Source organism: Paracoccus onubensis (assembly GCF_003591515.1).
Taxonomy (GTDB): Bacteria; Pseudomonadota; Alphaproteobacteria; order Rhodobacterales; family Rhodobacteraceae; genus Paracoccus; species Paracoccus onubensis.
Map to the genome: position 1 here is coordinate 168,780 of NZ_QZCG01000001.1, position 113,947 is coordinate 282,726.

Sequence of the window (113,947 nt, forward strand, 5' to 3'; positions counted from 1 at the left end):
GCGGGTGAACTCGACCACTTGTCCGGTTTCAAGGTAAGAGACGCGTTCGATCCTCAGTGCGGCGACACCCGTGCCGACGCCCAGCAGATCGGCATCCTTCGGGCCGAGATTGGTCGCAGAGATCCGCTGTACCGCCCGGACTGGCCGCAGCCCGCGCGCGTTCAGCACCCCGTAAAGCGAAAATTCGATCGCCTGCGGATCGGGCAGGATGGCGGCGGGCAGCGAGGCGCGTTCGATTGCCAGTGGAACGCCGTCGGAACTGCGCACCCGTTCCAGCCGCGCCACCCGGTCGCCGGCGCCGAGGCCAAGCGCCATCACCTCTTCCGGGACGGGGGCGTGAAGGCCGCGCATCAGCCAATGGCTTTCAACCTGCCGCCCGCGCCGCGCCATGTCCTCGGTGAAGGAAGTCAAAAGCGATAATGCCTGTTCCAGTCGCTCGACCTTGGGTGCGACGAAGGTACCCGAGCCGCGCTTCTGCACCAATTGACCCGAGGCGACCAGCGCCTCGATCCCCTTGCGGATGGTGACCCGCGACAACCCGGTCTGGATCGCCATCTCGCGTTCGGGCGGGAGGCTGTCGCCGGGCTTCAGGCGGCCCGAGGCGATGGCTTCGGCAATGCGGCGATGCAATTGCAGATATAGCGGGCCGCTGTCGCCGTCGCTGAAATTCTTGGCCGAGAACAGGTCGTTCATGCCGCGCCCGCCATCTGCCGGGCCATCAGCAATGCGCCATCGACACTGTCACCGCGGGCAGCCTGAACCGGCCACGGAGCGTTCAGCCGCGCGGCGTAATGCGGACCAAGACCGCCGACGAACACGACCGGCATATTGTCGCCGTCCTGCAATACGGTCAGGATATGGCGGATCTCTTCCACGGCGCGGGTGAAGATGCGATTCGCGGCCTGATCGCCTGAATTGACGATCCGGGGGGCCAGTTCACCGAATTGCGCCGGACTGGCACGATTGCCGAACGAGATGATCCCTTCGGCGCCGCCATATTCGTCCAGCAGGTCTTGCAGCAGCGGCGTCATCGGCAGAAAGCCGTCGCCTGCCCGCATCGCATCGGCCAGCAACTCGCGGCCCATCACCGCGCCGCTGCCCTCATCCCCCAGCAGGAAACCGCGCCCGCCGACCTGTCGCACCTTGCCCGCCCGCTGCACCGCGAAGACCGAGCCGGTGCCGAGCGCAGCGAGAATACCGTCATCCGCGCCCAATGCGCCGCGCGTGGCGGTGATCGCGTCATTGACGATCTGAAGCTTTGCAAAGGGCAGAAGCTCTGTCAGCCGGTTTGTCGCGGCGGTGATCGTGCCCCCTGCAAGGCCAAGCGTGGCGATCAGATCGCGCGGATCGGCGCCGATATCCGCAACCGCCCGGCTGGTCGCGGCAAGGATATTGGCCGCGGCGCCGTCGACATCGGTGTTGATATTGGCGGGCCCGCCATGACCCCGGCCCAGCACATGCCCTTCGGCATCGGCCAAAGCCGCCCGGCATCCGGTGCCACCGCCATCGATTCCAAGAAACAGCGTCATTCGGGCCTCCTTGCGGCGAAGATACCAAAGCAATACCAAATAAAAAGAGTAATCTGCAATTGTTCGAAAAATAAGCAATTGGCAGCGATTTTACGAACGCTCTTTACAATTGGTATTAAGTTGGCATCATCACCTGAAGTGAGGAATCAGATGGCCGAAAGCAATACTGAATCGCGACATCCCGCAGCGGACGGATTGCACCTGCAGCCTGCGGGGCAGATCCTTTCGGCATTGCTGGACGCGCAGATCGGTGCGCTTGCCGGGGTGAAACCCGCTTTGCCCGCGATCGAAAAGGCGGCCGAGATTTGCGCCGACGCTTTGGCGCGCGGTGGGCGGATGGGCTATGCCGGGGCGGGAAGTTCCGGCCTGATGGCATTGGCGGACAGTCTCGAACTGGCGGGCACCTTCGGACTCCCTCCCGAAAGGACGCCGATGATGTTCGCGGGTGGCGCGGATGCGCTTCTGCACATGAAGGGCGCGGCAGAGGACGATCCCCGGCTTGCCGTGGCGGATCTGGATGCATCTGGCCTGCAGGCGGGCGATGCGGTGCTGATCCTGACGGCCTCGGGCAGGACGCCCTATGCCCTGACCATCGCGCAGGAGGCGCGGGCGCGCGGGATCACTGTCGTTGGCTTCGCCAATGTGGATGGCACGCCGCTTCTGGAGATGTCCGATATCGCCGTCCTGCTGCGGACCGGGGCCGAGATCGTTGCGGGCTCTACCCGGATGGGGGCGGCAACGGCGCAAAAGGTGGCACTGAACATGCTGTCGGTGCTGGTCGGTATCCGTCTGGGCCATGTGCATGACGGCTATATGGTCAATCTTGTCGCCGACAATGCCAAGCTGGTGGACCGGGCCATGCGGATCGTCAGCAATCTTGCCTCGGTGCCGCTGCCGGTGGCCGAAGCGGCGCTTACGGCCACGCAAGGGGCAGTGAAGCCCGCAATTCTGGTGGCGCAGGGCATGGACCCGGAAAGAGCCGCCGCCGAACTGGAGCGGACGGGGGGGCATCTGCAGCCGCTGCTCGCATGATTTCGTGAAAACCAGGGGCCGGGGAACAGGTCCATATTCAGGGAGAAGAACATGACCCGAACCATTCGTCTGGCACTATTGGCCAGCACATTCATGGCCGGCGCGGCCGCCGCGCAGGATGTCACGCTGACCGTCGAAAGCTGGCGCAACGACGACCTGCAGATCTGGCAGGAAACCATCATCCCGGCCTTTGAAGCCGCAAATCCCGGCATCAAGATCAATTTCGCGCCAACCGCTCCGGCGGAATATAATGCGGTGCTGAATTCGAAGCTGGATGCGGGCTCTGCGGGCGATCTGATCACCTGCCGTCCCTTCGATGCCTCTCTGGAATTGTTCAACAAGGGACAGTTGGCCGATCTGACGGATCTGGAATCGATGGCCAATTTCTCGGATGTGGCGAAATCGGCCTGGCAGACGGATGACGGCAGCGCGACCTTCTGCGTGCCGATGGCTTCGGTCATCCATGGCTTCCTGTACAACAAGGCCGCGTTCGAGGAACTGGGGCTGGAGCCGCCGAAGACGGTCGATGAATTCTATGCCGTGCTGGACAAGATCAAGGAGGACGGCACCTATATCCCGATGGCCATGGGCACACCCGATCAATGGGAAGCCGCGACCATGGGCTATCAGAATATCGGCCCGACCTATTGGAAAGGCGAGGAAGGCCGCAAGGCCCTGATTGACGGCAGCCAGAAGCTGACCGATGAGGGCTGGGTCGAGCCGTTCCGGCAATTGGCGAAGTGGAAGGACTATCTGGGCGACGGGTTCGAGGCGCAGACCTATCCCGACAGCCAGAACCTGTTCACCCTTGGCCGCGCCGCGATCTATCCGGCCGGTTCATGGGAGATCGGCGTTTTCGAGCCGCAGATCGCGGGTGCGTTCGAGATGGGCGCCTTCGCCCCGCCCATCGTGGCCGAGGGCGACACATGTTATATCAGTGATCATACCGATATTGGCATTGGTCTGAACGCAGCGTCGCAGAATGCGGATGCGGCGCGGACCTTCCTTGAATGGGTCGGTTCGGACGAGTTCGCCTCGCTTTATGCGAATGCGCTGCCGGGCTTCTTCTCGCTGAATTCGAACCCGGTCGAGATGGAGAATGCCGTAGCGCAGGAATTCGTGAGCTGGCGCGAGAATTGCGAGCCGACGATCCGGTCCACCTATCAGATCCTGTCGCGCGGTACGCCGAATCTCGAAAACGAGACCTGGAATGCAAGCGCCAATGTGATCAATGGGACCGAAACCCCGGAAGCGGCTGCAGAGCGGCTGCAAGAAGGGCTGGCCTCGTGGTATGAGCCGCAGCAGAACTGATGGTGATGCGGGGGGCGTTCTGCCGGTTGCCTGCTGGTTCCTGAACCACTGACACAGCGACAGGCTGTCCCCCGAAGAAGGTATTTGTGCAAAGAAGAAGGGGCGCGGATGGCGCGGCGAAAGGGGTTTCGGTGGCATATCGCCGTATTTCTGGCACCGGCGGTGCTGGTTTATACCGCGATCATGATCATTCCGCTGATCGGGACGCTGAACCTGTCGCTGTTCGGCAAGGGCGAGACCGGGCGCGTTTTCGTGGGGCTGGCGAATTTTGCCACCTTGTTCGGCGATCCGCGCTGGTCGGCTGCGTTCTGGAATGCGCTGGCGAATAATGCGTGGTTCTTTCTGGTTCATATGTTGGTGCAGAACCCGGTCGGCGTGATGCTGGCGGCGTTGCTGTCGTCCCCGCGGCTGCGGATGGCGGCGTTCTATAGGACTGCGATCTTCGTGCCGACCATCCTGTCTTTCGTGATCGTGGGATTCGTCTGGAAACTGATCCTGTCGCCGATTTGGGGGATTGCGCCGAATATGCTGGATGCGGTGGGTCTGAAAAGCCTGTTCGCGCCGTGGCTGGGACGCGAGGGGACGGCACTGACGACCCTGGCGCTGGTCTCTGTCTGGCAGTTCGTGGGCATTCCGATGATGCTGATCTATGCCGCCCTGCTGTCCATCCCCGACGAGGTGATCGAGGCGGCCGAGATGGATGGCGTTACCGGCTGGCCGCAATTCTGGAAGATCAAGCTGCCGCTGATCCTGCCCTCGATCGGCATCATCTCGGTCCTGACCTTCGTCGGCAATTTCAACGCCTTCGATCTGATCTATGTCAGTCAGGGGGCATTGGCGGGGCCGAATTTCGCGACTGATCTTCTGGGGACGTTCCTGTACCGGACCTTCTTCGGATTCCAGCTGCAACTGGGCGATCCGCATATGGGGGCGACCATCGCCACAGCCATGTTCGGGATCATCCTTGTCGGTGTCTGCATCTATCTGTTCGCCATCCAGACGCGGTTGCGCCGCTATCAGTTCTGAGGCCCGAAGATGTCCGCCCGCCATTCCCTTCCCCGCAGCATCGCCGCCCACGGCATCCTGATCACCTATACGCTGATCGCGCTGTTCCCGGTCTTCGTGATCGTCATCAACAGCTTCAAGTCGCGTCAGGCGATCTTCAGGGAACCTTTGGCGCTGCCGACGCGAGAGACATTCGATCTGATCGGCTTCCAGACCGTTCTGGCTCAGGGGGATTTCTTTCAATATTTCCAGAACTCGATGATCGTGACCGTTGCCAGCCTGTTCTTCGTGCTGCTGTTCGGGGCGATGGCGGCATTCGCGCTGTCGGAATATCGCTTCCGGGGCAACAGCCTGATGGGGCTGTATCTGGCGCTTGGGATCATGATCCCGATCCGGCTTGGCACCGTCGCCATCCTGCAACTGATGGTGGCCACCGGGCTGGTCAATACGCTGACGGCACTGGTGCTTGTCTATACCGCGCAGGGGCTGCCACTGGCGATCTTCATCCTGTCGGAATTCATGCGAAACGTCTCTGACGATCTGAAGAATGCCGGGCGGATCGACGGGCTGTCGGAATATCGGATATTCTTCCGGCTGGTTTTGCCATTGGTGCGCCCGGCGATGGCGACCGTTGCCGTCTTCACCATGATCCCGATCTGGAACGACCTGTGGTTCCCGCTGATCCTCGCGCCGTCCGAGCCGACCAAGACGATCACGCTGGGCTCTCAGGTTTTCATCGGGCAATTCGTCACCAACTGGAACGCGGTTCTTGCGGCGCTGTCGCTGGCCATCGTGCCGGTGATGGTCCTATATCTGATCTTCTCGCGCCAGTTGATCCGTGGCATTACCGCAGGAGCCGTGAAATGATCCGTGTCCTTGTCGCCGGGCTGGGCAATATGGGGCTAAGCCATGCTTTGGCCTATCATCACAATCCGGATTTTCAGATCGTCGGGCTGGTCAATCGCAGCGTGCCGGACCTGCCGCCGGAATTGCAGGATTATCCCCTGAGCCATGATTATGCCGAGGCATTGCAGCGGCTGAAGCCCGATCTGGTCTGTATCGCCACCTATTCCGACAGCCATGCCGATTTCGCCGTGGCTGCGATGCAGGCGGGCGGGCATGTCTTTGTCGAAAAGCCGCTGGCCAGCAATGTGGCGGATGCGCAGCGCGTGATGGATTGCGCCGTCGAGACCGGGCGCAAGCTGGTTGTGGGCTATATTCTGCGTCACCATCCAAGCTGGCAGCGCCTGATTGCCGAGGCGCGGGCGCTTGGCGGGCCGTTCGTGTTCCGTCTGAACCTGAACCAGCAATCCAGCGGCCCGACATGGGAGGTTCACAAGGCCCTGATGCAGACCACCTCTCCCATCGTGGATTGTGGGGTGCATTATGTCGATGTCATGTGCCAGATCACCGATGCCGCCCCGGTCGAGGTGCGCGGCATGGGGCTGCGCCTCAGTGATGAAATCGCGCCGGATATGTATAATTACGGCCAGTTTCAGGTGCTGTTCGAGGATGGCTCGGTTGGCTGGTATGAAGCGGGTTGGGGGCCGATGATGTCGGACACCGCTTTCTTCGTGAAGGATGTGGTCAGCCCGAATGGCGCTGTTTCGATCCGGATGCCCGAAGGCGTTCGCTCGGACGATGTGGACGCCCATACCATGACCTCGACCCTGCGGGTGCATCGCGTGGGGCAGGGGGATGAGGATCTGTCGATGGCGGGCGAGCCGGGGCATCAGGAGCTTTGCGATGCCGAGCAGGCATTCGTGGCGAAAGCGATTGCCGAGGATCTGGACCTGACCCGTCATATGCAGGACGCGGTGCGTTCGCTTGCCGTCTGCCTTGCCGCCGATGAAAGCGTCCGCACCGGCGTTCCGGTCAAACTGTGAAGGAGGCGGCCACGTGTCAGCCCTGACCCTGTCCAATGTCACCAAGACTTTCGGTACGACCGAGGTTATCACCGGCGTCGATCTGGATGTCGAACCGGGCGAATTCTGCGTTTTCGTCGGCCCGTCCGGCTGCGGGAAATCGACATTGCTGCGGATGATCGCCGGGCTGGAGGACGTGACCTCGGGCGATGTGAAGATCGACGACAGGCGGGTGAACGATGTCGCCCCCGCCAAGCGCGAGATCGCGATGGTGTTCCAAAGCTATGCGCTTTATCCGCATCTGACCGTGCGCGACAATATGGGGCTGGCATTGAAGCAAGCGGGAACCTCCCGTGCCGATATCACTGCCGCGACCGATAAGGCCTCGGCGATGCTGGGCCTTGATCCGCTGATCGACCGCCGCCCGTCCGAGCTTTCGGGCGGCCAACGTCAGCGGGTCGCCATCGGCCGCGCCATTGTCCGGCGGCCGAAGCTGTTTCTGTTCGATGAGCCGCTGTCGAATCTTGATGCCGCGCTGCGCGTTGCGACCCGGATCGAGATCGCGCGTTTGCACCGCGAGCTTGGGGCGACGATGATCTATGTGACGCATGATCAGGTCGAGGCGATGACCCTTGCCGACAAGATCGTGGTCCTGCGCGCGGGCCGGGTCGAGCAGGTGGGGCCGCCGATGGAATTGTATAACGATCCGGCGAATACATTCGTTGCGGGTTTTATCGGCAGCCCGCAGATGAATTTCCTGAAATCCGGACCGCTGGGATTGTCCTCGGCGCAGATGGGGATTCGCCCGGAACATCTGGAGATTTCGACCGAAGCCGGACAGATCGCGGGCAAGATCAGCCATGTCGAGAAACTGGGCGGCGAGACGCTGGTCTATGTCCTGACCGAGGATCACGGGCTGCTGACGGTGCGGCTGTTCGGCGAACATGATTATCAGGTTGATGCGCCGGTCTGGCTGACGCCGGACGCCGCGCGGGCGTTTCATTTCGATGAGCATGGGCAGAGGTTGCGGCCGGGCGAAAGTTCAGCGGCAGGCCGCGCGACCCCCTGACGTCATTCGCCGCCCCGGATGGGTGCGCGAAACCGTCCTCTATGGACATGACCTGCGGATTGCGTCAGGAGGAGGCCGCCGACTCTGGATGCTGCGGAATGGTATTTCTCTACGATCTGACCCTGCCCGAGATTTTGCGCCGCATTCTTGCGCTGCTGATCCATGCCGGGATGCAGGGGGGAATCCTTGCCATGGTCCTGACGCTCATGGGGGATCCGCGCCCGCGTGAGTCGGGGCGGTTCAGTTTCAATCCGTTTCGTCATGTCCTTCTGTCGGGCATTTTTCTGGGCATCGCCTTCCGCATGAGCTGGATCGAACCGATGCCCTTTGCCCCGGCGAATGACCGCATGACGCGATTGCGCCCCCTGCTTGCCGTGCTGCTGAGTTTCGCGTTGCTGCTGGCATTCGTGCCGCTGCTTGATCTGGCACGCGCACCGCTGCATGCTGCTCTTCCGCGCACAATGGGCTATATGACGCTGGCAAGCATCGATACGCTGCAATTCATGCTGGCCGGATCCGTGATGCTGGGATTGCTGCCGCTGCCGGGTTTGCTGGTCGGGACGGCGCTGCCCTCCATTTTCCCGGCAATCGCAAAGCGTTATTGCAAACTCGCGCCGATCGGAATGGCGCTGGCGGCCATTCTTGTCATTCTGGGCTGGTTTCCGGATGTAAAGCCTGTGGTCAGGGCGCTGCGACTGGTCTGAAGATCGCGCCGATCAGTCGTCACAAGATCCGGGTCATCGTGCTCCTGCCGCGTCGCCCGCTGTTCCTTCGTAACCGAAATCCTGCATCAGGCCGGCGATCGTGCCATCCGTGACCAAAGCGTCGATTGCCTCATCAACCTGAGTCCGCAAATAACTGTCCCGGGCCTTCATCAGAATGCCGACCCGCGTCACCGTATCGGGCACGGGCTTCATCGGGATGGCATGCAGTGCCGCAGCGTCGGGGTTGCCGGATTTCTCAAGCTCCGCAAGAACCGGCTGCCAGATCATCATCCCCGCAATCGAGCCATCCGCGACCCGTCTGGCCATCAGTTCCATATCCGCATAGGGAAGTCTGATGAATCGCTGTTCTTCGGGCTGTTGCTGGTTCCAGGTGATGAACACACGCTCGCCCATGGATGACAAAGCGGTGCCCAGTTTGCGGTCGCGGGGGATATCCAGCAAAGTCCGGTAATCGTCTTTGACCGTAAGCACATAGGGCAGGCTGACATAGGGACGGCTGAGGACCGCCCAATCAGGGAAGGGCGAATTCTCTTGCACGGTCATGCCGACCATGATGTCGCAGCTGTTATTCATCGCGATCTGCAGCTCGTCCATGAAGCCTTCGCCGCTGGTGGGATAGCCGCCAAAGCCTTCGTGGAATTCCGCCGTCAGAAACAACGCATCGGCTATCGCCTGTGCCACGGCGCGGTCGAATTCGCGAGTCTTGCCGGTCTGGTCCAGACAGACCTGCAATTTGTCGCCATCCATCCGCCGCGTATTGTCCAGAAGCTCCGAGGGCACACCATAGCTTTGCGCAAAGGACGAGGTCGCGGCAGCGAAGCCCAGAATCCCCGCCAATAACCATTTTATCATCCCGAAACCTTTCCTTACATGGGAAAGGGGGCCGAAACCCCCTTTCCCGATAGCAGATCAGCAGGTTTATTCAGCTTCGGTTTTCAGCTTGAACACGAAGATCGAGTTGCCATTGCCGTTCGGCAGCGGCGTTTCCGGGAAAGCCGACGCAATCGACGATGCCGAATTCGAATAACCGGTGGGCACGACCAGATATTGCTCGCCATCGACCTCATAGGTAACCGGTGAGCCTCCGACCGGGGCGTTCAGGCGCTGTTGCCACAGCACATCTCCGGTTTTGTCGTCGAATGCCTTGATATAGCGAGCAGCGTCGCCGCCGAACACCAGACCTCCGGCAGTTGCCAGAACCGACGAGGTCGGTGCTTCGCGCTGCCGATGCTGCCACAGGTGATCGCCCTGGGTCGTATTGACGGACAGGGCCTCGAACAGCCCGGCATTATCCTGACCTTCCGGCAGAACGCGGGGGCCGAACTTGACCGAACCGACCGCGTTACCGGCGGTGAATTCGGATTGCGTCGGCGTCACCTCGTTGCAGGCTTCGGTCAGAGGCACGTAATAGGTTTGGGTCAGCGGGCTATAGGAACCCACCTGCCAAAGCTTGCCACCCGAAACCGATGTGCAGACATGAACCGGTTGACCGACGGCGGTCGGAACCAGATCTTCGTTGATATGCACGGTGCCGTCGTCGTCGATCTTGGACACGACATTCTGGAACACGGTCTCTTTCGACCACAGATATTCACCGGTCTCACGGTCAAGCGCGAAGGCGATCCCGTTCTTGCCCGGAACCGAGATCAGCATCTTATGGGTTTCGCCGTCCACTTCCTGATCGACAAGAATACGCTCGAACGGGCTGTCAAGATCCCAGTTGTCGCGCGGCAGATGCTGATAGTACCATTTCAGTTTGCCGGTATTCACATCCAGCGCAAGCGTCGAGTTGGTGTAAAGCACGCTGCCATCGCCCGAGCCCCGGATCAGTTCGGCATAGGGTCCCGGCATGCCGACGCCCCAATAGGTCAGGCCAAGTTCCGGATCATAGGAACCGGTCGTCCAGGGCGTGCCGCCCCAGCGATTTTCCGGCGGAACCTCGCCCCAGCTTTCCTGCTGTTCGGGGTTTTCCGGATCGTTGATGGTATTGAACCGCCAGAGTTCCTCGCCCGAGTTCAGGTCATGCGCCATGATATAGCAGCCGCCTGCCGTGCCCGCGATCGAGCAGCCCGAGATGGCCGAGATGATCTTGTCATCCACGATCAATGCGCCAACCGTGTAGGAATAGCCCTTTTTCCAATCGAGAACCTGCTTTTCCCACGCGATCTTGCCGGTCTTCGCTTCCAGAGCGACCAGTTTCGCATCCGGCGTGGTCAGGATGATCTTGTCGCCAGCCAGCGCGATCGAGTTCTTCTGACGGCGGGCCTGATTGGCCTGATAGGACCAGGTCGAATTCAGTTGCGGCAGGATGTGACGATAGGTCCACAGCAGATCGCCGGATTTCGCGTCAAGCGCCTCGACGATGCCATCCGAGGTCTGCAGGAACATCACGCCGTCATGGATGAGCGGAACGGTTTCCTGAATGCCGACATCTGCCATCGGCCAGGCCCATGCCAGTTCCAGATCCTTGACGGTTTCCTTGTTGATCTGATCCAGTTCCGAGAAACCGGTATTCGAATAGTTGCCACGCCATTGCAGCCAGTCGCCTTTCGGCGGATTAGCCAGCAATTCCGGGGTGACGGGGGTGTAATTATCCAGCACGCCTTGCGCAAAGGCCGCTGGAACACATGCGATCAGCGCGGTAGACGCGATCAGCAGATGTTTGCGAATGTCGAGTTTCATTCTGGGTCTCTCCTGAAGGCAGGCGGCTTCGGAATGGCCTGCCCGAATCTGAATTATTTTTTGAATTTCGGCAGTTCCTTGCCCCAGGTATATGCTTGGGGCACATTCGTATCGCCTTCTTCTTCGCCGGCGGTTTCCTGATTGGCCAGCGCCAGTTCCGCCGCACCTTCCTTGGTTTCGGCAACAAGGCCGATCGAAGCCATATTCTCGGTGTCCATCGCCGTGTCGCCCGGCTTGGCACCGTTTTGCTGCATGATATATGCAACGATATTCAGATAGGTTTCCTCGCCCAGCTGGCCGGGTTGCGCCGGCGGCATGGCAACCGAAATAAAGTCATACAGGCCGCCAGCGGTGTCCCAGTTCCCCATGATGTCCTGACCGAACAGCGCAGGCGCTTCGGGGCCCTCAAGGCGCACGCCGTGGCAGCTTGCGCAATTAGATTGATAATCGGTTTGACCTGTCGACGCCTGCTCCGAGGTGAATCCCGCAGCAAAAACTGGGATCGATGATGAAAAGGTCATCGCAATGGCAGATGTGATGGTCAGGACGGCTGATCGTCCAAAGAGTTTGGCTGGCACCAGAACCTCCATAAAGGTTGACCGGGACGGCATAGCCGCCACGGTTCGGTCTGAAGGCGGCTTTCACCGCCCCCTGGTTGCTCGCGGGAATGTCAAAGCTGTGCAAATCATGCGTAAACCTTGCAAGGATACGGGTTGATTTGCGTGTCATTGGGTGTTCGCGCGCATTTTTATCGGCTGGTCATTTTGGAAATCTTCATGAGAAGCGCTCTGTTGATGATCAACCATAAGGATGATGGATGCGCCTGTTTTCGGCGAAGTTCAAGAGGGCTGAAGGCCCGGAACCCGTAAAGATGCCGATAATTTGCCTAAAATCTTTCGAATTAGTTAGCTCTTGCAACGAATTGTTTGTGCTGAATTTCTTTCTGCAATGCAGCACGAATCGCGCGGGTCAGCGTCACGTCTCCACGCCAGAGGCCGAAGGCAAGGGATGTGCTTTCGCCCGCTGCTGCGGGCAGGTCATGAGAGAGGGCTCCGGCCGGCAGCGGCGTCAGACTCGAGGCGATGGCCTCGCCGCCCTGCCGCAGCCAGACAGCCAGATCGGCCTCGGTGGCCAACGGGTGCGGCTGCCAGCCCTCGGCCCGCATCCAGCTTGACAATTGCACCCGGTTCAGCCCCGCCGAACCCATGAAGACCCCGACCTTGGCGCCCCGGGCAGGGGGGGCGCTGTCGCTGATCCGCACCAGACCGATCCGCCCGCCATTCGGCAGCAGCGTCAGAAAGCCGCGATTGGCTGCGCTGTCGGCCAAGCCTCCGCCCAGTATATCGCATTGCCCGCGCCCGATCTGCCAGTCACGCGGATTGAAGGACCGGCCCATATTCGCGATCTCGACCACTTGAAGCCGCAGATCCAGCTCCTGCGCGACGCCCTGCATCAGGGCAAGCTCATATCCCGGTCGGGTCGCGTGGTCGGCGCGGATCAACTCGCTGTTCCTGTCGGGAACGCAAAGGCGCAAAATCCCATTCTCCATCCGCTCGCTCAGCGAGGTATCGGGCGGCAGATGACTTAGCGCGACCAATAGCAGCGTAATCACACCGATATCGATTACGGGTTTCCGCCATCGCTTCCAGCCTTTGGTCACCTGCCGAAACTCCGCAAGGCCCACAGGAAGAAACCGATCATGCCGATGCCCACCAGACCAAAGCCGATCTGCGGCGGAAACTGATTGAAGTTGATCAGAATACCCCGCAAAGCATCGACCGCATAGGTGATCGGATTGGCGTAGATCAGCATGATCAGCCATTCGGGGTAGCTGGCGACCAGTTGGGTGCGCGTCAGCGACGGATCCAGCGGAAAAACCGAGGACGAGGCGAAATAAAGCGGCAGGATCACCGTATTCGAGAACACGCCGAAACCTTCGAAACTGCGGACCTTTCCGGCCAGAACCACACCGAAGCAGGTCAAGGCAAAGGACAGCGCGAACATATAGGCGATCGCTTGCGCGACCTGCGGCGCGGTCAGCGTGACATCCGCGAAACGCGCAAGGATCAGGACCAGCGTGCCATGCCCGGTTGCCGCAGTCGCCCCCCCAAGAACCTTGCCCAGCAGCACCGCCCATCGCGGCATGGGCGAGACCAGAATTTCGCGCAGAAACCCGAATTCGCGATCCCAGATGACCGAGACCGCGAACTGGATCGAGGTATACATGATGTTCAGCACGATCACGGCGGGGAACAGAAATTGCAGATAGCTGTAGGGCAGGACCAGCCGCACTTCGCCGAAAACCTCGCCCCGGAAATAGGGGTTCAGCCCGACGCCAAGGATCAGCAGCCAGATCAGTGGGCGGCTGACGCCCCCCAGAAGCTGACCCTTGTCGCGGGTCGCGCGCATGATCTCGCGCAGCCAGACGCCGTGAATGCCCCGCAATATGGGAAGAAATGAGTTCATCGCCGCCCCGCCCGCCGCCCGGCATTGCGCTGCGCCTCGCGTTCGCCATCGGTGCGGTCACGCAGAACCCTTCCGGTCAGGCTTAGGAAAACGCCTTCCAGCGTCGGCCCCTCGAAGCGCATTTCGCGCAGGCGATTGCCGAAGCGGGCCAGAAACCCGGCGACGAAATCCTCTTCCCCGGCCGGAATGGCCAAAGTTTCCGCGCCTATGGCATGAGCGCCGGGATAGGCGGCCAGAAGCGCCGCATGATCGGCAGGGGTTGCCGCAACCACATGCAGAAAGCTTTGGCCCAGTTCCCGCTTCAACTGACCGGGCGTGCCTTCGGCGATGATGCGGCCCTTGTCGATAATGCAGATGCGGTCGGCATCCTCGACCTCTTCGATATAATGGGTGGTGGTCAGAAGCGTCAGCCCGCGTTCGCATCGCTGCCGGTTCAGATAGGCCCAGATCCGCGCCCGCGTCTGCGCGTCCAGCCCCACTGTCGGCTCATCCAGAAACAGGATCTGCGGCTCATGCATCAATGCGCGCGCGATCTCGAGCCGCCGCTTCATGCCGCCGGAAAAACTGCGCACGACGGTCTCGCGCCAGCCGGTCAGTTCGACCAGATCAAGCATCCTGTCGATCGCATCGGCGCGCGCACGGCCCGGCATTCCGTATACCCGGCCATGAAAGTCCAGATTTTCCTCGGCCGAGAGCCGGTCGTCCAGGCTTGGATCCTGGAACACCATCCCGATCGACAGCCGCACCTGACGCGAGGCCCGGCGCAGGTCGTGCCCCGCCACTTCGACCAGCCCTTTATCGGCCTCGCGCAGCGTTGCCAGGACCGAGATCAACGATGTCTTGCCCGCTCCGTTCGGTCCCAGCAGGGCAAAGGAACTGCCGCGCCCGATCGATAGCGAAACATCGTCCAGCGCCACCTGTCCGCCATATTTCAGCGACAGATGTTCGACCCGCACGGCCGGACCCGCCCTTTCGGCAGTCTCATGGGGCTGGATCAGCAAGGATATGGACCTTCCGGCAAAATCGGCTTCCTGACAGTTGGTCTGATTGACTTCCCCACGGCCATACCCTTCCGGCGGGCGCAGGGAAAGACCGCAAATATAGGGTTTCGGGCTGGCACGGGTGAAATGGAGGCGCTGCCGGTTCGGGAATCCCGCAGCCGGGATCACCTGCCGCGCAGCGCCGCGTTCAGGGCCGTGTCAAGCGCCTGCAGGAAGCGGGATCGATCGGCTTTTGTGAATGACGGGCCATTCCCGCGGAAAAAAGGATCAGCGGCGCGGATGTCGCTCATCAGATCGCGGACCGCAAGCCTTTGACCGATATTCGTCTGTTTCAGCTCTTCTCCGGTCGGGGTAAGAACGCGGGCGCCTGCCTTGATGCAGCGATCGGCAAGCGGGATATCGGCGGTCACCACCACATCGCCCCGACCGCAGCGGTCGGCGATCCACTGATCCGCCTCATCCGGCCCCTCGTCCACGATGACCAGCGACACCAGCGGGTTTTGCGATGGCCGCAGACCTCCATTACACACCAGAACCATGGGAACCTGCATGCGGGTGGCCACGCGCTCGGCCTCGGTTTTCACCGGGCAGGCGTCGGCGTCTATATAGAGCGTGGTCATGACCGTCTTTCGGGTTGTCGAGCGCATAGCATACCGCCTTGTACGGGGACAGCAACGCCGGTCGTCGTTTCCGGATAGGAGGGAGGCGTTCGCCATGCGACCGGCCGGGGGTGCTGCCCGTCGCCGGCAGGTCTCTTGAACCAGTGGGCGACCCGCCGGCGACCTCTGAGGTATTTGGACAAAGAAGAAGCCTGTGCGTGGTCGGAGAGCGGCAGGTATTGCCGGGATTGTCCGTTGTCATCGGTGAGTTGTGGCTACAGCAATTCCTTCAGGTCGAAATCCGGATCGGCGACCTGATCCGGCAGGGGCGAGCGTTCCGCCTCGATCAGGCGTTTGCCGATCATGTAGCCGCGCGGATCGTTCATCGCATCGACCGCCAACAGCGTTTCGCCCCTGAAATACCAGTGCGAGCGGCTTTCGGGCGATTTTCCCGGGCGGATGACGACCCGGTCATAGCCGGTGTTCAGCCCGGCGATCTGAAGCTTGACGTCATATTGATCGGACCAGAACCACGGTTTCGGGATGTAATCCTGCGCATGACCCAGCATATTGGCCGCCACCGCCTCGGCCTGATCGATGGCGTTCTGCACGCTTTCTAGGCGGATCCGCGCGCCGCGATAGGGCAAACGGGTGCAATCGCCCGCCGCCCAGATATGAGAATCACTGGTCCTGCCCTGCACATCGACAAGGATTCCGTTGTCGCAGGCAATGCCGGCCGCCGCCGCCAGATCGTCATTTGGCAGGACGCCGATGCCGATAATGACGAAATCCGCCGCGCATTCCGGGCCATCGGCGAATTCGGCGGTGATGCCATTCCCGGAGCGGAGACGCTTCAGCCGGGCATCCTCGCGGATCTCGACGCCATGCGCGCTGTGAAGATCGCGAAAGAAGTCCGAGGTTTCGGGGGCGGCGACGCGTTGCAGGATCCGGGGAGCCATTTCCGCAAGGGTGACATGCAGGCCCAGTCCGGCGGCGACGGCTGCGGCCTCGAGTCCGATATAACCGCCGCCGACGATCAGCAGCCGCTGTCCGGGCCGGAATTCAGGCGCCATCCGGTCAGTATCGGCGAGGGTGCGGACGGCATGGATGCCGGGCAGATCGCCGCCCATCGCGGCAGGCAGTAATCGCGGAGAGGCTCCGGTCGTCAGGGCAAGTTTGTCATATGAAATGATGTCGCCCGCCAACTCGATCTGCCTTGAGCCGGGTCGGATCGCGCTGACCTGCCGCCCGCGGATCAGGGTGATCTCGTGGTCGAGATAGAAACGTTCGGGCCGGAGGTAAAGTTGTTCGCGCGCCATTTCCTTCATCAGGTATTTCTTGGAAAGCGGCGGCCGCTGATAGGGCAGCACGTCTTCGCCGCAGATCAGCGTAAGCTTCCCGTCATGGCCAAGCTGCCGCAATCTGGCGGCAAGCGCCGCCCCCGCCTGTCCGCCGCCGATAATCGCGATATGGCTCATCCTGATGATCTCCCTCTGCCTTTCGCCAGCCTGTGATTCGTGGCGATTTGCTGGCCGGAACTACCGGCAAACCGTTCATCTTCCCGGCTTTTCAAAAAAACTTATCAATTAGTTTGACCAATTGCTATGAATTTGTTTAGCCTGCCATGCAGTGGAGGAGCACATGACGGAATTCATCATGCCGACCCGGGGCGCCGGGGCCGGAGGGCTGCCGAGATGAAACGGTACTGGGCCGATTATTCCCGAACCGAATTCGGGGTGCTGGACCGGGAAAGGATCATCGCCGTCCTGCCGATCGGCGCGATAGAACAGCACGGCCCGCATCTGCCGATGTCCGTCGACAGTTGTACCGTCGACGGCATCACGCGCCGGCTGGCGCAGGCGCTGCCCGCCGACAGCCCGGTCCTGTTCCTTCCGGTGCAGGCCGTCTGCAAGAGCGACGAGCATATCGACTTTCCCGGAACGCTGACCCTGACGGCCGAGACCCTGATCCGGGTGCTGACCGAGATCGGCGCAAGCGTGGCACGGGCAGGGGTCCGCAAGCTGATTCTGCTGAACGGTCATGGCGGCAATATTCCGGTCATGGAGACTGCCGCGCGGCAGTTGCGGATATCGCATGGGATGATGACATTTTCGGTGAACTGGTTCGGCTTTGGCATGCCCGACGGGCTGTATTCACCGACCGAGCGCAGCCACGGCATCCATGCCGGCGACATGGAAACCTCGGTCATGCTGGCCCTGGATCCGGCGAATGTGGATATGAGCCTTGCCCGGGATTTCCGGTCGCGTGGTCAGGATCTGGCCGAGCGGTTCAGTCATGTCGGGCTGGGTCGGGCAGTGAAGCCGGGGTGGAAGACGCAGGATCTGAACATTGCCGGCGCCTGCGGCGAAGCGCATCTGGCAAGTGCCGAAAAGGGCGAGGCGACTCTGGCCCATGCCGTCGAACGGCTGGTCGAGGCGATGGCCGAGATCGACGCCATCCCGCTCGACTGGCTTGACCGCGTACCGGAGGAATGAAGATGCTTGACCGCCCCGAGGCTTCGAACCTGATAGAGATGCGCGATGTCGGCAAGCGGTTCGCGAATGGAACCGTGGCGATCCGCGACATGTCCCTGACCATAAGGGACGGTGAATTCGTCAGCTTCCTTGGCCCCTCGGGCTGCGGCAAAAGCACCGCGCTGAAGATGATCTCGGGGCTGCTGTCGGTCTCGGGCGGTCAGCTTGCGGTGAACGGTCATCCCCCCGGCCAAGGCCGCGATAATGCCGATATCGGCTTTGTATTCCAGGATGCCACGCTGATGCCCTGGGCCACGGTTTTCGACAATGTCTACCTGCCGCTGAAGCTGAGCGGCCGAAGCCGGGCCGAGGCCCGTTCACGCGTCGAAGAGGCGCTTGCAATGGTCGGTTTGGCGAATTTCGCGAAAGCCTATCCGCGCGAATTGTCGGGCGGGATGAAGATGCGCGTATCGATCGCGCGTGCGATGGTCACCCGGCCCAAGCTTTTGCTGATGGACGAGCCTTTCGCGGCGCTGGACGAGATGACCCGCGCCAAGCTGAATGACGAGGTGCTGTCGTTGTGGCGCTCGCACGGGCTGACGGTGATCTTCGTGACCCATTCGGTGTTCGAGTCGGTCTACCTGTCCAGCCGCGTCGTGGTCATGGCGGCGCGTCCCGGCCGGGTCGTGCATGATATCCCGTTGCCCGGCGGCTATCCGCGCGATGCCTCCTATCGGATGACGCCCGAATATACCGAGAGCTGCCGCATGGTCAGCAACGCATTGGAAGGGACCATGGATCATGTCGATCTCAACCATTGAAGCCAGAGCCGACGCGATGCCCGATCAGCCGCAGACCGATCCCCGTATCCTGCGCGAACGGAAAGAGCGTCGGCTGCGGATCGTCATGCCGATCACGGCGATTCTTCTGGCATTGGGGCTGTGGGAATTTCTGGTGTGGTACAATGAGGTACCGCATTACCTGATCCCGGCACCCAGCCTGATCGCGAAGACTCTGGTCGAGGATTGGGCCAGCCTGATGCAAAGCGCCGCCTTCACCGTCAAGCTGACCCTGATGTCGCTTGCTCTGGCGATCGTTGGCGGTGTGGCTTTGGGCATGCTGTTCGCGCTGTCGCGCCCGTTGGAGATGAGCTTGTTTCCCTTTGCCGTCATCATGCAGGTGACGCCGGTCATCGCGATTGCGCCGCTGATCCTGATCTATGTCAGCAATACCTTTGTGGCGCTGCTGATCTGTGCATGGATCGTGGCGTTCTTTCCGATCCTGTCGAATACGGCCATCGGGCTGCGCAGCGCGGATCACAATCTGCGCGATCTGTTCCGGCTGTATCAGGCGACGCCGTGGCAGCGGCTGCGTTATCTGCTGATCCCGTCGGCACTGCCCTATTTCATGGCGGCATTGAAGATCGCGGGCGGGCTTGCACTGATCGGCGCGGTGGTGGCGGAATTCGTCGCAGGGACCGCAGGGCAGAATACCGGGCTTGCCTCGCGCATTCTGGAATCCAGCTTCCGAAACGAGATCCCGCGCATGTTCGCCGCGCTGTTTCTGGTGTCGCTGCTGGGGGTCGTCATCTTTCTGATCACCTCGTGGTTGTCGCGAGCCGTGCTGGGGCACTGGCACGAAAGCGAAATCAAGCGCGAGGGCTGATGCGGATGCGTGACATGGATGATCGCGGCGAGCTGACAGGCATCGCTCTGGCCGGGCGGGCGGGGCATTGGGACCTTCGGCATGAAGGCGGACGGATCACTGCTCTACGCCCCTCGCAAAAGGGAGGCGGCGGCTTCGTCACGCCCTTGCTGGCGGATATCCATACGCATCTGGACAAGACGTTTACCGCCGCGCGGATGCCGCATCGGGCCGGGTCGCTGTTTGACGCCATCGAGATGATGGCCCGGGATGCCGAAGGCTGGACCGAGGATGACCTGCGATCCCGCGCAGGCCGTGCATTGGGCAAGGCATACCATCACGGGACCGCCTTGATGCGCAGTCATGTCGACTGGAACGATGCGCAGGCGCCTTTGGCATGGCAGGTCCTGTGCGGGCTGGCCGAGGATTGGCGCGGCCGGATCGGGTTGCAACTGGCCTCGCTGACGCCGCTGGATCGTCTGGTCGAGATCGGTTCCTCCGTGGCCGCGCAAATTCGCGACAGCGGCGGCATTCTGGGCGCTTTCGTGTATCGCAATGCCGATCTGGCGGCAAAAATCGGGACGGTGTTCGATCTGGCGGAAAGATACGGGCTGGATCTGGATTTTCACGTTGATGAAGGGCTGGACCCCGATGCCCGCGGCATCGATGCGATCATCGGGGAAACCGCGCGGCGTGGCATGGCGGGGCGCGTGCTGTGCGGGCATGGCTGCGCGTTGTCGATCCGCGACAGCCAAGAGGTTGCCGGTATCCTGGACCGGGCGTCCGAGGCCGGAATTGGCCTGACCGTGCTGCCGGGCGCCAACAGCTATCTTCAGGACGCCGCCCCGGGCCGGACGCCGCGCCTGCGCGGGCTGGCACCCTTGCGAGAGGCGCAGGAGGCGGGCGTGCCGGTGATGATCGGCTCGGATAATGTCCGGGACGGGTTTTTCCCCTATGGCGATTACGATCTTGGCGACATGTTCCGCCTTGCCGTTCTGGCCGGGCATCTGCCGCCCGATGAATGGCTGGATTCCATCAGCGAGAGGCCCGCGAACTGGATGGGCCACAGCCTGCGCCTGACCGAAGGCGGGCCGGCCAGTTTTATCCGCATCGCGGCCGAGGATGCGGGCGACGCAATCAGCCGTTCCCGCGCCGCACGGGCGATCTGGCGCGACGGCAAGGTGCTGCCGGAATTGCAAGGAGAACAACAATGACCGCAATTCGCAATCTGGAGGCGTTCAAGGCTGCACTGAACGGTGTCCGCTTTCATGATGATGAGAAATATCTGGCGGCGCGGTCGCATGATTATTTCTGGTACAGCCCGATTTTGAACGAACAGCTGAAGGATCTGACCGGTGATCTGGTCGTTCTGCCGCAAAACCTCGATGAGGTGATGCAGGTGGCGGCGCTGGCGGCCCGCCACAGGCTTCCCCTGACCCTGCGCGGCGGCGGCACCGGCAATTACGGGCAATGTGTGCCTTTGGAGGGCGGGGTCATCATGGACCTGACCCGTCTCGACAGGGTGATAGAAATCACCGATGGCCATGTCCGGGTCGAGGCCGGTGCGCGGATTTCGCGTCTGGACGATGCCGCGCGAGAGACCGGGCAGGAATTGCTGATGTATCCCTCGACCCGCCAGATGGCCACGATCGGCGGGTTCATTGCCGGGGGTTCGGGCGGGATCGGCTCGCTGCGTCACGGCATGCTGCGCGATCCGGGCAACGTGACCTATGCCAAAGTCGTCACGGTCGAGCCCGAGCCGCAGGTGATCGAGCTTCACGGCGGCGATACGCAGAAAATCCAGCACGCCTACGGCACCAACGGCATCGTGGTGGAACTGGGACTTGCATTGACCCGTGCCACCGACTGGATCCATATAGCGGTTCTGTTCGACGGCTATGACAAGGCACTGCGCTTTGCGACGCGCGCGCAGGCGGATGGCATGGATTGCTATCTGCTGACCGCGGTCGAGCGGCGTTTCGCGCCGTTCTACCGCAAGTTCGGCGACCATTTTCCCGCTGACCGTGATGCGATCTTCGCGATGGTCGCCCCGGACGAGATGGAGCGCTTTACCGAAGAGGCCGAGGCGTGCGGCGGTCGGGTGTCCTTTGCCCTGACCAAGCCGGAAATCCGCGAGGCGGGGCTGCAACCGGCCTATGAATGCGGCTGGAACCACACCACGCTTCAGGCGCTCAAGGTTGACAGGGGCTGGACCTATCTTCAGGTCGCCTATCCGCGCCCCTTCGATCCCGATCTGGTCATGCGCCAGATGGAGCGTTATGGCGACGAGGTTTTCTGGCATCATGAAATGGCGCGGATGGAGGGCGAAATCCAGATTTTCGCCCTGCCGCTGGTGCGCTGGCGCGGCAAGGAGGCGATGTATCGTCTGATCGACGAACTGGAGCGGCTGGATGGCTGCACGATCTTCGATCCGCATGTGGTGACCATCGAGGATGGCGGCATGAAGCAGATCGACGATGCGCAGATCCGGTTCAAGAAACTGGCCGATCCATATGGCCTGATGAACCCCGGAAAAACGCGGGGCTGGCATGCGGGCATGGCGCGTGACGATCAAGATCAACGACAACAGGGAGAAACGGCGTGAACAGGATGATTTCCGCCCTTGGCGCAATCTGTGGCCTGCTGGTCGCCGGTGCCGCATGGGCGAATGACAAGGTGGTGCTGGGCACGAACTGGCTGGCACAGGGCGGTCATGGCGGGTTTTATCAAGCCGTTGCCGACGGCACCTATGAGAAATACGGGTTGGATGTCGAAATTCAGCCCGGCGGGCCTCAGGTGAATAATCGGCCGATGCTGGCGGCGGGGCGGCTGGATTTCCTGATCGCCGGCAATCTGTTGCTGTCCTTCGACAATGTTCGCAACGGCATTCCGACCAAGGTCGTCGCGGCCATCTATCAAAAGGATCCGCAGGCGCTTATGGCTCATAAGGGGCAGTATGAGGATTTCGCGGCACTGGCACAGGCTCCGGCGGTCCTGATGGGCAAGGATGGGCAATTCAGCTTCTGGCAATGGATGGTCGCGTCCAAGGGATTCCGGGACGAGCAGCTTCGGCCATATGGCTACAACCTCGCGCAGTTCCTGGGGGATGAGACAATGGTTCAGCAAGCCTATGGCACCGCCGAGCCGCTTTACGCCAAGGCCGAGGGGGCCGAGGTCGACACGTTCCTGCTGGCCGATCAGGGGTGGAATACCTATGGCGCCACGATCGAGACGCGGCAGGATCTGATCGACGAGAACCCGGATCTGGTGCAGCGCTTCGTCGATGCCTCGATCGAGGGCTGGTACAATTATCTCTATGGCGACCGCAGCGCGGCCTATGACGCCATCATCGCGGCCAATCCCGAAATGACGGTCGAGAAGCTGGACGCCGAAATGACGCAGTTCGAGTCGCTGGACATCATCGATACCGGCGATGCGCAGGAGAAAGGCATCGGCGCGCTGGATGAGGCGCGGATCGAGGCGTTCCACGATCTGGCCGTCGAGGCCGGGATCATCGAAGCCGGCAGCGTCGATCTGTCGATGGTTGCCGATAGCGCTTTCGTCAATCGCGGGACCGGCCTTGAGATCAAGGAAAAGCTGCGGGCCGAGTGAATGGTGGACCCATGGTGCCCGGCATCGGGGGCGCTGCCCCATCCGGCCCGGCCCGGCCGGATTCCTCCGGGATATTTGCATGAAGCAGAAGGGCATGCTGGTTTTGACTGGATGCGGTTATGTAGCATTGTCGGGAAAGATGGGCGGTTGTGCCGCAGGTAAAGCATGATTGGGAGCAGGTTATGACCACCGCGCAGAAGAAACGCCGCGAAATGCATATCGCCATCCGCGATGCCGCGATTCGCGAATTCGCCCGGAACGGCCTTGCCGGCACATCGACGCAGGTGATCGCGCAAAGCGCGGGGATCAGCAAGGCGCAGCTGCATTACTATATTTCCTCGAAGGAAGAGCTGTATCAGCAGGTGCTTGGCCATATCGTCAGGCAGTGGCGCGAGATTTTCTTTCTGTCGCCGACACGTGACGATCCGGCGACTGCGATCGCCACCTATATCGAGCGCAAGCTGCGGCATGCGCTGGAATATCCCGATATTTCCCGCCTTTTCGCCAATGAGATCGCGCGGGGCGCGCCCGAGATGGCCGGGCATTGGGAGGAATTGAAAGCCTCGGTCGACGAGGCGAGCGAGGTGATCCGGGGCTGGATAGAGGCCGGGATGCTGGCGCCGGTCGATCCGCTGCTTTTCCAGATCAACATGTGGGCGGTGACCCAGCATTACGCGGAATATGAAGCGCAGGCGCGTGTGTTGATGGACGTCCCGGACGGTGCGCCGCTGGATGCCGACCGGATCATTGCCGAGGCGACGGAATTGTTCCTTTTGCGTTGCGGCTTGCAGGGGCGGGGGCCGCGGCCATGAAATCTCTGGTTCCCGACAGGATGGCCGCGCCTTTCGGCAATTATTCGCATGGTGTCGCGGCAGGGGGAATGATCGTGACCTCGGGGCAGCTTGGGCTTGCCGCTGATGGAACGGTGCCGGATGGCGTGACCGCGCAGGCGGAACTGTGTTTCGCGAATATCCATGCCATTCTGGCCGAGGCCGGTGCCGATCTCTCGCATGTGCTGCGCTTTACGGCATTCGTGACGCGACGCGACGATATGGCCGCCTATATGGCGGTGCGCGATCGCTGGGTGCGGGGATTGAAGGTCAAACCGGCCTCTACCCTGCTGATCGTTGACGGCTTCACGCGGCCCGAATTTCTGGTCGAAGTCGAGGCAATGGCTCTTGTCCCGTCCAGCCCGAACTGAGGCGCCGCAACATGGTCGAGATCACCTTTGTCGAACCCGACGGCAGCAAGCGCGTCGTGGATGCCGTTGCCGGCCTGTCACTGATGGAAGCCGCCCGGAACGAAGGGGTGCGCGGGATCGAGGCCGAATGCGGCGGTGCCTGTTCCTGTTCGACCTGCCATGTCTATATCGCCGCCGATTGGATAGACCGGCTGCCCGGGATGTCGGCCCTCGAGGAAGACATGCTGGATTTTGCGTATGAGCCCGATCCGAGCGCATCGCGGCTGGCCTGCCAGATTACCGTGACAGACGATTTGCACGGTTTGCTGGTGAACATGCCTCAGCGGCAGGGCTGAGAGGGGTTTTCGCCATGGCGCGGGCGGATCCACCGGAATGGTCTGTCCGCCTGACCGGAACCGCCCTTTGATGGGCTTTGATCGCTAGGCTTCGATCACCTGCAGCTCTCCTCCTCCGGCCTGCCATGCTTTCGCGAAACCGGGATCGGGCAGGCGGTCGGTATAGATGGCGCGATCAGGGGCAGGGCCGGCGACGCGGTCGAGCTCGTTCCGGCCAAGCTTGCTGTGGTCGATCAGGAAGACCGACCGCGCCGCCTGCGCCATCATGGCGCGTTTGACATCGGCGAAACCGGGGATGGCCTCGCTGATGCCCTGATCGCTTGCCGCCGAGGCGCCGAGAAAGCAGCAATCGACATTGTGCCGGGCGATATATGCCGATGTGTCCGGGCCGATCACCGCCGCTTCCGGGGCAAGCAGATCGCCGGGGCATAGCCGCAGATAGATCTTCGGCGCCGGGCCAAGGATCATCGCGACCGGCAGGCTGTTGGTCACGATTTTCAGATTCAGATCCGCGACGGCGAGACAGCGGGCAAGCGCGATGGTAGAGGCGCCCGCGTCGATCATCAGGGATGCGCCATCGGCGATCTGACGGACGGCGAAGCGGGCGATGCGTTCGCGTTCCTCGACCCGTGATGTCTGTCGCTCGTCGAGGCTGGGCTGGCTTTCCGGTATCCGCGCCGAAGCGCCGCCATGCGCGCGGTCGAGTTCCCGCGCCTCGTTCATCTCCTGCAGATCGCGGCGGATGGTTTCGGTGGAGACGCCGAATTGCTCGGCCAGTTCAGTCACGCGCACATGCGGCTTCCAGCGCAGTTCCATCAGGATCTGTGCCCTGCGCTCTGATTTGCGTATGCGTTCGGGCACCGAGTTCATCTGCCAGGTCCCTTTTCTGGTGATTCATGCCTGTTTCGCAGATTTATGTGACAATTTTGTTGCAATAGCCACAGGTTTATGTTGGAAATCCCAATAAGGGGCTGTGTAACTCTGGTTGTGCCAGCCCGAGGAGGAGGTTTCATCATGTTCAGTCCCGACAAATATCTTGGTGCCGCGGTTTTCGTTGCGCTGGCCTTCGGCTCTGCGGCGAATGCGCAGGATTGCCCCGATCACGGGGAACTCGACCCGATCTACTGCGATTCCGACGGCGATCTGGTGGCGGATGCCCCGACCGACGAAAGCGAACTGGTCGATCCCGATACGCTGGTCTTTGCCTATACGCCGGTCGAGGATCCGGCGGTCTATGAGGATATCTGGGATCCGTTCATCGAGCATCTTTCCGAGGTGACCGGCAAGAAGGTGCAGTTCTTTGCCGTGCAGTCCAACTCGGCCGAGGTCGAGGCGATGCGCTCGGGCCGCCTGCATATCGCCGGTTTTTCCACTGGCCCGACGCCCTTTGCCGTCAATCTGGCCGGTGCGGTGCCTTTCGCATTGATGGGTTCGGATGACGGCCGTTTCGGCTATACCCTGCAGGTCTTTACGCAGGCCGACAGCGATATCCAGGAAATGTCCGATCTGGCGGGAAAGCGGGTCGCGCATACCTCGCCGACCTCGAATTCCGGCAACCAGGCGCCGCGGGCGCTGTTCCCCGCGCTTGGCGTTGTTCCGGATGAGGATTACGAAGTGACCTATTCGGGTTCGCATGACCAGTCCATGCTGGGCGTTGTCGCGGGCGATTACGATGCGGCACCCGTCGCGTCCGAGGTCGTCGATCGGATGGCCGAGCGCGGGCTTTACGATCCCGCCGATGTCCGCGTCATCTGGGAAAGCGAACCTTTCCCGACGACCTCTTATACCTATGCCCATAATCTGGCGCCGGAATTGAAGGAGAAGATCGAAGAGGCATTCTTCAGCTTCGATTTCGCCGGCACCGCCCTGGGTGAGGAATTCGAGGGGGTCAGCAAGTTCATCCCCATCACCTATAACGACCAATGGGCGGTGATCCGCGAGATTCAGCAGGCTAACGGCGTTTCCTACACGCCCGAAGACCTTGCCGCCGAATAAGCCTGCCGTTCCGATCTTTTCCCTGCCCGGCTTCTGGCCGGGCCATTCCGGAGGGCTGCCATGCTCAGGATCACCGATCTGGTCAAACGTTATGCGGGCGGTGACCCGGTTCTCAAGAATCTCGACCTGACTGTGGAAGGCGAAAGCGTCGTTTCCATCATCGGGTCTTCCGGGGCCGGTAAAAGCACGCTTTTGCGCTGTATCAACAAACTGGTCGAGCCAAGCTCGGGAAGCATTGTCCTGAACGGCATGGAACTGACCACGCTGAAAGGGCGCAAGCTGCGCGAGGCCCGCCGCAAGATCGGCATGGTGTTTCAGGGCTTCAATCTTGTCGACCGCCTGACGGTGATGGAGAATGTGCAATCCGGCAGGCTTGGCTATATCTCGACATGGTCGGCGATCAGCCGCAGATATCCGAAACAGGATATCCGCCGCGCCTATGAACTGATGGAGCGGGTCGGCATTGCCCATTATGCCGACAAGCGCGCCGACGAGCTTTCCGGTGGCGAGCGTCAGCGGGTCGGCGTGGTGCGGGCATTGATGCAGGAGCCCGAGATTCTGCTGGCGGATGAACCGACCGCGTCGCTGGATCCGAAGACCTCGGAGCAGATCATGCAGTTGCTGCGCGATCTGGCGCGTGAATTGTCACTACCGGTGCTGATCAATATCCACAACGTGGCTGAGGCGCGGCAATATACGGACCGTATCGTCGGCATGCGCTATGGCCGGATCATCTTCGACGGCCCCCCGGCGGAACTCGATGAAACGGCGATGGACCGGATCTATTCCGGCAGCCCCGCCGCCGACCGCGCCTCCCCACAACCGGAGCCCGTATCATGAGCGCGACGCGGGACAGTTGGCGCAAACCGCCGATGATCGCCAATCCGGTCCTGCGCTGGGTCACGATCCTTGGGATTTTCGCCTATATTCTCTGGTCCGTCGCGACGCTGCCCATCGACTGGCAGAGGGTTGCCGAGGGACTGGTGCGGGCGCAGCGGATATTCAGCGGCGCCATCCCGCCCAGCTTCGAGCGCAGCGGGCTGCTGATCGACGGGTTTCTTGAAAGCCTGAAGATCGCGATTCTGGCAACATTCGGCGGCGTGCTGCTGTCGATCCCGATCGCCTTCATGGCGGCGGGAAATATCGCCCCGCGCCCGATCTTCTATCTTGGCCGCGCGATCATCATCCTAGCCCGCAGCTTTCATCCGGTCATCGTCGCCATCATTTTCGTCAAGGCCGTGGGTTTCGGCCCGCTGGCCGGTGTTCTGACATTGATCATCTATTCCATCGGTTTTGTCGCGAAGATGCTGGCCGAGCGGATCGAAGAGATCGATTTCGGTCAGGTAGAGGCAATGCGCGCCGCCGGGGCGTCGTTCCTGCCGACCCTGTTCTACGCCATCTTTCCACAGATCCTGCCGCGCCAGATCGGGCTGACGATCTACCAGCTTGACAGCAACCTGCGTGCCTCGGCCGTTGTCGGCATCGTGGGGGCAGGGGGGATCGGCGCCACTCTGGCCAATGCCTTCGGGCGCTATGATTACGATTTCGCGCTGGCCATCACCATGGTCATCATCGGCGTGATCCTTATCAGCGAGGCCGTCAGCGGCCAGATCAGGAAACGGATATGAGCTTGCCGGATATGGACCGCGACGACTGGAGCCGCTTTACCACGCGTCAGCGGCTGACGCGCTATGGCAGCCTGATCGTCACATTGCTGGTCATCGCCTGGTCGGTGAGCAGTATCGATGTCATCTGGGCCTGGGTATGGGATGCGCCCAGCCAGATGGGAGATCTGCTGGCCCGGATGTTTCCCCCCGATCCGCGCAATCTGCCGAACATCCTTCAGGTCTTGTGGGAAACCGTCAATATCGCCACGATCGCGACGTTTTTCGCGGTGCTGATCTCGCTTCCCGTCGCTTATCTGGCGGCGCGGAATACCACACCCAACCTTGCGACGCTTTGGCTGGGCCGGTTCATTCTGGTATCGTCACGCTCGATCAACACGATCATCTGGGCGCTGCTGTTCGTTGCCATTTTCGGCCCCGGTGTGGTGGCGGGGATCGTGGCAATCATGTTCCGTTCGGTCGGTTTCATCGGCAAATTGCTGGGCGAGGCAATCGAGGAGATCGACCGTCGCCCGGTCGAGGCGCTTGAGGCGACGGGGGCATCGCGCCTCAAGGTGATCGTCTATGCCATCGTGCCGCAGGTCATGCCGACTTTCTGGGCGGTCAGTATCCTGCGCTGGGATATCAATCTGCGCGAATCCACCGTGCTGGGTCTGGTCGGGGCGGGCGGTATCGGGATCATCCTGCAAGGTGCCATAGACACATTCAACTGGCCCGAGGTGGCGATGGTCCTGCTGGCCATCCTTGCCCTCGTCATCCTGGGAGAGATCGCCTCGGCCATGATACGCCGCCGTATCCTGTAGGCATCATCCTGTAGGCATCCGTCCGGGATATGAAAGACGCCATGGCGGGCCGCCGGACATGTCCACCAGCGGGACTGCCCTGCCGGAAACGGTGGGAGGTGAACCTTGAGAGCCGGGCGTATTGACGTAGGGACGCTGGTTATTTGCGTCCCGCGAGGGCCGGGGGCGCTGCCCCCGGACCCCCGAGGTATTTGTTCAAAGAAGAAGGGGAAGCGAGTCCGAGCGGGCACGACACGCTCTGGATCGTGGGAGCGGGGGCAGAATAGCAGGCCGGTGGAATATTCCGTCCGGTATTATTTCGCAGGGATATTCGCCTTTCCGGGGCGGCGGACAACCTTGAGCTTTCCGCCGCCGCTGCCGCAGAAGAACCGTTCATCGCCATCCGATTCCAGCCCCGAGACTCCGACACCTGCCGGCATTTCCAGCTGTTCCAGCACCTTGCCGGTCCCGGAGTCGATGCGCCGGATATCGCTTTTCCCTTCCTGCCATGTGCCATGCCATAATTCCCCGTCGACCCAGGTGACGCCGGTGACGAAGCGGTCGGATTCGATGACGCGCAGCACCGCCCCGCTATCGGGATCGACCTGATGGATTCTGCAGCCACGGTGCTGGCCGACCCAAAGCATGCCCTCGGCCCATGCCAGCCCGGAATTGCCACCTTCCGGGGCCGGGATCGTGCCCAGTACCTTGCCGTTTTGAGGATCGATCCTGCGGATGACCGGCCCGGCGATCTGATACAGATGCGTGCCGTCGAAGGCGGTTCCGGCATCCGCTGGAATTTCCAGCGCGCGCAGAACCGTTCCGCTGTTGGGATCAAGCGCGTTCAGCCGGTCGCCGCTGGCGAACCAGACCTGATGCCCGTCGAAGGTGACGCCATGCACATCTTCGACGCCATGAAAGGGACCATATTCGCGGATGATTTCAGCCATATGTTTCATGAAACCCATCCTATCCTTTCGGCAGGAGAACCGGGAGTAACAAACTTGTCGGGAAACCCGGCACGTTTCGCACGATCCAGCGGCGCGCCCTGCCATGGCCGAACCAATCGACCCGCCCTGCCTCTTTCAGGGCCTCGAGCCCGCGCAGCACGGTCCGGGGGCTGACATCCAGAGCCAGCGCCAGCGCCGAACTCGACCAGGTCTCGCCATCGGCAAGCAGCGCCAGCAGCGCGGCATGTTCCCCCTCGACCGGTGGGGTGAGTACGGCGATCTTCCGTGCGCCGCGGGGCTCCAGCACGAAACCCCGGCCGGTCGCCTTCACCCCGGCCAGAGGTTTTATTAGTCCGCGCAACCGCCCGATCTCGACCCGCAGCCTTGCGCGATGCGATTCGTCCACATGGCGCGCGCGAAAGGCATGTAAAAGCAGCGCCTCGCGCGAGGCGTCGCGGGGCCAGGCTTCGGCCAGTTTGCGCAGCAGGGCAAGCAGCACCGGGCGCCCGGCAAGCGGGATCACAGTCGCGCCGCATCGCAGGACATTGCGGCAGATATCGACAAGCAGCATATCCGTGGCGATCAGGGTTTCCACCTTGGCCAGATCCAGCAGCCGGTCACCCCCGTTTTCGATGAGTCGCGCAGCCGGGGCATCGAATGCGGCGCGCGCCTGCGCCACCTCGGCCGCCAGCGCGGAGATACCCGTTTCACGCGCGGTCTGAGCAGCCCGGTCCAAAGCCGCCCGCGCATCCCGGGCCCGGATGCGCCGCATGGCGATGCCCGCCGCAACCAGCCAATAGCCGGGACGCGACGCTGCGGGCAGGGCCTTGGTTTCCAGGGTATTGCAACGTTGTTCGGCATCATCGAGACGCCCGGTCAAAAGCAGCAGCCGGGCCTGAAGACAGGCGGCATGGGCGGCATTCGCCCGGTCGGCATGCGCCTCCAGCACCGCCTGCGCCGTGCCAAGCGCCCGCAACGCGGTGACCAGATCGCGCGTAACCAATGCGATCTCGGCGCCGGCAAGAATGCAGCGGGCGCGGGCCACGGGTTCCCTTGCGCCAAACCCGCGCGCGGCCGCCTGCAACAATTCCCGCGCCCGCGCCAGATCGCCCAGTTGCGCCATGGCGGTGCCGCGCAGCGCCAGCGCGGGCGGGTCGTCGCGCAGGGAGATCCGCTTCAGTGCCGACAGCGCGTCACCCCCGGCCAGAGACTGCGCCGCAGAGGCAATCAGCCTGTCCATCGAAATCCCGTCATGCTTGTTACTCTCACCCGGTTTCCGTCCTGTCGTAGATTTACCCCGATTCAGCAGATCATCGGATGGAGGGTGAAAAATGACAACGCTTTCGACGGCAGGAACACCCGGCGCGGCAGATTGGCTGACCCTTGCGGCTATGCCGGGCTTCGCCCTCATGGCCGGGATCACCTCGATGGATGTGAATGCGCTCTGCCTGTCTGATCCGGGCATGCTGCCGATGAATGGCATGACCACGATGTATCTGCTGATGAGCCTGTTTCACCTGCCGCCCTGGCTAAGACTGATGTCGGGCCGAAAGGGAACAGGCTGTCACGGCAACCCTACAGGAGACCGATCATGACACCTCCCGTCGTCTCACGCGAAGACTGGCTGACGGCCCGCAAGGTGCTGCTGGCCAAAGAGCGCGACATGACCCATCAGCTTGACGCGTTGCGCGCCGAGCGCAGGCGGATGCCCTGGGTCCATATCGACAAACCCTATCGTTTCGAAGGCTCCAAGGGCGAATGCGGGCTTGGCGATCTTTTCGGTGACCGCGATCAGCTTGCCATCTATCACTTCATGCTGACGCCGGGATCGGATCATATCTGCTCTGGCTGCTGTTTCGTCGCGGATCATATCGATGCGGCCCGGCAGCATTTCGAGCAGGCGGATCTGGCCTTCGCGGCGGTTTCCCGCGCGCAGCTTCAGCAGATCGAAAAGGTCAGGCGGCGGATGGGCTGGAGCTTTCCGTGGGTTTCGTCGGGGGATGGCGATTTCAACTATGATTTCGGCGTTTCCTTCACCAGTGCGGACCGCGCCGCCGGCAGGGCCATCTACAATTACGGCCTGGTCATTCAGAACAGCCCGGACATGTTCGGGATCAGCATTTTCACAAAGGATCGCGAAGGGGCGATCTTTCACAGCTATTCAACCTATCATCGCGGTGTCGAGCTGGTGATGGGCGCGTTCAACTGGCTTGACCTGACCCCAAAGGGCCGCAATGAAAACGGCACGATGAGCTGGCTGAAGCTGCATGACGAATACTGAACCGGATGGGCCGCGCTATTCCGGCAGGACCCTGTCCCGGTCCTGCCGCTGCGGGTTTTCCGATTCCTGCCTGATTTCGCTGAGCATATTGACCGCATAGGCGGCGTATCGGCCGATCCAGCGTTCGTTCAGGGCATGGATGGGCAGGGCGTCGAGATGATTCCATCTTTCGCGCCCCCGCCTTTCGACGATGAGCAATCCGGCCGTTTCCAGCACCCGCAGATGTTGCATGACCGTGCAGCGGTCCAGTTGCGGCAATGCCTCGCACAGCTCGCCGGTGGTTTTCGGCCCCGCCTTCAGCAGGTCCAGCAATTGCCGGCGTGCCCGGTGCCCCAGCGCCTTGAACAGCGCGTCATCCTGATCTTCGATTGACATGTTATAATTATATAACATAATAGAGTTCAAGACAAGGAGAATCATTGCCATGGAACTGAAATTCACAGTCAGCGGCCGGATATCGAAGCCGGTCGACGAGGTGTTCGAAACCGTCGTGAACCCGGACACGCTATCGAAATTCTTCACCACCGGCGGCGCGAAGGGCCGTCTGGCCACCGGCGCCGAGGTGACCTGGGATTTCCATGATTTCCCCGGAGCCTTTCCGGTACTGGTGCAAGAGGTCGTGCCCAACGAACGGATCGTCCTGCAATGGGAAGTCGAGGGCAGTCCCGACAGCTGGACCACTGTGACCATGACCTTCCAGCCGCTGGAGGACGGGCGCACATTGGTGCGGATCAGCGAATATGGCTGGCCCGATACCGAGATCGGCCTGAAGGGTTGCCTGGGCAATTGCGAGGGCTGGACCGGTATGATTTGCGCGATGAAGGCGTGGATGGAACACGGTATCAACCTGCGCGACGGTTTCTACAAATAGCTTCGATCGCCAATCTGCCGTCCGGCCGGGAGGAAATGTTTCTGTCGAACCCGGCGGTTTCGGGGGTTTTCTACCCTATAGCGTGTCGTGCTGAATCGGAGACGCTGGTGACTTGCGTCCCGCGATGGCCGGGGGCGCTGCCCCCTGGACCCCCGAGGTATTTGGACAAAGAAGAAGCAGAAGGGGAGAAACCGGGCCGGGGAAGCCGTGGTCTGATTGAGGCCACCGCCGGGAAATCTGACGGGACGGATCAGAAGGGCCGCCCCGCGCGGCATGCGTGCGGGGCGGGTGGGGCCGGTTATTGGGCAATCCGGATCGGCAGCGCGAAGCTATAGGACGCGTCGGTCAACCCGGCCGGGGCAGGGGGGCAGCGACCGGCGCGCTGTGCCGCTTGCAATGCCGCCTGATCCAGTTCGGGCAGACCGGAAGACCCGGCCACGCCCTGGACCTGCACAGTGCCGCTGCGCGATACCGCCAATGCCAGCGTGACGGTGCCGCCGCTGCGGACTCCGCGCGGCAGGCGCGCCCGCCGCTGGATGCAGGCGCCGATGCTGCCGCCCCATTGCTGAAGCAGATTTGCTTCCTGCTGCTGGCTGATGCCGCTGGCCCCCTGTCCGGCTGCGCCCTGCGGGGCCTGCTGGCCCGCCGGCTGCGGGGCGGGTTGCTGCTGCGGTTCCGGCGCCTGCTGCGTCTGGCGCTGCGGTTCCGGTTCGCGGCGGGGTTCGGGCTCTGGCTGCGGCTCGGGTTCCGGCTCTGGCTCGGGCGGGCGGCGCATCGGGCGGGTCGACGCGCTGAGCGTCAGTTCCGGAGTCGATTCCACCTCGGGCGGAGTCATTTCCTCCTCCTGCGGTTCGGGAAACAACTCGCTGAAATCCTCGATCGGCTCCAGCTCCTGGATCGGCGGCAGTTCGACAGCTTCGGGCTCAGGCTCCGGCTCGGGCTCCGGTTCCGGCTCGGCCTCGGGTTCTTCGGTCTCTTCCACCGTCTGTTCGGCGGCGGGGGCCTCTGCCGGTTCCGGAGCCGGCATCAGGTCGACAAAGACCGGTTCGGGCAGACCCGGAGGGGCAGCCGCTTCGGCCTGACGGGTGATCCAGACCCCAAAGGCGATATGCGCGGCCAGAACCAGAACACCTACGGCGCCCCATAACGCGGCTTCGCGCGTGATGACAGAGGCGCGTTCGCTCATGGCGCGGCCGCTCCGTCAGACTCGGCGGATGGTGCAGGGGCGGCTGCATCCGGGGTCGTCGCGGCGGGCGCGGCGCCTTCGGGTGCGGCGCCCGCCGCGCCGTTTTCCAGACCGACCAGCGCGATCTTCAGGTAGCCGGTGTCACGCATCGTATTCATCACCTCCATCAGATCGCCATAGGGCACCTCCTTGTCGGCGCGCAGGAAGATACGTTCTTCCTTGTTGCTTTCGGTCACCGCGTCCAGCGCCTGTCCCAGACGGGCTACCGGCACGTCGTCATTCCCGATATTCAGCGTCATGTCGGGTTTCACCGTCACATAGACCGGCTGATCGGGGCGCTGCTGCGGGGTTGCGTTCGAGACCGGCAGATCGACATTTACATCCACCGTCGCCAGCGGTGCAGCGACCATGAAGATGATCAGCAGCACCAGCATGACGTCGATGAAGGGCGTGACGTTGATCTCATGATTCTCGACCAGATCATCGCCTTGGGATTCGCGGATACCGCCAGCCATGGCCTAGGCCTCCGTTGCCGGTGCCGCGGCTGGCGTGATGCCACGGAAATCCAGATCGCGGCTGACCAGACGGCGCACGCCGGCGGCGGCATTCGCGAGACGCAGGCGATAGCCGGCAATGGCGCGGGCGAAGACGTTATAGATGACCACGGCGGGAATGGCGGCGATAAGGCCCAGAGCGGTGGCCAGCAGCGCCTCGGCGATACCCGGCGCCACGACGGCAAGATTCGTGGTCTGCGCCTCGGAGATGCCGATGAAGCTGTTCATGATCCCCCAGACGGTCCCGAACAGACCGACGAAGGGCGCGGTCGAGCCGATTGTGGCAAGAATGCCGGTTCCACGCGCCATGCCGCGGCCGGCAACGGCCTCGATCCGTTCGAGATGCGAATCGACACGCTCCTTGATCCCGTCATTGCCCGCCCGATCGAAGGCCGGGGCCGACTGGTCGTATTCCTGCGATGCGGCGCGGATCATGCGAGAGACGGGATCGCGGCGACGAGCGGCTGCGGCAAGTGCGGCGGGCAGGTTGGCAGAGCGTCCGATGCGGTTGATACCCGACTGGACATTCGCACCCGCGCGCCACAGTTCCAGCAGCTTCACCACAAAGACCGTCCATGTGACGATCGAGGCAAAGGCCAGGCCGATCATCACCGCCTTCACCACCCAGTCGGCGGCCAGGAACATGCCGACGGGCGACAGGTCATGTGGCAAATTCGGGTCACGCTCGGGCGTGTTCAGGATGGGGGCCAGCGCGTCATGAATGGATTGCGGCAGGAAGCCGGGAGCCTCGGCCGGTTCTTCTGTGGCGGGCGCTTCCACAGCTGGGGTGTCAGTGGTCGGGGCATTTGCGGCCGAGGCATTTGCGGCCGGGGCATCTGCGGCCGGGGTGCCGGCTGCCGGAGCCTCTGTTTCGGTTCCCGTTTCGGCGGCGGGCGCATCTGCGGCTGGCGCTTCGGTCGCCGGCGTCTCTGCTCCGGTATCCGTGTCGCCGTCGGTTGCCGCGTCAGCCGGGATTTCGGCTTCCGCTGCAGGTGTTTCCGTTTCGCCAGAGCCGGCGTCAGCCTCATCTGCGGCTTCGGCCCCGGTTGAGCCTGCCCCTGCGTCATCGGCCTGGGTCCCGGTCGTCTCGCCTGCGGGGGCCGCCGCTTCGGGCGTTTCGGCCTCAGGCGTTGTCTGGGCCTGCGTTTCGGTCTGCGGAGCAGCCGGAGTGGTATCCTGCGCAAGGCCGGGCGCTGCGATCAGGCAGGCAAGCGTTGCAACGATCCCCGCGCTCAAACGCGGCAGCGGTTTATGGTTCATGACGTTCCTTGTCTCTTTCCCGCATTCGGACTTGCCGCAGGCTGTCGGGATAAAGGCGGCCTTGAGGCAACCCTAACCCTGGCGCGACTCGGGCCGGGTATCGAACGTCGGGGTAAAATTGTCAACTATTGCTCTGAGGGAATATCTGCCGGGCACGGCCGTCATCCCGCTGGATATCTTCGGCTGCGGCGGAGGCTGCGGCGGAAAAATGCATAAATTTCCCACATGCAGAAGTTCAGCTTGACAGTGGCGAAGGGAAGGCTGCGAGTCGCCGGTGTTATGCGCTGACAATGCCGGAATTGGGCCTCTCGATGGAAAGGGACGGAAATGAATCGCTGGACGCTTTTGATCGGAGTTCTTGCGCAAGCTGGCGCCGCCTTGTCTGCGCAGGCTGACCCGCTCTCTGCGGGACAGCAGGTGTCGGAAGCGTTCTTGCGCGGTGATGTCGAATCCGTCTGGACGAGATCGACGCCCGACATGCAGGAAGCCTTCGGCTCGATCGACGACCTGACCTCGCTGCAGGACGGCTTGCTGAGCGATTTAGGTACCGAGGAAGCAGTCCTGTCCGAGCGCGTGGAAAAGCAGGCGGGCCATGATGTCTTTACCCGTCTTTCGCGCTGGACCGACGCTCCGGCATTGATAGAGATTGTCATAGCTTTTGACGATGCCGAGCATATTGCCGGTTTCTATGTAAGACCGCAGCCTGTTGCTGCCGACAGTCCGTATCTGAATTACGAGACAAAGGCGCAAATGCGCTTGCCGGTGGATGGCGAGTGGTATGTTTACTGGGGTGGGCGCAGTCTCGAAGATAATTATCACGCCGTCGATATGGGACAGCGTTTCGCGCTGGACCTTCTTGTCCTGGAAGACGGAGAGAGCCATGACGGTGATGATCCGAATAATCTGGAAAGTTATCATTGTTGGGGCCGCCCAATCCTTGCTCCGGCGGGCGGAATTGTTGCCGGCGTCGTGGATGGGTTGCCCGATCAGGCGATAGGAAGCACCGATCCGGGAAATCCAGCCGGAAATCATGTGGTGATCGACTTCGGCAATGACGAATACGGGTTTCTTGCGCATCTCAGGCAGAACAGCGTGCGCGTTGCCAAGGGCGATCATGTGGTGCCGGGCCAGGAGATTGGCAGGTGTGGCAACAGCGGCAATACATCCGAGCCACATCTGCATTTCCACCTGCAAACAGGCCCAGGTCTTGGCCAAGGGAAAGGCCTGCCTGCGCAGTTCACGGATTATCGGGCAAACGGCGTGGTAATCCACCGGGGCGAGCCGAGAAAAGGAGAAATCATTCAGCCGGTCAAGTGACTGCAAACTCCCACGCAGAGGCGTCATATGGGATCGCACAAATCGCCGCGACCGCTGCCGGTTGACACCAATAACCATTCGGTTATATGAATTCCATAGCCAAACGGTTATGGAATAATGACTCAGTTCCGGAACGAAGTTTTCAGATCCCTTGCCGACCCGACGCGCCGGGCGATTTTCGAGCGGCTGTGCCGCGACGGTGCGCAATCGGTCAGCACCATCACTGCGCAGGCGGCAATCTCGCAACCGGCGGTTTCGAAGCATCTGCGCATCCTGAAAGGCTCTGGCCTGGTGCAGGGGACCATTCATGGGCGCGAGACATTGTACCGGGCCGATGTCGCGGCGCTGGCGCCGTTGCAGGGCTGGGTGCGTGAGATGACCGGCTTCTGGGACGAGAAATTCGACAAGCTTGAAAACCTGCTGAAACGGATGGACAGATGATGGATGAACACAGGGGCGAGGGTTCCGTCGTGGTCGAGCGCGAGTTTCGCTGCAGGCCGGATTTGCTTTGGAGAGCACTGACCGAGCCGCATCTGATCGCGGAATGGCTGATGCAGAACGATTTTCTGCCGCAGATGGGGCATCGTTTCAGCCTGACTGCGGATTGGGGCAGCGTGTCCTGCGAAGTGCAGGTCGTCGAGCCGAATGAAAAGCTGTCCTATCGCTGGGATACGAAGGATCTCCGCAGCCTGGTGACCTGGACGCTTGTGCCGACCGCGGCGGGCACGCTGTTGCGGATGGAACAGGTCGGGTTCCAGCCTCAGCAGACCGCATATCACCGGGGCGCAATGGCAGGCTGGCCGCGTTTTCTGGACGCGCTGGAGAAAGTCGTGGCCGGGATCACCGCCACCGGATCGTCAGCACAGGGAGAAGGGCAATGAATATCATCCTTTGGGTTTTGCAGGTCGCTCTGGCGATACATACGGCGATAGGTGCCTTCTGGAAATTCTCGAATTCCATAGAGATGGTGCCGTCGCTGAAGGCGATGCCGAATAGTGTCTGGATGTCGCTGATCGGCATCGAGCTGCTCTGCGCTGCAGGGCTGGTCCTGCCCGCGATCAACCGGCAATGGGGCATGCTGGTGCCGCTGGCGGCGATCATTATCGCGCTGGAGATGGTGCTGTTCACCATCCTTCACCTGCGCTCTGGCCAGACCACGCAAGGAGAGATCATCTACTGGCTCTGCGTCGCGGCGGTCTGTCTCGTCATCGCCTATGGACGAAGCTTTGTCGCGCCGCTGGGGGCGGCGGCATAAACAGGGCTATCGGCGGGGAGATGTAACGCGCGACCGGTCGCAGCGAGGTGATGCGGAGCCTGCCCGGCCGGCGTCACCCGAAATTCGAGAATTTCGAAGGTGACACGCCGTATTTCTTGCGAAAGGCCTTGGCGAAATGCGAGGATGACGAATAGCCGCAGGCAAGGGCGACATCCATTACCGACATATTCGTTTCCGATAGAAATATCCGCGCCTTCCTGAGCCGCGTATTATTACGGTAATCCATGGGCGTTATGCCCAGATACTGACGGAACAGGCGCTGTATCTGCCGAAGAGTCACACCGGAATAGGCGGCGCATTCGGCCAGATTGAACTCTTCATCCACATGCGCCTCGATGAACTCGACCGCGCGCACCAGATATTCGTTCCGGGTTCCCAGCCTTGCGGCAATGGAAATGACCTGCGGATCCTCGGCGGTCCGCCTGTGGGTCAGAAGGCACATATTCATCGCGGCCTGACCAAGCTCTGCGCCGCAATGGTCGTTGATCAGCCTCAATGCGATCTCGGCCGCGGCGATGCCGCCGGCGCAGGTGATCAGGCGATTGTCGATGCAATAGCTGCGCTCGACCGGATCCAGATCGGGATAGGCTTCGCGGAAGCCGGGAATATTCTCCCAGTGCAGGGTGAATTTCCTGCCCTTGAGGATGCCCGCTTCGGCAAGGACATAGGCGCCGCTGCACAGGCTTCCGACCGTGTGGCCATGACGCCATTGCGCGCGCAGCCAATCGGCGATGACGGGCGAACTCGTGCTTTCAGGCTCGACTCCGCCGCAGACGAAGACATAGCCGGGCGCGGATTGCTGTGGCAACGCCCCGTCGGGGATGATCACGACCCCGTTGGATGCCACGACCGCCTCGCCATTTTCCGAAAAAATCTGCCACTCGAACAGGTTGCTGCCCGAAAGCTGGTTCGCGGCCCTGAGCGGCTCGATCGCGGAGGTGAGGGCAAGCATGGTGAATTTCGGCACCAATACGAAATTCACCAGAACGGGTTCGTCCCGGCGCGGGGTATCGACATGCGCCACGCCATGAGAAACGAAGCGGTTCGCAGAGGAACGTCCGGTCACCTGTCCAGTCATCTTCAACGCTTTTCCTGCATTGCCTGTTCACGTCACGACAAGACATGATGGCATGCCCGCGAGAAAAGTGGGATAGGTCATCGGTCATTCTTTATGCGCGTGTTTCGTGCCCGGCATGAGCAGGGCCTGCCCCGGTCCTTACCGGGTCTTCGAAATCATTCTGAACGCATCGGCCAAACTGTCAAAGACCGCACGCACGCGCGGAACCCGGGACAGGTTCTCATGCGTCACGATCCAGGTATCGAGCCGGGTGATCTCGAAATCGGGCAAGAGGCGGACAAGATTCGGATCGGCGGCGGCGGTCGGAACCTGCACTGCCCCGACGCCAAGCCCGGCACGCAGCGCGGCCAGTTGCGCGGGGTGGCTGTCGGTGCGCAGGACCATACGTTCGCGGATGGCACCCATGCCTGAACTGTCGATCAGGGCAAGATCGCTGCGCGACCGGTCGGGTCCGATGAAATCATGAGCGGCAAGCTCGGCGATATCGGCGGGCAGGCCGCGCCGGGCGACATAATCCCGCGATGCGAACAGTCCCAGGGGAATCGACGCGACCTTGCGGGCAACCAGTGCGCCCTGCGTCGGCGCTACAGTTCGCACGGCCAGATCGACTTCCTGCGCCAGAAGATCCGCCTGAATATTGCTGAGTGACAATTCGATCCGAATAGCCGGATATTCCCGGTGCAGGCGCGCCAGTATGGCAGGGATCACCTCGATCCCCATGAAGTCCGGCACGCTGATGCGGACGGTGCCGGCAACCTGTCCGGCAGGCGCAGATGCCACACGCACGAACAGTTCCGACGCCATCGCCATGGCCCGCGCGGGATCGCGCAGGGTCTGGGCCGTTTCCGTGGGCGTCAGGCCATTGACCGACCGGGTGAACAGGACCGCGCCCAGCCGTTTCTCAAGCGTTTCGATCCGGGCGCGAACAGTCGGATGCGACAAGCCCAGCCGACGGGCGGCGGCCGACAGGCTGCCCTCTTCCAGGACCGCCAGAAATATTCGCTGATCGTCCCATGAAATCACGTTGCTCATAAACTTCTTTCTAGCAACTGTTGGATTTCTTGCAATTCCTTTTCATGTATCCGCAAGCCATGCTGCCCTTATCGCAACAGATGCAGATCAGGAGACGCATGATGGAACAGAACAGGACCGCACTCGTACTGGGCGCCACGGGCGGAATCGGTGGCGGCATTGCCAAGGCGCTGTGCCGCCACGGCTGGCAGGTTCGCGGATTGGCGCGAGATCTTGCCGCTGCCCGCAACCGGGGGCCGGCGCATGTCGAATGGTTCGAGGGCGATGCGATGCGGGGCGCGGATGTCATCCGCGCGGCACAGGGCGTTTCCGTCATCGTTCATGCGGTGAACCCGCCGGGCTATCGGGACTGGGACCGGCTTGTCCTGCCCATGATCGACAATACCATCGCCGCGGCGCGGGCTGCGGGCGGAGCGCGGATCGTTCTGCCTGGCACGATCTACAATTTCGATCCTGCGAAGACCCCGGTCATCAGCGAAACCAGCCGGCAGCACCCGAAAAGCCGCAAGGGCACGATACGTGTCGAGCTGGAAGAGCGGCTAAGACTGGCTGCGCCGGAGGTTCCGTCGCTGATCCTGCGCGCCGGTGACTTCTTTGGTCCGGGCATGCGGGCAAGCTGGTTCGCGCAGGCAATGGTTTCGGCCGGCAATCCGCTGAAGCGCATCATCAATCCGGCACGGGGGGCCGGGCATAGCTGGGCCTATCTGCCCGATCTGGCCGAAACCTTCGCCCGGTTGCTTGACCTGCCCGAGCGCCTGAAACCCTTCGAGATGTTACAGTTCGAGGGCATTTACGACGCGGACGGACAGCAGATGATCAGGGCGATCCGCAACGCGGCGGAGCGTCGGCTGCCGGTCTATGGCTTTCCCTGGTGGCTTATTTCGCTGGTGGCACCCTTTGGTGGCTTCCCGCGCGAGGCGGCCGAAATCGCCCCTTATTGGAAACACCCGATCCGCCTCGACAACAGCCGTCTGACCGGTCTGCTGGGCAATGAACCCCATACGTCGCCCGAGATCGCGGTACGTAATTCGCTTGCCGCCCTTGGTTGCCTCGAGGCACGGGCGGTTCTGCCTGCGCCGCAGGAACAATAAGCGCGAGAGCGTCACTGGTTTGAAACCCTGCCCGGACGATGAGTAGCCGGCATCAGACCCTGAACGCGCGGGCTGCGGGCACCAAAAGAAATCCCCGCCCACACTCCGGAACACGGTTGCTGAAGCATGTTGCGGCTGCCCGGATCGCTTTCTTCCCCCTTCTTCTTTGTCCAAGTACCTCGGGGTCCGGGGGCAGCGCCCCCGGCCATCGCGGGACGCAAGCAACCTGCGTTTCCGATACGGCGCGACGGACTCTAATGCCCTTTGCGGCGCCTGACATAGAGTTCAAGCTTGTGGCTCACGATCTCGAAACCGTATTTCCGGGCGATCTCTTCCTGCAAATCTTCGATTTCGTCCGACCTGAACTCGATAACCTCGCCGGTTTCGACATTGATGAAATGGTCGTGATGCTCTTCGGGGGCCGGTTCGTAACGCAGACGTCCGTCATCGAATTGGTGACGCTCGATCAGACCCTGCTCGGCCAGTTTGTTCATCGTCCGGTAGACGGTCGCGATATTCACCCCCGGCTCGATCGCACTGACGCGGCGATGAAGTTCCTCCACATCCGGATGATCGTCGGATGCGTCCAGCACTTCCAGGATCACGCGGCGCTGTCCGGTGATGCGAAGCCCATGCTGTTTGCACCTGTCGATAAGGCTTTCTTGCCTGGAACTGCTCATCCGGTTTCCCGCGTCGACTAAAACATGCCAGCCGAGCATCGGAGCGGACCGATCAGGCTGAAGCGACCTTTAACATGACCGAATCCAAAGGTCATCAATTTTGGCCGCGTTTGCAAGTGCGAATGCATTGCACTTGCAATAAAGGCGGAACCTGATATCTCTACCTGCGACTCACTCGCATCTGCGGGGCGGGCGCGTGGCGATTCGCGTCCAGAGCGGCAAACCGGGAAAGGGATTTCATGATTTTGACGATGGCACGCTTGTCGGGAACTGCGGCGGTAATCACGCTGATGGCAGGCACTGCACTGGCCGATGAGGATCGGATGAAGGTCGTGACCACGTTCACGGTACTTGCCGATATGGCGCAGCAGGTGGCTGGCGATGCGGCGGATGTGGTTTCGGTCACTCGCCCGGGGGCCGAGATCCACGGCTATGAACCCACTCCGCAGGACATCGTCAGGGCGCAGGATGCCGATCTGATCCTGTGGAACGGCATGAATCTCGAACTCTGGTTCGAGCAATTCCTGACCAATCTCGGGGATGTGCCTTCGGCAACCCTGACCGAGGGAATCGATCCGATCCCGATCGCGGCCGGCGCATATGAGGGATCGCCGAATCCGCATGCCTGGATGGGATTGGATAACGCATTGATCTATATCGATAACATTCTGGATGCCTTTGTCGAGCACGATCCCGGGAATGCGGAAACCTATACCGCCAACGCGGAAGCCTATAAGGAAGAGCTGCGTGCCACGCTTGAACCGCTGCGGCAGGAGATCGCCACCATCCCCGAGGCGCAGCGCTGGCTTGTGACCTGTGAAGGCGCATTCAGCTATCTGGCGCGGGATTTCGGCATGAAAGAGCTTTATCTCTGGCCGATGAATGCCGATCAGATGGGCACGCCGCAGCAGGTGCGCGCGGTGATCGACGGGGTGAAGGGGAACGACATCCCGGTGGTCTTCTGCGAAAGCACGGTGAATACCGCGCCCGCCGAGCAGGTCGCGCGTGAAACCGGCGCGCATTATGGCGGGGTGCTTTATGTGGACAGCCTGTCCGAGCCCGATGGTCCTGTGCCGTCCTATCTCGACCTGCTCAGGGTGACGTCCCAGACGATTGCGGGTGGGTTACAGGCCGGTATGGACTGAGATCGCTTTTCTTATCGGGCGACCGGCCCTTCCGGCAGAAAGATTCACGATGAAGCATGACAGCCAGATGGCGCAATCGGCAGATTCTGAAAGCGCCAGCCATCAAGACGGAATCGAGGTGCGGGAGGTGACCGTCACCTATCGCAACGGTCAAACCGCGCTGCGCAACGCCTCGTTTCAGATCCCGCGCGGCACGGTGACGGCGCTTGTGGGCGTGAATGGCGCGGGCAAATCGACGCTTTTCAAGGCGATCATGGGCTTCGTCCCGGTGGCGAAAGGCGATATCCGTCTGCTGGGGCTTTCGGTCAACGAGGCACTGAAGAAAAACCTTGTCGCCTATGTGCCGCAGTCGGAAGAGGTCGACTGGACCTTCCCGATTCTGGTCGAGGATGTGGTCATGATGGGCCGATATGGCCGTATGGGCTTTCTGCGCCGCCCGTCCTCTGCGGATCATGCGGCGGTCGAGGCGGCGCTGTCGCGCGTGGATATGCAGGATTTCCGCCGCCGCCAGATCGGCGAACTGTCGGGCGGGCAGAAAAAGCGGGTCTTCCTTGCCCGCGCGCTGGCGCAGGACGGGCAGGTGATCCTGCTGGACGAGCCCTTTACCGGCGTCGATGTGAAGACCGAAGAGCAGATCACCGCTTTGCTGCGCGAATTGCGCGATGAGGGGCGGGTGATGCTGGTCTCGACCCATAATCTGGGCACCGTGCCCGAATTCTGCGACCGGGTGGTTCTGGTCAAGGGCACCGTGCTGGGCTATGGGCCGACCGAGACGACCTTCACCCGCGAGAACCTTGAACAGGCATTTGGAGGCGTGCTGCGGCATTTCACCCTGAGCGGCGCAGAACTGCACGAAGATGACGATGCGCGGAATCTGTCGATCCTGACCGATGACGAACGGCCTTTGGTGCAATATGGCGACAAGCTGCGCCGTTCGGAGGGGCGGAAATGAGCGCGCTTCTTGAGCCATTCACCTATGGTTATATGACCAACGCGATGTGGGTATCCGCCCTTGTCGGAGGGGTCTGCGCCTTTCTGTCCTCTTATCTCATGCTGAAAGGCTGGTCGCTGATCGGGGACGCGCTGTCCCATTCCGTCGTGCCGGGCGTGGCCGGCGCCTATATTCTGGGGATACCCTTCGCGCTTGGGGCGTTCATCTCGGGCGGGCTCGCGGCGGCGGCAATGCTGTTTCTGTCGGACCGTTCGGGCCTGAAAGTCGATGTGATCATCGGAATCATCTTCACCTCGTTTTTCGGGCTTGGGCTTTTCATGGCGTCTCTCAGCCCGATGTCGGTCTCGATCCAGACGATCACCATGGGCAATATTCTTGCGATCACGCCTGAAGATACGCTGCAACTGGCGATCATCGGTTTTGTCTCGCTTGGGGTCTTGCTTGCGAAATGGAAGGATCTGATGGTCGTGTTTTTCGATGAAAGCCATGCGCGCTCGATCGGGTTGCGGCCCGGGCTGCTGAAAGCCGTGTTCTTCGTGCTGCTTTCGGCCTGCGTGGTTGCGGCGATGCAGACGGTCGGCGCCTTTCTCGTCATCGCGATGGTCGTAACGCCGGGGGCGACGGCCTATCTGCTGTGCGACCGTTTCCCGCGCCTGATCATGACTTCGGTCGCCATCGGCACGGTCACGAGTTTCGCGGGCGCCTATATCAGCTATTTCCTTGACGGAGCGACGGGCGGGGTCATCGTCGTCCTGCAGACGCTGATCTTTCTGGCGGTTTTCGTCCTTGCGCCGAAGCACGGGCTTCTTGCGGCGCGGCGCAAGGCCGCGGAAGCCCTGCGGTCAGAGGCGGCATAAGGATGGAGACGCTTCTGATGCCGTTCCAGTTCGGCTTCATGCAGAACGCCTTCTGGATCTCGATGATCGTCTCGGTGCCCACGGCGTTGCTGTCCTGTTTCCTTGTGCTCAAGGGTTGGGCCCTGATGGGAGATGCAATCAGTCACGCGGTGCTGCCGGGGATCGTTCTGGCCTATATTCTTGGCTTCCCGCTGATCTTGGGGGCTTTTGCGGCGGGCATGGTGACCGCGCTTGCCACCGGCTACCTGTCCGAGAACAGCCGGGTGAAACAGGACACCGTCATGGGGGTGGTCTTTTCCGGCATGTTCGGGCTTGGGCTGGTGATCTATGTCTCGATCCATACCAATATCCACCTTGACCATATCCTGTTCGGGAACATGCTGGGCGTCGGGCTGCAGGATCTGTGGACGGCGGGGCTGATCTCGGTCTTTGTCGCGGCAGCCCTGCTGCTGAAATGGAAGGACCTGATGCTGCATGCCTTCGATCCGGTACAGGCGCGGGCCTCGGGCCTGCCGGTAGGGCTGCTGCATTACGGGTTGCTGACGATCCTGTCGCTTACCATCGTCGCGACGCTTTCGGCGACGGGACTGATCCTTGCGGTCGGGCTGCTGATCGCACCCGGTGCCATCGCGTTCCTTCTGGTGCGAAGTTTCGGGAAAATGCTGGCCGTGTCCGTGATGGTCTGCATGCTGTCGATGCTGGGGGGAACCTATCTCAGCTTCTTTCTGGACAGCGCACCGGCACCGACCATCATTCTGATCCTGACGGCGATATTCCTGTTCGCCTTCGTCCGCCGGATGTTCAAGGTCAGGCGGGCCTCGGCCACGGTCTGACGAAGCCCGGCGGCGGGAGCGGATATCAGGTTTTTCGGGTGGCCCGGCATCGCGGAACCGCGGTTTACTGGCCTTGCCTCGCCCGGTCGTCAACTTGACCCTCCTTCGGCTGTCCGACATAGTGGCGGCAGTATGAAGTTATCCGGGCGAGGGAACGCGTTATGAAATATTCATTGAAATCAATGCTGCTGCTGTCCTGCTTTGGCATCGGGCTTGCGGGAATGGCACATGCCCAAAGCGAGACCCTTGATGTCGTCACGGACCCAAGTTTCGTGCCGTTCGAGATGATGGATCAGGAATCCGGCGAGATGGTCGGTTTCGACATGGATATCATCAACGAGGTGGCCGAGCGTGCCGGCTTTGAAATCAACATGAGAACCATGGATTTCAACGGTATCATTCCCGCCGTACAGACCGGCAATGTCGATATTGCCATCGCAGGCATCACCATCACCGACGAACGCGCCAAGATCGTCGATTTCTCTTCGCCTTATTACGACAGCGGTCTTCGTCTTCTGGTCAATGCCAATGATGACAGTATCGAATCCATAGAGGATCTCGAAGGCAAGACCGTCGCGACCAAGATTGGCTCGACCAGTTTCGATTATCTTCAGGAAAATCTGGGCGACAGCGCGGAAATCACCCCTTATCCGGGCTCCAGCGATATGTATATGGCGCTGCTGGGCGGATCTGCCGATGCGGTTTTCTATGACGCGCCCAATGTCGGCTATTTCTCGCAGACCCAGGGCAAGGGCCGGGCGAAGACGGTCGGTGAACTCTATGAAGGTCAGCAATACGGGATCGTGCTGGTCAAGGGCAGCGAGTGGGTAGAGCCCGTGAACGAAGCCCTGGCTGCCATGAAAGAGGATGGAACCTACGACGAGATCCATACGAAATGGTTCGGCAGCCCAAGCGGCGAGTGATCCGCGCGCCCCGGCAATGCGGTGTCGGCCCCTGGGGTCGCGCCGCCGCCCATGACCATGAACCCGATGACGTGCCTGCAATCATGCTGTGGAACGCGTTGACCGCATCCTGACGGAGATTCCTTTTGGACGTCACCTTTCAATTCAACTGGCAAGCGGCCTTCGCCTCGCTGCCGCATCTTGTGGCCGGCATTCCCTATACGCTGCTGATTTCCTTCGGGGGGCTGGCAATCGGGTTCTTCATCGGGATCGTTGTCGGCCTTCTGAGGATCAGCCGGACGGCATGGCTGCGCTGGCCTGCGATCATCTATATCGAGATCTTCCGGGGCACGCCGGTTCTGGTTCAGGTGCTGTTCATCTTCTATGGCCTGCCGCAATTGCTGGGCGGTCCCATCAATGCGCTGGTCGCGGGGATCGCCGCCATCGCCGTCAATTCCGGCGCCTATATCTCGGAGATCGTCCGCGGCGGCGTGCAATCGATCGAACGCGGCCAAAGCGAAGCCGGGCTGTCGCTGGGCCTGTCGCGCGGGCAGGCGTTCCGCTATGTCATCTGGCCGCAGGCGTTCCGGCGGATGATCCCGCCGCTGGGCAATCAGGGTATTATCAGCATCAAGGATACCTCGCTGTTCTCGGTGATCGGGGTCGGCGAACTGGTGCGTCAGGGGCAGATCTATATCGCCACCACCTTCACCGCGCTGGAGGTCTATCTGATGGTTGCGCTGCTTTATCTGGTGATCACCCTGTCATTGTCGCTTGCCCTGCGCCTGCTTGAGCGCAAGGGGCTGGTGGGTCAATGAGCGGAGCAAGGAAAGAAGGAAGCCCGACATGACGCAAGACAGGCAGGCATCCGGTTCCCCGCCGATCGTGCATCTGAGCAAGCTCAACAAGCATTACGGCGAGCTGCATGTGCTGAAGGATATCGACCTGACAGTGACGCCCGGTGAGGTGGTGGTCATTATCGGGGCCAGTGGCTCTGGCAAATCGACGCTGATCCGCTGCGTCAACGGGCTGGAGGAATTCCAGCAAGGTGAGCTGGAAGTGGACGGCAATACCCTGCTGCCCAATGGCAAGGCCACAAAGGCATTGCAGAAGATCCGTACCGAAGTCGGAATGGTCTTCCAGCAATTCAATCTGTTTCCGCATCTGAGCGTGCTGGACAATGTGGTGCTTGCGCCGATGAAGGTCCGCGGCTGGGACCGTGACAGGGCCGAGGCGACGGCGCAGCGGCTTCTGGCGCGGGTGGGGATCGGCGATCAGGCCGGAAAATATCCCTCGCAGCTTTCCGGCGGGCAGCAGCAGCGGGTGGCGCTTGCGCGGGCGCTGGCCATGGAGCCGCGATTGATGCTGTTCGACGAGCCGACCTCGGCGCTTGATCCCGAGATGATCGGCGAGGTTCTGGATGCGATGCGCGAACTGGCCAATGAGGGGATGACGATGATGATCGTGACCCATGAGATGGGCTTCGCGCGCGAGGTCGCGGACCGGGTGATCTTCATCGACAAGGGCCGGATTGCCGAGCAGGGCCGCCCCGAGCAGATCTTTGATTCCCCTCAACAGGCCCCGACCCAGAGCTTCCTGTCGCGGGTGCTGAAGCATTAGGCAGAATGCCGGTTCGGCCCGGCGCGGGAAGGTCGGCAACCGGTCCCATGTCACGGGGCCTGAGGACATGTGATCAGGCAGGCATGGTGCAATTGTCGGGATGAGCGGCCTGAAAGGCGGGATGCGTCTCGCAGTTTAGCGCCACGGCGGCGATCCGGGGCAGATGGCCGAAGCTCACGCCCCAGCGCGTGGCGTTGTAAAGTTGCGGAATCAGGGCGCAGTCGGCCAGACCCGGGATGTCCCCGTAACAGAAGCGCCCGATATGGCCGGGATGATCCAGCATGATCTCGAATGCGGTCAGGCCGCGGATGATATTGTCCCGGTTCCATTCCAGTCGCGCCGCGGTTCCGGCAAGCTTCTCGACACGCCCGAGAGTGCCCTGATTCGAAACCGGATGGATCTCGCAGGCGATGGCAAGCGTCAGGGCGCGGATATGGGCGCGGGCATCGGGGCTGTCCGGCAGAAGCGGCGGCACGGGCCGGGTTTCCTCCAGATATTCGATGATTGCCAGCGACTGGGTCAGGATCAGGCCGTCGATCTCCAGCGCCGGGACCAGACCTTGCGGATTGAGGCGCAGATATGCCGGATCCCGCTGCTGCCCCGTCGCCAGATCGACCGATATCCTGTCATGGGCGATCCCTTTCAGTGCAAGCGCGATGCGCACCCGGTAAGAGGCCGAGGATCGCCAGTAATCATGCAGCACGATCCCGGGGGATGCGGTTTGCCTCGCAGTGCCTCCGTTTTGCTTTCCCGAGCCATGCATGATCATTCGACCGCGGGCAGGACCCGCCCGCTGCAGGGGCCGAACCCGATACGGTAGCCATCGCCTTCGGCATGGGCGAACAGGTCGATCTCATCGCCATCCTCGATGAAGCTGCGGGGCTCGCCGTTCACCGTGACCGGATTTTTGCCGCCCTGTGTCATTTCCAGCAGCGCGCCGGTCTGTTCGGGCGCCGGTCCCGAGATCGTCCCGCTGCCCAGCAAATCGCCGACCCGCATCGGGCAGCCCGAACTCGTGTGATGCGCCAATTGCTGGGCGCTGGAATAATACATCACGTTATAGTTCGTTTGCGCCACCTTCTGCCCGTTCATCCTCCAGCCGATGGCCAGATCGTAAAAGCCCGGACGGCTTTCATGCAGATAGGGCAGCAGCGGATTGTCCCTTGCCGCGCCTTCGCAGCGGAAAGGCTCGAGCGCGGCCTGCGTCACGATCCAGGGGCTGATCGTCGTGCCCAGAGCCTTGGCCTGAAACGGACCCAGCGGCTGGTATTCCCAAGCCTGAATGTCACGCGCCGACCAATCGTTCAGCAGCACATAGCCGAAGATCATCCCCTCGGCCTCTTCGACGCTCACACGCTGGCCCATGGGACTGTCGGCCCCGACGATCGCGCCCAGTTCCAGTTCAAGATCCAGCCGTCGGCAGGCGGCCCATTCCGGCCCGTTCACCCCGCGAAGCTGTCCCATCGGGCGGCGGATCGGCGTGCCGGACACGACCACCGACGAGGCCCGGCCGTTATAGCCGATGGGCATATGGGTCCATTGCGCCGGCAATGCGTTTTCAGCACCGCGAAATAGCAGACCGACATTGAAGGCATGGTTGCGCGACGAATAGAAATCGGTGAATTCCGTCACCCGGATCGGCAGATGCAGCCGCGCATCCCTCATCGCCACCAAAGGCAGCGATTCGTCGCCGCCCTCTGTCAGCAATTCGGTCAGCCGGGTACGGTTCTCATCCCATTTCGCGCGCCCCTGCGCGATGAAGGCGTTCAGTTGCGGTTCGGAAAAGGCGTCGCCCGTGTCGAACAGCCCCCGCGCTTCGCAGGCGGCCAGATCAACGATCATGTCGCCGATGGCCACCCCGCATCTCGCCGCCCCGTCACCAACGGAAAAAACCCCGTAAGGCAGATTCTGCACGGGAAAATCGCATCCCTCCCTATTGGCGCTTGCCAGCCATGAACGCACCGGCCCCTCCTTCTTCTTCATGCGGATATCCTGCGGGGGTCCGGGGGTGTGAAGCCCCCGGCTGTCCTCATTTCACGCCCGGCGTGCCATCGAACTTCTTCTCGAGATGATCCCAGACCTCGATATATTCTTCCTGCATCGGAGCCTCTTTCGCCGCGAATTCGGTCAGGTGCTGAGGGAAGCGCGTCTCGAACATGAAGGACATGGTATGGTCCAGCTTCTCGGGCTTCAGATCCGCGTTCGACGCGCCTTCAAAGGCGTCCCGGTCGGGACCGTGGGGCAGCATGCAGTTATGCAGGCTGATCCCCCCCGGCGCGAAGCCCTGCGGCTTGGCATCGTAAACCCCGTAGATATTGCCCATCAGTTCGGACATGATGTTCTTGTGGTACCAGGGCGGGCGGAACGAGTGTTCGGCGACCGCCCAGCGTTCCCGGAACAGCACGAAATCGATATTCGCCGTCCCCTCCTGCCCTGAAGGAGCGGTCAGCACGGTGAAGATCGAGGGATCGGGATGATCGAACAGAATTGCGCCGACCGGCGAATAGGTCCGCAGGTCGTATTTATATGCGCAGTAATTCCCATGCCATGCCACGACATCCAGCGGTGAATGATCGATCCATGTCTCGTGAAACTGGCCGCACCATTTGATCACGACGCGGGACCGCGTTTCGCGATCCTCGAAAGCTGCGACGGGGCATTTGAAGTCGCGCGGATTAGCCAGGCAGTTCGCACCGATCGGCCCCCGGTTGGGCAGGTCGAATTTCTGTCCGTAATTCTCGCAGACGAAGCCGCGGCAGGGGCCTTCCAGAACTTCGGTGCGATAGACAAGGCCCCGCGGGATGATGGCGATTTCCTTCGGCTCAAGATCGATGATGCCCAGTTCAGTGCAGAACCGCAGCCGGCCTTCCTGCGGCACGATCAGCAATTCGCTGTCGGCGGAAAAGAAATACTCGTCCTGCATCGAGCGGGTGACCAGATAGACATGGCTGGCCATGCCCATCTGGATATTGACATCGCCCGCCGTAGTCATCGTGCGCATCCCGGTGATCCATGTCAGATCCTCGTCGGGGACCGGAATCGGATCCCAGCGATACTGGCCAAGGCTTGTGATATTCTGCCGGTGGGGATCATGCGGCAGGATATTCGGCGCGGTTTTCCAATAGGGCACGTCGATCGGCGCGAAACGCCCGGTATGATGCACCGAGGGGCGGATACGATAGCACCATGTCCGCTCGTTCTGGCCGCGCGGCGCGGTAAAGGCGGTGCCCGAAAGCTGTTCGGCATAGAGGCCGTAATTGCATTTCTGCGGGCTGTTTTGTCCTTGCGGCAGGGCATCGGGCAGGGCCTCGGTTTCGAAATCGTTGCCGAAGCCCGGCATATAGCCTTTCGTCGTGCCGATCGCCGTGGTCCCGCGAACCATCCCCGTGGCGGTTTCATGAGTGGTCAAGGCTATCACCTCCGTCGGGCGCGAATTTCATTGCCGATGCAACGAATATTCATTGCAACAGCAATGATGTCAATGATTCGCTCGCTTCGGAGCGGGGAGCGGTCGGTTTTGGGGTCCGTTCATGCCGCCTGACCGGACGCAGCCTTTGCGTCATGACCGCATATTCGGCCCGTCAACATGGCTTTTCATCCGAACCGGCAGAGGGCAGGATTGCGGCAGCAGAGCAGGAGACGAAAAATGCAGAAACGGCGACTGGGTCAGGATGGCCCGATGATTGGCGCGGTGGCGCTTGGGACGATGAATTTCGTCGGGGCCTATGGACCGGCTGACCCGGAAGAAAGCCTGCGCTGCATGGCTGCCTGCCTTGAAATGGGGGTCGATCATTTCGATACCTCGAATGTCTACGGCATGGGCCGCGCCGAAGAGCTGCTGTCGCGGTTTCTGAAGGACCATGGCGATCGCGTGGTGCTGGCCAGCAAATGCGGAATCACCCGCAACCCCGATCATCCTTTCGACAACTCACCCACGCATATGCGGCAATCCCTGGACGCTTCGCTGAAGCGGCTGGGAGTGGAGCATATCCATCTTTATTACCTGCACCGGCACGAGGCCGCCCGGCCAATCGAAGAGATCATGGAGACACTGCTGAAATTCCGCGACGAGGGCAAGATCGGCGCGATCGGCCTGTCCGAGATCGCGCCCTCCACCTTGGAGCGCGCGGCAGCGGTGGGGCCGGTGGCTGCGGTGCAGTCGGAATATTCGCTTTGGACCCGTCAACCCGAACTGGGAATTTTGCAAGGTTGCGCGCGCCATGATGCCGCTCTGGTGGCGTTCTCGCCCATCGCGCGCGGGGTGCTGTCCGACACGCTGCCCGAACCGAAAGAACTGGGCGATGGGGATATACGGCTCAGGATCCCGCGCTTCAACGGCGAGAACTGGCCCCGTAACCTGATCCGTCTGCGGGCCTTCCGCGAATATGCGCATGACAATGGCCATAGCCCGGCCACGCTGGCCATTGCATGGGTTCTGTCACGGGGGCCGCATGTGATTGCCCTTCCCGGCTCGCGCAGCATCGCGCATATGCAGGAAAATGCCCACGGCGGAACGATCACGCTGACCTCGCAGCAGTTGGAGGAGATCGAGCGGATTCTGCCTGTCGGCTGGGCGCATGGACCGCGCTACGGAGAGGAATTGTCGAAAGGGCCCGAGGGCTATTGCTGACAGGTACCGGGGAAACTCGGGCATCCCGGGGTGAGACGCGCCGCATCGGAAACGCCAGTGGCCTGCGTCCCGCGATGGCCGGGGGCGCTGCCCCGTCGCCGGCAGGTCTCTCGAACCAGTGGCGCGACCCGCCGGCGACCCCCGAGGTATTTGGACAAAGAAGAAGCAGAGGAAGGAAGCGATCCGGGCGGGCGCGATATGCTCTAACCGGCTGCCAGCCGTTCGGCCACGGTTTCGTCTGTGATCAGCACCGAGGGCGAAAGCATCTTCAACGCGGCGCGGATGATCGTGACTTTCTGCCAGCCGCCGGATGCGAGTACGGTCCGGCGGGCGGCGCGGATATCGTCGGGATGGGCGGCTAGCACGCGGCGATTGACCGGGTGATCAACGATTTCGCCCTCGGCATTGACGAAGCGGCACAGGACATCGCCCACTGCGCCCGCCTGTTCGAGCGAGGCGATCTCTTCGGCGCTCAGCAGGCCGTAGCGGACAAAGATCGAATGCGGCGTCAGGTCTCCGACCGAAAGGATCGCCAGATCCAGCCTGCCGGCCCGGTGCAGGACCTCGGCGATGCCGCTATGGGCAAGCAGCGCATCGCGCGTGGCCTCGTCGGGCGCGTAGACCGGCGCGGCCATCAGATAGCATTCCGCCGAGAGGCGATCGGCTACGCGCCATGCGAATTCCGAAGGGTTGACGACGCTGACCTTGGTCAATCCGCCAAGCAGCGATATCACCTTCAGCCCGTTTTCGCTGCGAGGCTCGATTGCCGTGACGCCGGCGGTCAGCGTGCCGCCCCAGCCCAGGCCGATGCTCATGTCCGGGCCGACCGATTGCGAAAGAAAGCTTCCCAGCTCGCGGCCGATGATTTTCGGGATCATCGACTGGTCCTTCGGGCGGGGAATGACGATGGCGCGCTGCAATCCCCAGCGTTCCTCCAGCCGCCGTTCAAGTTCGACGCATTGGGAAACGCGGCTTGTGACCCGGATCTGGACGGTGCCGTCATTGCGGGCCGCCGCCAGAATGCGCAACACGCGGGTCCGGCTGAGACCGACGATATCGGCGACCTCATCCTGGGTCATGCCCTCGACATGATAAAGCCAGGCGATTCTTGTTTTCAGGTCGTCTGCGATATCGGTCCCGTTCAAATTCCCGTCCTTTTCGGCCCTCGGCTTGGGCGCATATCCATGCACCGTCGCAACTCGTCTTCGCAGAGTTCAGGATTTTCTGCGCAGAAGGTCAACCAATACCGCGACCAGAACGACAGCGCCGACGATTACCCGCTGCCAGAAACCGGATACGTTCATCAGCACGGTCCCGTTCGCCAGCACCGCCAGCAGCAGGGCGCCCAGCACGGTTCCGACGATCGAGCCCTGTCCGCCGCGTAGCGAAGTTCCGCCCAGAATGGCGGCGGTGATCGCGCCCATCAGCCAGCCTTCCCCGACCGAGGGTTGCCCCGCATCCATGCGGCTGGCGAACAGGATCCCCGCCAGGGCCGCGAACATGCCCGCAAGTCCGAAGGCCAGGAATTCGATGGCTTTCACCCTGATTCCGGCAAGGATGGCGGCGTCGCGATTGCCTCCGACGGCGAATATGTTCCGTCCCAGCCGTGTCTGGCTCAGCACCCAGATCAGACATATCGCGGCAAGTCCGAAGATCAGCACCGGCAGCGGGATGCCGAAGAGCTCTCCTTGCCCGAACACGGTAAAGGCTTCGCCAAGCGGCCGGATGGGATAACCCTTGGTGATGACCAGTGTCATCCCCGCGAATATCTCCCATGTGGCGAGCGTCACGATGAACGGATTCAGGCGCAGCCCGGCGACGAAGACGCCGTTCAATGCGCCAAGGCCGAAGCCGAAAAGCATCGTGAAGGGAATGATCAGCCAGGGATGGATACCCCATTGGGTCAATGCGATCGAGCCGACGATCGCGGAAAGCCCTGCCGCCGCGCCGACCGACAGATCGATGCCGCCGACCAGCAGCACCAATGTCTGACCCAGCGCGACCAGCCCGACAAAGGCGGCCTGCCGGGCGACGACGGACATGTTGTAGGACGACATGAAATTGTCGGTGGCCAGCGATAGCGCAAGGCCCAGTACGATCAATGCCACAAGAATGCCGCTGGCTTCCCATTTCCAGAAGCGGGCCAGAATTGCCTTGCCGCCACGATTGCCGCGATCATTCACGGCGGCGGTCTGGATATTGTTTGTCATCGCGCTTTCTCCCATTGGAACAGGCCAGGTCCGATAAGAAACGACCCCTTCTTCTTTGTCCAAATACCTCGGGGGTCGCCGACGGGTCGCGCCACCGGTTCAAAAGACCTGCAGGCGACGGGCAGCGCCCCCGGGCCCTCGCCAGAGGCGGATGCCTTTCCGTCACGGCCGAACGAACCCCGCATCCCTCAGCTCATCGCCAGTTCCAGCAGGCGTTCCTGCGTGGTTCCATCGCGATTCACGCATCCCTTCACCTCGCCCTCATGCATGACCAGAATCCGGTCGGCGACATCCAGAAGCTCTTCCATTTCGGATGAGATCAGGATGATGGACAGCCCGCGCTCTTCGGTAAGGCGGCGCAGGACGGTCTGGATTTCCAGCTTCGCGTTGACATCGATGCCGCGTGTCGGCTCGTCCATGATCAGGACTTTCGCCTCGCGCATCAGCCATCGGGCGATGATGAATTTCTGCTGATTGCCGCCGGATAGCGAGGTGATCGGATCGCCGAGGCGGCCGAATTTCGCTTTCATCTGCCGCGCCAGCGCGCCGACCTCGTTCAGCATGTCGCGGTTGCGGATGCGCAGCCAGCCGCTGAAACGATCGAGCGTCGGCAGCGCGGTGTTCTCGGCGATGGACAAAAGCGGGAAGATGCCCTCTTGCTTGCGTTCTTCGGGAAGATAGATCAGCCCCGCCCTGATCGCGTCCAGAGGCGCCCGGAAACGGGTTTCGCGCCCTTCCAGCGCGACTGTGCCGGTATCGGCTCTGGTGGCGCCGAAAAGGCATTTCGCCATCTCGCTGCGCCCCGATCCGATCAGGCCCGAGACGCCGAGTATCTCGCCCTTGCGAAGCGTGAAGGAGACATCGCGGAATTCGTGCTCGCGGCCAAGGTTCCGGACGTCCAGAATGGTCTCTGCCTCATCCAGATGTCGGATCGGCTGCCGGCCGGCCTTGGGCGGACGCCCCGCCATCAGCGAGACCATGCGTTCGCGCGTGGCTTCCTGTGGTGGAATGGCCCCGACATTCATGCCGTCGCGCAGGACGGTGATCCGTTGTGACAACTCGCGCACCTCGTCCAGCCGGTGCGATATGTAGAAGGCCGACCGGCCCTCGCTTGTGACCTTGCGGATATAGCGCATCAGCTTTTCCGTCTCGCGCCATGTAAGCGCTGCGGTCGGTTCGTCGAAGATGATGATGCGCGCGCGTGTCGCCGCCGCCCGCGCGATCTGGACCAGCTGCTGCTGCGCTTTCGAGAGTTCGCGGACCGGCATGCGCGGGTCGATGCTGTCATCGACCTCGTGCAGATAGAATGCCGCATCGGTATAGGTGGCCCGCCAGTCGATGGCCGCCGCGCGTCCGCGATGCGCGCCAAGCAGGATGTTTTCCGCCACCGACAGATGCGGCACAAGGTTGATCTCCTGCGGGGCGATCGCGATGCCATGCATCTGCGCGTCCAGCGGTGAATGGAATTCCACGGCCCGCCCGTCGACATGAATACTGCCGGAAGATGGCCGAAGTTTCCCGCAGATGATATTCATCAGCGTCGATTTCCCCGCGCCGTTCTCTCCTATGACCGAATGGGTTTCGCCCTTGTCCAGAGCCAGCGAAACGCCGTTCAGTGCCTGAACGGGGCCGAAGTTGCGCGAAATGTCGCGCACTTCGAAAAGGGGTGCCGCCTGTGTCATCGTGCCTTGCCTTTGCTGTTGGATGATCGCCGCGGAAGCGGCGCGCAAGCTGCGGGAAGCCTGCGCGCGCTGGGGCCTATTCGCCGCAATCATCCTGAGTGATAAGCCGCGATCCGGTGTTGTGATCCATCGGATAGGTGTGGTTCTGATTCATCGCGACCATGTATTTGACCGCCCAGTAACCGATATCCCATTGCCGCTGGGCCTTGAGCGCGGTGATCGTGCCGTCGCAGACGAAATCCACGGCTTCGGGCAGGTCGTCCATCCCGACGATAGCCACTTCGCCGGTCTTTCCGGCATTCTTGACGGCCCGCGCCGCGCCGATGGGATTCGACGCATTCGATCCGAAGAACCCGGCGATATCGGGATGCGCCTGAAGCGCGTTTTCCGTCAGGGCGACGGCTTCCTCGAGGATATCGTTATCGGGTTGCTCGAACACGATCTCCATCTCGGGATATTCTTTCAGTGCTTCCTTGAAACCCTGAATGCGTTCGACGTGATCCGTCGCGGTCAGGGAGCCTGCAAGAATGCCGATCTTGCCCTTGCCGCCAAGATGCTCTGCAAGATACTTGCCCAGATCGTAGCCGTCGCCATAGCTGTCGCGCTGGCCGACAAAGGGAAACTCCTCGTCGCAGAAACTGTTGAATGTATAGACATTCACCCCGGCCTCTTTGGCCTCGCGCAGCAATTGCGTATTGGTGGCCTGATCCAGACATGCAACGGCCAACCCGTCGGGTTGCCGTCCGATATTGGTCTCGATCCGCCGGTTCTGGTCGGCGACATCGGCCGTGGGCGGCTGATCCCAGATCATCTCGACCTTGATGCCGGATTTGGCCAGCTCATCCACGGCGAACTGCCCGCCTTCACGAACCACATCGTACCACGGATGGATCACCTTGGGGATGAAGACGAATGTCAGTTCGTCCTCGACTGGCGTGATCAAATCCGCCTGTGACTGGGCGTTTGCCGGCAAAGCCATGCATAATGCCGTCAGGGCAGCAACCATTGCCCCCTTGCCTGAGTGGGTGGTCATTTCTCTCTCCCTTTTGAAATATGCCCGAAGCAAGCCGGGCTGTTTACGCCCCGGGCCGCTTGCCTAGCCTGCCCCGGCGAGCCGTTCCGACGCGCGCGTCGGATTGGAATTCATGAATTGTCGCACCTGTGCGAGATCCTGTATGCCTGCCTGGGATCCAAGCCCCGTAGCGTTCAATGCCGAACTCGCCTGTGCCAGTCTGACGGAATCCCGGGCGTCCAGACCGTTCAGCAGGCCGACAGCAAAACCCGCATTGAAGACATCGCCGCAGCCGCATGTGCATTTCACGTCAATGTCGAAGGCGGGAACCGAGAAGGCGGTGCCATCGCGATGATGGTAATATGCGCCATGCTCGCCAAGGGTGATCACGCAGCATGCGGCGCCTCGGTCGTGGAAGAATTTCACCATGCCGCGCAGATCTGAAATCCCGCTGAGGGCCTCGGCTTCTTCGATGGAGGGGATGAAATAATCGGTATAGGGCAGAACTGCCTCGACATCCGGCAGGTCGTCCTGACTTCCCGCGAACACATCCACGGTGGTGATGCAGCCGCGTTCTTTCGCATGGCGCATCAATGCGGCGTTGCGTTCGCCATCCATCGCGTCCATCAGTCCGACGCCGCCAAGATGGAAGACCCTTGCATCGGTGACGGAATCGAACATCGGTCTGTCGACGATGAATGCGCCGGTTGCGCCCTTGAGATGCAGGGCCGGGCGCGAACCATCCGCGCGGGTCAGCACGATAGAGCTTGAGGTGGGAACGCCGGGGCAGTGTTGCAGCCCCGAGATGTCGATGCCGTAGGATGCGATCTGCTCAAGCGCCCAGGCGCCCATCAAATCCTCTCCGACGCCGCCAACCGCCAGGGTCTTCAGGCCCATTTTCGCGCCGGCGATGGCGGCCGTGCCGGCGGCCCCGGAAACGGCCATCGCGATCTCGTCGATAAGAAAGGTGCCACCGCCCGGCGGGATGGCCGAAACGGGCCAGCCGAGGCAATCGAACGTATAGAATCCCATTGCAGAATAATCGTGCCGCATGGCGTCTCCTCCTCATCCTGAGGGGATTGAAACGCACATTGGTATAATAGTCAATACAGATGTTATTGTAAATTGCACAGCTTTGCGAAGAATTTGTAACGTATCTTCGCTAAATCAGTCCAAATACCGCAACAAAAGTTTTTTATTGATAACTTAAGATCAAATGCTAGATCTGACGTGGCGAACAAAAGTTTCAACGGAGAGATGATTGTGAAAGCCGCCCTTCTTACTGCTCCCGATGCGCTGGTATTGACTGAATTGCCTGTTCCGGCGCTCGAATCGGGGGATGTGCTGATTCGTGTGCGTGCTGCAACGATCTGTGGCACCGATATCAGGATATTCCGTGGCCGTAAGACTGCCGGCATCCGGTATCCTTCCGTTCTGGGGCATGAATTTGCAGGTGAGGTCGTCGATGCCGGCGGGAATCCACATCTGGGCGCGGGCGACCGGGTCGCGCTGTGCCCCGCCATCTCTTGCGGTCGCTGTCACCTGTGCAAGACTGGGCGCGAAAATCTGTGCAAGGACGGGCAGGCAGTGGGATACGAGATAGACGGTGCCTTCGCGGAATTCATCCGCATTCCCGCGCGTGCCGTCGCGGCCGGCAATATCCGCAAACTGCCCGAGACGACAGGTTTCGACGAGGCCGCACTGGCCGAACCGCTGGCCTGTGTACTGAACGGGCAGGAAAAGGTCGGGGTCACTGCCGGGGATGTGGTTCTGGTTCTGGGGGCGGGACCCATCGGCTTGCTGCATGTTTATCTGGCGCGGTTGCGGGGCGCGGCGAAGATCATCGTTTCGGATCCCAATGCCCATCGCCGCGATGCGGCCATGACCGGAGGGGCCGACGTCACGATCGACCCCCGGGCCGAGGATGTCGCGGCGCGCGTGGCCGAAGAAACGGCGGGGATGGGGGCGACGGTGGTGATTTGCGCCATCGGTGTTCCGGCACTGGCGCGGCAGGCAAGCGATCTGGTGGCGCATGGCGGGCGCATCAGCCTGTTTGCCGGGTTCTCGAAGGGCGAGATGGCCGAGATGGACGTCAATGCGATCCATTACAACGAAATCACGGTGACGGGCGCTTTCGGTCTGTCGCGGCGCGACTATGATCGCGCCTTCGATATGATTGCGGGCCGGGGCATGGATGTGAGGGGCCTGATCACCCACAGATACGGTCTTGATTCCATCGTGGAGGCGTTCAAGACGGCAGAAAGTGGCGGCGCGATCAAGGTGGCGATCATCAATGACTGATATTCATGAAACGGATGTGCTGATCATCGGCGGCGGCATCAACGGATGCGGCGTCTTTCGCGACCTTTCCGCGCAGGGCGTCACCTGCCTGCTGCTTGAGCGCAACGATTTCTGCGCAGGCGCCTCCGCGGGTTCGTCCAGGCTGATGCATGGCGGGCTGAAATATCTTGAAACCGGAGAGTTCAGACTGGTCCGCGAAAGCGCCGAAGAGCGAAACCGGCTGCTGCGCAACGCGGCCCATTATGTCAGCCCGCTGCCATCGCTGGTGCCGGTTCGCAGCCGGTTCGGAGGGCTTTGGGCCTCGGCCGCAAGGTTCTTTGGGATGAATGCCCGGCTTGACGACCGGGGAGGGGTGATCCTGCGTCTTGGCCTGACGCTTTACGATCTGTATGGGCGGCGTTTCCGGTCGATGCCGAGGCATCGTATGCTGGGGCGCAGGCGGCTTGACGCGCTGGTCGCGGGGCTTTCGCCCGAGATTATCGGAGCCGGGCTGTATTACGAGGGGCGTATCAGTCATGCCGAGCGGCTGGGGCTGGAACTGCTTCTGGACGGCGAGGAAATGCATCCTGCTTCACATGCGCTCAACCATGTGGAAATCCTTGGAGCCGAGGGCGGGGTGATCTCGTACCGGCATGGCGGCGCGGTGCATCGCGTCAGGCCGCGCGCGATCGTCAATGCAGGCGGCGCGTGGATCGATGTGGTGAATGATGCGCTGGGCATCCCGTCCCGGCTTATGGGAGGATCGAAAGGGGCGCATCTGGTGGTCGAGAACCCGGCGCTTCTGAAGGCGTTGAACGGCCATATGATCTATTTCGGAACCGCCGATGGCCGCGTGAATCTGTTATATCCTTTCATGGGCCGCGTCCTGATCGGTTCGACCGATCATCGGATCGATCATCCCGACGATGCCGCCTGTTCGGATGACGAGGCGGATTATCTCTGTGCGGCGGTGGGTGAGATATTTTCCGCTATTCCGGTCACGCCCGAACAGATCCGGCATCGTTTCAGCGGCGTGCGTCCCTTGCCTCGGGCGGATGGCGATATCGGGATGGTGACGCGGGATCATTCCATCGTGGAGCTTGAACTGGACTCCGGCATTCCGGTCCTGTGCCTGATCGGCGGCAAATGGACGACATTCCGCGGCTTTTCGGAACAGGCTGCGGATCGCCTGCTTGAACTGACGGGAAGGCCCCGGCTTCGGAAAACCGATGACATGCAGATCGGCGGCGGGCGCGATTATCCGGATGCCGCCGGGCGCGAGGCATGGATCGGCCGAAGGGCTGACAGCTCTTCGCTGGCGCCGGTGCGTGTCGGGATGCTTCTTTCCCGCTATGGCACCCGGCTGGACAGGATGCTGCCGGAACTGACGGGTGGTGAGACCCCGTTGGTTCATCTGCCGGATTATAGCCGTGAAGAGCTTGAATGGCTGTGCCGGAATGAGCGCGTGATCACCTTGGCGGATCTGCTGTTGCGCCGGACGGGTATTGCCATTTCCGGCGACCTGACTCCGGAAGTCGCGGAGGAGGTGGCAGGGATTGCGGCGCAGGTATTCGGGTGGGACGCCGCCGGAAAGCAGGCCGAGATCGACGCGCTTTCACCCGGAGCATGTCGCGTTGAAGCGGAGCCGCCGGTTGCTTGCGTCCCGCGATGACCGGGGGCCGGCCCCGTCGCCGGCTGGTTCTAGAACCAGTGGCGCACCTGCCGGCGACCCCTGAGGTATTTGGACAAAGAAGAAGGGGGGGAGCGAGTTCGGGCAGGTGCAACAGGCTTTAGCCCAATCGTGGAGCGGAGGGCTTCGGAGACAGCAGCGTCGGGTCATTCGGGTTGAAGCTGTCGGGCATTTGCCAATTCGGGGTTCCGCCGGCGAACAGCTTGAAGAACGCGACGGCGGTTGCGCCGCTTTTGCTGGTGTTCTCCCGGAATGACCACCAGGTCCGCAGATCGTGAAGCTCTTCCCCCGCCGATGCGATTTCGCCGTATTCCTGCTGAATCGCTGCGGCGCGGACATTCATGCAATAGATGGTGTAGCAATATCCCTCGGGCCAGAAATGCGCCGGGTTGGCGGGATCCGGCTCGGTCGGCGGAGAAACGATCCGGCAGGGCTGCGCGTTGATCAGCTCGCGCAGCATGAGGCCGGCGGCATGGTCGAAAAAGCCGCGCCGGATTTTTTCGGAACGTGGGTTGATTTGTTCGACCTTGCGCAGCCACGAGACGAAGCATCGGGCCAGAGCCGCGTCATCGATTTCGATCGTCGCGCCGATTTCATGGCCGATGCGATCGACAACGGCGGCGAATGAAGCGCGGAACCACCGCATGCGCCGGACGGCGACGCGGATCGGATCCGGGCTGTCGGGAAGCCTGACGGTCAGGAACGGCGTTTCAGACATGGTAACGGAATTCTTTCAGCAATGCGGCAATCGCCTGACGATCACCCCGGGCCTTCAGTATATCGTCCTGAAGCGCAAGGGACAGGGCCGTCGCCGCATCAAGTGCCTCTTGCGCGTCATCGGCGGCCTTGTCGGCCAGCATCCACAGCATCAGGCCGAAACAGGCAAGCTGCGTGGCGTCCTCTTCGGATAGCGGTACGCCGGGATTCATCCGCAGCTCGGCAATGGCGCCATGATTCTGCATCGCGACGATCAGGGCGGTGGCGCGCTGGATATCGTTCGTTCCGCGAATCGATTCGAAGGCCATCGCTGATTTGACCTCGGAAATAAGCCAGCTATGCGCTCCCAGATTGCGCAGGGCATGGCCAAGGGCCGCATAGGCGGCATGGGCAAAGGCCGAGGCGTTCAATGCGCCGGCCTGAAGCGCGGTCGCGGGAAGGCGGACCCTGCCGCTGTCTCCCAGCATCAGATGCGCGACTTCCTCTGCGCCATGGGCAATGCGATCGACCTGGGCAATCGCGGCGCCCGCGATCTGATCCACGGGCTTGCCGGCCCTGCTGGTGTTCTGCTGGACGATATCGCGCCCCTCGCGGGCGACATGTCTGACGATACGCAATGCGTCGCGAAGTAGTAATGCGCCGGGAAGTCCTGGGTCGGAGTGTCGTGGCAATGTCATCTCCGTCTTGATCGGGGGTTTGGCAGAGTTGCCGATGTTATCTCAGACAAGCCGCAAACATTAGGAATAATTGTATAACACCTGTTCTTCCATGGGAACGCAAAGAATCGCTCTTACCCAAGTTTTCTGTCGCAGTTTGATCTTATCGATATTATTGAACATAAGTATTGACAAAATATCATAAGTGCAAATATATCGGCATGGAACTCAGGAGGAACCACCATGCCAACCAACGTCGCCTTGACCGGCCTTGCCCGTGACCTGCGTGAGCGCGGGGATAGTGGAAAACCCATTCGCGTCGGCCTTGTCGGTTCGGGTGAGATGGGCACCGATATCGTCGCGCGGGTCGCGCATATGCCGGGAATCGAGATCGGGGCGATCTCGGAACTGAACATTCCCGCGGCCGACCGTGCGGTCGATATCGCATATCAGGAGACCGGTCATGCGCGGCAGGTAAGTGATCTCGATCAACTCAACTCAGCCATGGAAGCCGGAAAGGTCGCGACGACGGACAAGGTCGACTTGCTGCTGGAATCGGGGCTGATCGATGTCGTGGTGGATGCGACGGGCGTTCCTGCAGTCGGCGCGGAAATCGGCCTTCGCGCGATGGAGCATGGCAAGCATCTGGTGATGATGAATGTCGAGGCGGATGTGACCATCGGCGCATATCTGCGGGCCGAGGCCGAACGTCTGGGTGTGGTCTATACGCTGGGCGCGGGCGACGAGCCCTCATCCTGCATGGAACTGATCGAATTCGTGTCCGCCATGGGGCACCGGATCGTGTCGGCGGGCAAGGGCAAGAACAATCCGCTGAATATCGATGCCGTCCCGGCGGAATACGAAGCCGAGGCCAAGCGCCGCAACATGAATCCCCGGATGCTGGTGGAATTCGTGGATGGCTCGAAAACCATGGTCGAGATGGCCGCCATCGCCAATGCCACCGGGTTGATCCCCGACAAGCCGGGAATGCATGGTCCGGCCTGCTCGCGCGATGAACTGTCCAAGGTGCTGGTTCCCGAAAGCGATGGCGGGTTGCTGTCTTCGGGTGAAGGCCGCGTGGATTACACCATCGGCAAGGGGGTCGCCCCCGGTGTGTTCGTGGTCGCCGAAATGGGCCATCCGCGTATCCGCGAACGCATGGAAGATCTGAAGATGGGTGAGGGTCCGTATTTCACCTTTTTCCGCCCCTATCACCTGACCTCGCTGGAGGTGCCGCTTAGCTGTGCCCGTGCGGTGCTTTACGGCAAGGCCGATATGGTCCCCATGCCGCGCCCGGTGGCCGAGGTCTGTGCGGTGGCCAAGAAGGATATGCAGCCCGGAGAGAGACTCGATCAGATCGGCGAATATTGCTATCGCGCATGGATCATGACCTCGGAACAGGCCCGCGATGGGCAGGCTATCCCCTGCGGTCTGCTGGCCGGGGCAGTCGTGACGGCGCCGATCCGCAAGGGCGAGCTGATCACCTATGCCAACGCATCCGTTCCTGCCGACAGCCGCATCGCGGCGCTGCGCGCCCGTCAGGACGACATGCTGCTTGCCACAGCCTGAGGATCCAGCCCGATGAGTGATGACAACCGTCCCTTCGCCATCCGCAAATATGACGCGGCACGGCTGCGCGACGCCTTGCGCAAGATGTATCTGATCCGGTTCTTCGAGGAAGGCGCCGAAGACAGCTATATGCGCGGCCTGATCCACGGCACCATGCATCTGTCCATCGGGCAGGAGGCATCTGCGGTTGCCTCGTGCATCGGGCTGACCGATGAGGACAAGATCACCTCGACCCATCGGGGCCACGGGCATTGCATTTCCAAGGGGGCCGAAGTCGGACGCATGTTCGCGGAATTCTTTGGCAAGGAAGAAGGCTATTGCCATGGACGTGGCGGCTCGATGCATATTGCCGATGTGACCAAGGGCAATCTTGGCGCGAATGGCATCGTCGGTGGCGGGCTGCCTATTGCCGTGGGCGCGGGGCTGACGGCCAAACGGCTGAACACGGGCGCGGTCGCGATCTGCTTTTTCGGCGATGGCGCGAATAACGAAGGCGCGTTTCACGAAGCACTGAACATGGCGGCGATCTGGAAACTGCCGGTCGTGTTCATCTGTGAGAACAACAAATACGGCATGTCCACCTCGACCGAGCGTTCGACTGCCGTGAAGAATATCGCCGAACGCGCGGTGGCCTATGCGATGCCGGGGCATACCGTGGATGGCAATGATTTCTCGGCGGTGGCGGAAACCGTGGAAACGGCGATTGCCCGTGCCCGCGCCGGAGAGGGGCCAAGCCTGATCGAGAACCTGACCTATCGCTGGCGCGGTCATTCGAAATCGGACCGCAACCGGTATCGGACCAAGCAGGAAATCGACGAATGGATCGCCAGGGATCCGATCCAGCGTTTCCGGAAAGAGCTGATCGAACACGCTATCCTTGACGAAAGCGAGGCGGAAAAGGTCGCAACCGAAGCGCGGCAGGAGGTCGAGGCCGGGATCGAGTTTGCCAAATCGGGTACCGCGCCGCGTGTCTCGGACCTTGCCAGATATGTCTATGCAGAGGAAAACGCATGAACGCCCCCACCAGGCAACCCGACGCGGATATCCGGGAACTCAGCTATTCCGAGGCGATCCGCGAAGCGATGGGACTGGCCCTTGAACGCGATGAGCGCGTCGTGCTGATGGGCGAGGATATCGGCGTCTATGGTGGGGCTTTTCAGGTGACCGGCGATCTGGTTGAACGTTTCGGCGCCGACCGGGTGATGGATACGCCCATCTCCGAACTGGGCGGGGCCGGTGTGGCTGTGGGTGCGGCACTGACGGGGCTTCGTCCGATCTATGAATTCCAGTTCTCGGATTTCGCCGCATTGGCCATGGAACAGATCGTCAATCAGGCCGCCAAAATGCGCTATATGCTGGGCGGCGAGGCTTCGGTGCCGGTGGTCTTCCGGATGCCTGCCGGTTCCGGAACCGGGGCGGCGGCGCAGCATAGCCAAAGCTTCGAGGCATGGTTCGGTCATGTGCCGGGGCTGAAGGTCGTCCAGCCCTCGACCCCCGAGGATGCCAAGGGGTTGTTGCTGGCGGCGCTTGAGGATCCGGACCCGGTCGTCATGTTCGAGCATAAGCTGCTTTACAAGATGAAGGGTCATGTTCCCGAGGGCTGGTATACAACGCCGATTGGTAAATCCGCCATACGGCGTCACGGCAAGGATGTGACGATCGTCGCCTCGGCGATCATGGTTCACCGGGCACTGGCCGCCGCCGAGAAACTGGCCGGGGAAGGGATTGAGGTTGAAATCATCGATCTGCGCTCGGTCCGGCCCATCGATGGCGACGCCATTATCGGCAGCGTCAAGAAAACCGGCAGGCTTCTTTGCGTCTATGAAGGGGTTCGCACGCTTGGGATCGGCGCCGAGATCTCGGCGATGATCGCGGAAAGCGAAGCGTTCGATTTTCTGGATGCGCCGGTTCTGCGGCTTGGCGGGGCGGAAGCGCCGATCCCCTATAACCCGGATCTGGAAAAGGCCGCCGTTCCCCAGATTCCCGATATCGAGTCTGCCGCGCGCCGTCTTGCCCGCCGGGAGGTCTGATATGCCGACCGAAGTCATCCTGCCCAAGGTGGATATGGATATGGACGCCGGGTTGCTGGCGCAATGGCATGTCGCGACCGGCGAACATGTCGAGAAAGGGGCGGCGCTTTTCGATATCGAGACCGACAAGGCCGCGATGGAGGTTGAAGCCCCTGCCTCGGGGATCGTCGGCCATATCGTGGCAGAGGCGGGCAGCCGGATTCCCGTTGGTCAGGTCGTGGCGTGGATCTATGCGGAAAACGAAGAGATTCCCGATCTGCCTCCGGGTGGGACGATTTCCGGGGATACCGGTGCCGCCGAACAAGAAGCCGGACGGAACGAGGTTGCGGAAGTTCCGCAGCCAACGGCTCCTGCCGCCCGGGGTTCCGATGAAGCGGGCGCGGAAAATGATTCCGGCAGCCCGCGTCCTCGCGCGACCCCTGCGGCGCGGGCTGCCGCCCGGAAAAGCGGCGTGGATCTCGGCCGGGTGGCGGGATCGGGTCCCAAAGGGCGCATACAGGCCGATGACGTGATGCGCCAGCAGCCGGTCTCCTCAGGACCTGCCGCCGTCGCTGGCCTTTCCGAAGCCGCGCCGCCGGTCGACTGGGCGGAAAATCAGCGTCCGCTTGCCATGACCCGCAGGAAGGGCCGCGCGAAAGGTCATCCCATCCTGCTGATCCACGGTTTCGCAGCCGATGCCTCCGGATGGGCACCGCTTGAAAAGGCTCTGGGGGATGCGCGCGAGATCATCCGGATCGAATTGCCCTGCCACGGGCGCTCGCCGCTGGTCAGGATAGGATCGTTCCGCGAATTCACCCGTATGATGGTCCGGGCATTCGACGATCTGGATGTCGCGCAACTGCATCTGGTCGGCCATTCTCTGGGTGGCGCGGTTGCCGCCGCTATCGCCGATATTCGTCCGCGCCGGATCGCCAGCCTGTCGCTGATCTCGCCTGCCGGGCTGGGGCCTGAGATAGACGGCGCCACGCTGTATGGAATCGCCCGCGCGACGCGGACCGACAGTCTTGCCCCGTGGTTGAAACGGCTCGCTGCGCGCCCGGACGCAATCAGTCATGATTTCGCGAAAGCCGCGATGATGGCGAGGATGGAGCCGGAATTGCGTGCCGCACAAGTGGAGCTGGCCGATATGCTGTTCCCGGATGGCACGCAATCCTTCGATCTGTCCGCCGCGATGGCCCGTGTGGATACGCCTTTCAAGATTGTCTGGGGCAGGCAGGACCGGATTCTGCCGTGGCGGCACGCCTTGCGCGCGCCTGACGTCGCGGGGCTGCATTTGCTGGACAAGGCGGGGCATATTCCGCATATAGAACGCCCAGAAGCCGTTGCTCTTCCGTTGCTTGAGAATTTTCGGACGGGAGAGATTCCGGTACAGCAGAGATAAGAATGGCACAGAACAGAACCGCTCGCGCAGCTCAGACGGCAGGAAGGACATCCGAACTTGACAGGCTGCGCTCGCGGGCGGTCTGGCTGTATTATGCCGAGGGAATGAAACAATCCGAGATCGCGGATGTTCTTGGCATGACGCGTGTCAGTATCGTCAGGCTGCTTGCCGATGCCCGGCGCCGCAACGAAGTGCGCGTCACGATCTCGTCGCCGCTGGCTGAATTCGCGCAGGCCGAAATGGAACTGCGGGAGCGTTACGGGATAGGCGAGGTCATTCTTGCGCCGGTTCACGAGGAAGACGCCGATCCGACGCTGACGATTGCGGCGATTGCGGGGGCGTTCATTTCCTCACGTGTGGGCGACGGGATGACTGTCGGGGTCGGCTGGGGCCGGACCCTGCATTCGACCCTGCCATTCATCGAGGGCCGCACAGTCGAAAACCTGCGGGTGATCTCGCTGCTGGGCGGAATCTCGCAGGCCCGGCGGTTCAATCCCGCCGAATTCGCCTGGCAGTTCGCCGAACTGTTTCAGGGAGAAGGCTACCTGATCCCCGCGCCTGCTCTGGTTGACAGCCCCGAGACCCGCCATGCGCTGCTGGAGCGGTGTGGGCTGGCGTCGATCTTCGAGATGGCTGACAAGCTGGATCTTGCGCTGCTGTCCACCGGCGGTATCGCCCAGTTGGAGACCTCTTACCGGACCGGGCATCTGTCCGAAGCCGATCGCCAGAGCCTGATCGAGCATGGCGCGGTCGGGGATGTGCTGTATAATTTCATCGACAGCAACGGAAATACCATCGATCATCCGGTGAATAACCGCGCGATATCCGCCAAGCTGGAACGGCTTCGGAATGCGCGTGAACGGGTTCTGCTTTCCGGTGGCCGTGACAAATATCGGGTCATGAGGGCGGCGATCAAGGCGCTGAGCCCGACCGTTCTCATCACCGATGAATTCACCGCGCGATCGCTTCTTTCCGATCCGGAGGAATAGGCGAAAGCAGCCTTTCCAGATGGTGGATCAAAGAATATCGGCCCAGGCCACCGCTTGTCAGGATCGTATTCCGCGCTTCAGGAAGCTTTCGGCGGCATGCCAGTCCTGAATGATTTCCCTGGCGCCCGCCGCGCGCAGCTTGCTGTCATGCCCGCGTGGTAAATGCTCGCCGCCGATATAGCCGATTGGCGTCATGCCCGCCGCCACCGCTGCTGTGACGCCAGCAACGGAATCCTCGAATACGACGCAATCACCGGGATCGACGCCCAGCCTTTCCGCCGCAAGCAGGAACAGATCCGGAGCCGGCTTGCCATTGGCGACCATGCTTGACGAAAAGATGCGGCCGTCGAACCGGTCAAGGATTCCTGCGGTTGCCAGCGACAGCCGGATCCTTGGCACATCCGAGGATGACGCGACGCAATAGGGCAGATCCAGCCGATCCATGAAGGTGGTCAGGCCGGGAGTATGCCGGACCTTCTGCCCAAGCAGCGAAAGGATTTCCTCAGTCAGCTCGCCGCTGGCTTCGGCGGGAAGAAGCCCGCCTTCCTCTCCGCGCAGATTTGCCAGAATATCGGTTTGTTTCATTCCGAGCATTGCCGAAAATGCCTTGGGCGCGATTGTAAGCCCATGCCGCGCATAGACCCGTTTATACGCAATCGCCGTCAGCGTTTCACTGTTGACCAGAACCCCGTCGCAATCAAAAATTATGGCTTTCATCAGTTGCTTATGACCTTGTTTCAGTGGTTTTCCGCGTGGGGCGTGCAGGCGATCCGGGATGTGGTATCCGGGTTGCGTGGGGATCGGATATCGGAACTTATGATTCATTTGATTATCATATGTTATAATTCTGCACAATGACGATCACATTGATTCGGTGTGATAACCCGGTTCCGCAGATGGCCAGATCATCAGTGCCCCGCATTGCCGCTATGTCACAGGAGTGCTTCTGGTGGCGAATGGTTGAGATTACCCCGCCATCAGGATGGATCCGGTGTTTCGAGTTGAAGACGGGAATATCTGCTTGATCCCTTAATTCGGAACTTCTTGACAATAAATATTACATATGTTCAAACCTGAGAAAATGGGAGGGGGTATCAATGGAACTCTGGAAGATAGCTTTGCTTTTGCTGGCCGCCGTCTGGGGGCTTCAATCTGTCGGCATGTGGTTTCAGATGCGGCACTACAGGTCGGTGATGGGAGCGATCACCGACAAGTGGTCCGATGGCCATCTGGGCGCCGGAAACGCGCGCGGTCGCCTTGGCAAGGGCGTCATCGCGATCGTCTGCGTCGACGGAAACGCCGTCATTCGCAAGCTGATGGTAATGGAGGGGCGAAGTGTCTTCGCGAAATTCCGGCCAATGACGGAATATGAAGGCCGGCGGCTGTCCGAGGTCAAGGCCGAGTTCGCGGAGCTTGCGTCACAGGACGGGCGTGCCCGTGCCATATCGCAGGCGATCGATCAGCTCGAACGGGTGAAGGAAGCGCCCGTTCAGGATTCTGCGCAGGACATGGCGCAAGCGGCCTGAGATATCGACAGATACGAATATCAGATGGAGGAGGGGAAAGTTGGCTTACTCCGAATTGACGATACATGTGACCGATCTGGCGCCGCAATATCTTGACTGGGCGGCCGGTCACGCAGAGGGCTTGCTGCATGCGGTCAGGATGACTGCCGAAAACGGCGGCCCCGGCATGGATGGTGGCGCCGGCGGTCAGGAACTGATCCGGCTTGCCCAGGCAACGACGGACACGGCAAATGACGCGGCCAGCTATGCCGAGCAGGTGCAGAACGTGGCCCAGGAAGAGCAGCTTTCATGGCTGACCACCATCGGGCGGCATTTCATCGGTGTTTTCCAGAAGGGCGGAGAGACCTTCGCGGGATTCGTCACGGGCATCATTCCGACGCTGATCGTCCTCATGACCGCCTTTTACGCGCTGACCGAACTGGTTGGCGAACAGCGGGTGCATGGGTTCGCGCGGTTTGCGGGCCGCATTGCGTTGACCCGCTACACGGTGCTGCCGGTGCTGGCGATGTTCTTCCTGACCAATCCGATGGCTTATACGTTCGGCACCTTTCTGGAAGAAAAACACAAACCCGCCTTCTACGACTCGGCGGTCTCTTTCTGTCATCCGATCCTAGGCCTGTTTCCGCATGCCAACCCGGGCGAATATTTCGTCTGGGGCGGCATTCTTGTCGCCCTGCAAGAGCTGGAGCGGAACGGCACGTTGCCACCCAATTACCATATCCGGCTTGCCATCTTCTATTTCGGGGTCGGCGTGGTGGTGATCCTGCTGCGCGGCATGCTGACCGAACGCATTACGCGTTTCATGGCGGCCCGCCAGAAAATCGAACTCTGATCGGGGCCGGGAGGAAAAGCGATGAGCGATAAATACAAGGCCGTCCGCATCGAACGCGGCTCCAATGGCTGGGGAGGGCCGCTGATCATCAAGCCGACCGCGCAGCGCGACAAGATCGTCGCGGTGACCGGAGGGGGCATTCCGCCGCTGGCCAGAAAGATCGCCGAGATGACCGGAGGAACCGCGGTCGACGGGTTCCGTTCGCCTCCGGTCGAAGGAGAGATCGCCGCGGTGGTCATCGATTGCGGCGGAACGGCGCGTTGCGGGGTATATCCGCGCAAGCGCATCCCCACGATCAACCTGACCCCGGTCGGACAATCAGGCCCGCTGGCGCAGTTCATTACCGAAGATATCTATGTCTCGGATGTGAAGCCCGACTGCCTGTCCTTCGCGGATGGCGAGGAAGCGGCAGCGTCCGGGGCGGCGGCTGCATCCGTGCCGCAGAATGCCCCGGCCGCCGAGGCAGCCGCGACGGTGGCTGACGATGACGACTACGATCAGGGCGGCTTTATCGGAGCGATCACCTCTGTCGGCCGCGTCATGGGCAAGGCGGTCGGCGTGTTTTTCAATGCCGGACGGCGCAGCATCGATCAGGTGATCCGCAATGTGCTGCCCTTCATGGCCTTTGTGACCATGCTGATCGGTTTCATCCTTTATACAGGGGTCGGCGATCTGCTGGCTGCGCCGATGGGGCCGCTGGCCAATAATATCCTCGGCCTTCTGGTAATCTCCAGCATATGCTCACTGCCGTTCCTGTCGCCTATCCTGGGACCGGGGGCCGTGATCGCGCAGGTGATCGGCATGGCGATCATCGGCCCCCAGATCGCGAATGGAACCATCTCGCCCGCAATGGCCCTGCCTGCGCTGTTCGCCTATGATTCGCAGGTCGGGTGCGATTTCGTGCCGGTGGGGCTTGCGCTGGGAGAGGCCAAGCCGAAGACGATCGAAATCGGTGTGCCGGCGGTGCTGATGAGCCGGCAGATTATGGGACCCGTCGCCGTGCTTATTGCCTGGGTGGCCAGTTTCGCGCTTTGAGCCTTGCCGGGCGGATCGGTTCCGCCCGGAAATCATTGCCCGCATCAGTCTTTCCGTTCAGGGAAGGCGGCAGGGAATGCACTCTATCGCATGGAGAAAAATGATATGAAGACCTATCTGCGCACGGAAATCACCGCGGTCGGCAAGGATGCCGCCGATCTGGTCGAAGGGGGCGTTCTGATCCTTTTCGCCGAAGGAGCGCCAGAGGAGTTGGCCGAGGTATCGGTTCTGCATCGCGTGGCCGAAGGGCCGCTGGACGAGGCCCCGGGACCCGGCGCGGAAATTCTGGTGGGCGGGGTGTCGGCCATCCTGACCGGGCTGGGCGATCTGGCCTGGAACAAGATCCGGGATATCGGCCATGTCGTCATCAATTTCAACGACAGCGATACGCCCGACAGGCCGGGCGAGATCTGCGCGAGTGTCGTGAATTCCGAGGCTTTGGTGCAGGCTATCCATTCGGGCAAGGAGATCGTGATCCGTTCGTGATGCCGTGCGGTTCTGACCGTGGACAGATATTGAAACAGGTTGCGTCCGAGGGGCACCTCCCGGGGGCCAGCCCCCGGATCCCGAGGTATTTGGACAAAGAAGAAGCAGAGGGCGCGGCGTTTTTGATCCGGCCCGGCTTGATGTGGGAGAAGAAGCCGATGATGGAACGGACCTTCGCGGTCAGGGTGCGGGATGGGCTGCATGCGCGCCCCGCGACCCAATTCGTGAAACTGGCGAAGAGTTTCGCGTCCGAGATCACGATCACCTGTAACGGGCAGGCGGCAAGCGCCAAGAGTGCGGTGAAGCTTATGCTGCTTGGGATCAAGGAAGATGACGAGGCGACATTGCGGGTCGAGGGCGAGGATGCGCCGGATGCGCTTTCGGCGCTATCGACTTTCTTGCAGAACCCGGCTGCCGGGGACATCGCCCTGCCAAAAACCGGCGGCGCTGCACCTGCGTCCTCCGCGAAGGCGGGGCCGGAGGATGACGGTTCCGACGGGATCGCCGCGAGCGAGGGAACCGGCTACGGCCCGTCCTTCGCATTTTTTCCGCCTGTCCTGAAAATCGAACCGCAGGCTGTTTCCGATACCGAAGCCGAGATTTCGCGCTATCGGGATGCGGTGTCCGGCGTCACGACCGCCTTTGCCCGGAACAAGCAGCGTGCCGGGACCGAAAGCGATACGAATGCCATTATCGATGCATTGATCGATGTCGCGCAGGATGCGGAATTCGCGGAGGAGATCGAAGCCGCAATCCGTGGCGGTCAGGATGCCGCCAGTGCGGTCATGTCAGTGGGAACGCGCCTGACCGAGAGTTTCGAGGCGATGGACGACCCCTATATCCGTGCCCGCGGCGAGGATATGCGCAGCGTGACCCGCCAGATCGTTCTGGCGCTGGTCGGGCAGGCGGATGTCTCGCTTGCCGATGTGGCGCCGGGATCGGTGATTGTCGCCGATGAGATCACCGCCTGGGATCTGGCCCGCGCCAATCTTCCGGATATCGCCGGGATCGTTTGCCGCAAGGGCGCGGCGACCTCGCATGTCGCGATCATGGCGCGTGCCCATGGCATCCCCGCGGTTCTGGGGGCCTCGATTTCGGCGGATCGGCTGGCGGGTGCCGGAACTGTCGGGCTGGACGGGGCGGCGGGGAAGGTTTTCATCGATCCGGACCCGGCGACCCGTGCGCGGCTGAATGATGCGATCGCCCGGGAAGCCGCCGAGAAGAAGGCGCTCGAGGCATATCGGACGGTCGAGCCGGTGACTTCTGCGGGTATCCGGGTCGAGGTTGCGGCAAATCTGGGAAGCCTCGCCGAAATCCCGGCGGCGCTGGAGGCCGGAGCAATGGGGGTCGGCCTGTTCAGGACCGAATTTCTGTTCATGGAGCGCAAGACCCTGCCGACCGAGGATGAGCAGGCCGAGGTCTATACACGCCTTGCCGAAGCCTTCGCCCCTTATCCGGTGGTGATCCGGACCCTGGATATCGGAGGCGACAAGCCGATTACGGGCGTCGATTTCGAACATGAGGACAACCCGTTTCTGGGATGGCGCGGGATCCGCATGTGTCTGGAGCGGCCGGATATCTTCAAGCCTCAGCTTCGCGCCCTGCTGCGGGCCTCGGTCGTCGGCAATGTCAAGGTGCTCATCCCCATGATTGCGGACGGCTCGGAAGTTCGGGAGGTTCGCAGGCTGTTCGAGGAATGCCGGGACGAAATGCGGCAGGAAGGAACCGCCTTCGGCAGCTTCGAGCTTGGCGTGATGATCGAAACCCCGGCGGCGGTTTTTCTTGCCGCGGAACTGGCGCAGCAGGTCGATTTCTTCTCGATCGGCACCAATGATCTGACGCAATATGTGATGGCGGCGGATCGTCTGAATCCGAAAGTCGCCAGCCTCAACCGTGCCGAACATCCCGCAGTGCTGCGCGCGATTTCCGCCACCTGCGAGGCCGCGAAGGCTGCCAATATCTGGATCGGCGTCTGTGGTGAAGCTGCGGCGCGTCAGGACCTGACAGGGTTTTTCATCGAGAACGGGGTAACGGAACTGTCGATGAGTTCCACATCGATTCCACGCACAAAGCAGGCGATTACGCGTCTTTGAAACAGGCCGGGCGGGATCGCCCATAGGCCGGATTTCCCGGGCCTCCGGTTAATTCCGGCTTTTCCGGAAAATGCGCCCGCTTGGCGCAGGGTCCGAATCGGATCGCGATTCCCCTCAGATTGACCGGGGTCATCTATCAGGAATTCCGATTTGTATCGCGCATGTCAGTGGTGTTTGATCTGCGCATATCAGCGCATTTGGGGGACACCTAGATGGAGGGACCAAGGCTCGCGCAGCCGCTGGATCACCGGGAATCCGACATATATCCTCCCCAGCTTTCCTCGCCGGAGCGGCGCTCGCGCCGCTTCGCCTGGGTTCGCAAGGTTCACACACTTGGCCCGCAGGGCACTAATTGCGAAAAGGCGGCCCGGTTCTGGGTCGATCGCCTTTCTCTCGATGCCCCGATCGTGCTTCATCGGAGCATCGAACAGGCAGCCACCGAAGTCGCGGTCTGCGAAACCGAGGTCATGCTTGGCGTCGTGGCATATCCCGATCTTCATTCGGTCATGTATACTCATGTCCGGACCATGCGGCTGCTTGATCTGTTCATCATGAACACGGACGAGATGGTGATGGCGATTCCGCCGGACAGGGATACGGAGCCGCTGATTTGCGTCACCCATCCCGCCCCGCAAGCCCTGCTGCCCGAGCGGATCCAGCGGCGCTTTGTCGCCAGCACCGCGCTGGCCGCGCAGGAATGCGCATGTGGCAAGGCCGAGGGATGCATCACCACGCTTGCGGCGGCGAATCGGTATGGGCTGCGCGTCCTGCATCGCTATGGCCCCGTTCCGATGGGGTTCACCATCCACGGCCCGGCTGCCCGCGACACCCTGTCCCCCACCGCCACATGCTGCCGCGCACATTTATGACCCGTCAGAAAGCAGAGGACGAGATGGACGAAAAACCATATGTGACCGAGATCGAAATCCGTTATCGCGACACCGATTCCATGGGGCATGTCAGCAGCCCGATCTATTATGATTATCTGCAATCCGCCTATCTGGAATATATGCATGATCTGCTGCGCTTGCCCAAGGATCGCAAACTGCCGCATATCATGGTCCGCACCTCCTGCGAATATGTCTCGCAGGCGGTCTATGGCGACAGGATCAACGTCCTGAGCCGGGTGACCAGATTCGGAACCAAGAGCTTCGAGATGGAGCATGTGATGCGGCTGGCCGATGACAGCGCGCGCGAGGTGGCGCGGGCGGCTTCGGTTCATGTGATGTTCGATTACGAGGCGCAGAAAACCTATCCGGTCCCCGACGAATTCAAATCCGCCGTCGCGACCTATCAGGAAAGCGCCTGATTTCCCGATTCGGCTTGCCGGAGGTGGCAGTTATGCAAATGCACTGGAACGAGGCGCAGACCATGATCCGCGCGAAATATGCCCGGATCGGGCAGGCGGAGCGGGACGACCCGGCACCGGCAGAGTTCGACAGGCGCCGATGGGAGGCGCTTGTCCGGGCCGGGATGTGGCATATGGTCGTGCCTTCGGCCTATGGTGGTCAGGGGATCGACTGGTGGAATTTCACTGCGGCACTGGAGGGGCTGGCCTCGACCATCCGCCATCCCGGGCTGGTTCTTTCGGTGATCGGTCAGGCGGGCATGGTGCGGGCGCTTGAACTTTATGGCACCGAGGCGCAAAGGGCGCGTTTCCTGCCGCGTATCCTTGCCGGGGAACTGAGTGCGACGGCAATCGCGGATCCCGGATCCGGCACGGATGTCCGCGCGACGAGTTCGATCCTCACGCCCGGCCCGAACGAGACCTTCGTGCTGAACGGCGCGAAACATAATATCGCTCATGCGCCGATTTCGACCATGGTGCTGATCGTCTGCAAGCTGGCCGGGCAGGAACGGCAGGGGATCTCGCTGGTTCTGGTCGATACCGATCGGGCGGGACTGACGGCAGGCGCGGTGGATCGCAAGCTTGGCAATGCCGACCTGCCGACGGGACGGCTGGATTTCGATGATATGCGGCTTGATTACGGGGATCTTCTGGGCGAGCCGGGCAGGGGGCTTGGGCATCTTGTCAATATCGTTTCGCTGGGGCGGCTTTACTACGGGCTGGTGGGCGGCTGGCTTCTTGAGCCGGCCCTGAATGAGGCGCTGGACTATGCGCAGCAGCGGCAGACCTTTGGCGTTCCGATCCTTGATCATCAATATGTCCAGAAGAAACTCACCGATATCCGCATAGGTATCGAGACCTCGCGCTGGACTGCCTATGGCGCGCTGCATCAGCTTCTGACCGGCGATCCGGCTGCGGCGATGAGCTGTTCGATCGCCAAGATCGCCGGGGCCGACACGGTAGTCGATGCGGCGGTCGATCTGGTCCGGTTGCATGGCAGCGACGGTTATCATGCCGGGCCGGTCTCGGACCTGCTGCGCGATGCGATGGCCTTTGCCTCGGTCGGCGGTACCGACGAGATGCACCGGCGCAATATCATGGGGCAGATGACGCGCCTGCGCCGGAACGCGCAACAGGTGGAAACGATGCGGGTGGCGGTCTGATGGAAACCGGAACGCTTTGGGTGTTCGGATATGGTTCCCTTATCTGGGACCCGGGGTTCCGGCCTTCCCGGCAACTTCCTGCAAGGCTCGAGGACTGGCAGCGGCGCTTCTGCATCCAGTCGCAGCATTACCGTGGCACTGTCGAGCAGCCCGGGCTGGTACTGGCGCTGGACGAAGCGCCGGGGCGATATTGCGAAGGGCTGGCTTTGGCCGTGCCTGCCGGTCAGGAAGAGGCGGCGCTGGCGTCGCTTCGGGCGCGTGAGCTTGCCCGCCCCGCCTATCGGGAAATCCGGGTCACGCTGTCGCTGCGGCAGGGCGGGCAGGTCGATGCGGTGACTTACGTCGTGAACGGCGCCCATGATTCCTATTGCCTCATGCCCGTGCAGGAACAGGCCCAGATCATCGCGCGCGCCACGGGCGAGAAGGGGCCGAATTGCGATTATCTGTGGAATACCGCCGAGCGGCTGCGGCATCTGCGGATCTCTGACCCCGAGATCGAGCATCTGTCGGACGAGGTGCGGCGGCTTCGCGGGGCGGCCTGATCAGCCATCCGGCCAGCCCGGATGCAGCCGCCCGTCCTTCAGATGACCGATATGGTCCGCTACGGCCTGCGCTGCCAGCCGGTCATGGGTCATCAGGACCAGTGTCACACCACGCTCTCGCTTCAGGTGGTTGAACAGGCCAAGCACCTGATCGCGGCTTGCCGGATCCAGTGCCGATGTGGGTTCATCGGCAACAAGGATGTCGGGGCGCAATGCGATGGCGCGTGCGATGACCAGCCGCTGCGCTTCGCCTCCTGACAGATCCGCCGCGCGGCGGGCACGGAATTCCGGCGTGTCCGGCAAGCCGATTTCGCGCAGTAAAGAACCGATGCGCGCAGCTTCGGGCCCGTCGCCGGCAAGGCGCAAGGCTTCGGCCAATACCTCGCTGACCGGGAAATGCGCGGCCATCGCACGTTGCGGATGCTGCGAGATCAATGCGATTCTCGGACGACGGGAACCGTCCTGCCAGCGAATTCTGCCTTTCGGTTGCGCAATATACCCGGCAAGTATCTGCGCCAGCGTGGATTTTCCGCTACCGCTTGGACCTAACACGGCAAGACATTCCCCCGCAGGGACCTGCAATGAAATGTTTCGAAGCAGAGGTTCCCTGCCGATCATATGACAAATCCCCGATATGACGAGGCCGCCGTTCCCGGGTTGCCGCGGCGCGGCGGGTGGGACCGAAAATTCCGGTTCGGGGGTGGGATCCATAAATTTGCGGACGCATTGATGCCGGGGCGCGTCCAGAACATGCGCCGGACCGATCTCGGCCAGTTCGCCCGCGCGCATGACGGCGATACGATCGGCTAGCTGACGCACAAGCTTCAGGTCATGCGAGATCAGAAGCTGCGCCCTTTCCCCGGCCCCTTCGACAAAGCGCCGCCGTGCCCAATCACGATTGGCGGGATCCAGCGCGGCAGTGGGTTCGTCCAGAAGCAGCAGACGCGGCGATTTCACCAGCGCGAGCGCGGTCAGAACACGCTGGATCTCTCCGCCGCTCAGGTCGCGGGGCAGGCGGGGCAGCAAGCTGACGGGGATGTTGAAATTCAGGCAAACCCGATGCGGATCCTGCCCGGTTTCGCGCAGATGCTGGCCCACGGTGAGATGCGGGTTCAGCGAATCCGCAAGGGCCTGCACGATCATTCCGGCGTCATGCCTGCGAAAGCTGCGCAGGCGTCGTGCCGGTGCGCGCAAGAGATCGAAACCGTCCACGGCGATCTGCCCCGACCATCCGGCCATGCGCGGAACAATGCCCAGCATCATCCGTGCCAGACTGGTCTTGCCGCTTCCCGACGGGCCGATCAGCCCAAGCGTTTCGCCACAAGCGATATCAAGCGAGATGTCCCGCAGGATCGTCTGATCGCCCTGCCACAAAGACAGGTTGCGGATGCGGATCATGCCCGCGCTCCGGCAGGGTCGTTTTCGATCAGCAGCAGCATGATCAGCAGGAATGCCGTCAGTGCGAAGGCGGGCGGCAGCAACAGCCAGAGCCACGCCGGGGTGTACAGGTGCTCCATCGCATCCTGCATCATGCCGCCCCAGGTCAGCAGGCGGGGATCGGTCAGGCCCAGAAAGGCCAGTCCTGCGGCACGCAGAGTGACCTGACGGATATTCTGAAGATACAGCGCGGCCAGCGCCGGGCGGATCGCGGGCAATACATGCCGGCGCAGGCAATAGGTCCGGCTTGCGCCCATATGCCGGGCGAAACGGACATTCTCACGTTGCAATTCGCGGCGCAGCATCGCCAGCGCGACCCGGACATCCTCATGCCAGCTTGTCAGCCCCAGAAGCACCGCCAGCCCGGTCAGACCCGGTTGCATCAACGTCCCGATAAAAAGCAGTATCAGTATCGAAGGCACCACCTGTAACGCATCCACCAGCCGCAGGATCATATTTCGGATCGTGGCACTTGCTGCGGCCGCCACCCCCGCCACGATCAATGCCGCCGCGGTGGCCACCGCGGCGGCGGCAAGCGCCATCAGCACCGTATTCGGCGTCGCATGCAACAGTCCCGTCAGCACATCCTGCCCGATATCGTTCGTGCCCAGCAGATGCCCGCGCCCCGGAGGGGCAAGCACGTCACGGCTGCTGCGATAGGCGGGCATCAGCGGTTGCGCTGCCAGAAGCAGCAACAGACCGGCGGCAAGACCGAACAGCACCCGCATGGCTCAGCCCCGCCCGGCCAGCGCTGTGCCGGCTGCATCGATCAGCCAGTTGAGCGCCAGCAGGCCCGCTGCCACGGCGATGGTGGTGCCCTGAAGCAATGTGTAATCCCGGTCCAGAATCGCGCCATAGATCAGGCCGCCGATGCCCGGATAGGAAAAGACGATCTCGATGATCACCACCGCGCTGACCAGCCCCGAGACCGAATCGCTGAGCCGGGCGATGAAGATCGGCAATATGTTGCGGCCGTAATACTCCGTCAGCAGACGACGGGGCGGCAGGCCGCGCGCGACTGCGTTCATGACGAAGGGACGATGTGCCAATACGACCGCTTCTCCACGGGCGAGATAGTAGAAACGGGCGAATTCATGCAATGCCAGCGCCGTGACGGGCAGGATCACATGACGGGCGATCTGGCCTGTTCTGATCATCAACTGGTCGGAGGGAAGCATCGGCAATGCGCCGCCGGCGGGAAAGACGGGCCAGAGGATCGCAAGGCCAAGCATGAGAAGGATTGCGGTGACGAATGGCGGAATGCTTGCCAATACGGTCACGAAGCCGGTCAGGCCACGATCAAATCCGCCGCCCGCCGCTCGGCCCGCGCCGATACCGGCCAGTGCCGCAAGAACAAGATAGACCGGCATTGCACCAAGGATAAGAAGCAGGGTCCAGGGCAGGCTTTCGGCGATAAGCGTGGCCACCGGCCGGGCATGTGTCGCCGAATAACCCAGATCCCCCCGAAGCAGATCGCTTAGCCATGCGCCGAATTGCTCGGCCCAGCCGCCGGCAAGACCCATGCGCGCGCGCAACTCGGCCAGTCCGGCTTCCGACAGGTTCTGCGTGTAATCCGAGGACAGCATGACGCCCAGCGGATCGCCGGGCAGCAGGCGCGGCAGGATAAAGATCACCAGCACGACCAGCATCAGCACGGCAAACCGCGCCGTCAGTCCCCAAAGCAGCGCGGCGGCCCATGCCCTGCCCGATATCGGAATTGCCCCGGCCGTCATTCCGTGACGAAGGCCGATTTGTCTATGGCCGTCGGAATGCCGATCAATGCGCCATCCGGCATGAAACTCAGGTCCACCCGGTCATTATGCGCGGTCGCCATGACCGGATCCAGCAGCATCAGCGAAGGCAGTTCCCTGGCATAAAGCCGTTGAAACTCGTGCAGATGCGTCAGTCGTTCATCCGGCGTCGCGGATTGCCCCGCCTTCTGCAGGATCTCGTCCAGCTTTCCATCGCCATGATAGCGGTCGGCGTTCCACGACTGCCCCGTGACCCGGCTTGCGATATCGCTTGGATCTCCGGTCGTGCTGGCTGACGATATCAACAGATCGTAATCGCCCCCGGCCGGAACCGCCTGCAAGGCCGCCTGTTCCATCAGCCGCAGGTCAACCGTGAAACCGAAAGCCTCAAGCTGATCGGTGACGACCTGAGCGACCCGCGCCTGTGCGCCATCCGCAAGAAGCCTCAGCGTGACCGGCGCCCCGTCGCGCTGCCATTTTTCGGACGCACCACGGGTCAGCCCCTGTTTTTCCAGCAGATCGGCGGCGTGTCCGGGATCATGGGCATAGGCCGGGTCCGCCACGTTTTCCCGCCAGGGCGAACCAGACTGGAAATAGCCCGTATCGGCCAGCGCGGCTTCTCCGCGGGTTGATGTGATATCCAGTATCGCCTGCCGGTCCAGCGCATAGGCCAGTGCCTGCCGCATGTCCGTATCGGCAAACATTCCTTCATGGTTGAAGCCGATTTTGACGACATGGCCGCTGCGTGCGGCGACTACCTGTTGTCCTGCCGCCTCGGCATCGCCTGCCCGCTCTGGCGGCAGATAGGAAATCACGTCCACCTCGCCATTATTCAACGCCTGAAGGGCGGCATCGGCGGACATCGTGACGATCATCACCGCGTCAAATACGGGCTGGCCGCGATAATAATCGGGGTTGGCCTTCAGGGCATATCGTCCCTGCGCCTTGTCATATTCGACAAGCTGATAAGGCCCGCTGCCGGTCGCGGCGGCCGGAGAAGCGAAATGCCCCGGATCCGTCTGCGAGGAATAGATATGCCGGGGCAGAACCGGCAAGGCCAGCAACAGGCCCGAGAACAGCCCGGCATCCCGCTTTTTCAGTGTCAGTCGCAGATGGTGATCGGATATGGCCTCGGCTTGCTCGATATTCCCGATGGATGCGAAGGGATAGGGGTTCTGCGCCATATAGGAAAAGGTGAACGCCGCGTCCTGCGCCGTGACCGGCTGGCCGTCATGCCAGCGCGCCTTGGGGTTCAGCTCAAGATCGGCGGTCAGGCCGTCTTCGGACAGTGTCCAGCTTTCCGCAAGGCCCGGAACCAGTTCGCCCTTTGAATTCTGGGCAATCAGGCTGTCGAAGATATAACTGGTGTAAAGATAGGCGATGCCGTTGCGTGCATGGACATAGGGCGCCAGCATGCCGCGGTCGCCGCGGGTATCCGTGATCACCAGCGGTTTGTCGTCTTGCGCCAGCGCCGGAGAGGCAAGCATGGTTGCAAGCACCAGAAGAACGGTTCGGAGAATTTGCATGTTATCTTCTTTGCAGATTGTCGCTGCCGAACCTGGCCGGGCCCCTTATTCAGAGGGCCATTGCTTGGAGACAAGGGTAAGAAGTTCGTATTCGGCGATCAGCTTGTCATCGCCATCCAGAACGCGGCAGTCCCAGCGGACTTCGCCAAGATTGCCGCTGGGGCGCGGAGTGATCTGCCTGCAGGTCATCTCGACATGAATGGACGTGCCGAAATAGACCGGCATGTGAAAACGCAGCGCATTGCAGCCCAGATTGGCCAGGACCGGGCCGGGATCGGGATCCACCAGCAATCCGTTCGCGATCGAGACGATCAGCTGCCCATGCGCCACGCGATCCTCGAAGAATGGGTGCGTTTTCGCATGCTCGGCATTCATATGGGCATAAAAATGATCTCCCGTCAGATCGGCGAACCGCTCTACATCTTCGCAGGTGATCTTGTGTTCCGGGGTGATCAGGCGATCGCCGGGGGCCAGTTGCTCCAGCGATTTGCGGAACGGATGCCCGTTCTGGCGGACCGAGGCGCCGCGATGCCAGATCCCGGTCAGCCGGGTCATCTGATCGGCGGATGCACTGATGGTCGTGCGGGCCATGAAACGCAGCGGGTCGCGCTCGCCCGAGCAGGTTTTGCCATTCAGGGTTATCTGTGCGCAATACGGGGCCAATGCGTTAAGGATCGTGGAAAGGAACACCCCGTCCCGGGACGTCAAATGCAGATAAACCGGCCCCGCATGGGACGCGGCTGCGGTAACCTCTTCGGGTTGATCATAGGGTGTCAGGCGCAGATCCAGACCGTCGACCGCGGGCAGCAGCGCGCGCGGCAGATGAACATCCGGCCCAAGTCCTGATCTGTCCGCTGTCATCCGGGTCACGAAGTCCTGGAATTCCGGGGAGCCTGGCGTCAGATCCGGACCAAGAACGGCAAGATGGGATTCGCCGGAAACATGTTCGAGTGAGACCTTGCCCGTGAAGACAAGGGGATGGGACGACAACGCGGCCGAGCAAGGCCGGGGATCAAGCAGGCAGACCACATCTCCGGCTGTCAGATGCGGGGCGATATCGGCCGGATCAAGGGGAATGTGCTGCAAGGCGCCATCCGGCAGCAGCGCCTGATCGGTGATGGCGCAAACGACATCCGTCGCGGGACCATGCCCCGAACAGCAAAGCAGACAGGGCAAGCCCGACAGGATGGCGGGACCGATGGCCTCTATCACCGCCTCGTCGCTTGTCCCGCACAGGAATGCGATGCCTTTCCGGGGCATCATGATCCATTGCGTCAGCGAGTCGCCTTCCGCGAAGGCCGCCGAACAGGGAACGAATTTTCCGTCCGGATAGTCGCAAAAACACGATGCCGCCATGCCGGACAGGCGCGCCAGTGGCGCTTCATAACCCGATCCCGTCAGGTGCGGCAGTTTTTTGGTCAGGCCGCGGATCAGCTGCGCCCGTTGATGCAATCCCATCATGCGCAGCGCCTTCGCGCCGGTCAGACGCGCCTGCTGAAGACAGTGCCGGGTTGCTTGATCGCTCGTTGGAATTTCGAGTTCCCAGGAAGGCCGAGGTTCCATGACGTGCCATATGTTGGTTTGCGCCGTAAATCCACCATAGCCGGGCCGGCGCCGCCAATCATTTCTTCCGAGTGAAGACCTCAGAATTCCTGATGGCATTTCCGAGGTATAATCGAAGGTAATATCTGGCCTCAATATAACTGAATTGACCCAGTAATTTTATCGGACAATGTTTACGCAGCCTTTAGATGCTGCCCAACTCAGTTCCCTGTCTTACACGCCCTGTCTCAAATGGAGGAACAGGTGGATAATATCGATTTGTCCCGGAAAGAAGGCCTTCATAGTCAGTTCGGAGAGGTCGAGGATATCGGCGGCGACCATTATCGGTCCTTTGTCGGTCCGCCGAATTACTATGACCTCGTGGGCGTTACGCAGTTCAACCTGCTGACGCTGTTCGGAATGCGCGAAACCTCGAGTCTGCTTGATATCGGCTGCGGTTCTCTGCGCGGCGGGCGTTTCGCTATCCTGTATCTGCGTCCCGGCAGGTATTTCGGGATCGATCGGGAAGAATGGCTGATTCAGGACGGTCTGCAAAGCCATTTCGGCGAAGAGCAGGTGAACCGCCGCCAGCCGACCTTCATCATCGACGAGGATTTCACCTTTACGAAATTCGACCGGAAGTTCGATTTTCTGATGGCGAATTCCATTTTCACCCACGCGCCGCAATGGCAGGTCTCAAAATGCATGACCGAGGCGCAAAAGGTCATGGTTCCGGAAACCGTTTTTCTCGCGACATTCTTCGAATCGCTGGATGGCACGGATTACGAAGGGGAGGAATGGCTTTATCCGGATATCGTGCGATATCGCAAGGAAACCATTTCGAATATCGTGAATGACGCCGGTCTGGATTGTCACCATTTCGAATGGCCGCATCCGTTCAATCAGAAATGGATCGCGGTGACCTTGCCCGGTATCGGGCTTGACGTCGAAAAAGCCCTGTCCGGTCATGTCTATTCATACGAGGCCGCGCTTGAGCGCCGGCGGACCGAGACGACCTGGCCGGGTTCGGCCACCAACTGATTTCGATATCAAGGAGATTTCGATGCCGAATGCCGAAAGCAGCCGGAAACCCAGCATTCTGATCGGCGTGACCGGATCCGTGGATGCCATGCTGGTGCCCGCTTATATTCGTGCGATCCGCGCGGGGCTGGAGTGTTCGATCTCGGTCATTCTGACGCCGGACGCGATGAATTTCGTCAATGTCGACAGTCTTTCCCTGATCGTCGAGCGGGTGATCTGCGGCGAAAGCCCGAAGGACTGGAGCACCGACCGGCCCGGCCTGATCGCAGCCGGCCATGATCTGATGATCGTCCTGCCGGCCACGGCGAACACGCTTTCGGCGGCGGCGGCCGGAACTTCCATGAACCGGCTGACGATGATGTTTCTGGTGGGCAATTTCCCGATCGTCTTCTTTCCGGTCATGGGGCCCGCGATGTGGGATCGCCCGGTCGTGCAGCGCAATGTCGCGATGATCCGCGAAGATGGGCATGAGATCATCGAGCCTGCCTGGAAGGACCAGTACGAGCCGCATTATCAACGCATGTACGGCCATTACACCCTGCCCGAGCCCGAGGATGTGCTTGCCGTGATCCGGCGCAAGCTTGACGCCGAAGCGGTCCGGATCGAGGCTGCTCAGTGAAGGCGCGGAATGTGCCCGGACGATGTCACACGCGGCTTTTGCCCCTGCCGCGATCCCGGCCATCGGCGCTGCTGCGTGGCGATATCGCCGCGACCTTTTCTGTCCGATGTCCCTGGACAAGGTGAAACCGGTTTTCGGTTTTGCAATTTGTGCCTGTCGTCTCCTGACGCGGCACCCACCCGTGTCCCCAGCCAATACGCAGTTTCGAGCGTTCAGCCCCGGCAGCGGCATATGGCCGTTAATCTGTTGTAAGAAAGAATGCCTGATGACGCATCGTAACGAATTCCGGGGAACTGTGATCCTTGCCGCATTGCTGGCGAGTCCGGTGATGGCGCAGGACAGTACGGTTCCCCTGTCCCCCATCACGCTTACCTTGCCCGGCGAGGATGACGCGGTTTCAGAGGTGATCTCTGCGGAAGACATCGAGAAACGCCAACCCGATACCCTGAACGACCTCTTCTCGGACAGCCCCGAGGTGGTCGTCAGCGGTGCGAACCGGATGGCGGCGCAGAAAGTCTATGTCCGGGGCATCGAAGAGACGATGCTGGGGGTCACGGTCGACGGCGCCCGGCAGGGGGGGAACATGTATGCCCATTCCGGCAATTTCAGCATCGATCCCTATCTGCTGAAACGGGTAGAGGTCGATGCGGGGGCGGGGTCTGCCCTTGCCGGACCCGGCGCGCTTGGCGGTTCCCTGCGCTATCAGACCAAGGATCCCGAGGATCTGCTGCTTCCGGGACGCAATCAGGGCGTCATGCTCAAATTCTCGGCCCAGACCAATGGCCGCCGGATCGCGCCGGCGGTGGCCTTTTACGGGACGCCGGATGATCGTTTTGCCTATCTGGTCTATGGCACGAAATCATGGGCGCGAAATTACGAGGACGGTGATGGCAACAAGGTCGCCGACACGGATAACGAGCCGATGGACGGGTTGGTCAAGCTGCGTTTCCGCCCGGCAGAGGGGCAGGAACTGACATTCAGCACCACCTATCGCCGGGACGAGGGACGCCGGGCATACCGTTCGAATTTCGGGATTCCGGATTATCTGCCGGATGCCATTCCCGAGGATCAGCAACTGAGCTGGCGTTCCACCTCGCTGAATTATCGCTATGACCCGGCCGGTAACCCGATGATCGATATGACCCTTTCGGCCTATGATACGCATAGCCGGTTATATCGTGACATCGAGGTGGATCAGACCGCGGACTGGTATACGCGCGGGATCGATCTGCGCAACCGCTCGGAATTCGGCCGCATCGCTGTGACCTATGGCTATGATTATACATGGACGAAATCGCGGGGGCGCGATGGCGAGGGACGCGACAATTCGGAAACGGGCGGGAATCACGGGCTTTATGCGCAGGTCGACTATACGCCGACCGATCAATGGCTGCTTTCCGCGGGGCTGCGCTATGACCGGGCGGTGCTGGAAGATATGAATGGCAATGATTACAAGGGCGTGCATTTCAGCCCGAATCTGCGCCTCCGTTATGAGCCGAACGAGAATCTGGCGCTGTTCGCGTCCTGGGGAGAGGCGTTTCGCGGTGTGCAGCCCTATGAGGGCCTGACCCTGATCTGGCCTTTGGGGCTGGGCGACGAAACCGACACCTCGCTGACCGGGGAACTGGCCCGCACCGCCGAACTGGGTTTCGACTATGATGGCGGCGGCTGGCGGATGGGCATGACGGGTTTTACATCGAAGATCGAGGACAAGATCCGCTCCTGGCAGGGCCGGGGAAGCCCGTGGTTCCGGCAGAATGACGGCGATATCGAATCCAGGGGGGTTACCGTCAATCTGGGGCGCGACTGGGGCAATTTATCCGCCGATCTTCACTACAGCCATATCGACGTCAAATATAACGGCGAGCCGGTCAGCCCGGGGGATTGGCTGAACGGAGTCACGCCCGGGGGCGATAAGGTCATTCTCGCGCTTGGCTATGACATGCCGTCGCAGCGGATTCGGATCGACTGGACCAGCACCTTCGTGCTGAAACAGACCGACCTGCCGGCGGATTTCGAACTGGACAATCTGCCTTCCTACGATGTCCACGATCTGTCGGTCACCTGGAGGCCGAAGGAAAACCAAAGCTACAGCCTCGCCCTGACCAATATCTTCGACGAGCAATATCTGGATCATTCCACCGCCTATTATGGTGTGGATGGATGGTCCAACCTGTACGAAATGGGCCGCAGTCTTCGGGTTTCGGGAACGATTCGCTTCTGACCTGCCGGCCTGCGACATCTGTTCCCGGCCATGCCAGGCCGGGAAGGACCATCAAGGACGGAGAAGACGAGATGGAACGCAAACCGGACCTTTCGGACAAGGCAGAACAGAGGCAGGGCGCGTCCGCGCCGGGCTGGGCGCTTGTCGCTCTGGCGATCTCGATGCTGCTGTCCTCGCTGGGGATCAGCATTCCCAATGTCGCGCTGCCGTCTCTGGCGCAGAGTTTCGATACCGGTTTTCCACAGGTTCAATGGGTGGTGCTGTCTTATCTTCTGGCGATCACCGTGCTGACCGTAAGCGCCGGACGGCTGGGCGACCTGGCGGGGCATCGCCGGGTTCTGACATGGGGCATCGGTGTCTTTACGCTGGCATCCGCGCTATGCGCCATCGCTCCTACGCTGCCGCTGCTGATCGCCGCGCGGGTCTTGCAGGGCGCGGCGGGCTCGATCCTGATGGGGCTGACCGTCGCATTGGTCCGCAGCAGCGTCCCGAAAAAGCGGACGGGCAGTGCGATGGGACTGTTGGGAACCATGTCGGCCATTGGCACGGCATTGGGACCGTCATTGGGCGGTATCCTGATCTCGGGTTTCGGATGGCGCGCGATTTTCGCCGTGATGGTGCCGATGGGACTTGCGGCACTGGCGCTTGCGCGACGATATCTGCCGCCGGATGCGCAGAGCGGGCGGGTCGATCATCGCGCTTTCGACAAGCCCGGAATGCTGGTTCTCGGGCTGGCGCTGGCGGCCTATGCCCTTGCGGTGACCGCAGACGGCGGGGCTTTGCACCGGCAGAACCTGATCCTGCTGATCATGTCCGCATTGGGGGCGGCCGTTTTCGTCATGATCGAGCGCCGCGCCGCCGCGCCCCTGATTCATCTGTCGGTTTTCCGCGACAAACGCCTGAATGCCAGCCTGATAATGAGTGCGCTGGTGTCCACGATCATGATGGCGACGCTTGTGGTAGGGCCTTTCTATCTGGCGCGCGCATTGGGGCATCCGCCCGCGATTGTCGGGTTGATCATGTCGGTCGGCCCGGCGATCTCGGCGCTTAGCGGCGTGCCTGCGGGGCGTCTGGTCGATCGTCTGGGGGCCGGCGCCGTGGTGATCTGGGGGCTGGCGCAGATGGCACTTGGCGCATTCGCTCTGGCCAGCCTGCCGAACCTGATCGGAACCCCGGGCTATGTGATCGCGCTTGCGATCCTGACCCCCGGCTATCAGCTGTTTCAGGCCGCGAATAATACCGTCGTCATGATGGATGTGTCGCAGGAACGGCGGGGCGTGATTTCCGGCGTGCTCGGCCTGTCGCGCAATCTGGGGCTGATCACCGGAGCCTCGGCGATGGGCGCGGCATTCACTATTGCGACCGGCAGCGCCGATCTGTCGGCCGCCGGGGCGCAGGCGATATCGCGCGGCATGGGCGTGACCTTCGCATTGGCGGGCGGTCTTGCGATTCTGTCGCTTGTCATTGCTTTGTCATCGGGGATGCGTACTCAACAGGCAGATCACGCGATTACGCCCCAGCGACGGAGCGGTAACTCTTGACCAGCCGAGCAACTTTGATATGTTGTCAATGTTTTCAACCCAGCACCTGTTGCAAGGCAGACGCGGAGCCTGGCGGTTCTTTGAAGTTCCCTGCATTTTCCGAGGTTCTGGCATGGATATCAATCAATTGCGAACATTCGTCACGGTCGTCCGCGAGGGCAGTATCACCCGTGCATCCGAGATCCTTTATCGAAGCCAGCCGGCCATCAGTGCGCATATCAAATCGATGGAGGACAGTCTCGAAGTCAAGCTTTTCGAGCGTAATTCCCGCGGCATGTCCGTGACGCGAAGCGGTTCGCGCCTGCTGGTGGTTGCCGAGAAACTTCTTGAGCAGCATCAGCGTTTTCTGGAAGAGGCCAGCCGGGTGCGCGGCTCCCTGACAGGTGAGCTGCGCATCGGCGCCGCCCGTTGTTCGTGCCGGGACACGGTGCGCAGGCTGCTGACCGAGCTTTATTCGCGTTTCCCGGAACTTGAGGTCAAGCTTGATCGCGGCCCGTCCGCCGGCGTGCTCAGTGGTATTCGGAACGGCTATCTCGACGCGGGCTTCTATGTCGAACCCGAAGAGGAACAGACCGATCTGACCGCGATCGAGATCACACGCTGCAGCGTCTATCTGGCAGGCGCGCCGCAATATGCCGAACGTCTGCGCGGCGGTGATCTGAACGTCTTGCAGGATGTGCCATGCATCTGTCCGCCGGATCAGTCCTGCTATGGCCGCATCGCCGACAGGTTCTTTGCCGAGCATGATTTCCGCCCTCGCCGCATCATCCATGTCGACGACGAGGCGGTTACCAGGAAATTGATTGCGGACGGATTCGGGATCGGCGTGATCCATGCCGCGGCGCAGCCGGGGAACGGCATCAGCGTGTTGTCCGAGGTACGCAAATCCGTCCGCATCCTGTGCGGCTATCTGGCGGAACGGGCCAATGATCCCGTAGTCGGCGTGATCCGCTCGATTCTGGATGGCGGTGAAGACGCTCTGGCGCCTGTTCGTCCGAAATCTAAATTCGGCAAGCTTCCGTCGCTTGTCGGCGGAGTTCGCTGATGGCGGGAATGGCGGTTTACAGTCTTTGCGCGGCGGATGGTCTGCGGCATTATTCGCCTCATGTCTGGAAGGTGATCCTTGCGTTGAAGCACAAGGGTCTGGATTTCGATCTGCGCCCGGTGTCCTTTGCAGAAATTTCGCAGATCGCCGGCGGAGGCTTCAGCAGTGTTCCGGTGCTGGACGATCATGGCCGGCTCGAAGGCGACAGTTTCGGCATCGCCCTGCACCTTGAGCAGGCTTATAGCGGCAATCGTCTTTTTCCTCACGATGGGCAGAAGGCGTTGGCCCGCATGATCGAGCATTTTTGCGATACGGTTCTGAACCCTTTGCTTTCGGTGATCGTCGTTCAACAGATGCATGACATGATGCCTCCGGCCGATCAGGAACATTTTCGGGCGGTGCGGCGAAAACGCTTCGATGCGGAGATAGAAGAAATCGCCATGCGCTCCGCCGGTGAGGCGGGGCGCTTCCCGCAAAAGCTTGCTCCGGTCAGGGCGGTTCTGGAGGGGCAGCGCTGGATTGCGGGCGACACACCTGCATTTGCCGACCACATCCTGTTCGGCAGCTTGCAATGGCATCGCGTTTGCACCGGCGCATCACTTCTTCCCGCCGAAGATCCGGTCGAACAATGGTTTCAGCGTTGTGCCGGACATTACGGCATCGCCCTGCCGACCCCCGACCTGATGCCCAGCGCATAGATCGCGATCATGGCACGCTCCTGGCGGGGCTGAAAGCGCGGCATCATGGCCAGTCCGGTCATTTGCGTCCCGCGATGGCCGGGGGCGAGCCCCGTCGCCGGCAGGTCTCTCGAACCAGTGGCGCGACCCGCCGGCGACCCCCGAGGTATTTGGACAAAGAAGAAGCAGAGGAAGGGGACGCGAATCCCCAGCCAGGCGCGATATGCTCTGGACCTTGCGCATATCGCGGAAATGCCGAAGGATCGGCATGGCCGCGGCATCCGGTGGTGTGGGCTGCGGAAACGGCGGCGGCGGTCGGGGAGGGACAGGATGAAGACAGCCAGGGATTGGGGGCTGGTCCCGACCGGGATGACGCCCGGTGCGATGAATGCCATGACCGACGTGCCCGGTATCCGGGTCGGGCATTGCGACATCCGGGGGCCGGGTCTGATGACCGGCGTCACGGCGATCGTCCCGCATGGCAAGGATATCTTCCGCCTGCGCCCCCGCGCGGCGGTCGAGGTGATCAATGGTTTCGGAAAATCCACCGGGCTGATGCAGCTCGCTGAACTTGGCATGATCGAGACGCCGATTTTGCTGACCAACACTTTCGGCGTGGCCGCTTGCACCGAAACGCTTATCCGGCGCGCAATCGCGGATAATCCGCAGATCGGCCGGGACTGGTCGACGGTGAACGCGCTGGTTTGCGAATGCAATGACGGTCAGATCAACGATATACAGGCGCTGGCCGTCACCCCCGATCATGCCGGGGCTGCTTTGGATGCCGCTTTGGACGGCCGGTTTATGCAGGGATCCCGGGGTGCAGGATCGGGCATGACGGCCTTTGGTTTCAAGGCCGGTATCGGCACCGCCTCGCGCTGTCTGCAGATCGGCGGCGGTCATGTTCTTGCCGCTCTCGTCCTGGCGAATTTCGGAAATGCCGGGGACCTGATCCTGCCGGATGGCCGGCGGCCCCGACCGGCGCGGCGCGCCGAGGCCGAACGGGGTTCGGTGATCGTGGTGATGGCCACCGATCTGCCCCTGGGCGACCGTCAGCTTCAGCGAGTGGCGCGGCGTGGCGCCGCTGGTCTTGCGCGGCTGGGCGCTTTCTGGGGTCATGGCAGCGGCGATATCGTGCTGTGCTTCACCACCGCCGATCCGGTCGTGTTTCCGGCCGATGCCGATGTCGTGACCCAGGGGCGGTTGTCGGATGAACATATCGATCTGGTCTTTCGCGCCGCCGCCGAGGCGACGCAGGAAGCCGTCCTGAACGCGCTGTGCCTTGCGGAACCGGCGCAAGGTCGCGATGGCCGGATCTTTCCTGCTTTGCCGGACTGGCTGAAGCAGAATCCGTTGTCATGAAGATCATCGCGGAACTTGCCGAAGGACGATCTTGCGGGGCTTGCCATTCATGATGGCGTGACAGGCGGCTGGCCGGCACGTTCCGAAGCGGCCCGCCACAGCGCCTCGACCGCGCCGACGCGGTTGCCAGAGTGGCGATAAAGCCGGACATCCAGATCCAGCGTCCAGCGGCTGTCATCCGATGCCGGGACCAGACGGCCTGCCCGCATATCCTCGTGCACCAGCCTTTCCGGCAGCCAGCACAGGCCCGCGCCCGATATCGCCATGCTCATCAGCCCTGCGCTTATCGTGTTCTCATGGGTGACGCGTTTCCGGAAGGAAGCGCGCTGCGCAAGCAAACGCAGCAGCGCGATGCCGAAGAACGAGTTCAGGCCATAGCTGAGGTAAGGGATCTGTATGCCCGATGTGACGGCCCGGTCCAGAATGCCCTTGCCGGGCAGTGTGCCCGTATCGGTATGCAGCAGGGGCGCGGCAAGCGGGATCAGCCTGTCGCCCGCGATGGTGAGATAGGGGAACCTGCTGCGATCCAGATGAAACGGAACGATCGGATGCGCATAGGTCAGAAAGAAATCCGCTTCATCCGCAACAAGCGCGTCAAGATTCGCCTCGATGCCGCCGCGATCCGGCAGCAGCGATGTCGGGAAGCTGCGGCCTTCCGTCTGCAGCTTGCCCAGCCATTCGGGAAACACCGTGACGGTCAGCGTGTGAAGCGCGGCGAAGCGGATCAGACCCGGGCCTGCCGACGGACCCAATGTCTCGCGCAGGCCGTAATAGGTGCGGATCGTTTCGCGGGCGACAGGCAGGAATTGCTGGCCTGCAAGCGTCAGTTCGGGCGGCAGCGTGGCGCGGCTGATCAGGATCGTTCCCAGCCATGTCTCAAGCTGCTTGATCCTTCGGCTGAATGCCGGCTGAGTGACGTTCCGCTGCTCTGCCGCGCGCGAAAAGCTTGATGTGTCGACAAGCGAGACGAAATCCTCAAGCCATTTGATCTCCATCATCCCCTCCGTTTTTGCGCGTGTAATTCATTATTTTTGCATGGTTATGCAATAAATGCATCATATATTGCCGTAAGTGTATTTGCATGATGAATGCCAAGCTTTCAGGGTAGGGCAAAGCAGACCGGTTTCCAGACTGGCGCGACACGGACAGAAAGTTCAGGTCAATCAGGGCCTTACGCCTCCTGCTACCGGGCGGGGCATTCTGATTGGACGTGTCGTGCATATTGGTGGCGGTTTCCAACCAGCAGCCGAGGCGCAATCGATGTCATCCAATGTCCACGCTGATCTGATCCTTGTGAACGGTAAGATATGGCGTGGTCGGGAGGATGGCACCTGCAGCGCTGTCGCGATCTGGCAGGGCAAGGTTCTGGCGACAGGATCGGATGACGAGATGCTGTCGGTGAAAGGGGATGGCAGCGAGGTGATCGACCTACAGGGCCGCTTCGCCTGCCCCGGGCTGATCGACAATCACCTTCACCTGATCTCGACCGGGCTGGTGATGGGCTGGGTGAATGTGACCCCGGAAGCGGCGCCTACGCTGGAGGCTTTGCTGGCGCAGGTCGCAGCGCGGGTCGCCGAAACGCCGCCGGGAAGCTGGATCCGCGCGCGTGGCTATGATCAGGTCAAGCTGGATACCGGCCGCCATCCGACACGCGACGATCTGGACCGGGTCGCACCGGATCACCCGGTGGTGGTGACGCGGGCCTGCGGTCATATCTCGGTGGTCAACTCGAAGGCGCTGGAACTGGCTGGGGTGACCGGGGATACGCCCACGCCGGAAGGGGCGGTGATCGGGCGTGACGGGGATCGGCTGAACGGATTGCTGGCCGAGAATGCGCAGGCATTGGTGACATCCGCCATGCCGCGCTGCGAATTCGACGATCTGGTGGCCGCCATCGAACGCGCGGGCAGGCATCTGCTTGCCTTCGGTATCACCAGCTGCATGGATGCCGCCGTCGGCCAGATCGCGGGAATGGACGAGATCCGCGCCTATCAGGCGGCAAGATTGCAGGATCGCCTGCCGGTCCGGGTCTGGCTGACCATCCTTGGCGATCCGGACGGCTCTATCGTCGAGGAATGCTGGCGCGCGGGGCTGATATCGGGCGTGGGCGACGATCTGCTGCGCATGGGCGGGGTGAAAATCTTCCTTGATGGCTCCGCAGGTGGCCGGACCGCGTGGATGAAGGCCCCCTATGTGAACGAGCCCGATAACCTGGGCGTCCAGATGCTTCCCGACAGTGAGGTTGAGGCGCTGGTCAAATCCTGTCACGACCGGGGATATCAGATGGCCTGTCATGCCATCGGCGACGGCGCGATCGAGCAGTTGATCACCGCTTATGAAAAGGCGCTGGCCGACAATCCCGATCCTGACCGCCGCCACCGCGTCGAGCATTGCGGATACTCGACTCCCGAGCAGGAGGAACGGATGCGCGTCGCCGGTATCTTGCCGGCGCCACAGCAGGCTTTCATTCATAATTTCGGCGACAGTTATCTTTCCGTCCTCGGGGAAGAGCGGGGCCTTCGTTCCTATCCGATCGGAACCTGGATGCGGACCGGCATGCGCCCCTCGACCGGGTCCGATTCCCCGGTCTGCTCACCCAATCCCTTCCATGACCTTCACGCGATGCGCACGCGCAAGACCGTTGGCGGCACAGTATTGGGCGCCGAGGAATGTCTGAGCGCCGCCGAGGCGTTGCAGGTCTATACCGAAAACGGCGCATGGTCGCAGAAGGCCGAGAACGTCAAGGGCCGGCTGGTGCCGGGCCAATGGGCGGATATCGCCGTCTTCGATCAGGATCTGCTGGGCGACGATACAGATATCCTGCTGACACAGACCGGTTGCCTTTTGACCATCCTTGCCGGCAAGGTGGTTCACGACGCGCGATAATGAAACGACTTGTCAGCCGCGGCCCCGACGCCGCGGCGCAATCACGGGAGCAATGCCGCATCATCAGAAAAACCGCGGCGCTTACAGGGAGACTAGCATGTTCAAACGGATTTCACTTGCCGGAGTTCTGGCGCTTGGCACGGCAATCTGCGCCTTTGCGGAAGAACCGCGACATGGCGGGACGCTGAATTTCACGGCGCCATATGGATCGAATTTCGCGACGCTGGATATCCACTCAAGCCCCAGCATTCAGGAGATGTTCATCTCGCAGGCGATCCATCGGACACTGTATTCATGGGACGCGACCGCGAATAAGCCGGTTCTTGAGCTTGCGACATCGGTCGATATTTCGGATGACGGTCTGGTCTATACCTACCACCTGCTTCCCGACGCGGTGTTCCATAACGGCGATCCGCTGACGGCGGATGACGTGATCTTCAGCTACAAGCGGATCGCGGATCCCGCGAATGCCTTTCCGGGCGCGCGACGGATCAGCACGATCAAGGGCGGGGCCGAGTTCATCGCGGGCGAGACCGACGAGATCGAGGGTCTGAAGAAGATAGACGACAAGACGCTGGAAATCACGTTCACCACACCGGCCGAGCCGGGTTTCGCCCTGATGGAAAACAATATGGCGATCTATCCCGCGGGCGTGGACGTGGCCACGCAGGCGACCGATCCTGTGGGTCTTGGTCCCTTCGTGTTCAAGGAGCATATTCCCGGTTCGCAGGTCGTGGTCGAGAAGTTCGAGGATTATTACGACGATGACAAACCCTATCTCGACCGGGTGAATATCATTCTGATGGCCGAAGGCAGTGCCCGCGACGTCGCCTTCCGCAATCAGGAGGTGGATGTGTCGATCCTGGGGTCGACGCAATATCAGTCCTATCAGGAAGATCCGGCGTTGAAGGACAACCTGCTTGAAGTGGCCGAGGTGTTTACCCGGAATATCGGTTTCAGCCCGGAATACGAACCGTTTCAGGACAAGCGGGTCCGGCAGGCGATCAATCACGCCATCAATTCGCCGCTGATCATCGAAAGGCTGCTGAAGGACAAGGCCTATCCGGCGGTGGGATGGCTGCCGATGTCCCTGAGCGCATTCGATGCGGACAGGAAGCCCTATGAATACGATCCCGAAAAGGCCAAGGCGCTGCTGGCAGAGGCAGGCTACGAGGACGGGTTCGAATTCGAGGTGACGGCGACGCCGGACGAAAGCTGGGGCGTCCCGATCGTCGAGGCGATCCTGCCGATGCTGAACGAGGTCGGCATAACCGTCAGGCCCAAGCCGATCGAAAGCGCGGCCCTTGGCGAAACCGTGTCTTCCGGCGATTTCCAGGCCTTCATCTGGTCCAATCAGACCGGCCCCGACGCGCTTAGCGTGCTGCGATGCTTCTACTCCAAGACCGCTCAAAGTTCGTGCAATTACACAGCCTTCTCGAACCCGGAATTCGACGCCTTGTTCGAAGCGGCCGAGGCGGAACTCGATCCCGAAAAACAGACCGATCTGCTGCGTCAGGCCAACAACCTGTTGCAGGACGAGGCGCCGGTCTGGTTCTTCAACTACAACAAGGCGGTCATGGCCTATCAGCCCTGGGTGCATGGGCTGGTGCCGAATGCCAATGAACTGGCGTTGCAACCCTATGACGAGATCTGGATCGACGACAGCGCGCCCGAATCGCGCCTGTAAGGGAAATCCCGCCACCGCCGCTGGCCGGTGGTGGCGGCCTGTGTCCCTTCCAGCGCCGTCATATCCGGCGATGGCAGACAGCCCCTCTGGACAAGGCCGAGCATGCTTCAGTTTACCATAAGACGTATCTTGCAGGTGATCCCGACGCTTCTGGTCGTGGCGCTGCTGATCTTCGTGATCTTCAGCGTCGTGCCCGGAAGTTTCGCGGCCAGCCTGTTTTCGGATGGCAGGACGACCGCCAATCCGGAAATGATCGCGCAACTCAACCGGGAACTCGGGCTTGACCTGCCATTGCCGCAACGGTTCCTGAACTACGTCATGGATCTTGCGCATCTGGATCTGGGCACGAGTTTCCGCACCCGGCAGCCAGTTCTGCAACTGATCAATGACCGGATGTGGGCGTCGCTGCAACTGGCGGTCGCCGCGATGGTCTTTGCGGTGGTCATCGGGGTTCCGCTGGGTTTCATAGCGGCGATGCGTCCCGGTTCGATACTGGATTCGGTCACCATGATCGGGGCGGTCTCGGGCCTGTCGATGCCGCAATTCTGGCTGGGCCTGCTGCTGATGTATGTGTTTGCGCTGCAACTGGGCTGGTTGCCCAGTTTCGGCTATGGCAACGGCTCGCTGCGTAACCTGATCCTGCCCGCGATCACGCTGGGCGTTACGCCCTTGGCGCTGCTGGCGCGCACGACGCGGGCGGGCGTGCTGGACGTGATGAACGCCGATTTCATCCGCACGGCCCATGCCAAGGGCATGAGCGAAAGCAAGGTCGTGCGCTGGCATGTGGCGCGGAATGCGCTTGTGCTGGTGGTCACGACCGTCGGGCTTCAGTTCGGTTCGATGATCGGACAGGCGGTGGTGATCGAGAAGCTGTTCGCATGGCCGGGGATCGGGTCGCTTCTGGTGGACAGCGTGGCGATCCGCGATATCCCGGTGGTGCAGGGCACGATCCTTGTGATCGTCCTGTGGTTCCTGCTGATCAATACGGCCGTCGATCTGATCTATGCCGCGATCGATCCGCGCATCAAGCAGAGGTAAAGATTGATGAAGCTGGGATTCAACATCCTTCTGGGGGGCGGCCTGACGGCGCTGGTGATCATCGGCGGCTTGCTTGCGCCCTGGCTTGCGCCTTTCGATCCGGTGCTGGACGCCAATCTGATGAACTCGCAATTGCCGCCGGATTCCACCTTCTGGTTCGGCACCGACTCGCAGGGGCGCGACGTCTATTCCCGGATCCTCTATGGCGCGCAGATCTCGCTGACGGTGGGGATCGTGTCGCAGATCATCAATACCCTGATCGGCGTGGCTCTGGGCATCTCGGCGGGGTATTGGGGCGGCTGGTGGGACGATCTGGTCAACGGGCTGACCAATGTCATGCTTGCCATCCCCTCGCTGATTTTCGCACTGGCGGTCATGGCGGTCCTTGGGCCGGGGCTGGTTTCGCTGCTGATCGCGCTTGGCCTGACGAATTGGAGCTGGACCTGCCGCATCGCCCGCAGTTCCACCCTGTCGCTGAAATCGCAGGGATATGTGCAGGCCGCGCAGACGCTTGGCTATGGCGATATCCGCATCATGATGACCCAGATCCTGCCCAATATCATGGGGCCGATTCTGGTCATGGCGACGCTGGGCATGGGCGCCGCCGTGCTGGCCGAGGCGGCCTTGTCCTTTCTGGGCCTTGGTATCCAGCCGCCTTATCCAAGCTGGGGTTCGATGTTGACGGATGCGCGCGAACTGATCCGGCTGGCGCCATGGGCGGCGATCTTCCCCGGGCTTGCAATCTTCCTGTCGGTGCTTGGCTTCAACCTGCTGGGTGACGGGCTGCGTGACAGCCTCGACCCGCATATGAGGACGCGCAAGACATGACCGAACCCCTTCTTGATGTCCGCAACCTCGATCTGGTCCTGTCGCACCGCAGCGGCGACCTGCCGATATTGCAGGATATTTCATTTCAGATCATGCCCGGCGAGACCTATGGGCTAGTCGGTGAATCCGGTTCGGGGAAATCCGTCACCTCTCTGGCGATCATGGGTCTGCTGAAGAAGCCGTTGAAGGTGTCGGGCGGGCAGGTCGTCTTTCAGGGGCAGGATCTGCTGAAGCTGCGGCCGCGCCGGATGCGCGACCTGCGGGGCGACCGCGTGGCGATGATCTTTCAGGAACCGATGACCGCGCTGAATCCCTTGTCCACGGTGGGCCGCCAGATCGCCGAGATGTATGTTCTGCATCAGGGCAAAAGCTGGCGCGAGGCGCGGCGGCTGGCTGTCCACGCGCTGGACAGTGTCAAGGTGCCCAATCCGGAACGCCGGGTGGGCAATTATCCGCACCAGATGTCGGGCGGCCTGAGGCAGCGGGTGATGATCGCGATGGCACTGGCCTGCGACCCGGATCTGCTGATCGCCGATGAACCGACGACGGCGCTGGACGTAACGGTTCAGGCCGAGGTGCTGCGGCTCATCAAGGAACTTTGCGCGGCGCGGGGCACCGCGGTGCTGTTCATCAGTCACGATCTGGGCGTGATCGCCAGCATCTGTCAGCGTGTGGGCGTCATGTATGCCGGCTGTCTGGTCGAGGAAAACGATACTGTCGCGCTGTTTTCCAACCCCCGGCATGCCTATACGCGCGGCCTGATGGGCGCGCTGCCGCGTCTGGGCAGCCGGTTGACGCATGGCCGCCAGCGGCTGGTCGATATCGACAGCGTGATCGCGGATCGCTCGGTCCTGACCGAGACCCGTTTCATCATGCCGCGCGGGGCTGCCAACGGAGAAAGCGCATGACCGGCACACCGCTGTTGCAGATTGATGATCTTCATGTCCGCTTTCCCATCGCCGGAGGCGGCCTGCTGGGTACCGGCCGGCGGTTGCTTCACGCGGTGAACGGGCTCAGCCTGACGCTGGAGAAAGGCGAATGCCTGTCCATTGTCGGCGAATCCGGTTGTGGGAAATCCACCACCGCCCTGACGGTCATGGGCCTGCAGGAGCCGAGTTCAGGCAGCGTCAGCTTTCGCGGCGCGCCGTTCAGCGGCCCCGGCGCGCCTGACCGGATGCAGCGCGCGAAGGCCGCGCAGATCGTGTTCCAGGATCCCTATGCGTCGCTGAACCCCCGCCAGACGGTGCATGCCTCGCTTGCCGCACCGCTGCGTCTTCACGGCATCCGTTCGGCAAGCGAAATCGCCGACCGGATCGAGACGATGCTGGTCAATGTGGGACTGACCGCCGATCAGGCCCGGCGCTATCCGCATGAATTCTCGGGCGGGCAGCGACAGCGGATCGGCATCGCAAGGGCGCTTATCCTCGAACCCGAGATCGTGGTTCTGGATGAACCGGTTTCGGCGCTGGACGTGTCGATCCGGGCGCAGATCATCAACCTGCTGCTGGACCTGCAGGAAAAATACGGCCTGTCCTATCTGATGATCAGTCACGATCTCAGCGTGGTTGAACATATGAGTGACCGGGTTGCGGTGATGTTCTTCGGCCAGATCGTCGAGGAGGGAAGCTGGCAACATATCTTCGCCAATCCCGTCCATCCCTATACCCGCCGGCTGATCGCCGAGATCCCCGATCCCGATGTGGCAATCCGGGCCCGCGACCCCGCAGCCGGATTCACGGATGTGCCGCTTCCGCAGGGGCGCAGTTTTGCCATGGATGGAAGCAACACACCCGATGTCTTCACGGCACCCATGCCATCCGAACTGGTCGAGATCGATCCCGGCCATCGGGTCAGGCTTTCGCTTCGGGATTGATGAGTGGATCACCGCTCTTTGCCGGCCCGCCATTGTTCAAGCATCAGCAGGGTGCTTGCCCCGATATAACGCAAGGGTTCGGGCGGAAGCCAATCCGGGCCGCCCATTTGCATCCGCTCCTCAAGCAGGGGCGAGCGCGAATCGCAGGCCAGTTCGGCAAGCAGCGTGCCGTGGATCGTGCCACGCAGGACGCCCGCGCCATCGCAGCCCGCAGAGGCATAAATGCCGGGCCCGACCTGACCGAACGTGAATCTGCCATTATGGGTCACGGCGGTGACGCCGCCCCAGACATGTTCAAGATCATGCGTCTTCATATGCGGAAAGCGGTTGCGATAAAGCCGGGTCAGCATGGCGCGGGCTTTCTCGGGCGCGTCTTCCCGCTCGTATGAATCGCCGCTTCTGATCAGAAGGCGACGCCCGGTCTTGCGCATCGTCGTTCCCATCCGATGCGCCGGCAGGATCCCCCAATCGGGTTCTTCGCCCAGCAGCTCAAGATCGCGGTCGTCCAGTTCCGGCGTGAAGGCGCCATAGGTATAGATGCCGATCATCCGGTTCCGGGCGATGCCGAAGAAGCGCGCATGCAGGTTGTTGGTGACGAATACGCGATCCGCGACGAATTCGCCCCGGTCCGTGGCCAGACGATAAGGCGTGTCACCGCCCAGCGCCCGTACCGCGCAGTTTTCAAGCAGCCGGACATTGCCCGGCAGCGCGTCGCCCAGCCCGCGATGCAGGGCTGCGGGCTGAATCAGTGCGCGCGTCAGCGATTGCAGGCCATAGCGGTAATAATCGGTTCCGATGATCCGGGTCAGGGCCTTGCGGTCGTATTCGCTGGGGTTCAGTCCCCATTCCTGATATTTCCGCCTCGTCTCGCGGGCGCTTTTCTCGACCCGGCCCGTGGCGGCGGCGGTGATTGCCAGTGGATCGCTGTTCCAGTCGCAGTCGATGCCGTGGGTTTCCACCCTTGTGCGAAGCAGGTCGAACCCGGCCTGAACCATCGCCATCTGCCGGGTTGCCCAGTCATCCGTGAAATCCGTGGCATTCGCGCTTGGTTCGCCGGGATTGATCAGCAGATATCCCGAATTCCGGCCCGAGGCGCTTTCGCCAAGCGTCGCGGCCTCGATGACAAGGATATCCTCGTCCGGGCAAAGCTCGGCCAGTCGATGCGCGGTCGCAAGCCCGGTAAATCCCGCCCCGATCACGATATTCCGGAACCGCCGCGTGGCAGGCGGATCCTGCCGGGCGTTCCGCGCGGGCAGAAGCACGTTCCAGCCGGAAACGGATTTATAGGCGGGCGCATGCTTCATCGTCGCTTCTCCTTGCCTGCCCGGGCCTGCCGGACAGCGTGGAACCTAACCGCCGCCCGATGCCTGACCAAGGAAGGCAAATGGCAAGTTTGATAAGCCGGACTTATCGAACTTGCGCCCTGCATGGCGTTGCAGCGAATATGACATGGCGTCATGATCGGGGTGGCAATGGCCAGTCAACGGCAAGACAGAAGGAGATACCGATGAGTGAACGGGATATCGATCTGACCGCGTTTCTGGCCAGCCTGAAAGATGTACTGGCATCCAGAACCGACGGTAACGCGGATGCGATGGTCGGTCGGATATATGAAAAGCTGCAGGATATCGGGGAAGCCAGCGAAGCGGATGGGCATCTGCTGCCGGTTTGCGAATATCTGACACCGGCGATGGATGTGATCGCGGAGGAAGGCCATCCTCTGAGCGAGCTTGCCGGCCGGTTGCATGCGGTGCTGCCCCGGCTGGTCTGGAGGGCGCGGCCGGGACCGGCACCGAATGCCAGCACGAATTTCGCCGAAAGTCATGCCAACGCCATGATCGTCGGGCCGGGCGGAATCGAGGGACGGAGGGATCTGTGGATCGGCATGTCGCTTCTGGCCCCCGGCACCCGATATCCCGATCACGATCATGCCCCGCCCGAGGTCTATCTTGTCCTGTCGCCGGGCAGGTTCCTGCAGGGTGGGGGCGAATGGTTCTCGCCGGGAATCGGCGGTGTGTTCTATAACCCGCCGGGGATCCTGCATGCCATGGCGGCCGATGAGGATGCGCCGCTGCTGGCGCTCTGGTTGCTGGATGTCCGCTGAACGCGCCGGTCGGGCCGCCAATAGGGCGCGGCATGCCCCAGGCTGCCGTGAAAATGACCGGAACCGGTAAACCTGATATGGACAGCGATACCAGAGAGTTCATCAATAATGCCACATTGCTTTTCATCGCCTCGCGCAATGCGGAAGGCGCGCTGGATGTATCGCCGCGCGGGGGGCAGCCCTCGGTCATGCGTGTCAGTGACAGCGGCGCGTTGCTGTTGCCCGATTACAAGGGCAATCGCAGGCTGGACACGATCGGCAACCTGCTGAGCAATCCCGAAATCGCGATGATCGTCGTCAATCGTGGCGTGGACCGCTATCTGCGGATCTCGGGCAGGGGCGAGGTGTCGTTTCGCGACAGCGATATCGCCGCGTTTCCCGCGGATGAAAATCCGCCGATCAGTGTTCTGGTCCTGACTCCGGCCCGGTGTGAATTCGTCGAGACCACGGCGTTCCGGAATGCCGGATTCTGGCTTGGTTCGGCGATACGCAAGGCGCCGCTGGACCTTGGGGCGGTTGTCCGGGGCGACAAGCTTGCACAGGCGGATGCCGGGTTCAGCCCGGTGCGCAAACATGCCGGGGAAGAACAGCTGCTGACCTCGCACGGGATGCGCGAGGTCTATGGCAGCTCCAGCGAGGCGGTTCAGACCAAGGTGTTCGATATCGCCGGCCCCGGTGGGCTGGCCTTTATGGAAGAGGCGCGGTTCATCGTGTTGTCGCATGAGAATGCGCAGGGCGGGATGGAGATCGACCTGACCGGCGCGGCGCCGCTATCGGTGATCCCTTTCGATAACCGTCAGGCTTATCGCCTGCATCTGCCGCCCGATCTGGCGACCACCGAAGAGGGCGAATGCGCCCTTGTCACCATCGCCCCCGGCCGCAACGAGATGCTGCGCGTGAATGGCCGGTTCGAAAAAGAACCGGCGCGGAACGATCAAAGCCTGAAGATCGTGCCGCGCGAGGTGTATTTTCACTGCCCGGCTTCGCTGAGCCGGGCGCGGATCTGGCAGGATGACCGCAGGGTCTATTGGGCGGGCCGCCGCCGTTTCATCTGTGTGGACCGACGACGGGAAAGTCCGGATGTGGTTTCCTTCGTACTGGAGCCGCGCGACGATGCGCCGATCGGTCCGATCGGTCCCGGCCAATATGTCACCGTATCGCTGCCCGACGACGCCGAGGCGGTCGCGCGCAGGCGGTCCTATTCGGTTTCCGGCCGGCCTGACGGGAACAGCTTGCGCATCTCGGTCCGGCGCATGGGCAATGGCGGCCTGTCGGATCTTCTGCACGATAGCGTTCATGCGGGGTCCGAACTGCTTGTGGGCATCCCTGCCGGCCGGTTCGTGCTGGACAGTCCGCCGGGCAGGCGGGTGGCGCTGATCAGTGCCGGTGTAGGCATCACGCCGCTGCTGCCGATGCTGGAGCGGCTGGCGCAAGAGGAGAGCGGCCGAGAGGTCTGGTTCCTGCATGCCGCCCGCGATGCGGCGCATCACCTTTTCCCGGACGAGGTATGCGAGATCGCGAAACGCCCCGTGAATGGCGGCATCCGTCTGTTTTGGGCATATTCGCGTCCGCGCGAAGGCGATGCCTGCGATCTGGGCAAGCGGCTGGACGCCGCCACCGTCGCGGGGATCATGCCGGTGGCCGATACGGATTTCTACATCTGCGGACCTCAGGCGTTCATGCAGGGGCTGCGCGAAGGGCTGGTTGCGCTTGGGGCCGCGCCGGAAAACATCCGCTTCGAAGAGTTTTCGGCACAGGCGGGTACGGCCTTCGACCTTGGCGACAAGGAAATCACTGCCGAATGCAAGGTCACATTCGCGCAGTCGGGCAAAACCGCGACATGGACTCCTGCCGCCGGGTCCTTGCTTGATCTGGCGCTGAGCAATCAGGTGAAGGTCGCCTATTCCTGCCGCATCGGCGATTGCCAGTCATGTCTGCAACGCGTTCTTGAAGGCGCAGCCGATTATCCGGCGGGCGAGTTGCCGGTTCTGGCACAGGGCCAGATCCTGCTATGTCAGGCGATCCCGCGCGGCGACATGATCATCGATTGCTGAACCCGCATACAGAGCGTGCCGCGCTGTATCGGAAACGCCGGTTACTTGCGTCCCGCGATGGCCGGGGCGCTGCCCGTTGCCGGCAGGTCTCTTGGACCAGTGGCGCGACCCGCCGGCGACCCCCGAAGGTATTTGGACAAAGAAGAAGGGAAGGGAGAGAAACCGGGCGGGCGCGGCATGCGATGGCCACGCTCATATACCTGCATTTCGATAAGCTGAACCTATCAAATTCACTGCAAAGATATATTGAGCCGTAAGATACATGGCCGTCATAATTCCGGCTACAGCCATCCGGGATCGATTCCTGCGAAATTTGTCGATCACGGGAGATGGCGGGCCGTCGTGTTGAGCAGAGATGTGGCGGCCATACTGGAAGATGAAAGGCAGCGAGAGTGGCGACCTGGAAGAATAGCGCAAGCATGAGTTTCACCTGTGAAAAGGGTGCCGTCACCGGGACGCGCGGAGTCGCCGTGACCAATCATCCGCTGGCTTCCGCCGCCGCGATGGAGATGTTCGCTGCCGGGGGGAACGCTTTCGACGCCACCGTCTCGGCGCTGTTCGCGCTGACTGTGGTCGAGCCGATGATGGTCGGGATCTTCGGCGGCGGCGCCTCGGTCGTTCATCTGGCGAATGGCGAAACCCATGTCTATGACGGGCTGGCCACCGCGCCCTCGTCCACGCGGCCCGACAGCTATACGCCCATCGCGGATGTCTGGCCCGATTACATGGAAACCAAAGGGCGCGAGAACCGCGTCGGCCCCCGGGCCATCGCGGTTCCGGGCAATCTGATCGCGTGGTGCGAGATGGCCGAACGGCATGGCCGCCTGCCATTGCCGCAATTGCTTGGCCCCGCCATCCGCCATGCGGAAGAAGGGTTCATCCTGTCGCCCTATCTGGCGACCTGCATTCAGGAAATCTCGCCCGACCTGCTTCTGGATCCGGCCATTGCAGGGATATTCGTGCCGGGTGGCATGCCGCTGAAAGCCGGTGACCGTCTGGTGCAGGCCGATTATGCGCGGACCCTGCGCGCCATTGCCGAAGGCGGTGCCGGCGCATTGCTGGAAGGGCAGCTTGGGGCGCATTTGCGCGCCTTTCTGGAACAGTCGGGGACATGGGTCAGCGAAGAGGATATCCGGAATTACCGGGTGATCCGCCGCGAGCCGGTGCGGGGAACCTATCGCGGCCACGAGATCATCGGCCCTCCGCCACCCTGTTCGGGCGGCGTGCAGGCGGTGCAGGTTCTGAATCTGCTGGAGCCGTCGGATGTCGGCGCCGGTGGCTTCGGGACCGAAGCAACCCTGCACCGCCTGATCGAGGCGTTGAAGATCGCCGCCGCCGACCGGCTGGCCGTGACCGCCGATCCCGATTTCGTCGATGTGCCGACAGACCGGCTGATCTCGAAAGCCTATGCGGATGAGCGCCGCGGCGATATCGATCCTGATCGCGCCCACCAGCAGGTCGCGCGGATCCTGACCAATGAATCCGCCAATACCACCCATGTCACCGTCGCGGATCACGAGGGCAATGTGGTGACCTCGACCCAGACGATCAACAGCCTTTTCGGCGCGCGGGTGATCATTCCGGGCACGGGGATCATTCCGAACAATTACATGTATCTGTTCGACCCGCATCCCGGCAAGGCGCTGTCTCTGGCGCCCGGCAAGCGCATCACCAGCGGCATCACCGCGCTGATCGCCAGGCGGGGCGGCAAGCCTGCCTTCGCGCTTGGTTTGCCCGGCGCGCATCGCATTCCTGCCTCTGCCACGCAGGGGGTGATCAACCTGATCGATCACGGCATGTCGCTGCAAGAGGCGGTCGAGGCCCCGCGCGTCTTCACCTGGGGCCAGGAGGTCGAGATAGAGGACAGTATTCCGCAGCCCGTCCGGGACGCGCTGGCAGCCAGGGGACATCGCATCGCGCCCGTTGCCCATGTCGCGGGCGGGATGGGGGCGATCCGTTTTCTGGACAACGGGGTGATGGAAGGCGCCGCCTGCTGGCGTGCCGATGGCGTGCCGATGGCGGCTGGCGGTGGTCCGGCGCGGGCCGATACCTCGTTCTGGCCCGACCCGCGGCGCGGCAAGATATATTGAAATTAAACAATAACATAGAAAACCTGCAATGGGACGAACAGGAGAGGAAGCCATGAAGATGAACCGTCGGGAGGCGATGCTTTTTTCTGCAAGCGCGATGCTGTTTGCCGCGACCAGCACGCGATTGGCTGCACAGGGGGCGGAAAGCGTCGTGCGGTTTGCGCCGCATGCCGCGCTGCGGGTGCTGGATCCGGTCACCACCAGCGCCTATGTCACGCGCAACCACGCCTATCTTGTCTATGACACGCTGTTCGCGGTCGATTCCAACTATGCCCCGCAGCCGCAGATGGTGGATAGCTGGGAGATGTCGGATGACGGGCTGAACTGGACATTCACGCTGCGCGACGGCCTGGCGTTCCACGATGGCGCGCCGGTCACGGCCGAGGATGTGATCGCCTCGATCCGGCGCTGGTGGCAAGTGGATGTCGTCGGCCTGCGCCTTCAGGGCGTGACCGAGGAACTGACCGCGGATGGCGAAAGCAGTTTCAGCTTCCGGCTTTCCGAACCTTTCGGCGCCATGCTGGAGGCATTGGCGCGGTCCAGTTCGATCCCGCTTTTCGTGATGCCGAAGCGGATCGCGGATCTGGATCCCTCGACCATGCTGGAAGAGGTCATCGGCTCCGGCCCCTATCGGTTCCTGGCCGAAGAATTCCGGCCCGGCGTCAGCTGGTCCTATATCCGCAACGAGGATTACGTTCCGCGTTCCGAGCCCGCCGATGGTCTTGCCGGTGGCAAGGTGCCGCGGGTCGAGCGCATCGACACGATCTGGTTCCCAAGTCCCGACACCGCGATCAGTGCGTTGCAGAATAACGAACTGGATATCATTGAGACGGTCAGCCCCGATCGCCGCATCATGCTGCAGGGGACCGATATGCAACTGGTCGAGCGCGCCAGCCCCACGGCCTCGACCATCCGTTTCAACTGGTCGCAGCCGCCCTTCAACGATGTGCGTCTGCGCAAGGCGGTGCAGATGGTGGTCAGCCAGCTTGATTATCTGGATATCGGCGTCGGCGATCCCGAAGCCTATCAGACCTGTGGCGCCCTGTTCGGCTGCGGTACGCCTTTGGAAACGGACGCAGGCTATACCGAGGGCAGTCTTGAAAATCTGGAAGCCGCCAAGGAGCTGGTGGCCGAATCCGATTACGATGGCGAGACGGTGATCATCATCACGCCGGGGGATGTCGCCTCATTCTCGGCTTTGGCGCCGCTGACCCAGCAGCTTCTGACCGAGCTGGGGATCAAGAGCGAGATCGAGACGATGGAATGGTCGTCTTTCCTTGATCGCCGATCAAGCACCGATCCGGTGGCGGAAGGCGGCTGGAACGTTGCGCATGCCGTCTTTGACCGGATCGATCTGGTGTCGCCGCTTGGCAATATGAATTTCGATGCGCGCGGCAATGAAGGCTATACCGGCTTTGTCGACGACCCCGAGACCGAAGAGCTGAAAACGCAGTATCAACGCGAACCCGATCCCGAAAAACAGAAGGCGATCGCCGAAGAGATGCAGAAGCGGGCCTATGATCAGGTCTTCTACATCCCGTTGGGCACCTATCACCAATATACGGCGCTGCGGCCCGAGGTGACGGATTTCGTCAATGCCCCGGTGACGGTCGTGTATTCGCTGGACAAGGCGTGATGTTACGTCTGGTCGCGCTTCGTATCCTGTCATCGGTGCCGGTGATGTTCATCGTCGCGGTGATCGTCTTTGGCCTGTTGCGCCTTAGCCCCGGCGATCCCGCCGTGATCCTTGCAGGCGATTCCGCCACGCCCGAAGCCATCGCCGCCCTGCGTCAGCAACTGGGGCTGGATCAGCCCCTGCCGATCCAGTTCGTGACATGGCTGAGCGGGGTTGTCACAGGCGATTTCGGTCAGTCGATCCTGTCGCGGATGCCGGTTCTGTCGCTGATCTTCGACCGGCTCGAGGCGACGCTGGTGCTGGCAGTCTCGGCGATCATCATCACCGTTCTGATCGCGGTGCCCCTTGGTGCGATCGCGGCATGGCGTCACAACAGCTGGATCGACCGTGCGGTCATGGCGCTGTCGGTTGCGGGTTTTTCGGTACCGGCCTTCGTGATCGGCTATCTGCTGATGCTGTTCTTCTCGGTCAAATGGGAATTGCTGCCGGTGCAGGGCTATGTCAGCCCCTTCGCCGATCCCGGCGCCGCCGTCCGGCATCTGATCCTGCCATCGGTAACGCTGGCGCTGGTCTTCATGGCACTGATCGCGCGCGTGACGCGCTCAAGCCTGCTGGAGGTGCTGAATCAGGATTTCGTGCGCACCGCCCGCGCCAAGGGCAATTCGCAGCGCCGTGTTCTGTGGCGGCACGCCCTGCCCAATGCCGCCGTGCCGATCATCACCGTGATCGGCATCGGGATCGCCATGCTGATCTCGGGCGTGGTGGTGACCGAAAGCGTGTTCAACATTCCCGGCATCGGGCGGCTGACGATCGACGCCATTCTGGCCCGCGACTATCCGGTGGTGCAGGGGCTGATGCTGTTCTTTGCCCTGATCTATGTCGGCGTGAATCTGTTGATCGACATCGCCTATATCATCGTCGATCCGCGGATCCGGTATTGAGGCGCGCAGGATGAGCAGTCACCTTACGAATGCGCCCGCCACGGCCTGGCTGGGATTTCTGCGCCAGAACAAGCTGTCCGCCCTATGCGCGGCGCTGCTGCTGGCGATTGCCGTGGTGTCGTTACTGGCACCCTGGATCATCGACGCGCAACTGACGCAGGTCCGGCCCCGGATGCGCTTGCAGGCGCCCTCGGATCTGGCGCTGTTCGGCACCGATGCCATGGGGCGCGACGTGTTCGGCCTGACCGTCGAGGGCGCGAAACTGTCGCTGCTGGTCGGGTTGCTGACCGCGCTGGCGGGAGGCGTCATCGGCACGGTCATCGGTCTGGTGACGGGCTATTTTCGCCGGATCGACGGGGTGATCATGCGCGTCATGGATGCGATCATGGCGATCCCGAATATCCTGTTCGCCGTCGCCGTCGTATCGCTTCTGGGGGCGTCGCTCGCCACGATCGTCGCCGCGCTGGTCTTCAACGAGATCCCGCGGGTCGTGCGGCTGGTCCGCAGCGTGGTGCTGAGCACGCGCGAAGAGCCTTATGTCAAGGCCGCCGTCGGAATGTCGATCCAGACGCCGCTGATCCTCGCGCGTCATATCCTGCCCAATTGTGTCGCGCCGCTGATCGTGCAGACAACTTATATCTTTGCCTCGGCCATCTTGTCCGAAGCGATTCTGGGTTTTCTTGGCGTCGGCTTTCCGCAGGGCACCCCCACATGGGGCAATGTCATGGCCGAGGGGCGGGCGGTGTTCCTGCGTGCGCCCTGGACCATCATCGCACCCGGTCTGATGCTTGCGGTGACGGTCATGTCGGTCAACCTGCTGGGCGATTCCCTGCGTGACCGTCTGGATCCGCGCTTGACCCGTGGAACGAGGGCATCGTCATGAGCCAGATGAAACCCGTTCTCGAAATGCAGGATCTCAGCGTGACCCTGCCCAGCGGGCTGGACCGGACCCATGCGGTCGAGGATGTGTCGCTGACCATCCGCCGGGGCGAGATCCTGTGCGTTGTCGGTGAATCCGGATCGGGAAAATCCGTCACCGCGTCGGTTGTCATGGGGCTTTTGCCCAGGAACAGCCTGAACGTGGCGAAAGGCACTGTGATGCTGGAGGGCGAGGATATCACCAGCGCCCCGGAGCAACGGATGGACCAGCTGCGCGGCAACCGGATGGCGATGATCTTTCAGGAGCCGCTGACCGCGTTGAACCCGGTCATGGCACTGGGCCGGCAGATCGCCGAGGTGCTGGTGCTGCACAAGCCCGGGCTGGGCAAGGCGGCGATCCGCAGCCGGGTGCTGGAGCTGATGGCCGATGTGCATCTGCCCGCGCCGGAAGAGATGTACCACCGCTATCCGCACCAGATTTCGGGCGGGCAGCGGCAGCGGGTGATGATCGCCATGGCGCTGGCGATGGAGCCCGCACTGATCATCGCGGATGAACCCACCACCGCACTGGACGTCACCACCCAGGCCCAGATCCTGAAGCTGTTCCGGGAATTGCTGACCAAGCATGACAGCGCGGTGATGCTGATCACCCATGATTTCGGCGTGGTGGCAGAAATTGCCGACCAGGTTCTGGTCATGCGCCGGGGAAAGCTGGTCGAAAGCGGTACCGCGCAGGACGTGCTGCAATCACCGCGGCATGATTACACGAAGGAGCTGATCGCCGCAGTGCCCCGGCTGCGCTATCTGCCGCAACTCGCCGAGCGTGAACCGGTGCTGAAGGCCGAGAATGTCTCGCTGACCTACCGGCAATCCTCGTGGCTGGGCAAGACCACTGAAGTGCATGCGGTTCAGGATGTCAGCTTCACGCTGGCGCCGGGTGAGACGCTTGGCATTGTCGGTGAATCCGGTTCGGGGAAAAGCACGCTGGCGCGGATGGTCGTGGGGTTCGAGAAGCCCGATCGGGGCCGCATTCTGTTCGAAGGACAGGATATGCCGGGGCTGACGCCCGCAAGGTTGCGGCAGATGCGCCACCGCATCCAGATGATCTTTCAGGACCCCTACAGCTCTCTCAATCCGCGCCGCCGGGTCGGACAATCGATGATCGAGGGGCCGGTGCGGATGGGAAAATCCAATGCCGAAGCCCATCGGTGCGCCTGTGAGTTGCTGGAACTGGTAGGGCTGCAGCCCTCGGCCGTCGACCGGTTTCCGCATGAATTCTCGGGCGGGCAGCGGCAAAGGATCTGCATCGCCCGCGCGCTTGCGCTGGAGCCGGATGTGATCGTCGCGGATGAGGCCGTCTCGGCGCTGGACGTGACCGTGCAGGCGCAGGTGCTGGACCTGTTCGAGAAGCTGCGGACCGAGCTTGGCTTCGCGATGCTGTTCATTACCCATGATCTGCGCGTTGCCTCGAATATCTGCAACCGCGTAGCGGTGATGAGCAAGGGGCGCATTGTCGAGCAGGGCGAACTGAAACGGGTCTTCGAAAATCCCGAGAACGAGTACACGCGTAAGCTGCTTGCCGCGATGCCGGGTGTTTCCGAGATGTGATGACGACGTGTTGGCGACCAAAGACGGCCGGCGTCGTGATTTGCCGGCGGATACCGCTTGTCGGAAGGAAAGGCAGTGGCCGATGGCCCTGCGAACAGAAATGAAGATGGAAGAGGACAGGATATGGGACCGCTTGCAGGGCTGAAGGTCATCGATCTGACATCGGTGCTGATGGGACCGTATGCGACCCAGTACCTTGGGGATTTCGGAGCCGATGTGATCAAGGTGGAACCGCCCTCGGGCGATCTTGTCCGCAATGTCGGGCCGTCGCGTTCGCCCGGCATGGGGCCGCTTTTCCTGAACTCGAACCGTTCCAAACGCTCTGTGGTGCTGAACCTGAAGACCACGGAAGGGCGGCAATTGCTGCTGGATCTGTGCCGGGGCGCCGATATCGTGGTCTATAATCTGCGCCCGGCAGCGATGAAGCGGCTTGGCCTGTCATGGGAAGAGATGAAGGCGGTCAATCCGCGGCTGATCTATGCCGGGCTTTACGGTTATGGCCAGAACGGGCGCTATGCGTCGCGCCCGGCCTATGACGATCTGATTCAGGGAGCCTCGACCCTGTCGCATCTGTTCATGCTGTCGGGCTCGGACGAGCCGCGCTATGTTCCGGCGGCAATCGCCGACCGGATCGTCGGGCTGACCGCGCTGAGCGGCATTCTGGCCGCGGTGATCGAGCGGAACCGGTCGGGGAAAGGGCAGCGGGTCGATGTGCCCATGTTCGAGACCATGGTGAGCTTCATCCTCAGCGATCATCTGGGCGGCCTGACATTCGATCCGCCGCTGGACCGGGGCGGCTATGTGCGCCAGATCGCCAGCGACCGCCGCCCGCTGCGTACCGCGGACGGCT

Annotated in this window: 111 protein-coding genes (2 of these 111 only partly in view); 73 read left to right on the forward strand and 38 right to left on the reverse strand. The window is 61.8% G+C overall.

Annotated features, from left to right (window positions below; translation table 11 throughout):
• Both D3P04_RS00800 and D3P04_RS00805 read right to left on the reverse strand, forming a co-directional pair.
• On the reverse strand, positions 1-693 hold the 5' portion of the coding sequence (locus tag D3P04_RS00800; RefSeq protein ID WP_119744961.1) for a GntR family transcriptional regulator. It extends 93 nt beyond the left edge of the window; the window shows 693 of its 786 coding nt (coding positions 1-693); it begins with the start codon at positions 691-693; its stop codon lies beyond the left edge, outside the window.
• The gene (locus D3P04_RS00805; protein ID WP_119744963.1) at positions 690-1,529 is read right to left on the reverse strand and encodes a BadF/BadG/BcrA/BcrD ATPase family protein; all 840 of its coding nucleotides are present in this window, start codon (positions 1,527-1,529) and stop codon (positions 690-692) included. The genes D3P04_RS00800 and D3P04_RS00805 overlap by 4 nt, the downstream gene beginning before the upstream one ends.
• A 150-nt stretch (positions 1,530-1,679) precedes the next feature.
• Between D3P04_RS00805 and D3P04_RS00810 the strand changes: the two genes are divergently transcribed.
• The 7 genes from D3P04_RS00810 to D3P04_RS00840 all read left to right on the forward strand — a co-directional run bounded on the left by D3P04_RS00810 (position 1,680) and on the right by D3P04_RS00840 (position 8,515).
• Positions 1,680-2,561 (forward strand): N-acetylmuramic acid 6-phosphate etherase, encoded by an 882-nt coding sequence (locus tag D3P04_RS00810; protein ID WP_119744965.1) that lies wholly within the window; start codon positions 1,680-1,682, stop codon positions 2,559-2,561.
• Between the two features lie 51 nt (positions 2,562-2,612).
• On the forward strand, positions 2,613-3,872 hold the full coding sequence (locus D3P04_RS00815; RefSeq protein WP_119744966.1) for an ABC transporter substrate-binding protein: 1,260 nt from the start codon (positions 2,613-2,615) through the stop codon (positions 3,870-3,872).
• 108 nt (positions 3,873-3,980) lie between these two features.
• Entirely contained in the window at positions 3,981-4,898 is a 918-nt protein-coding gene (locus tag D3P04_RS00820) for a carbohydrate ABC transporter permease (RefSeq protein ID WP_119744968.1), read from the forward strand.
• A 9-nt stretch (positions 4,899-4,907) separates the two neighbouring features.
• On the forward strand, positions 4,908-5,744 hold the full coding sequence (locus tag D3P04_RS00825; protein ID WP_119744970.1) for a carbohydrate ABC transporter permease: 837 nt from the start codon (positions 4,908-4,910) through the stop codon (positions 5,742-5,744).
• The gene (locus D3P04_RS00830) at positions 5,741-6,763 is read left to right on the forward strand and encodes a Gfo/Idh/MocA family protein (RefSeq protein WP_182912690.1); all 1,023 of its coding nucleotides are present in this window, start codon (positions 5,741-5,743) and stop codon (positions 6,761-6,763) included. The genes D3P04_RS00825 and D3P04_RS00830 overlap by 4 nt, the downstream gene beginning before the upstream one ends.
• Positions 6,764-6,776: 13 nt before the next feature.
• Entirely contained in the window at positions 6,777-7,811 is a 1,035-nt protein-coding gene (locus D3P04_RS00835) for an ABC transporter ATP-binding protein (protein ID WP_119744972.1), read from the forward strand.
• 98 nt (positions 7,812-7,909) lie between these two features.
• Positions 7,910-8,515 (forward strand): hypothetical protein, encoded by a 606-nt coding sequence (locus D3P04_RS00840; RefSeq protein WP_147391859.1) that lies wholly within the window; start codon positions 7,910-7,912, stop codon positions 8,513-8,515.
• Positions 8,516-8,548: 33 nt separating this feature from the next.
• Here the strand turns inward: D3P04_RS00840 and D3P04_RS00845 are convergent, their stop codons facing one another.
• The 8 genes from D3P04_RS00845 to D3P04_RS00880 form a co-directional block, all read right to left on the reverse strand.
• Positions 8,549-9,388, reverse strand: a complete 840-nt coding sequence (locus D3P04_RS00845) for a substrate-binding periplasmic protein (RefSeq protein ID WP_119744976.1) — start codon at positions 9,386-9,388, stop codon at positions 8,549-8,551.
• Positions 9,389-9,454: 66 nt separating this feature from the next.
• Complete coding sequence (locus D3P04_RS00850; protein WP_119744978.1) at positions 9,455-11,218, reverse strand: pyrroloquinoline quinone-dependent dehydrogenase; 1,764 nt, start codon at positions 11,216-11,218, stop codon at positions 9,455-9,457.
• 53 nt (positions 11,219-11,271) lie between these two features.
• Positions 11,272-11,796, reverse strand: coding sequence for a c-type cytochrome (locus tag D3P04_RS00855; RefSeq protein WP_182912691.1), 525 nt, complete (start codon positions 11,794-11,796; stop codon positions 11,272-11,274).
• A 323-nt stretch (positions 11,797-12,119) separates the two neighbouring features.
• Positions 12,120-12,878, reverse strand: a complete 759-nt coding sequence (locus D3P04_RS00860; RefSeq protein ID WP_147391860.1) for a hypothetical protein — start codon at positions 12,876-12,878, stop codon at positions 12,120-12,122.
• Positions 12,875-13,684, reverse strand: a complete 810-nt coding sequence (locus D3P04_RS00865; RefSeq protein WP_119744984.1) for an ABC transporter permease — start codon at positions 13,682-13,684, stop codon at positions 12,875-12,877. Before D3P04_RS00865 ends, D3P04_RS00860 begins: the two co-directional genes overlap by 4 nt.
• Positions 13,681-14,685: an ABC transporter ATP-binding protein gene (locus tag D3P04_RS00870; RefSeq protein ID WP_232844845.1), complete on the reverse strand. Its 1,005-nt coding sequence runs from the start codon at positions 14,683-14,685 to the stop codon at positions 13,681-13,683. Before D3P04_RS00870 ends, D3P04_RS00865 begins: the two co-directional genes overlap by 4 nt.
• 164 nt (positions 14,686-14,849) lie before the next feature.
• The gene (locus D3P04_RS00875; protein WP_119745577.1) at positions 14,850-15,305 is read right to left on the reverse strand and encodes a YaiI/YqxD family protein; all 456 of its coding nucleotides are present in this window, start codon (positions 15,303-15,305) and stop codon (positions 14,850-14,852) included.
• 254 nt (positions 15,306-15,559) lie between these two features.
• Complete coding sequence (locus D3P04_RS00880; RefSeq protein ID WP_119744986.1) at positions 15,560-16,762, reverse strand: NAD(P)/FAD-dependent oxidoreductase; 1,203 nt, start codon at positions 16,760-16,762, stop codon at positions 15,560-15,562.
• A 216-nt stretch (positions 16,763-16,978) separates the two neighbouring features.
• On the opposite strand from D3P04_RS00880, the gene D3P04_RS00885 reads away from it, so the two are divergent.
• From D3P04_RS00885 to D3P04_RS00925, 9 genes are all read left to right on the forward strand, one after another.
• The gene (locus tag D3P04_RS00885) at positions 16,979-17,779 is read left to right on the forward strand and encodes a creatininase family protein (protein WP_119744988.1); all 801 of its coding nucleotides are present in this window, start codon (positions 16,979-16,981) and stop codon (positions 17,777-17,779) included.
• 2 nt (positions 17,780-17,781) lie between these two features.
• Positions 17,782-18,579 (forward strand): ABC transporter ATP-binding protein, encoded by a 798-nt coding sequence (locus D3P04_RS00890; RefSeq protein WP_182912692.1) that lies wholly within the window; start codon positions 17,782-17,784, stop codon positions 18,577-18,579.
• The gene (locus D3P04_RS00895) at positions 18,560-19,423 is read left to right on the forward strand and encodes an ABC transporter permease (protein ID WP_232844846.1); all 864 of its coding nucleotides are present in this window, start codon (positions 18,560-18,562) and stop codon (positions 19,421-19,423) included. Before D3P04_RS00890 ends, D3P04_RS00895 begins: the two co-directional genes overlap by 20 nt.
• A 5-nt stretch (positions 19,424-19,428) precedes the next feature.
• The gene (locus D3P04_RS00900) at positions 19,429-20,616 is read left to right on the forward strand and encodes an amidohydrolase family protein (RefSeq protein ID WP_119745581.1); all 1,188 of its coding nucleotides are present in this window, start codon (positions 19,429-19,431) and stop codon (positions 20,614-20,616) included.
• Positions 20,613-22,007, forward strand: a complete 1,395-nt coding sequence (locus D3P04_RS00905) for an FAD-binding oxidoreductase (protein ID WP_119744992.1) — start codon at positions 20,613-20,615, stop codon at positions 22,005-22,007. Before D3P04_RS00900 ends, D3P04_RS00905 begins: the two co-directional genes overlap by 4 nt.
• Before the next feature lie 5 nt (positions 22,008-22,012).
• Positions 22,013-23,014 carry an ABC transporter substrate-binding protein gene (locus D3P04_RS00910; RefSeq protein ID WP_119745583.1) on the forward strand — a complete coding sequence of 334 codons (1,002 nt, stop codon included), beginning with the start codon at positions 22,013-22,015 and terminating at the stop codon, positions 23,012-23,014.
• Positions 23,015-23,196: 182 nt separating this feature from the next.
• Positions 23,197-23,826, forward strand: coding sequence for a TetR family transcriptional regulator C-terminal domain-containing protein (locus D3P04_RS00915; RefSeq protein ID WP_119744994.1), 630 nt, complete (start codon positions 23,197-23,199; stop codon positions 23,824-23,826).
• Positions 23,823-24,215, forward strand: coding sequence for a RidA family protein (locus D3P04_RS00920; protein ID WP_119745585.1), 393 nt, complete (start codon positions 23,823-23,825; stop codon positions 24,213-24,215). The genes D3P04_RS00915 and D3P04_RS00920 overlap by 4 nt, the downstream gene beginning before the upstream one ends.
• 11 nt (positions 24,216-24,226) lie before the next feature.
• The gene (locus D3P04_RS00925; RefSeq protein ID WP_119744996.1) at positions 24,227-24,550 is read left to right on the forward strand and encodes a 2Fe-2S iron-sulfur cluster-binding protein; all 324 of its coding nucleotides are present in this window, start codon (positions 24,227-24,229) and stop codon (positions 24,548-24,550) included.
• Positions 24,551-24,634: 84 nt separating this feature from the next.
• Here D3P04_RS00925 and D3P04_RS00930 read toward each other — a convergent pair whose 3' ends face one another.
• Complete coding sequence (locus tag D3P04_RS00930) at positions 24,635-25,420, reverse strand: DeoR/GlpR family DNA-binding transcription regulator (protein ID WP_119744998.1); 786 nt, start codon at positions 25,418-25,420, stop codon at positions 24,635-24,637.
• 144 nt (positions 25,421-25,564) lie between these two features.
• Here D3P04_RS00930 and phnD point away from each other — a divergent pair, with 144 nt between their 5' ends.
• Genes phnD through phnE (D3P04_RS00950) form a run of 4 tightly spaced genes read left to right on the forward strand, consistent with a single transcriptional unit; the run spans position 25,565 to position 28,973 of the window.
• Positions 25,565-26,545, forward strand: coding sequence for a phosphate/phosphite/phosphonate ABC transporter substrate-binding protein (phnD, locus tag D3P04_RS00935; RefSeq protein ID WP_119745000.1), 981 nt, complete (start codon positions 25,565-25,567; stop codon positions 26,543-26,545).
• 60 nt (positions 26,546-26,605) lie between these two features.
• Positions 26,606-27,385 carry a phosphonate ABC transporter ATP-binding protein gene (gene phnC / locus D3P04_RS00940; protein WP_119745002.1) on the forward strand — a complete coding sequence of 260 codons (780 nt, stop codon included), beginning with the start codon at positions 26,606-26,608 and terminating at the stop codon, positions 27,383-27,385.
• Positions 27,382-28,173: a phosphonate ABC transporter, permease protein PhnE gene (phnE, locus tag D3P04_RS00945; RefSeq protein ID WP_119745004.1), complete on the forward strand. Its 792-nt coding sequence runs from the start codon at positions 27,382-27,384 to the stop codon at positions 28,171-28,173. The genes phnC and phnE (D3P04_RS00945) overlap by 4 nt, the downstream gene beginning before the upstream one ends.
• On the forward strand, positions 28,170-28,973 hold the full coding sequence (gene phnE / locus D3P04_RS00950) for a phosphonate ABC transporter, permease protein PhnE (RefSeq protein ID WP_119745006.1): 804 nt from the start codon (positions 28,170-28,172) through the stop codon (positions 28,971-28,973). Before phnE (D3P04_RS00945) ends, phnE (D3P04_RS00950) begins: the two co-directional genes overlap by 4 nt.
• A 293-nt stretch (positions 28,974-29,266) precedes the next feature.
• Here phnE (D3P04_RS00950) and D3P04_RS00955 read toward each other — a convergent pair whose 3' ends face one another.
• On the reverse strand, positions 29,267-29,911 hold the full coding sequence (locus D3P04_RS00955) for a Vgb family protein (protein ID WP_119745587.1): 645 nt from the start codon (positions 29,909-29,911) through the stop codon (positions 29,267-29,269).
• Between the two features lie 10 nt (positions 29,912-29,921).
• Complete coding sequence (locus D3P04_RS00960; protein WP_119745008.1) at positions 29,922-31,142, reverse strand: HTH domain-containing protein; 1,221 nt, start codon at positions 31,140-31,142, stop codon at positions 29,922-29,924.
• A gap of 91 nt (positions 31,143-31,233) precedes the next feature.
• On the opposite strand from D3P04_RS00960, the gene D3P04_RS00965 reads away from it, so the two are divergent.
• Together D3P04_RS00965 and D3P04_RS00970 are read left to right on the forward strand one after the other, a co-directional pair.
• Positions 31,234-31,497, forward strand: coding sequence for a hypothetical protein (locus D3P04_RS00965; RefSeq protein ID WP_119745010.1), 264 nt, complete (start codon positions 31,234-31,236; stop codon positions 31,495-31,497).
• Complete coding sequence (locus D3P04_RS00970) at positions 31,494-32,183, forward strand: DUF899 domain-containing protein (RefSeq protein WP_119745012.1); 690 nt, start codon at positions 31,494-31,496, stop codon at positions 32,181-32,183. The genes D3P04_RS00965 and D3P04_RS00970 overlap by 4 nt, the downstream gene beginning before the upstream one ends.
• A gap of 15 nt (positions 32,184-32,198) precedes the next feature.
• Here the strand turns inward: D3P04_RS00970 and D3P04_RS00975 are convergent, their stop codons facing one another.
• Positions 32,199-32,558, reverse strand: a complete 360-nt coding sequence (locus tag D3P04_RS00975; protein ID WP_119745589.1) for an ArsR/SmtB family transcription factor — start codon at positions 32,556-32,558, stop codon at positions 32,199-32,201.
• 49 nt (positions 32,559-32,607) lie between these two features.
• On the opposite strand from D3P04_RS00975, the gene D3P04_RS00980 reads away from it, so the two are divergent.
• A complete protein-coding gene (locus D3P04_RS00980; RefSeq protein WP_119745014.1) occupies positions 32,608-33,054 on the forward strand; it encodes an SRPBCC family protein in 447 nt (148 codons plus the stop codon).
• Positions 33,055-33,352: 298 nt separating this feature from the next.
• Here the strand turns inward: D3P04_RS00980 and D3P04_RS00985 are convergent, their stop codons facing one another.
• The 3 genes from D3P04_RS00985 to exbB are packed head-to-tail and all read right to left on the reverse strand — an operon-like array spanning position 33,353 to position 36,054.
• Positions 33,353-34,240 (reverse strand): TonB family protein, encoded by an 888-nt coding sequence (locus tag D3P04_RS00985; protein ID WP_119745016.1) that lies wholly within the window; start codon positions 34,238-34,240, stop codon positions 33,353-33,355.
• Positions 34,237-34,755: a TonB system transport protein ExbD gene (gene exbD, locus D3P04_RS00990; protein WP_119745018.1), complete on the reverse strand. Its 519-nt coding sequence runs from the start codon at positions 34,753-34,755 to the stop codon at positions 34,237-34,239. Before exbD ends, D3P04_RS00985 begins: the two co-directional genes overlap by 4 nt.
• 3 nt (positions 34,756-34,758) lie before the next feature.
• Positions 34,759-36,054, reverse strand: a complete 1,296-nt coding sequence (exbB, locus tag D3P04_RS00995; RefSeq protein WP_119745020.1) for a tonB-system energizer ExbB — start codon at positions 36,052-36,054, stop codon at positions 34,759-34,761.
• Between the two features lie 327 nt (positions 36,055-36,381).
• On the opposite strand from exbB, the gene D3P04_RS01000 reads away from it, so the two are divergent.
• The 4 genes from D3P04_RS01000 (at position 36,382) to D3P04_RS01015 (ending at position 38,626) form a co-directional block, all read left to right on the forward strand.
• Positions 36,382-37,371: a M23 family metallopeptidase gene (locus D3P04_RS01000; RefSeq protein ID WP_119745022.1), complete on the forward strand. Its 990-nt coding sequence runs from the start codon at positions 36,382-36,384 to the stop codon at positions 37,369-37,371.
• Positions 37,372-37,488: 117 nt separating this feature from the next.
• A complete protein-coding gene (locus D3P04_RS01005; protein ID WP_119745024.1) occupies positions 37,489-37,812 on the forward strand; it encodes an ArsR/SmtB family transcription factor in 324 nt (107 codons plus the stop codon).
• On the forward strand, positions 37,809-38,252 hold the full coding sequence (locus D3P04_RS01010; RefSeq protein ID WP_220475227.1) for an SRPBCC family protein: 444 nt from the start codon (positions 37,809-37,811) through the stop codon (positions 38,250-38,252). The genes D3P04_RS01005 and D3P04_RS01010 overlap by 4 nt, the downstream gene beginning before the upstream one ends.
• Positions 38,249-38,626 carry a DoxX family protein gene (locus D3P04_RS01015; protein ID WP_119745026.1) on the forward strand — a complete coding sequence of 126 codons (378 nt, stop codon included), beginning with the start codon at positions 38,249-38,251 and terminating at the stop codon, positions 38,624-38,626. Before D3P04_RS01010 ends, D3P04_RS01015 begins: the two co-directional genes overlap by 4 nt.
• 73 nt (positions 38,627-38,699) lie before the next feature.
• On the opposite strand, the gene D3P04_RS01020 is transcribed toward D3P04_RS01015, so the two are convergent.
• The gene (locus tag D3P04_RS01020) at positions 38,700-39,725 is read right to left on the reverse strand and encodes a GlxA family transcriptional regulator (RefSeq protein WP_119745028.1); all 1,026 of its coding nucleotides are present in this window, start codon (positions 39,723-39,725) and stop codon (positions 38,700-38,702) included.
• Positions 39,726-39,863: 138 nt separating this feature from the next.
• Positions 39,864-40,757, reverse strand: coding sequence for a LysR family transcriptional regulator (locus D3P04_RS01025; protein ID WP_119745030.1), 894 nt, complete (start codon positions 40,755-40,757; stop codon positions 39,864-39,866).
• A gap of 98 nt (positions 40,758-40,855) precedes the next feature.
• On the opposite strand from D3P04_RS01025, the gene D3P04_RS01030 reads away from it, so the two are divergent.
• Complete coding sequence (locus D3P04_RS01030) at positions 40,856-41,848, forward strand: NAD(P)H-binding protein (RefSeq protein WP_119745593.1); 993 nt, start codon at positions 40,856-40,858, stop codon at positions 41,846-41,848.
• A 254-nt stretch (positions 41,849-42,102) separates the two neighbouring features.
• On the opposite strand, the gene D3P04_RS01035 is transcribed toward D3P04_RS01030, so the two are convergent.
• Complete coding sequence (locus D3P04_RS01035) at positions 42,103-42,528, reverse strand: Fur family transcriptional regulator (protein ID WP_119745031.1); 426 nt, start codon at positions 42,526-42,528, stop codon at positions 42,103-42,105.
• Between the two features lie 290 nt (positions 42,529-42,818).
• Between D3P04_RS01035 and D3P04_RS01040 the strand changes: the two genes are divergently transcribed.
• The 7 genes from D3P04_RS01040 (at position 42,819) to D3P04_RS01070 (ending at position 48,837) form a co-directional block, all read left to right on the forward strand.
• On the forward strand, positions 42,819-43,673 hold the full coding sequence (locus D3P04_RS01040) for a metal ABC transporter substrate-binding protein (protein ID WP_269902613.1): 855 nt from the start codon (positions 42,819-42,821) through the stop codon (positions 43,671-43,673).
• A gap of 67 nt (positions 43,674-43,740) precedes the next feature.
• Positions 43,741-44,625 (forward strand): manganese/iron ABC transporter ATP-binding protein, encoded by an 885-nt coding sequence (locus tag D3P04_RS01045; protein WP_119745595.1) that lies wholly within the window; start codon positions 43,741-43,743, stop codon positions 44,623-44,625.
• Positions 44,622-45,482, forward strand: a complete 861-nt coding sequence (locus D3P04_RS01050; protein ID WP_119745035.1) for a metal ABC transporter permease — start codon at positions 44,622-44,624, stop codon at positions 45,480-45,482. Before D3P04_RS01045 ends, D3P04_RS01050 begins: the two co-directional genes overlap by 4 nt.
• 2 nt (positions 45,483-45,484) lie before the next feature.
• Entirely contained in the window at positions 45,485-46,315 is an 831-nt protein-coding gene (locus D3P04_RS01055; RefSeq protein ID WP_269902611.1) for a metal ABC transporter permease, read from the forward strand.
• 161 nt (positions 46,316-46,476) lie between these two features.
• On the forward strand, positions 46,477-47,238 hold the full coding sequence (locus D3P04_RS01060; RefSeq protein WP_119745039.1) for a transporter substrate-binding domain-containing protein: 762 nt from the start codon (positions 46,477-46,479) through the stop codon (positions 47,236-47,238).
• A 125-nt stretch (positions 47,239-47,363) separates the two neighbouring features.
• The gene (locus D3P04_RS01065; protein WP_119745041.1) at positions 47,364-48,035 is read left to right on the forward strand and encodes an amino acid ABC transporter permease; all 672 of its coding nucleotides are present in this window, start codon (positions 47,364-47,366) and stop codon (positions 48,033-48,035) included.
• 28 nt (positions 48,036-48,063) lie between these two features.
• Positions 48,064-48,837: an amino acid ABC transporter ATP-binding protein gene (locus D3P04_RS01070; RefSeq protein ID WP_119745043.1), complete on the forward strand. Its 774-nt coding sequence runs from the start codon at positions 48,064-48,066 to the stop codon at positions 48,835-48,837.
• A gap of 73 nt (positions 48,838-48,910) precedes the next feature.
• Here D3P04_RS01070 and maiA read toward each other — a convergent pair whose 3' ends face one another.
• Genes maiA through hmgA form a run of 3 tightly spaced genes read right to left on the reverse strand, consistent with a single transcriptional unit; the run spans position 48,911 to position 52,219 of the window.
• Positions 48,911-49,600 carry a maleylacetoacetate isomerase gene (gene maiA / locus D3P04_RS01075; protein ID WP_119745045.1) on the reverse strand — a complete coding sequence of 230 codons (690 nt, stop codon included), beginning with the start codon at positions 49,598-49,600 and terminating at the stop codon, positions 48,911-48,913.
• A 2-nt stretch (positions 49,601-49,602) separates the two neighbouring features.
• Complete coding sequence (gene fahA, locus D3P04_RS01080; protein ID WP_119745047.1) at positions 49,603-50,820, reverse strand: fumarylacetoacetase; 1,218 nt, start codon at positions 50,818-50,820, stop codon at positions 49,603-49,605.
• Between the two features lie 46 nt (positions 50,821-50,866).
• Positions 50,867-52,219 (reverse strand): homogentisate 1,2-dioxygenase, encoded by a 1,353-nt coding sequence (gene hmgA, locus D3P04_RS01085; protein WP_119745049.1) that lies wholly within the window; start codon positions 52,217-52,219, stop codon positions 50,867-50,869.
• 264 nt (positions 52,220-52,483) lie between these two features.
• On the opposite strand from hmgA, the gene D3P04_RS01090 reads away from it, so the two are divergent.
• A complete protein-coding gene (locus D3P04_RS01090; RefSeq protein WP_119745051.1) occupies positions 52,484-53,467 on the forward strand; it encodes an aldo/keto reductase in 984 nt (327 codons plus the stop codon).
• A 203-nt stretch (positions 53,468-53,670) separates the two neighbouring features.
• Here D3P04_RS01090 and D3P04_RS01095 read toward each other — a convergent pair whose 3' ends face one another.
• The 5 genes from D3P04_RS01095 to D3P04_RS01115 form a co-directional block, all read right to left on the reverse strand.
• Positions 53,671-54,612, reverse strand: a complete 942-nt coding sequence (locus D3P04_RS01095) for a sugar-binding transcriptional regulator (protein WP_232844847.1) — start codon at positions 54,610-54,612, stop codon at positions 53,671-53,673.
• Positions 54,613-54,681: 69 nt separating this feature from the next.
• On the reverse strand, positions 54,682-55,677 hold the full coding sequence (locus D3P04_RS01100) for an ABC transporter permease (protein ID WP_119745599.1): 996 nt from the start codon (positions 55,675-55,677) through the stop codon (positions 54,682-54,684).
• 188 nt (positions 55,678-55,865) lie between these two features.
• Entirely contained in the window at positions 55,866-57,359 is a 1,494-nt protein-coding gene (locus D3P04_RS01105; RefSeq protein WP_119745601.1) for a sugar ABC transporter ATP-binding protein, read from the reverse strand.
• Between the two features lie 76 nt (positions 57,360-57,435).
• Positions 57,436-58,392, reverse strand: coding sequence for a substrate-binding domain-containing protein (locus D3P04_RS01110; RefSeq protein ID WP_232844848.1), 957 nt, complete (start codon positions 58,390-58,392; stop codon positions 57,436-57,438).
• A gap of 63 nt (positions 58,393-58,455) precedes the next feature.
• Entirely contained in the window at positions 58,456-59,424 is a 969-nt protein-coding gene (locus D3P04_RS01115; RefSeq protein WP_119745055.1) for a carbohydrate kinase family protein, read from the reverse strand.
• A 210-nt stretch (positions 59,425-59,634) separates the two neighbouring features.
• On the opposite strand from D3P04_RS01115, the gene D3P04_RS01120 reads away from it, so the two are divergent.
• The gene (locus D3P04_RS01120) at positions 59,635-60,672 is read left to right on the forward strand and encodes a zinc-dependent dehydrogenase (protein WP_232844849.1); all 1,038 of its coding nucleotides are present in this window, start codon (positions 59,635-59,637) and stop codon (positions 60,670-60,672) included.
• Positions 60,665-62,323, forward strand: coding sequence for a glycerol-3-phosphate dehydrogenase/oxidase (locus D3P04_RS01125; protein WP_119745059.1), 1,659 nt, complete (start codon positions 60,665-60,667; stop codon positions 62,321-62,323). Before D3P04_RS01120 ends, D3P04_RS01125 begins: the two co-directional genes overlap by 8 nt.
• Before the next feature lie 118 nt (positions 62,324-62,441).
• Here the strand turns inward: D3P04_RS01125 and D3P04_RS01130 are convergent, their stop codons facing one another.
• Entirely contained in the window at positions 62,442-63,059 is a 618-nt protein-coding gene (locus D3P04_RS01130; RefSeq protein WP_119745061.1) for a hypothetical protein, read from the reverse strand.
• Complete coding sequence (locus D3P04_RS01135; RefSeq protein ID WP_147391861.1) at positions 63,052-63,729, reverse strand: hypothetical protein; 678 nt, start codon at positions 63,727-63,729, stop codon at positions 63,052-63,054. The genes D3P04_RS01130 and D3P04_RS01135 overlap by 8 nt, the downstream gene beginning before the upstream one ends.
• Positions 63,730-63,957: 228 nt before the next feature.
• On the opposite strand from D3P04_RS01135, the gene D3P04_RS01140 reads away from it, so the two are divergent.
• The 5 genes from D3P04_RS01140 to D3P04_RS01160 are packed head-to-tail and all read left to right on the forward strand — an operon-like array spanning position 63,958 to position 69,683.
• On the forward strand, positions 63,958-65,283 hold the full coding sequence (locus D3P04_RS01140; RefSeq protein WP_119745065.1) for an NAD(P)H-dependent oxidoreductase: 1,326 nt from the start codon (positions 63,958-63,960) through the stop codon (positions 65,281-65,283).
• 12 nt (positions 65,284-65,295) lie between these two features.
• Positions 65,296-66,297 (forward strand): thiamine pyrophosphate-dependent dehydrogenase E1 component subunit alpha, encoded by a 1,002-nt coding sequence (locus tag D3P04_RS01145; protein WP_119745066.1) that lies wholly within the window; start codon positions 65,296-65,298, stop codon positions 66,295-66,297.
• Positions 66,294-67,313 (forward strand): alpha-ketoacid dehydrogenase subunit beta, encoded by a 1,020-nt coding sequence (locus tag D3P04_RS01150; protein ID WP_119745068.1) that lies wholly within the window; start codon positions 66,294-66,296, stop codon positions 67,311-67,313. Before D3P04_RS01145 ends, D3P04_RS01150 begins: the two co-directional genes overlap by 4 nt.
• Before the next feature lies 1 nt (position 67,314).
• Complete coding sequence (locus tag D3P04_RS01155; protein ID WP_119745070.1) at positions 67,315-68,694, forward strand: acetoin dehydrogenase dihydrolipoyllysine-residue acetyltransferase subunit; 1,380 nt, start codon at positions 67,315-67,317, stop codon at positions 68,692-68,694.
• Between the two features lie 2 nt (positions 68,695-68,696).
• Positions 68,697-69,683, forward strand: a complete 987-nt coding sequence (locus tag D3P04_RS01160; RefSeq protein ID WP_119745072.1) for a sugar-binding transcriptional regulator — start codon at positions 68,697-68,699, stop codon at positions 69,681-69,683.
• Positions 69,684-69,740: 57 nt separating this feature from the next.
• On the opposite strand, the gene D3P04_RS01165 is transcribed toward D3P04_RS01160, so the two are convergent.
• A complete protein-coding gene (locus D3P04_RS01165; RefSeq protein ID WP_182912693.1) occupies positions 69,741-70,400 on the reverse strand; it encodes an HAD family hydrolase in 660 nt (219 codons plus the stop codon).
• A 380-nt stretch (positions 70,401-70,780) separates the two neighbouring features.
• Here D3P04_RS01165 and D3P04_RS01170 point away from each other — a divergent pair, with 380 nt between their 5' ends.
• The 9 genes from D3P04_RS01170 (at position 70,781) to D3P04_RS01210 (ending at position 78,708) form a co-directional block, all read left to right on the forward strand.
• Positions 70,781-71,209, forward strand: coding sequence for a transcriptional regulator GutM (locus tag D3P04_RS01170; protein WP_119745076.1), 429 nt, complete (start codon positions 70,781-70,783; stop codon positions 71,207-71,209).
• A gap of 40 nt (positions 71,210-71,249) precedes the next feature.
• The gene (gene srlA, locus D3P04_RS01175) at positions 71,250-72,041 is read left to right on the forward strand and encodes a PTS glucitol/sorbitol transporter subunit IIC (RefSeq protein WP_220475228.1); all 792 of its coding nucleotides are present in this window, start codon (positions 71,250-71,252) and stop codon (positions 72,039-72,041) included.
• 21 nt (positions 72,042-72,062) lie between these two features.
• On the forward strand, positions 72,063-73,076 hold the full coding sequence (srlE, locus tag D3P04_RS01180) for a PTS glucitol/sorbitol transporter subunit IIB (protein ID WP_119745078.1): 1,014 nt from the start codon (positions 72,063-72,065) through the stop codon (positions 73,074-73,076).
• Between the two features lie 105 nt (positions 73,077-73,181).
• Positions 73,182-73,562: a PTS glucitol/sorbitol transporter subunit IIA gene (locus tag D3P04_RS01185; RefSeq protein WP_119745605.1), complete on the forward strand. Its 381-nt coding sequence runs from the start codon at positions 73,182-73,184 to the stop codon at positions 73,560-73,562.
• Between the two features lie 158 nt (positions 73,563-73,720).
• Positions 73,721-75,655, forward strand: coding sequence for a phosphoenolpyruvate--protein phosphotransferase (ptsP, locus tag D3P04_RS01190; protein WP_220475229.1), 1,935 nt, complete (start codon positions 73,721-73,723; stop codon positions 75,653-75,655).
• A 212-nt stretch (positions 75,656-75,867) separates the two neighbouring features.
• On the forward strand, positions 75,868-76,524 hold the full coding sequence (locus tag D3P04_RS01195; RefSeq protein WP_232844850.1) for a prephenate dehydratase: 657 nt from the start codon (positions 75,868-75,870) through the stop codon (positions 76,522-76,524).
• 23 nt (positions 76,525-76,547) lie between these two features.
• Positions 76,548-76,964 (forward strand): acyl-CoA thioesterase, encoded by a 417-nt coding sequence (locus tag D3P04_RS01200; RefSeq protein ID WP_119745080.1) that lies wholly within the window; start codon positions 76,548-76,550, stop codon positions 76,962-76,964.
• 32 nt (positions 76,965-76,996) lie between these two features.
• The gene (locus D3P04_RS01205; protein WP_119745082.1) at positions 76,997-78,166 is read left to right on the forward strand and encodes an acyl-CoA dehydrogenase family protein; all 1,170 of its coding nucleotides are present in this window, start codon (positions 76,997-76,999) and stop codon (positions 78,164-78,166) included.
• Entirely contained in the window at positions 78,166-78,708 is a 543-nt protein-coding gene (locus tag D3P04_RS01210; protein WP_119745084.1) for a gamma-glutamylcyclotransferase, read from the forward strand. The genes D3P04_RS01205 and D3P04_RS01210 overlap by 1 nt, the downstream gene beginning before the upstream one ends.
• Here the strand turns inward: D3P04_RS01210 and D3P04_RS01215 are convergent, their stop codons facing one another.
• From D3P04_RS01215 to D3P04_RS01235, 5 genes are read right to left on the reverse strand one after another with little or no spacing between them, the layout of a single operon-like run.
• The gene (locus D3P04_RS01215) at positions 78,709-80,106 is read right to left on the reverse strand and encodes an ABC transporter ATP-binding protein (protein WP_119745093.1); all 1,398 of its coding nucleotides are present in this window, start codon (positions 80,104-80,106) and stop codon (positions 78,709-78,711) included.
• Positions 80,103-80,873, reverse strand: coding sequence for an ABC transporter permease (locus D3P04_RS01220; RefSeq protein ID WP_119745095.1), 771 nt, complete (start codon positions 80,871-80,873; stop codon positions 80,103-80,105). The genes D3P04_RS01215 and D3P04_RS01220 overlap by 4 nt, the downstream gene beginning before the upstream one ends.
• Positions 80,874-80,876: 3 nt before the next feature.
• Positions 80,877-81,878 (reverse strand): ABC transporter permease, encoded by a 1,002-nt coding sequence (locus D3P04_RS01225; RefSeq protein ID WP_182912694.1) that lies wholly within the window; start codon positions 81,876-81,878, stop codon positions 80,877-80,879.
• Complete coding sequence (locus D3P04_RS01230) at positions 81,875-83,422, reverse strand: ABC transporter substrate-binding protein (RefSeq protein ID WP_119745097.1); 1,548 nt, start codon at positions 83,420-83,422, stop codon at positions 81,875-81,877. The genes D3P04_RS01225 and D3P04_RS01230 overlap by 4 nt, the downstream gene beginning before the upstream one ends.
• A 45-nt stretch (positions 83,423-83,467) precedes the next feature.
• The gene (locus D3P04_RS01235; RefSeq protein WP_232844851.1) at positions 83,468-84,883 is read right to left on the reverse strand and encodes a MaoC/PaaZ C-terminal domain-containing protein; all 1,416 of its coding nucleotides are present in this window, start codon (positions 84,881-84,883) and stop codon (positions 83,468-83,470) included.
• 345 nt (positions 84,884-85,228) lie between these two features.
• Between D3P04_RS01235 and D3P04_RS01240 the strand changes: the two genes are divergently transcribed.
• The 7 genes from D3P04_RS01240 to D3P04_RS01270 all read left to right on the forward strand — a co-directional run bounded on the left by D3P04_RS01240 (position 85,229) and on the right by D3P04_RS01270 (position 93,473).
• Entirely contained in the window at positions 85,229-86,005 is a 777-nt protein-coding gene (locus D3P04_RS01240) for a class I SAM-dependent methyltransferase (protein WP_182912695.1), read from the forward strand.
• A gap of 22 nt (positions 86,006-86,027) precedes the next feature.
• On the forward strand, positions 86,028-86,624 hold the full coding sequence (locus D3P04_RS01245; protein ID WP_119745103.1) for a flavoprotein: 597 nt from the start codon (positions 86,028-86,030) through the stop codon (positions 86,622-86,624).
• Between the two features lie 265 nt (positions 86,625-86,889).
• Positions 86,890-88,848, forward strand: a complete 1,959-nt coding sequence (locus D3P04_RS01250; RefSeq protein ID WP_182912696.1) for a TonB-dependent receptor domain-containing protein — start codon at positions 86,890-86,892, stop codon at positions 88,846-88,848.
• Positions 88,849-88,919: 71 nt separating this feature from the next.
• Positions 88,920-90,389: an MFS transporter gene (locus D3P04_RS01255; protein WP_119745107.1), complete on the forward strand. Its 1,470-nt coding sequence runs from the start codon at positions 88,920-88,922 to the stop codon at positions 90,387-90,389.
• Between the two features lie 112 nt (positions 90,390-90,501).
• Positions 90,502-91,434 (forward strand): LysR family transcriptional regulator, encoded by a 933-nt coding sequence (locus D3P04_RS01260; protein ID WP_119745612.1) that lies wholly within the window; start codon positions 90,502-90,504, stop codon positions 91,432-91,434.
• A complete protein-coding gene (locus tag D3P04_RS01265) occupies positions 91,434-92,132 on the forward strand; it encodes a glutathione S-transferase N-terminal domain-containing protein (RefSeq protein ID WP_119745109.1) in 699 nt (232 codons plus the stop codon). Before D3P04_RS01260 ends, D3P04_RS01265 begins: the two co-directional genes overlap by 1 nt.
• A 309-nt stretch (positions 92,133-92,441) precedes the next feature.
• Positions 92,442-93,473: a P1 family peptidase gene (locus D3P04_RS01270; RefSeq protein ID WP_119745111.1), complete on the forward strand. Its 1,032-nt coding sequence runs from the start codon at positions 92,442-92,444 to the stop codon at positions 93,471-93,473.
• A gap of 47 nt (positions 93,474-93,520) precedes the next feature.
• On the opposite strand, the gene D3P04_RS01275 is transcribed toward D3P04_RS01270, so the two are convergent.
• The gene (locus D3P04_RS01275; protein ID WP_220475230.1) at positions 93,521-94,471 is read right to left on the reverse strand and encodes a LysR family transcriptional regulator; all 951 of its coding nucleotides are present in this window, start codon (positions 94,469-94,471) and stop codon (positions 93,521-93,523) included.
• 262 nt (positions 94,472-94,733) lie between these two features.
• Here D3P04_RS01275 and D3P04_RS01280 point away from each other — a divergent pair, with 262 nt between their 5' ends.
• From D3P04_RS01280 to D3P04_RS01305, 6 genes are all read left to right on the forward strand, one after another.
• Complete coding sequence (locus tag D3P04_RS01280) at positions 94,734-96,359, forward strand: amidohydrolase (protein ID WP_119745115.1); 1,626 nt, start codon at positions 94,734-94,736, stop codon at positions 96,357-96,359.
• 97 nt (positions 96,360-96,456) lie between these two features.
• The gene (locus tag D3P04_RS01285) at positions 96,457-98,046 is read left to right on the forward strand and encodes an ABC transporter substrate-binding protein (RefSeq protein ID WP_119745117.1); all 1,590 of its coding nucleotides are present in this window, start codon (positions 96,457-96,459) and stop codon (positions 98,044-98,046) included.
• A 102-nt stretch (positions 98,047-98,148) separates the two neighbouring features.
• The gene (locus D3P04_RS01290) at positions 98,149-99,084 is read left to right on the forward strand and encodes an ABC transporter permease (protein WP_119745119.1); all 936 of its coding nucleotides are present in this window, start codon (positions 98,149-98,151) and stop codon (positions 99,082-99,084) included.
• A 6-nt stretch (positions 99,085-99,090) separates the two neighbouring features.
• Complete coding sequence (locus D3P04_RS01295) at positions 99,091-99,912, forward strand: ABC transporter permease (protein ID WP_119745121.1); 822 nt, start codon at positions 99,091-99,093, stop codon at positions 99,910-99,912.
• The gene (locus tag D3P04_RS01300) at positions 99,909-100,820 is read left to right on the forward strand and encodes an ABC transporter ATP-binding protein (RefSeq protein ID WP_119745123.1); all 912 of its coding nucleotides are present in this window, start codon (positions 99,909-99,911) and stop codon (positions 100,818-100,820) included. The genes D3P04_RS01295 and D3P04_RS01300 overlap by 4 nt, the downstream gene beginning before the upstream one ends.
• Entirely contained in the window at positions 100,817-101,785 is a 969-nt protein-coding gene (locus tag D3P04_RS01305) for an ATP-binding cassette domain-containing protein (protein WP_119745125.1), read from the forward strand. Before D3P04_RS01300 ends, D3P04_RS01305 begins: the two co-directional genes overlap by 4 nt.
• A gap of 8 nt (positions 101,786-101,793) precedes the next feature.
• Here the strand turns inward: D3P04_RS01305 and D3P04_RS01310 are convergent, their stop codons facing one another.
• On the reverse strand, positions 101,794-103,089 hold the full coding sequence (locus D3P04_RS01310; protein ID WP_119745127.1) for an NAD(P)/FAD-dependent oxidoreductase: 1,296 nt from the start codon (positions 103,087-103,089) through the stop codon (positions 101,794-101,796).
• Between the two features lie 203 nt (positions 103,090-103,292).
• Between D3P04_RS01310 and D3P04_RS01315 the strand changes: the two genes are divergently transcribed.
• From D3P04_RS01315 to D3P04_RS01350, 8 genes are all read left to right on the forward strand, one after another.
• The gene (locus D3P04_RS01315) at positions 103,293-103,889 is read left to right on the forward strand and encodes a dimethylsulfonioproprionate lyase family protein (protein WP_119745128.1); all 597 of its coding nucleotides are present in this window, start codon (positions 103,293-103,295) and stop codon (positions 103,887-103,889) included.
• 53 nt (positions 103,890-103,942) lie between these two features.
• Complete coding sequence (locus tag D3P04_RS01320) at positions 103,943-105,943, forward strand: pyridoxamine 5'-phosphate oxidase family protein (protein ID WP_182912697.1); 2,001 nt, start codon at positions 103,943-103,945, stop codon at positions 105,941-105,943.
• Between the two features lie 419 nt (positions 105,944-106,362).
• A complete protein-coding gene (gene ggt / locus D3P04_RS01325) occupies positions 106,363-108,033 on the forward strand; it encodes a gamma-glutamyltransferase (RefSeq protein WP_119745132.1) in 1,671 nt (556 codons plus the stop codon).
• A 52-nt stretch (positions 108,034-108,085) separates the two neighbouring features.
• Positions 108,086-109,669, forward strand: coding sequence for an ABC transporter substrate-binding protein (locus D3P04_RS01330; protein WP_119745134.1), 1,584 nt, complete (start codon positions 108,086-108,088; stop codon positions 109,667-109,669).
• The gene (locus D3P04_RS01335) at positions 109,669-110,610 is read left to right on the forward strand and encodes an ABC transporter permease (RefSeq protein ID WP_119745136.1); all 942 of its coding nucleotides are present in this window, start codon (positions 109,669-109,671) and stop codon (positions 110,608-110,610) included. Before D3P04_RS01330 ends, D3P04_RS01335 begins: the two co-directional genes overlap by 1 nt.
• A gap of 10 nt (positions 110,611-110,620) precedes the next feature.
• Complete coding sequence (locus tag D3P04_RS01340; protein WP_119745138.1) at positions 110,621-111,493, forward strand: ABC transporter permease; 873 nt, start codon at positions 110,621-110,623, stop codon at positions 111,491-111,493.
• Positions 111,490-113,097: an ABC transporter ATP-binding protein gene (locus tag D3P04_RS01345; RefSeq protein WP_119745140.1), complete on the forward strand. Its 1,608-nt coding sequence runs from the start codon at positions 111,490-111,492 to the stop codon at positions 113,095-113,097. Before D3P04_RS01340 ends, D3P04_RS01345 begins: the two co-directional genes overlap by 4 nt.
• Positions 113,098-113,220: 123 nt before the next feature.
• Positions 113,221-113,947, forward strand: partial view of a CaiB/BaiF CoA transferase family protein gene (locus tag D3P04_RS01350; RefSeq protein WP_119745614.1) — the 5' portion only. 491 nt of this gene lie beyond the right edge of the window; 727 of the gene's 1,218 nt are visible here — the first part of the coding sequence; it begins with the start codon at positions 113,221-113,223; its stop codon lies beyond the right edge, outside the window.

Coding starts and splice junctions, on each gene's coding strand:
- D3P04_RS00805 (WP_119744963.1), bottom strand. CDS start 1,529: ATGACGCTGTTTCTTGGAATCGATGGCGGTGGCACCGGATGCCGGGCG.
- D3P04_RS00810 (WP_119744965.1), top strand. CDS start 1,680: ATGGCCGAAAGCAATACTGAATCGCGACATCCCGCAGCGGACGGATTG.
- D3P04_RS00815 (WP_119744966.1), top strand. CDS start 2,613: ATGACCCGAACCATTCGTCTGGCACTATTGGCCAGCACATTCATGGCC.
- D3P04_RS00820 (WP_119744968.1), top strand. CDS start 3,981: ATGGCGCGGCGAAAGGGGTTTCGGTGGCATATCGCCGTATTTCTGGCA.
- D3P04_RS00825 (WP_119744970.1), top strand. CDS start 4,908: ATGTCCGCCCGCCATTCCCTTCCCCGCAGCATCGCCGCCCACGGCATC.
- D3P04_RS00830 (WP_182912690.1), top strand. CDS start 5,741: ATGATCCGTGTCCTTGTCGCCGGGCTGGGCAATATGGGGCTAAGCCAT.
- D3P04_RS00840 (WP_147391859.1), top strand. CDS start 7,910: ATGGTATTTCTCTACGATCTGACCCTGCCCGAGATTTTGCGCCGCATT.
- D3P04_RS00845 (WP_119744976.1), bottom strand. CDS start 9,388: ATGATAAAATGGTTATTGGCGGGGATTCTGGGCTTCGCTGCCGCGACC.
- D3P04_RS00850 (WP_119744978.1), bottom strand. CDS start 11,218: ATGAAACTCGACATTCGCAAACATCTGCTGATCGCGTCTACCGCGCTG.
- D3P04_RS00865 (WP_119744984.1), bottom strand. CDS start 13,684: ATGAACTCATTTCTTCCCATATTGCGGGGCATTCACGGCGTCTGGCTG.
- D3P04_RS00875 (WP_119745577.1), bottom strand. CDS start 15,305: ATGACCACGCTCTATATAGACGCCGACGCCTGCCCGGTGAAAACCGAG.
- D3P04_RS00880 (WP_119744986.1), bottom strand. CDS start 16,762: ATGAGCCATATCGCGATTATCGGCGGCGGACAGGCGGGGGCGGCGCTT.
- D3P04_RS00885 (WP_119744988.1), top strand. CDS start 16,979: ATGAAACGGTACTGGGCCGATTATTCCCGAACCGAATTCGGGGTGCTG.
- D3P04_RS00890 (WP_182912692.1), top strand. CDS start 17,782: ATGCTTGACCGCCCCGAGGCTTCGAACCTGATAGAGATGCGCGATGTC.
- D3P04_RS00895 (WP_232844846.1), top strand. CDS start 18,560: ATGTCGATCTCAACCATTGAAGCCAGAGCCGACGCGATGCCCGATCAG.
- D3P04_RS00900 (WP_119745581.1), top strand. CDS start 19,429: ATGCGTGACATGGATGATCGCGGCGAGCTGACAGGCATCGCTCTGGCC.
- D3P04_RS00905 (WP_119744992.1), top strand. CDS start 20,613: ATGACCGCAATTCGCAATCTGGAGGCGTTCAAGGCTGCACTGAACGGT.
- D3P04_RS00910 (WP_119745583.1), top strand. CDS start 22,013: ATGATTTCCGCCCTTGGCGCAATCTGTGGCCTGCTGGTCGCCGGTGCC.
- D3P04_RS00915 (WP_119744994.1), top strand. CDS start 23,197: ATGACCACCGCGCAGAAGAAACGCCGCGAAATGCATATCGCCATCCGC.
- D3P04_RS00920 (WP_119745585.1), top strand. CDS start 23,823: ATGAAATCTCTGGTTCCCGACAGGATGGCCGCGCCTTTCGGCAATTAT.
- D3P04_RS00925 (WP_119744996.1), top strand. CDS start 24,227: ATGGTCGAGATCACCTTTGTCGAACCCGACGGCAGCAAGCGCGTCGTG.
- D3P04_RS00930 (WP_119744998.1), bottom strand. CDS start 25,420: ATGAACTCGGTGCCCGAACGCATACGCAAATCAGAGCGCAGGGCACAG.
- phnD (WP_119745000.1), top strand. CDS start 25,565: ATGTTCAGTCCCGACAAATATCTTGGTGCCGCGGTTTTCGTTGCGCTG.
- phnC (WP_119745002.1), top strand. CDS start 26,606: ATGCTCAGGATCACCGATCTGGTCAAACGTTATGCGGGCGGTGACCCG.
- phnE (WP_119745004.1), top strand. CDS start 27,382: ATGAGCGCGACGCGGGACAGTTGGCGCAAACCGCCGATGATCGCCAAT.
- phnE (WP_119745006.1), top strand. CDS start 28,170: ATGAGCTTGCCGGATATGGACCGCGACGACTGGAGCCGCTTTACCACG.
- D3P04_RS00955 (WP_119745587.1), bottom strand. CDS start 29,911: ATGAAACATATGGCTGAAATCATCCGCGAATATGGTCCCTTTCATGGC.
- D3P04_RS00960 (WP_119745008.1), bottom strand. CDS start 31,142: ATGGACAGGCTGATTGCCTCTGCGGCGCAGTCTCTGGCCGGGGGTGAC.
- D3P04_RS00965 (WP_119745010.1), top strand. CDS start 31,234: ATGACAACGCTTTCGACGGCAGGAACACCCGGCGCGGCAGATTGGCTG.
- D3P04_RS00970 (WP_119745012.1), top strand. CDS start 31,494: ATGACACCTCCCGTCGTCTCACGCGAAGACTGGCTGACGGCCCGCAAG.
- D3P04_RS00975 (WP_119745589.1), bottom strand. CDS start 32,558: ATGTCAATCGAAGATCAGGATGACGCGCTGTTCAAGGCGCTGGGGCAC.
- D3P04_RS00980 (WP_119745014.1), top strand. CDS start 32,608: ATGGAACTGAAATTCACAGTCAGCGGCCGGATATCGAAGCCGGTCGAC.
- D3P04_RS00985 (WP_119745016.1), bottom strand. CDS start 34,240: ATGAGCGAACGCGCCTCTGTCATCACGCGCGAAGCCGCGTTATGGGGC.
- exbD (WP_119745018.1), bottom strand. CDS start 34,755: ATGGCTGGCGGTATCCGCGAATCCCAAGGCGATGATCTGGTCGAGAAT.
- exbB (WP_119745020.1), bottom strand. CDS start 36,054: ATGAACCATAAACCGCTGCCGCGTTTGAGCGCGGGGATCGTTGCAACG.
- D3P04_RS01000 (WP_119745022.1), top strand. CDS start 36,382: ATGAATCGCTGGACGCTTTTGATCGGAGTTCTTGCGCAAGCTGGCGCC.
- D3P04_RS01005 (WP_119745024.1), top strand. CDS start 37,489: ATGACTCAGTTCCGGAACGAAGTTTTCAGATCCCTTGCCGACCCGACG.
- D3P04_RS01010 (WP_220475227.1), top strand. CDS start 37,809: ATGATGGATGAACACAGGGGCGAGGGTTCCGTCGTGGTCGAGCGCGAG.
- D3P04_RS01015 (WP_119745026.1), top strand. CDS start 38,249: ATGAATATCATCCTTTGGGTTTTGCAGGTCGCTCTGGCGATACATACG.
- D3P04_RS01020 (WP_119745028.1), bottom strand. CDS start 39,725: ATGACTGGACAGGTGACCGGACGTTCCTCTGCGAACCGCTTCGTTTCT.
- D3P04_RS01025 (WP_119745030.1), bottom strand. CDS start 40,757: ATGAGCAACGTGATTTCATGGGACGATCAGCGAATATTTCTGGCGGTC.
- D3P04_RS01030 (WP_119745593.1), top strand. CDS start 40,856: ATGATGGAACAGAACAGGACCGCACTCGTACTGGGCGCCACGGGCGGA.
- D3P04_RS01035 (WP_119745031.1), bottom strand. CDS start 42,528: ATGAGCAGTTCCAGGCAAGAAAGCCTTATCGACAGGTGCAAACAGCAT.
- D3P04_RS01040 (WP_269902613.1), top strand. CDS start 42,819: ATGGCAGGCACTGCACTGGCCGATGAGGATCGGATGAAGGTCGTGACC.
- D3P04_RS01045 (WP_119745595.1), top strand. CDS start 43,741: ATGGCGCAATCGGCAGATTCTGAAAGCGCCAGCCATCAAGACGGAATC.
- D3P04_RS01050 (WP_119745035.1), top strand. CDS start 44,622: ATGAGCGCGCTTCTTGAGCCATTCACCTATGGTTATATGACCAACGCG.
- D3P04_RS01055 (WP_269902611.1), top strand. CDS start 45,485: ATGGAGACGCTTCTGATGCCGTTCCAGTTCGGCTTCATGCAGAACGCC.
- D3P04_RS01060 (WP_119745039.1), top strand. CDS start 46,477: ATGAAATATTCATTGAAATCAATGCTGCTGCTGTCCTGCTTTGGCATC.
- D3P04_RS01070 (WP_119745043.1), top strand. CDS start 48,064: ATGACGCAAGACAGGCAGGCATCCGGTTCCCCGCCGATCGTGCATCTG.
- maiA (WP_119745045.1), bottom strand. CDS start 49,600: ATGCATGGCTCGGGAAAGCAAAACGGAGGCACTGCGAGGCAAACCGCA.
- fahA (WP_119745047.1), bottom strand. CDS start 50,820: ATGAAGAAGAAGGAGGGGCCGGTGCGTTCATGGCTGGCAAGCGCCAAT.
- hmgA (WP_119745049.1), bottom strand. CDS start 52,219: ATGGTTCGCGGGACCACGGCGATCGGCACGACGAAAGGCTATATGCCG.
- D3P04_RS01090 (WP_119745051.1), top strand. CDS start 52,484: ATGCAGAAACGGCGACTGGGTCAGGATGGCCCGATGATTGGCGCGGTG.
- D3P04_RS01100 (WP_119745599.1), bottom strand. CDS start 55,677: ATGACAAACAATATCCAGACCGCCGCCGTGAATGATCGCGGCAATCGT.
- D3P04_RS01105 (WP_119745601.1), bottom strand. CDS start 57,359: ATGACACAGGCGGCACCCCTTTTCGAAGTGCGCGACATTTCGCGCAAC.
- D3P04_RS01110 (WP_232844848.1), bottom strand. CDS start 58,392: ATGACCACCCACTCAGGCAAGGGGGCAATGGTTGCTGCCCTGACGGCA.
- D3P04_RS01115 (WP_119745055.1), bottom strand. CDS start 59,424: ATGCGGCACGATTATTCTGCAATGGGATTCTATACGTTCGATTGCCTC.
- D3P04_RS01125 (WP_119745059.1), top strand. CDS start 60,665: ATGACTGATATTCATGAAACGGATGTGCTGATCATCGGCGGCGGCATC.
- D3P04_RS01130 (WP_119745061.1), bottom strand. CDS start 63,059: ATGTCTGAAACGCCGTTCCTGACCGTCAGGCTTCCCGACAGCCCGGAT.
- D3P04_RS01140 (WP_119745065.1), top strand. CDS start 63,958: ATGCCAACCAACGTCGCCTTGACCGGCCTTGCCCGTGACCTGCGTGAG.
- D3P04_RS01145 (WP_119745066.1), top strand. CDS start 65,296: ATGAGTGATGACAACCGTCCCTTCGCCATCCGCAAATATGACGCGGCA.
- D3P04_RS01150 (WP_119745068.1), top strand. CDS start 66,294: ATGAACGCCCCCACCAGGCAACCCGACGCGGATATCCGGGAACTCAGC.
- D3P04_RS01155 (WP_119745070.1), top strand. CDS start 67,315: ATGCCGACCGAAGTCATCCTGCCCAAGGTGGATATGGATATGGACGCC.
- D3P04_RS01160 (WP_119745072.1), top strand. CDS start 68,697: ATGGCACAGAACAGAACCGCTCGCGCAGCTCAGACGGCAGGAAGGACA.
- D3P04_RS01165 (WP_182912693.1), bottom strand. CDS start 70,400: ATGAAAGCCATAATTTTTGATTGCGACGGGGTTCTGGTCAACAGTGAA.
- D3P04_RS01170 (WP_119745076.1), top strand. CDS start 70,781: ATGGAACTCTGGAAGATAGCTTTGCTTTTGCTGGCCGCCGTCTGGGGG.
- srlE (WP_119745078.1), top strand. CDS start 72,063: ATGAGCGATAAATACAAGGCCGTCCGCATCGAACGCGGCTCCAATGGC.
- D3P04_RS01185 (WP_119745605.1), top strand. CDS start 73,182: ATGAAGACCTATCTGCGCACGGAAATCACCGCGGTCGGCAAGGATGCC.
- ptsP (WP_220475229.1), top strand. CDS start 73,721: ATGATGGAACGGACCTTCGCGGTCAGGGTGCGGGATGGGCTGCATGCG.
- D3P04_RS01195 (WP_232844850.1), top strand. CDS start 75,868: ATGGAGGGACCAAGGCTCGCGCAGCCGCTGGATCACCGGGAATCCGAC.
- D3P04_RS01200 (WP_119745080.1), top strand. CDS start 76,548: ATGGACGAAAAACCATATGTGACCGAGATCGAAATCCGTTATCGCGAC.
- D3P04_RS01205 (WP_119745082.1), top strand. CDS start 76,997: ATGCAAATGCACTGGAACGAGGCGCAGACCATGATCCGCGCGAAATAT.
- D3P04_RS01210 (WP_119745084.1), top strand. CDS start 78,166: ATGGAAACCGGAACGCTTTGGGTGTTCGGATATGGTTCCCTTATCTGG.
- D3P04_RS01215 (WP_119745093.1), bottom strand. CDS start 80,106: ATGATCCGCATCCGCAACCTGTCTTTGTGGCAGGGCGATCAGACGATC.
- D3P04_RS01220 (WP_119745095.1), bottom strand. CDS start 80,873: ATGCGGGTGCTGTTCGGTCTTGCCGCCGGTCTGTTGCTGCTTCTGGCA.
- D3P04_RS01225 (WP_182912694.1), bottom strand. CDS start 81,878: ATGACGGCCGGGGCAATTCCGATATCGGGCAGGGCATGGGCCGCCGCG.
- D3P04_RS01230 (WP_119745097.1), bottom strand. CDS start 83,422: ATGCAAATTCTCCGAACCGTTCTTCTGGTGCTTGCAACCATGCTTGCC.
- D3P04_RS01235 (WP_232844851.1), bottom strand. CDS start 84,883: ATGATGGGATTGCATCAACGGGCGCAGCTGATCCGCGGCCTGACCAAA.
- D3P04_RS01245 (WP_119745103.1), top strand. CDS start 86,028: ATGCCGAATGCCGAAAGCAGCCGGAAACCCAGCATTCTGATCGGCGTG.
- D3P04_RS01250 (WP_182912696.1), top strand. CDS start 86,890: ATGACGCATCGTAACGAATTCCGGGGAACTGTGATCCTTGCCGCATTG.
- D3P04_RS01255 (WP_119745107.1), top strand. CDS start 88,920: ATGGAACGCAAACCGGACCTTTCGGACAAGGCAGAACAGAGGCAGGGC.
- D3P04_RS01260 (WP_119745612.1), top strand. CDS start 90,502: ATGGATATCAATCAATTGCGAACATTCGTCACGGTCGTCCGCGAGGGC.
- D3P04_RS01265 (WP_119745109.1), top strand. CDS start 91,434: ATGGCGGGAATGGCGGTTTACAGTCTTTGCGCGGCGGATGGTCTGCGG.
- D3P04_RS01270 (WP_119745111.1), top strand. CDS start 92,442: ATGAAGACAGCCAGGGATTGGGGGCTGGTCCCGACCGGGATGACGCCC.
- D3P04_RS01275 (WP_220475230.1), bottom strand. CDS start 94,471: ATGATGGAGATCAAATGGCTTGAGGATTTCGTCTCGCTTGTCGACACA.
- D3P04_RS01280 (WP_119745115.1), top strand. CDS start 94,734: ATGTCATCCAATGTCCACGCTGATCTGATCCTTGTGAACGGTAAGATA.
- D3P04_RS01285 (WP_119745117.1), top strand. CDS start 96,457: ATGTTCAAACGGATTTCACTTGCCGGAGTTCTGGCGCTTGGCACGGCA.
- D3P04_RS01290 (WP_119745119.1), top strand. CDS start 98,149: ATGCTTCAGTTTACCATAAGACGTATCTTGCAGGTGATCCCGACGCTT.
- D3P04_RS01295 (WP_119745121.1), top strand. CDS start 99,091: ATGAAGCTGGGATTCAACATCCTTCTGGGGGGCGGCCTGACGGCGCTG.
- D3P04_RS01300 (WP_119745123.1), top strand. CDS start 99,909: ATGACCGAACCCCTTCTTGATGTCCGCAACCTCGATCTGGTCCTGTCG.
- D3P04_RS01305 (WP_119745125.1), top strand. CDS start 100,817: ATGACCGGCACACCGCTGTTGCAGATTGATGATCTTCATGTCCGCTTT.
- D3P04_RS01310 (WP_119745127.1), bottom strand. CDS start 103,089: ATGAAGCATGCGCCCGCCTATAAATCCGTTTCCGGCTGGAACGTGCTT.
- D3P04_RS01315 (WP_119745128.1), top strand. CDS start 103,293: ATGAGTGAACGGGATATCGATCTGACCGCGTTTCTGGCCAGCCTGAAA.
- D3P04_RS01320 (WP_182912697.1), top strand. CDS start 103,943: ATGACCGGAACCGGTAAACCTGATATGGACAGCGATACCAGAGAGTTC.
- ggt (WP_119745132.1), top strand. CDS start 106,363: ATGAGTTTCACCTGTGAAAAGGGTGCCGTCACCGGGACGCGCGGAGTC.
- D3P04_RS01330 (WP_119745134.1), top strand. CDS start 108,086: ATGAAGATGAACCGTCGGGAGGCGATGCTTTTTTCTGCAAGCGCGATG.
- D3P04_RS01335 (WP_119745136.1), top strand. CDS start 109,669: ATGTTACGTCTGGTCGCGCTTCGTATCCTGTCATCGGTGCCGGTGATG.
- D3P04_RS01340 (WP_119745138.1), top strand. CDS start 110,621: ATGAGCAGTCACCTTACGAATGCGCCCGCCACGGCCTGGCTGGGATTT.
- D3P04_RS01345 (WP_119745140.1), top strand. CDS start 111,490: ATGAGCCAGATGAAACCCGTTCTCGAAATGCAGGATCTCAGCGTGACC.